Annotated in this window: 103 protein-coding genes and 4 tRNA genes (2 of these 107 only partly in view); 73 read left to right on the top strand and 34 right to left on the bottom strand. The window is 64.0% G+C overall.

What is annotated here, in order from left to right; translation table 11 throughout:
* Both DT069_RS01950 and DT069_RS01955 read right to left on the bottom strand, forming a co-directional pair.
* A protein-coding gene (locus tag DT069_RS01950; RefSeq protein WP_119458879.1) for an aminotransferase crosses the window boundary here: on the bottom strand, positions 1-243 show its start. Its footprint begins 1,158 nt before the window's first position; the window shows 243 of its 1,401 coding nt (coding positions 1-243); its start codon is at positions 241-243; its stop codon lies off the left edge, out of view.
* Positions 244-352: 109 nt separating this feature from the next.
* Positions 353-1,465 (bottom strand): ABC transporter substrate-binding protein, encoded by a 1,113-nt coding sequence (locus DT069_RS01955; RefSeq protein ID WP_162912921.1) that lies wholly within the window; start codon positions 1,463-1,465, stop codon positions 353-355.
* Positions 1,466-1,848: 383 nt separating this feature from the next.
* Here DT069_RS01955 and DT069_RS01960 point away from each other — a divergent pair, with 383 nt between their 5' ends.
* From DT069_RS01960 to DT069_RS01970, 3 genes are read left to right on the top strand one after another with little or no spacing between them, the layout of a single operon-like run.
* Positions 1,849-2,838, top strand: coding sequence for an ABC transporter permease (locus tag DT069_RS01960; RefSeq protein ID WP_119458565.1), 990 nt, complete (start codon positions 1,849-1,851; stop codon positions 2,836-2,838).
* Positions 2,839-2,842: 4 nt separating this feature from the next.
* On the top strand, positions 2,843-3,655 hold the full coding sequence (locus DT069_RS01965; RefSeq protein ID WP_119458566.1) for an ABC transporter permease: 813 nt from the start codon (positions 2,843-2,845) through the stop codon (positions 3,653-3,655).
* A gap of 3 nt (positions 3,656-3,658) precedes the next feature.
* The gene (locus DT069_RS01970; RefSeq protein ID WP_119458567.1) at positions 3,659-4,762 is read left to right on the top strand and encodes an ABC transporter ATP-binding protein; all 1,104 of its coding nucleotides are present in this window, start codon (positions 3,659-3,661) and stop codon (positions 4,760-4,762) included.
* Positions 4,763-4,957: 195 nt separating this feature from the next.
* Here DT069_RS01970 and DT069_RS01975 read toward each other — a convergent pair whose 3' ends face one another.
* The 5 genes from DT069_RS01975 to DT069_RS01995 form a co-directional block, all read right to left on the bottom strand.
* Positions 4,958-6,430, bottom strand: coding sequence for a PRC-barrel domain-containing protein (locus DT069_RS01975; protein WP_162912922.1), 1,473 nt, complete (start codon positions 6,428-6,430; stop codon positions 4,958-4,960).
* Positions 6,431-6,589: 159 nt separating this feature from the next.
* Entirely contained in the window at positions 6,590-7,750 is a 1,161-nt protein-coding gene (locus DT069_RS01980) for an aminomethyl transferase family protein (RefSeq protein WP_119458569.1), read from the bottom strand.
* On the bottom strand, positions 7,750-9,348 hold the full coding sequence (locus DT069_RS01985; protein ID WP_119458570.1) for a phytoene desaturase family protein: 1,599 nt from the start codon (positions 9,346-9,348) through the stop codon (positions 7,750-7,752). Before DT069_RS01985 ends, DT069_RS01980 begins: the two co-directional genes overlap by 1 nt.
* Positions 9,345-10,934 carry a phytoene desaturase family protein gene (locus DT069_RS01990; RefSeq protein WP_119458571.1) on the bottom strand — a complete coding sequence of 530 codons (1,590 nt, stop codon included), beginning with the start codon at positions 10,932-10,934 and terminating at the stop codon, positions 9,345-9,347. The genes DT069_RS01985 and DT069_RS01990 overlap by 4 nt, the downstream gene beginning before the upstream one ends.
* A 24-nt stretch (positions 10,935-10,958) precedes the next feature.
* Positions 10,959-12,293, bottom strand: a complete 1,335-nt coding sequence (locus DT069_RS01995) for an aspartate aminotransferase family protein (RefSeq protein ID WP_119458572.1) — start codon at positions 12,291-12,293, stop codon at positions 10,959-10,961.
* 230 nt (positions 12,294-12,523) lie between these two features.
* Between DT069_RS01995 and DT069_RS02000 the strand changes: the two genes are divergently transcribed.
* The 7 genes from DT069_RS02000 (at position 12,524) to DT069_RS02030 (ending at position 20,287) form a co-directional block, all read left to right on the top strand.
* Positions 12,524-14,341, top strand: coding sequence for an SRPBCC family protein (locus tag DT069_RS02000; RefSeq protein WP_162912923.1), 1,818 nt, complete (start codon positions 12,524-12,526; stop codon positions 14,339-14,341).
* Between the two features lie 3 nt (positions 14,342-14,344).
* On the top strand, positions 14,345-16,501 hold the full coding sequence (locus tag DT069_RS02005) for an acetate--CoA ligase family protein (RefSeq protein WP_119458574.1): 2,157 nt from the start codon (positions 14,345-14,347) through the stop codon (positions 16,499-16,501).
* 2 nt (positions 16,502-16,503) lie between these two features.
* Positions 16,504-17,469 (top strand): agmatinase, encoded by a 966-nt coding sequence (gene speB / locus DT069_RS02010; RefSeq protein WP_119458575.1) that lies wholly within the window; start codon positions 16,504-16,506, stop codon positions 17,467-17,469.
* Positions 17,470-17,482: 13 nt separating this feature from the next.
* Positions 17,483-18,652 (top strand): acyl-CoA dehydrogenase family protein, encoded by a 1,170-nt coding sequence (locus DT069_RS02015; protein WP_119458576.1) that lies wholly within the window; start codon positions 17,483-17,485, stop codon positions 18,650-18,652.
* A gap of 89 nt (positions 18,653-18,741) precedes the next feature.
* Positions 18,742-19,185, top strand: coding sequence for a hemerythrin domain-containing protein (locus tag DT069_RS02020; RefSeq protein ID WP_162912924.1), 444 nt, complete (start codon positions 18,742-18,744; stop codon positions 19,183-19,185).
* 265 nt (positions 19,186-19,450) lie between these two features.
* Positions 19,451-19,708 carry a hypothetical protein gene (locus DT069_RS02025; protein ID WP_119458578.1) on the top strand — a complete coding sequence of 86 codons (258 nt, stop codon included), beginning with the start codon at positions 19,451-19,453 and terminating at the stop codon, positions 19,706-19,708.
* Between the two features lie 3 nt (positions 19,709-19,711).
* Positions 19,712-20,287 (top strand): septation protein A, encoded by a 576-nt coding sequence (locus DT069_RS02030; protein ID WP_119458579.1) that lies wholly within the window; start codon positions 19,712-19,714, stop codon positions 20,285-20,287.
* A 15-nt stretch (positions 20,288-20,302) separates the two neighbouring features.
* On the opposite strand, the gene recQ is transcribed toward DT069_RS02030, so the two are convergent.
* Together recQ and DT069_RS02040 are read right to left on the bottom strand one after the other, a co-directional pair.
* Positions 20,303-22,165 carry a DNA helicase RecQ gene (gene recQ / locus DT069_RS02035; RefSeq protein ID WP_425449938.1) on the bottom strand — a complete coding sequence of 621 codons (1,863 nt, stop codon included), beginning with the start codon at positions 22,163-22,165 and terminating at the stop codon, positions 20,303-20,305.
* Positions 22,166-22,169: 4 nt separating this feature from the next.
* Positions 22,170-23,771 carry a peptide chain release factor 3 gene (locus DT069_RS02040; protein WP_119458580.1) on the bottom strand — a complete coding sequence of 534 codons (1,602 nt, stop codon included), beginning with the start codon at positions 23,769-23,771 and terminating at the stop codon, positions 22,170-22,172.
* A gap of 110 nt (positions 23,772-23,881) precedes the next feature.
* On the opposite strand from DT069_RS02040, the gene DT069_RS02045 reads away from it, so the two are divergent.
* On the top strand, positions 23,882-24,445 hold the full coding sequence (locus DT069_RS02045; protein ID WP_119458581.1) for a type 1 glutamine amidotransferase domain-containing protein: 564 nt from the start codon (positions 23,882-23,884) through the stop codon (positions 24,443-24,445).
* A gap of 129 nt (positions 24,446-24,574) precedes the next feature.
* Here the strand turns inward: DT069_RS02045 and DT069_RS02050 are convergent, their stop codons facing one another.
* The 4 genes from DT069_RS02050 to parE all read right to left on the bottom strand — a co-directional run bounded on the left by DT069_RS02050 (position 24,575) and on the right by parE (position 29,262).
* A complete protein-coding gene (locus DT069_RS02050; RefSeq protein WP_119458582.1) occupies positions 24,575-24,817 on the bottom strand; it encodes an Lrp/AsnC ligand binding domain-containing protein in 243 nt (80 codons plus the stop codon).
* A 37-nt stretch (positions 24,818-24,854) separates the two neighbouring features.
* Complete coding sequence (locus DT069_RS02055) at positions 24,855-26,402, bottom strand: DEAD/DEAH box helicase (RefSeq protein ID WP_119458583.1); 1,548 nt, start codon at positions 26,400-26,402, stop codon at positions 24,855-24,857.
* A gap of 178 nt (positions 26,403-26,580) precedes the next feature.
* Positions 26,581-27,144: a hypothetical protein gene (locus DT069_RS02060; protein WP_162912925.1), complete on the bottom strand. Its 564-nt coding sequence runs from the start codon at positions 27,142-27,144 to the stop codon at positions 26,581-26,583.
* 123 nt (positions 27,145-27,267) lie between these two features.
* Complete coding sequence (gene parE / locus DT069_RS02065; protein WP_119458585.1) at positions 27,268-29,262, bottom strand: DNA topoisomerase IV subunit B; 1,995 nt, start codon at positions 29,260-29,262, stop codon at positions 27,268-27,270.
* Positions 29,263-29,384: 122 nt separating this feature from the next.
* On the opposite strand from parE, the gene DT069_RS02070 reads away from it, so the two are divergent.
* From DT069_RS02070 to DT069_RS02080, 3 genes are all read left to right on the top strand, one after another.
* Positions 29,385-29,774 (top strand): acyl-CoA thioesterase, encoded by a 390-nt coding sequence (locus DT069_RS02070; RefSeq protein ID WP_119458586.1) that lies wholly within the window; start codon positions 29,385-29,387, stop codon positions 29,772-29,774.
* A gap of 246 nt (positions 29,775-30,020) precedes the next feature.
* Positions 30,021-30,527 (top strand): cell wall hydrolase, encoded by a 507-nt coding sequence (locus DT069_RS02075; protein ID WP_162912926.1) that lies wholly within the window; start codon positions 30,021-30,023, stop codon positions 30,525-30,527.
* 90 nt (positions 30,528-30,617) lie between these two features.
* Positions 30,618-31,019 carry a COG4315 family predicted lipoprotein gene (locus DT069_RS02080; protein WP_119458588.1) on the top strand — a complete coding sequence of 134 codons (402 nt, stop codon included), beginning with the start codon at positions 30,618-30,620 and terminating at the stop codon, positions 31,017-31,019.
* A 215-nt stretch (positions 31,020-31,234) separates the two neighbouring features.
* Here the strand turns inward: DT069_RS02080 and glnA are convergent, their stop codons facing one another.
* The 3 genes from glnA to DT069_RS02095 all read right to left on the bottom strand — a co-directional run bounded on the left by glnA (position 31,235) and on the right by DT069_RS02095 (position 34,423).
* Positions 31,235-32,644, bottom strand: a complete 1,410-nt coding sequence (glnA, locus tag DT069_RS02085; RefSeq protein ID WP_119458589.1) for a type I glutamate--ammonia ligase — start codon at positions 32,642-32,644, stop codon at positions 31,235-31,237.
* A 78-nt stretch (positions 32,645-32,722) separates the two neighbouring features.
* Positions 32,723-33,061, bottom strand: a complete 339-nt coding sequence (locus DT069_RS02090) for a P-II family nitrogen regulator (RefSeq protein ID WP_119458590.1) — start codon at positions 33,059-33,061, stop codon at positions 32,723-32,725.
* A gap of 177 nt (positions 33,062-33,238) precedes the next feature.
* Positions 33,239-34,423 carry a pyridoxal phosphate-dependent aminotransferase gene (locus DT069_RS02095; protein WP_119458591.1) on the bottom strand — a complete coding sequence of 395 codons (1,185 nt, stop codon included), beginning with the start codon at positions 34,421-34,423 and terminating at the stop codon, positions 33,239-33,241.
* Between the two features lie 143 nt (positions 34,424-34,566).
* Here DT069_RS02095 and DT069_RS02100 point away from each other — a divergent pair.
* The 35 genes from DT069_RS02100 to DT069_RS02270 all read left to right on the top strand — a co-directional run bounded on the left by DT069_RS02100 (position 34,567) and on the right by DT069_RS02270 (position 67,303).
* A tRNA-His gene (locus DT069_RS02100) sits at positions 34,567-34,643 on the top strand.
* A gap of 205 nt (positions 34,644-34,848) precedes the next feature.
* Positions 34,849-35,379 (top strand): RNA polymerase sigma factor, encoded by a 531-nt coding sequence (locus tag DT069_RS02105; protein WP_119458592.1) that lies wholly within the window; start codon positions 34,849-34,851, stop codon positions 35,377-35,379.
* Positions 35,354-35,584: an anti-sigma factor gene (locus DT069_RS02110; RefSeq protein WP_119458593.1), complete on the top strand. Its 231-nt coding sequence runs from the start codon at positions 35,354-35,356 to the stop codon at positions 35,582-35,584. Before DT069_RS02105 ends, DT069_RS02110 begins: the two co-directional genes overlap by 26 nt.
* 121 nt (positions 35,585-35,705) lie before the next feature.
* Positions 35,706-36,104, top strand: a complete 399-nt coding sequence (locus tag DT069_RS02115; RefSeq protein WP_119458594.1) for a nuclear transport factor 2 family protein — start codon at positions 35,706-35,708, stop codon at positions 36,102-36,104.
* 118 nt (positions 36,105-36,222) lie between these two features.
* Positions 36,223-37,665 carry an NAD(P)H-hydrate dehydratase gene (locus DT069_RS02120; protein ID WP_119458881.1) on the top strand — a complete coding sequence of 481 codons (1,443 nt, stop codon included), beginning with the start codon at positions 36,223-36,225 and terminating at the stop codon, positions 37,663-37,665.
* 250 nt (positions 37,666-37,915) lie between these two features.
* On the top strand, positions 37,916-38,272 hold the full coding sequence (locus DT069_RS02125) for a hypothetical protein (protein WP_119458595.1): 357 nt from the start codon (positions 37,916-37,918) through the stop codon (positions 38,270-38,272).
* Positions 38,273-38,411: 139 nt separating this feature from the next.
* Positions 38,412-40,790, top strand: a complete 2,379-nt coding sequence (locus tag DT069_RS02130; protein ID WP_119458596.1) for a transketolase — start codon at positions 38,412-38,414, stop codon at positions 40,788-40,790.
* Between the two features lie 141 nt (positions 40,791-40,931).
* A tRNA-Leu gene (locus tag DT069_RS02135) sits at positions 40,932-41,017 on the top strand.
* A gap of 91 nt (positions 41,018-41,108) precedes the next feature.
* Positions 41,109-42,593 carry a trigger factor gene (gene tig / locus DT069_RS02140; protein ID WP_119458597.1) on the top strand — a complete coding sequence of 495 codons (1,485 nt, stop codon included), beginning with the start codon at positions 41,109-41,111 and terminating at the stop codon, positions 42,591-42,593.
* Between the two features lie 77 nt (positions 42,594-42,670).
* On the top strand, positions 42,671-43,312 hold the full coding sequence (clpP, locus tag DT069_RS02145; RefSeq protein WP_425449973.1) for an ATP-dependent Clp endopeptidase proteolytic subunit ClpP: 642 nt from the start codon (positions 42,671-42,673) through the stop codon (positions 43,310-43,312).
* Positions 43,313-43,526: 214 nt separating this feature from the next.
* Positions 43,527-44,792, top strand: coding sequence for an ATP-dependent Clp protease ATP-binding subunit ClpX (clpX, locus tag DT069_RS02150; protein ID WP_119458599.1), 1,266 nt, complete (start codon positions 43,527-43,529; stop codon positions 44,790-44,792).
* A gap of 133 nt (positions 44,793-44,925) precedes the next feature.
* The gene (gene lon, locus DT069_RS02155; RefSeq protein WP_119458600.1) at positions 44,926-47,331 is read left to right on the top strand and encodes an endopeptidase La; all 2,406 of its coding nucleotides are present in this window, start codon (positions 44,926-44,928) and stop codon (positions 47,329-47,331) included.
* Between the two features lie 185 nt (positions 47,332-47,516).
* Positions 47,517-47,789, top strand: a complete 273-nt coding sequence (locus DT069_RS02160) for an HU family DNA-binding protein (protein ID WP_119458601.1) — start codon at positions 47,517-47,519, stop codon at positions 47,787-47,789.
* 103 nt (positions 47,790-47,892) lie between these two features.
* Positions 47,893-47,968: transfer RNA gene (locus DT069_RS02165), tRNA-Val, on the top strand.
* Between the two features lie 90 nt (positions 47,969-48,058).
* Positions 48,059-48,135 (top strand) — tRNA-Asp (locus DT069_RS02170).
* A 229-nt stretch (positions 48,136-48,364) separates the two neighbouring features.
* Positions 48,365-48,730, top strand: coding sequence for an NADH-quinone oxidoreductase subunit A (locus DT069_RS02175; protein WP_119458602.1), 366 nt, complete (start codon positions 48,365-48,367; stop codon positions 48,728-48,730).
* Positions 48,721-49,269 carry a NuoB/complex I 20 kDa subunit family protein gene (locus DT069_RS02180; protein WP_425449939.1) on the top strand — a complete coding sequence of 183 codons (549 nt, stop codon included), beginning with the start codon at positions 48,721-48,723 and terminating at the stop codon, positions 49,267-49,269. Before DT069_RS02175 ends, DT069_RS02180 begins: the two co-directional genes overlap by 10 nt.
* 36 nt (positions 49,270-49,305) lie before the next feature.
* Positions 49,306-49,917: an NADH-quinone oxidoreductase subunit C gene (locus DT069_RS02185; RefSeq protein WP_119458604.1), complete on the top strand. Its 612-nt coding sequence runs from the start codon at positions 49,306-49,308 to the stop codon at positions 49,915-49,917.
* Positions 49,917-51,095, top strand: coding sequence for an NADH-quinone oxidoreductase subunit D (locus tag DT069_RS02190; RefSeq protein ID WP_119458605.1), 1,179 nt, complete (start codon positions 49,917-49,919; stop codon positions 51,093-51,095). The genes DT069_RS02185 and DT069_RS02190 overlap by 1 nt, the downstream gene beginning before the upstream one ends.
* The gene (gene nuoE / locus DT069_RS02195; protein ID WP_119458606.1) at positions 51,092-51,715 is read left to right on the top strand and encodes an NADH-quinone oxidoreductase subunit NuoE; all 624 of its coding nucleotides are present in this window, start codon (positions 51,092-51,094) and stop codon (positions 51,713-51,715) included. Before DT069_RS02190 ends, nuoE begins: the two co-directional genes overlap by 4 nt.
* Positions 51,716-51,717: 2 nt before the next feature.
* Positions 51,718-53,007 (top strand): NADH-quinone oxidoreductase subunit NuoF, encoded by a 1,290-nt coding sequence (nuoF, locus tag DT069_RS02200; RefSeq protein WP_119458607.1) that lies wholly within the window; start codon positions 51,718-51,720, stop codon positions 53,005-53,007.
* Positions 53,008-53,016: 9 nt separating this feature from the next.
* Positions 53,017-55,095, top strand: a complete 2,079-nt coding sequence (nuoG, locus tag DT069_RS02205; protein WP_119458608.1) for an NADH-quinone oxidoreductase subunit NuoG — start codon at positions 53,017-53,019, stop codon at positions 55,093-55,095.
* Positions 55,096-55,100: 5 nt separating this feature from the next.
* Positions 55,101-56,117, top strand: a complete 1,017-nt coding sequence (nuoH, locus tag DT069_RS02210; RefSeq protein WP_119458609.1) for an NADH-quinone oxidoreductase subunit NuoH — start codon at positions 55,101-55,103, stop codon at positions 56,115-56,117.
* A gap of 135 nt (positions 56,118-56,252) precedes the next feature.
* Entirely contained in the window at positions 56,253-56,741 is a 489-nt protein-coding gene (nuoI, locus tag DT069_RS02215; protein WP_119458610.1) for an NADH-quinone oxidoreductase subunit NuoI, read from the top strand.
* 81 nt (positions 56,742-56,822) lie between these two features.
* Positions 56,823-57,437: an NADH-quinone oxidoreductase subunit J gene (locus DT069_RS02220; RefSeq protein WP_119458611.1), complete on the top strand. Its 615-nt coding sequence runs from the start codon at positions 56,823-56,825 to the stop codon at positions 57,435-57,437.
* A complete protein-coding gene (nuoK, locus tag DT069_RS02225) occupies positions 57,437-57,748 on the top strand; it encodes an NADH-quinone oxidoreductase subunit NuoK (protein WP_119458612.1) in 312 nt (103 codons plus the stop codon). Before DT069_RS02220 ends, nuoK begins: the two co-directional genes overlap by 1 nt.
* A 6-nt stretch (positions 57,749-57,754) precedes the next feature.
* Positions 57,755-59,701 carry an NADH-quinone oxidoreductase subunit L gene (nuoL, locus tag DT069_RS02230; RefSeq protein WP_119458613.1) on the top strand — a complete coding sequence of 649 codons (1,947 nt, stop codon included), beginning with the start codon at positions 57,755-57,757 and terminating at the stop codon, positions 59,699-59,701.
* Positions 59,702-59,709: 8 nt separating this feature from the next.
* Positions 59,710-61,266: an NADH-quinone oxidoreductase subunit M gene (locus DT069_RS02235; protein WP_119458614.1), complete on the top strand. Its 1,557-nt coding sequence runs from the start codon at positions 59,710-59,712 to the stop codon at positions 61,264-61,266.
* Positions 61,267-61,276: 10 nt separating this feature from the next.
* Positions 61,277-62,713: an NADH-quinone oxidoreductase subunit NuoN gene (nuoN, locus tag DT069_RS02240; RefSeq protein ID WP_119458615.1), complete on the top strand. Its 1,437-nt coding sequence runs from the start codon at positions 61,277-61,279 to the stop codon at positions 62,711-62,713.
* A 17-nt stretch (positions 62,714-62,730) separates the two neighbouring features.
* Positions 62,731-63,477: a biotin--[acetyl-CoA-carboxylase] ligase gene (locus DT069_RS02245; protein ID WP_425449940.1), complete on the top strand. Its 747-nt coding sequence runs from the start codon at positions 62,731-62,733 to the stop codon at positions 63,475-63,477.
* Between the two features lie 12 nt (positions 63,478-63,489).
* Positions 63,490-64,269 (top strand): type III pantothenate kinase, encoded by a 780-nt coding sequence (locus tag DT069_RS02250; RefSeq protein ID WP_119458617.1) that lies wholly within the window; start codon positions 63,490-63,492, stop codon positions 64,267-64,269.
* The gene (locus DT069_RS02255; RefSeq protein WP_119458618.1) at positions 64,266-65,927 is read left to right on the top strand and encodes a ribonuclease J; all 1,662 of its coding nucleotides are present in this window, start codon (positions 64,266-64,268) and stop codon (positions 65,925-65,927) included. Before DT069_RS02250 ends, DT069_RS02255 begins: the two co-directional genes overlap by 4 nt.
* A gap of 171 nt (positions 65,928-66,098) precedes the next feature.
* Positions 66,099-66,503, top strand: a complete 405-nt coding sequence (gene mce, locus DT069_RS02260) for a methylmalonyl-CoA epimerase (RefSeq protein ID WP_119458619.1) — start codon at positions 66,099-66,101, stop codon at positions 66,501-66,503.
* A gap of 9 nt (positions 66,504-66,512) precedes the next feature.
* Positions 66,513-66,749, top strand: coding sequence for a DUF1467 family protein (locus tag DT069_RS02265; protein ID WP_119458620.1), 237 nt, complete (start codon positions 66,513-66,515; stop codon positions 66,747-66,749).
* On the top strand, positions 66,746-67,303 hold the full coding sequence (locus tag DT069_RS02270) for a DNA-3-methyladenine glycosylase I (RefSeq protein WP_119458621.1): 558 nt from the start codon (positions 66,746-66,748) through the stop codon (positions 67,301-67,303). Before DT069_RS02265 ends, DT069_RS02270 begins: the two co-directional genes overlap by 4 nt.
* 281 nt (positions 67,304-67,584) lie before the next feature.
* Here the strand turns inward: DT069_RS02270 and DT069_RS02275 are convergent, their stop codons facing one another.
* Entirely contained in the window at positions 67,585-68,874 is a 1,290-nt protein-coding gene (locus DT069_RS02275) for an NCS2 family permease (RefSeq protein ID WP_119458622.1), read from the bottom strand.
* Between the two features lie 100 nt (positions 68,875-68,974).
* Between DT069_RS02275 and DT069_RS02280 the strand changes: the two genes are divergently transcribed.
* A complete protein-coding gene (locus DT069_RS02280; protein ID WP_119458623.1) occupies positions 68,975-69,406 on the top strand; it encodes a hypothetical protein in 432 nt (143 codons plus the stop codon).
* A gap of 6 nt (positions 69,407-69,412) precedes the next feature.
* Here the strand turns inward: DT069_RS02280 and DT069_RS24495 are convergent, their stop codons facing one another.
* The 6 genes from DT069_RS24495 to DT069_RS02305 are packed head-to-tail and all read right to left on the bottom strand — an operon-like array spanning position 69,413 to position 74,709.
* Positions 69,413-69,571: a hypothetical protein gene (locus DT069_RS24495; RefSeq protein WP_162912927.1), complete on the bottom strand. Its 159-nt coding sequence runs from the start codon at positions 69,569-69,571 to the stop codon at positions 69,413-69,415.
* Positions 69,568-70,593: a formate dehydrogenase subunit gamma gene (locus DT069_RS02285; RefSeq protein WP_119458624.1), complete on the bottom strand. Its 1,026-nt coding sequence runs from the start codon at positions 70,591-70,593 to the stop codon at positions 69,568-69,570. Before DT069_RS02285 ends, DT069_RS24495 begins: the two co-directional genes overlap by 4 nt.
* Positions 70,593-70,895 carry a hypothetical protein gene (locus DT069_RS02290; protein ID WP_119458625.1) on the bottom strand — a complete coding sequence of 101 codons (303 nt, stop codon included), beginning with the start codon at positions 70,893-70,895 and terminating at the stop codon, positions 70,593-70,595. Before DT069_RS02290 ends, DT069_RS02285 begins: the two co-directional genes overlap by 1 nt.
* A 26-nt stretch (positions 70,896-70,921) precedes the next feature.
* Positions 70,922-71,521, bottom strand: a complete 600-nt coding sequence (gene fdh3B, locus DT069_RS02295) for a formate dehydrogenase FDH3 subunit beta (RefSeq protein ID WP_119458626.1) — start codon at positions 71,519-71,521, stop codon at positions 70,922-70,924.
* A 44-nt stretch (positions 71,522-71,565) separates the two neighbouring features.
* Positions 71,566-74,454, bottom strand: coding sequence for a formate dehydrogenase subunit alpha (locus DT069_RS02300; RefSeq protein ID WP_119458627.1), 2,889 nt, complete (start codon positions 74,452-74,454; stop codon positions 71,566-71,568).
* 21 nt (positions 74,455-74,475) lie between these two features.
* Complete coding sequence (locus tag DT069_RS02305; RefSeq protein WP_162912928.1) at positions 74,476-74,709, bottom strand: formate dehydrogenase; 234 nt, start codon at positions 74,707-74,709, stop codon at positions 74,476-74,478.
* 201 nt (positions 74,710-74,910) lie between these two features.
* On the opposite strand from DT069_RS02305, the gene DT069_RS02310 reads away from it, so the two are divergent.
* From DT069_RS02310 to lpxB, 19 genes are all read left to right on the top strand, one after another.
* The gene (locus DT069_RS02310) at positions 74,911-75,348 is read left to right on the top strand and encodes a hypothetical protein (protein ID WP_119458629.1); all 438 of its coding nucleotides are present in this window, start codon (positions 74,911-74,913) and stop codon (positions 75,346-75,348) included.
* A 153-nt stretch (positions 75,349-75,501) separates the two neighbouring features.
* Positions 75,502-76,815 (top strand): proline--tRNA ligase, encoded by a 1,314-nt coding sequence (gene proS / locus DT069_RS02315; RefSeq protein ID WP_119458630.1) that lies wholly within the window; start codon positions 75,502-75,504, stop codon positions 76,813-76,815.
* 19 nt (positions 76,816-76,834) lie between these two features.
* Positions 76,835-78,079: a lipoprotein-releasing ABC transporter permease subunit gene (locus DT069_RS02320; RefSeq protein ID WP_119458631.1), complete on the top strand. Its 1,245-nt coding sequence runs from the start codon at positions 76,835-76,837 to the stop codon at positions 78,077-78,079.
* Between the two features lie 22 nt (positions 78,080-78,101).
* Positions 78,102-78,791, top strand: coding sequence for an ABC transporter ATP-binding protein (locus tag DT069_RS02325; RefSeq protein WP_119458632.1), 690 nt, complete (start codon positions 78,102-78,104; stop codon positions 78,789-78,791).
* 269 nt (positions 78,792-79,060) lie between these two features.
* On the top strand, positions 79,061-82,567 hold the full coding sequence (gene dnaE, locus DT069_RS02330; protein WP_119458633.1) for a DNA polymerase III subunit alpha: 3,507 nt from the start codon (positions 79,061-79,063) through the stop codon (positions 82,565-82,567).
* A gap of 217 nt (positions 82,568-82,784) precedes the next feature.
* Complete coding sequence (gene rpsB / locus DT069_RS02335; protein ID WP_119458634.1) at positions 82,785-83,606, top strand: 30S ribosomal protein S2; 822 nt, start codon at positions 82,785-82,787, stop codon at positions 83,604-83,606.
* 90 nt (positions 83,607-83,696) lie between these two features.
* Positions 83,697-84,620 carry a translation elongation factor Ts gene (tsf, locus tag DT069_RS02340; protein WP_119458635.1) on the top strand — a complete coding sequence of 308 codons (924 nt, stop codon included), beginning with the start codon at positions 83,697-83,699 and terminating at the stop codon, positions 84,618-84,620.
* A 157-nt stretch (positions 84,621-84,777) separates the two neighbouring features.
* Complete coding sequence (gene pyrH / locus DT069_RS02345) at positions 84,778-85,503, top strand: UMP kinase (protein WP_119458636.1); 726 nt, start codon at positions 84,778-84,780, stop codon at positions 85,501-85,503.
* 39 nt (positions 85,504-85,542) lie between these two features.
* Positions 85,543-86,064: a ribosome recycling factor gene (gene frr, locus DT069_RS02350; protein ID WP_425449974.1), complete on the top strand. Its 522-nt coding sequence runs from the start codon at positions 85,543-85,545 to the stop codon at positions 86,062-86,064.
* A gap of 4 nt (positions 86,065-86,068) precedes the next feature.
* A complete protein-coding gene (locus DT069_RS02355) occupies positions 86,069-86,797 on the top strand; it encodes an isoprenyl transferase (RefSeq protein ID WP_119458638.1) in 729 nt (242 codons plus the stop codon).
* Complete coding sequence (locus DT069_RS02360) at positions 86,745-87,602, top strand: phosphatidate cytidylyltransferase (RefSeq protein ID WP_162912929.1); 858 nt, start codon at positions 86,745-86,747, stop codon at positions 87,600-87,602. Before DT069_RS02355 ends, DT069_RS02360 begins: the two co-directional genes overlap by 53 nt.
* Positions 87,596-88,795, top strand: coding sequence for a 1-deoxy-D-xylulose-5-phosphate reductoisomerase (locus tag DT069_RS02365; RefSeq protein WP_425449941.1), 1,200 nt, complete (start codon positions 87,596-87,598; stop codon positions 88,793-88,795). Before DT069_RS02360 ends, DT069_RS02365 begins: the two co-directional genes overlap by 7 nt.
* Positions 88,796-88,934: 139 nt before the next feature.
* Positions 88,935-90,071, top strand: coding sequence for an RIP metalloprotease RseP (gene rseP, locus DT069_RS02370; protein WP_119458641.1), 1,137 nt, complete (start codon positions 88,935-88,937; stop codon positions 90,069-90,071).
* 91 nt (positions 90,072-90,162) lie between these two features.
* Positions 90,163-92,382 carry an outer membrane protein assembly factor BamA gene (gene bamA, locus DT069_RS02375; RefSeq protein WP_119458882.1) on the top strand — a complete coding sequence of 740 codons (2,220 nt, stop codon included), beginning with the start codon at positions 90,163-90,165 and terminating at the stop codon, positions 92,380-92,382.
* A gap of 1 nt (position 92,383) precedes the next feature.
* On the top strand, positions 92,384-92,956 hold the full coding sequence (locus DT069_RS02380) for an OmpH/Skp family outer membrane protein (RefSeq protein ID WP_119458642.1): 573 nt from the start codon (positions 92,384-92,386) through the stop codon (positions 92,954-92,956).
* A gap of 324 nt (positions 92,957-93,280) precedes the next feature.
* Positions 93,281-93,736, top strand: a complete 456-nt coding sequence (fabZ, locus tag DT069_RS02385; protein WP_425449942.1) for a 3-hydroxyacyl-ACP dehydratase FabZ — start codon at positions 93,281-93,283, stop codon at positions 93,734-93,736.
* Positions 93,736-94,536, top strand: coding sequence for an acyl-ACP--UDP-N-acetylglucosamine O-acyltransferase (gene lpxA / locus DT069_RS02390; RefSeq protein WP_119458644.1), 801 nt, complete (start codon positions 93,736-93,738; stop codon positions 94,534-94,536). The genes fabZ and lpxA overlap by 1 nt, the downstream gene beginning before the upstream one ends.
* Entirely contained in the window at positions 94,526-95,350 is an 825-nt protein-coding gene (locus tag DT069_RS02395; protein ID WP_119458645.1) for an LpxI family protein, read from the top strand. The genes lpxA and DT069_RS02395 overlap by 11 nt, the downstream gene beginning before the upstream one ends.
* Positions 95,347-96,570: a lipid-A-disaccharide synthase gene (gene lpxB / locus DT069_RS02400; protein ID WP_425449943.1), complete on the top strand. Its 1,224-nt coding sequence runs from the start codon at positions 95,347-95,349 to the stop codon at positions 96,568-96,570. Before DT069_RS02395 ends, lpxB begins: the two co-directional genes overlap by 4 nt.
* On the opposite strand, the gene DT069_RS02405 is transcribed toward lpxB, so the two are convergent.
* The gene (locus DT069_RS02405) at positions 96,557-97,579 is read right to left on the bottom strand and encodes a Gfo/Idh/MocA family protein (RefSeq protein WP_119458646.1); all 1,023 of its coding nucleotides are present in this window, start codon (positions 97,577-97,579) and stop codon (positions 96,557-96,559) included. The genes lpxB and DT069_RS02405 overlap by 14 nt on opposite strands.
* Positions 97,580-97,776: 197 nt before the next feature.
* Here DT069_RS02405 and gloA point away from each other — a divergent pair, with 197 nt between their 5' ends.
* On the top strand, positions 97,777-98,214 hold the full coding sequence (gloA, locus tag DT069_RS02410) for a lactoylglutathione lyase (RefSeq protein ID WP_119458647.1): 438 nt from the start codon (positions 97,777-97,779) through the stop codon (positions 98,212-98,214).
* Positions 98,215-98,355: 141 nt separating this feature from the next.
* Here gloA and gltA read toward each other — a convergent pair whose 3' ends face one another.
* Together gltA and gltX are read right to left on the bottom strand one after the other, a co-directional pair.
* Positions 98,356-99,687: a citrate synthase gene (gene gltA / locus DT069_RS02415; RefSeq protein ID WP_119458648.1), complete on the bottom strand. Its 1,332-nt coding sequence runs from the start codon at positions 99,685-99,687 to the stop codon at positions 98,356-98,358.
* A 94-nt stretch (positions 99,688-99,781) separates the two neighbouring features.
* Positions 99,782-101,206, bottom strand: coding sequence for a glutamate--tRNA ligase (gene gltX, locus DT069_RS02420; RefSeq protein ID WP_119458649.1), 1,425 nt, complete (start codon positions 101,204-101,206; stop codon positions 99,782-99,784).
* 334 nt (positions 101,207-101,540) lie between these two features.
* On the opposite strand from gltX, the gene DT069_RS02425 reads away from it, so the two are divergent.
* Positions 101,541-103,703 carry a ComEC/Rec2 family competence protein gene (locus DT069_RS02425; protein WP_119458650.1) on the top strand — a complete coding sequence of 721 codons (2,163 nt, stop codon included), beginning with the start codon at positions 101,541-101,543 and terminating at the stop codon, positions 103,701-103,703.
* Positions 103,704-103,758: 55 nt separating this feature from the next.
* Here the strand turns inward: DT069_RS02425 and lexA are convergent, their stop codons facing one another.
* From lexA to DT069_RS02455, 6 genes are all read right to left on the bottom strand, one after another.
* Entirely contained in the window at positions 103,759-104,466 is a 708-nt protein-coding gene (gene lexA, locus DT069_RS02430; protein WP_119458651.1) for a transcriptional repressor LexA, read from the bottom strand.
* A 137-nt stretch (positions 104,467-104,603) separates the two neighbouring features.
* Complete coding sequence (locus DT069_RS02435) at positions 104,604-105,818, bottom strand: molybdopterin molybdotransferase MoeA (RefSeq protein ID WP_119458652.1); 1,215 nt, start codon at positions 105,816-105,818, stop codon at positions 104,604-104,606.
* Positions 105,815-106,294 carry a cyclic pyranopterin monophosphate synthase MoaC gene (gene moaC, locus DT069_RS02440; RefSeq protein WP_119458653.1) on the bottom strand — a complete coding sequence of 160 codons (480 nt, stop codon included), beginning with the start codon at positions 106,292-106,294 and terminating at the stop codon, positions 105,815-105,817. Before moaC ends, DT069_RS02435 begins: the two co-directional genes overlap by 4 nt.
* Before the next feature lie 13 nt (positions 106,295-106,307).
* Entirely contained in the window at positions 106,308-107,123 is an 816-nt protein-coding gene (gene trpC / locus DT069_RS02445; protein WP_119458654.1) for an indole-3-glycerol phosphate synthase TrpC, read from the bottom strand.
* Entirely contained in the window at positions 107,120-108,157 is a 1,038-nt protein-coding gene (trpD, locus tag DT069_RS02450; RefSeq protein ID WP_119458655.1) for an anthranilate phosphoribosyltransferase, read from the bottom strand. The genes trpC and trpD overlap by 4 nt, the downstream gene beginning before the upstream one ends.
* Entirely contained in the window at positions 108,154-108,756 is a 603-nt protein-coding gene (locus DT069_RS02455; RefSeq protein ID WP_119458656.1) for an anthranilate synthase component II, read from the bottom strand. The genes trpD and DT069_RS02455 overlap by 4 nt, the downstream gene beginning before the upstream one ends.
* A gap of 737 nt (positions 108,757-109,493) precedes the next feature.
* On the opposite strand from DT069_RS02455, the gene DT069_RS24500 reads away from it, so the two are divergent.
* The gene (locus DT069_RS24500) at positions 109,494-110,168 is read left to right on the top strand and encodes a divergent polysaccharide deacetylase family protein (RefSeq protein ID WP_162912930.1); all 675 of its coding nucleotides are present in this window, start codon (positions 109,494-109,496) and stop codon (positions 110,166-110,168) included.
* 3 nt (positions 110,169-110,171) lie between these two features.
* Here DT069_RS24500 and trpE read toward each other — a convergent pair whose 3' ends face one another.
* Positions 110,172-111,677, bottom strand: coding sequence for an anthranilate synthase component I (gene trpE / locus DT069_RS02465; protein WP_119458658.1), 1,506 nt, complete (start codon positions 111,675-111,677; stop codon positions 110,172-110,174).
* A 3-nt stretch (positions 111,678-111,680) separates the two neighbouring features.
* Positions 111,681-113,555 carry a SurA N-terminal domain-containing protein gene (locus tag DT069_RS02470; RefSeq protein WP_162912931.1) on the bottom strand — a complete coding sequence of 625 codons (1,875 nt, stop codon included), beginning with the start codon at positions 113,553-113,555 and terminating at the stop codon, positions 111,681-111,683.
* Between the two features lie 228 nt (positions 113,556-113,783).
* Between DT069_RS02470 and tpiA the strand changes: the two genes are divergently transcribed.
* On the top strand, positions 113,784-113,901 hold the start of the coding sequence (gene tpiA / locus DT069_RS02475; protein ID WP_119458660.1) for a triose-phosphate isomerase. The gene runs 662 nt beyond the window's last position; the window shows 118 of its 780 coding nt (coding positions 1-118); the start codon lies at positions 113,784-113,786; its stop codon lies beyond the right edge, outside the window.

A 113,901-nucleotide genomic window follows, 5' to 3' on the forward strand; every position in this document is an offset into this window, starting at 1 on the left:
CGCCTGATCGGCGATCGCCTGGGCCATCTCCTCGCGGCCATAGCCGACATTGACGCACCACATGCCGCCCATTCCGTCGAGCATGCGGTGCCCCTCGGAATTGGTGACGTAGGCGCCTTCGGCCTCGGCGACGATCAGCGGCTCGCGCGTGCGCGCCGTCCCGAGATCGATCCACGGGTGGATGATATGGTCGCGATCCTTCTCCCAAAGATCCTGCGTGTCATATGTCAGCTCGTTTTTCATCCGATCACCCATGTGGAACGCTTTTCGAATTGGCAAATGGTGCCGTTCCGATCCTCCCCCAGCCGAACCGGGGGAGGACAGGGCCGGCGCGATAAATCGGTGGTCGCGGTCAGAGACCGGCCTGGACTTGCGAGAACATCTGCTGGAGATCGCCCAGCCGCTTGTTGTCCTTGCTGAAGATACCCTCGGCCAGCAGCTTCGACGGATCCCTCGACAGGCCGCGTTCGGCGAGTACGTCGTCCGAGACGAGATCAAATGCCTTCCTGTTCGAATGCCCGTAGCCCATTGCCGTGATCAGCCACTCGCCGGCCTCCGGTGCGATGATCGCGTCGATCAGGTCGTAAGCCTTATCGACCTGATCGGTGGTCGGCGTCATGACGAGTCCGCAGCACCAGGCGAGAATGCCTTCCTTGGGATTCATGTAGTCGACAGGAACGCCTTGCTCTTTCAAGGCGACGACCGAGCTGTTCCACGCCGACGAGGCGACGACCTCGCCGGTAGCGAGCGCCTGCTCCATGGTGGTGTTGTCGGACCAGTAGAAGCGCAACAGGGGGCGCTGCTTGACCAGGACTTCCCTGATACGGGCGATTTCCTCGTCGGACATGTCGTAGAGACGTTCCTTCGGGATGCCGGCGACGAGGCCGGCTATGATGGCGGTATCGGTAATGTCCTCGCCGATGGACAGCTTGCCGGCATACCGCTCGTCCCAGAGAAGCGTCCAGGAGTCCTCTTCCACATCGACGAGGTCGGTCCGGTAGACGATCGAGGTGTTGCCCCAATCGACCGGAACGAACCATTGCTTGCCCTCGGCGGCCGCGCCGTTGATACCGCGCAGCCCGTCGAAGATGTCGGGCCAGTTGGACAGGCGGGAGGTATCGATCGGCTGCAACACGCCGGCATCGCGCCACAGCCCAATGCGGCCGCTGCAGGGGTGGGCGACATCGGCGGAGAAGCCGGCGCGGATCTTGGTGAGCGCCTCCTGCTCGTCGGCGAAGAGCGGCATCTCCGGCGCGCTGCCGTGCTTCTCCATATAGGCTGGGAAGAATTCGGAGGTGTCATATCCGGCCCAGGTGAAGTAGGTCAACTGCTCCTGGGCTCGGCTCGACCGAGCCGTCAGCGGAACCACCGTCATCGCCAAACCTACCGACGCCAGCGCCTTGCTGAACTGGCGTCGCGACAGGGCGCCGGTCGCCATACGGTCGAGAAGTTCGTCCTTTTTCATTTGTCTCCTCCCTGAGTTGAATTGATTTCCGAGGCGCATTCGCCAGTCGAGCCGCCTCGCACCGGTTCTGTCGTGCAGCATCGCTGAATGTTCATTGAACGATCAACAATCTTCACCGCTATACGGGAAATCTATTTTTACTTTCAATGCCTAAACGTGTTAAACGATGAGTCGACAAGCTGAAGGAAAATTTATCATCGGGTAATGACCAGCGCAAGCAACCGCCGATCGGCCGCAATGCGACCGACATTTCATCCGGCGGAACCTGCGCAAAAAATGCCTTGTGGGCGCGCACAACGGCGCTACAGTACGGAAAAAAGCAGAACATGGTCTGGTGAGGCTGTTTGACGTGACGCTTATCCCGCTCGGGTTGGTCTAGGCCCGTGGTCAGCGCGACGGACAAGGCTACGGTCGATCGATCGGAGCGGTCGACACTCCTCTCCCGCGTCCGCGGGGTGTTTCTGCGCCACGAGGCGTTGCGCGGCTACCTTCTGCTGTCGCCGACGCTCCTGGTGATGCTCGGCATGATGATCGTGCCGCTCACCGCGCTGATTATTCTGAGCTTCTGGACGCAGGACTATTTCGAGCTCGACCGCACCTTCACCCTGGCGAACTACGCCGCGATCTTCGCGCTGGCCGAGGGGCCGATCGATCTTCTTGCCGATCCGTTCGGCGCGTTCGCCAATCCGATCTATCTGGCGCTGCTGCTCAAGTCGATCGAGATGTCGCTGTCGGCGACGATCGCGGTGGTGCTGCTTGCCTATCCGATGGCCTATTTCCTGGCCTTCCGCGTGACGAAGAACAAGCTGGTCTGGCTCATTCTGATCACCGTGCCGTTCTGGACCAGCTATCTCCTGCGCGTCTTCGCCTGGAAGGTCATCCTCGGCTACAACGGCGTGATCAACTCGGGGCTGATGAGCCTCGGCCTGATCGACAAGCCGCTCGAGTTCCTGCTCTACAATCCGGCCTCAGTGACGATCACCCTGGCCCACGCCTGGGCGGCGTTCGCGATTCTGCCGATCTATGTCTCGCTCGAGAAGATCGACCGCTCGCTGCTCGAGGCGGCGACCGATCTCGGCGATGGGCCGGTGCGGCGGTTCTTCCGCGTGACGCTGCCCCTCTCGATGCCGGGCACGATCGCGGCGACCCTGCTGGTCTTCATTCCGACGGTCGGCGACTACGTCACGCCCACGCTGGTCGGCGGCACCTCGGGCATTATGATCGGCAACATCATCCAGTCGCTGTTCGGCAAGGCCAACAATGCGCCGCTCGGTGCCGCCGTCTCGATTACCTCGATGCTGATCATCACGCTGCTGGTCTGCGCCTTCCTATGGCTGGTGGGGTATGGCCGGATGCGTCGGCAAGGGACCTGACGCCATGAGCAAGGCCGCGCGCGGAGACCCGTTGTTCGTCTATGCGATCGTCTATCTGATCTTTCTCTACGGACCCGTGCTGCTGCTGCCGCTGTTCTCGTTCAACGACAGCATCTACATCGCCTTCCCGCTCAAGGGCTTCACCTTCGAGTGGTATCGGCAAATGGTGCAGAACGGCTCGCTGATGGACGCGCTGCAGAACAGCGTCAAGCTCGGCATCGTCGTGGCGGCCATCAGCACAGGCCTCGGAATCTTCGCCGCCAAGGCGGTGACGCGCTATGACCTGCCCGGCAAGGGGCCGATCACCGGCCTCATCATGCTGCCGCTGGTGGTGCCGTCGATCATTCTCGGCATCGCGCTCTTGGTGATCGCCCGGAAATTCCTCGACATTCAGCTCTCGCTCTACACGATCGGCGCCGGCCATGTGCTGATCTGCGTGCCCTTCGCGATGCTGGTTCTGGTGTCGCGGCTCGAGGGCTTCGACCGGAACCTGGAGGAGGCCTCGTTCGATCTCGGCGAGAGCGGCTGGAGCACCTTCTGGCGAGTGACCTTTCCGCTGGCGCTGCCCGGCATCGTGGCCAGCCTGCTGCTCTGCTTCACGATCTCCTTCGACGAGTTTGTGCTGGCCTTCTTCCTCGCCGGCAACGAGACGACGCTGCCGATCTTCATCTTCAGCCAACTGCGCTTCCCCAATCGCCTGCCGGGCGTGCTGGCGCTGGGCTCCTGCATTCTCGTCTTCTCCTTTCTGATCGTCACATTATCCGAATGGCTGCGGCGACGCGGCGTTCAACCCACGAAACAGGGAGCGGCCATCTAGATCATGAGCGGTTCGGAGTCCTTCATCTCGATCCGCGACGTCTCGAAGCATTTCGGGCCGGTGCGGGCGGTCGACCAAGTCAGCTTCGACATCAAGCGCGGCGAGTTCTTCTCGCTGCTGGGCCCCAGCGGCTGCGGCAAGACGACGCTCTTGCGTATGCTGGCCGGGTTCGAGGTGCCGACGAAAGGCGAGCTCTTCATCGATGGCCAGGCGATGTCGACCGTGCCCCCCAACGCGCGGCCGACCAACATGGTGTTCCAGAATTATGCGATCTTTCCGCATCTCGACGTGCGCGGCAACATCGCCTACGGCTTGCGCAAGGCGCGGCTGCCGAAGGCCGAGCTCGACGCGACTGTCGACCAGGCGCTGGAGATGATCAAGCTGCCGGGCTACGGGTCGCGGCGGGCCGATCAGCTCTCGGGCGGGCAGCGGCAGCGCGTCGCGCTGGCGCGCGCGCTGGTGCGCCGGCCCAAGGTTCTGCTGCTCGACGAGCCCTTAGGCGCGCTCGACAAGAAGCTGCGCGAGGAGATGCAGCTCGAGCTCCGGCAGATCCAGCAGACGGTGGGCATCACCTTCGTGTTCGTGACCCACGACCAGGAAGAAGCTCTGACGATGTCGGACCGCATCGCGGTGATGTCGAAGGGCAAAGTACTGCAGATCGATGACGCGACCCGGCTCTATGAGGCGCCGACCTGCCGGGAGGTCGCCGATTTCATCGGCACGATGAACTTCTTCGATGGCGCCGTGGCGACGGTGGAGAACGGACATGCCGCGGTCGACGCCGGGCCGCTGGGCACGCTCTGGGTAGGGACCGGGGAGCATGCGCTCGGCCCTCGCGCGCCGGTGACGGTGGCGATCCGGCCGGAGAAGGTGCAGATCGGTTGGGACCGGCCGGACCAACCCTATAACGTGGTTGAAGGGCGGATCGGCGCCGAAGCCTATCTCGGCGACCGTAGCCACTACTATGTCGAGGTGCCGGGACTCGCCCGGCGGGTCGCCGTGGCCTACCAGAACATGGCCCGCAGCCTCGATAACTCCTCCGACCAGGGCCGCACCGTCTGGCTCTCCTGGCCGCCCGACTCGGCCATCCTCCTGCCGGGCGCCTAAGGCCTGATCCGATTACATCGAATTGATGTGGTCGGTGAATCGGCCCCTAATCATTTGAATGTGAGGACGATCCACCGGTCAGGTTGATCCAACCTGATCGGATCGTATTCTACGGCAGGGGCTCGCCGTCGCATAAGGAAAAGGCGCCGCAGCCACGGCGCCTTCCCGTTTCTGGTCGTCGGATTTCAGCTCGCGTTACTGCGCGGCCTCGTCAGGCTGCTGAGGTGCCTCGTACTCCGGCGCCGCCTCAAGCTCCTCGCGCGTCATGTTGACAACGATCTGATCGTTCTCGGTCGACATCTCGACCTTGCTCCAATCGACGGCGACCTGTCGCTCGCCAATGCCGAGGAATCCGCCGACATCGATGATGGCCGCTTCGATATCGCCCTCTTTGCTCATGACCAGATCACCGATTTCGCCAAGATCTTCGCCTTCGGGCGTAAGCGCCGTATGGCCGATGATTTCCTCGGTGTCGAAGGGCTGCTGTAGCTCCGCTCCGACGGTCGCCTGCTGATCGGTCGTCGCCTGCTCCGGCTCAACCGTCGCCTGCTCCTGCTCGGTCCTGTCGAGCGACTCCTCCTGTTGGGCTGTTTTCGTCTCGCTGCCATCTGCCGGAATGACGGTGACCTCCGCGTCCGTGGTCTGCTGCTCCCACGACGCTCGGGCCTGAGTCAAAGCCTGCGTTGCGCCCTGCGGATCCTGCTGCCGCAAGGCTTGTTGCGCCTGCTGAATTTGCTGCTGGACCTGGCTCAGCGTTTGCTGCTGCTGGCCTTGGCCCTGCTGCATCGCCTGCTCGACTGACTGGTTCGCCTGATCCAGGGCCTGCTGCGCACCTTGCTCGTCCTGCTGCTGTAATGCCCGCTCGGCCTGCTGGAGTTGCTGCTGAATCTGCTGCATCTGATTCTGCTGACCGGATGCCTGCTGTTGCTGTCCCGACTGTTGCATGGCGAGTTGCTGGAGCGGCTGCTTGGTCTGACCCAGCGCCTGTTGGGCCTGCTGCATGTTGTCCTGCTGCAAGGCTTGCTGTGCCTGCTTGATCTGCTGTTGGACGCTTTGCAATTGTTGCTTCTGCTGGCCCTGCGCCTGCTGCATCAACTGCTGCAGAGACTGGTCGGCTTGGTCGAGAGTCTGTTGCGCCTGCTGGGTGTTCTGTTGCTGTAGGGCCTGCTCCGCCTGCTGCACCTGCTGCTGAAGCTGTTGCACCTGCTGCTGCATCTGGCCCGAGCTCTGCTGATTTGAGCCCTGCTGGGTCGAGGCCTGTTGCGTTGAAGACTGCTGGCTCGACGCCTGCTGGGCCGTCTGGTTGGCTTTCTGCAGCGCTTGCTGGGCCTGTTGCGTGTTCTGTTGCTGCAGCGCCTGCTGCGCCTGCTGAAGCTGCTGCTGAATCTGCTGCAGCTGTTGCTTCTGCTGACCCTGGGCTTGCTGCATCGCCTGCTGCAGAGACTGGTCGGCCTGATTGAGCGCCTGTTGTGCCTGCTGGGTGTTCTGCTGCTGCAGGGCCTGCTCCGCTTGTTGAAGCTGCTGCCCGATTTGTTGGATCTGCTGCTGGCCGGAGGCCTGCGTCTGCTGTTGTTGGCTTTGATCTTGGGTCTGAGTCTGGGCCGTGCCAATTGCCGGATAGGACAGGGCGAGAAGGACTGCTGCCGTCGAAAGAAGTTTGGCTCGCATGGGAAACCTCCGCATTTTTGGTTGCGAGGACGTAGCCCTGATAACAGAGGCAGGTTGTGAAGGTTCCGGTACCGTTCGACATGTTTTGACGGCGTCAGGTGGGCGGAAAAGAAGAGGCAGACGGCCGGGGAGCCACCGATGCGCGGATCGGAGGTTCGCTCAGGCCTTCTTACGGGGCGGGTCGTAGAAGGGGCGGTGGACGACACGACAGCCGACCATGCTACGCTCGATCTTCAGTTCCTTTGGGTGCCAGATTTCGATGCCGAGCTCGGTTCCCGGCAGCGCCTGGTCGCCGGCGATCGACGCGATCGCGATGTTCTTCTTCAGCGTCGGCGACCAGATCGCGGAGGTAGTACGGCCGACCTCGCGCTTTCCGGCATAGATGAAGGCGTCGACGGCTGGCTTGCGGCCGTCGATCTCGAGCCCGACGAGCGCGCGGCGCGGCGTTGCCGCCTTTCGCTCGGCGAGCAGCGCCCGCTTGCCGATGAAATATCCATCCTTCTTGAGATTGACCGCCCAACCAAGCCCGAGCTCGTAAGGGGACCGCTTCTGCGACGGGCGCAGGGCGTAGGTGGCGCTGATGAAATCGACATTCACCAGGATGAAGCCCGCCTCGATGCGCGCATGGTTGAGGGCGGCGGAACCGATCGGCAGGACATTATAGAGCGCACCTGCGGCCATCAGCCGATCCCACAGCCAGCTGGCGTCGCCAGGCCGTATCCACAGCTCGTATCCGAGGTCGCCGGTGAAGCCGGTTCGAGAGACGCGCATCGGCCGGTCGTCGAGCCGGGTCTCGGCGAGACGCATATGGGCTAGCCGCTCCAGCCCGCCGATCCCCATCGCAATCAGGACCGTTTGGGCGAGCGGACCTTGCACCGAGAGGCCGGCGATCTCGGCGGAGACGTCCTCGATGGTGACGTCGAAGCCGTAGGCGGTGTCCCGCAGCCAGTGCAGATTGTGAAGGGCGGCGTTCAGCAGGAAATCGGCTTTGCCGAGGCGGAACAGGGTGCCGTCCTCGATCACCTTGCCGTCGTCGTCGCACCAGGGCGTGTAATAGGCCTGCCCAATGGCGCATCTGGCGACGTCGCGCGTGATCAGCCGGTCGACGAAGCGGGCCGCGTCTGCGCCGGTGATGCGATATTTGATCAGCGGCGAGACGTCATAGACGGAGGCGCTGTTGCGGATCGCGAAATATTCGCGATCCATGCCCCCCAGGGTAACGGCGGTGATATGGCCCTGCCAGCGCTCCCAGGATTGGGCGCTGGCGACGGCCGCAATTCTGTCGTGGAAGGGTGTCTCCCGGAGATATTGCTCGGACATCAGGCCGCCCTGGGCAGCTTGTGATCCTTTAGGACTTCCCGCGCCGCATTGGCACCCGGCGCACCGCTCACGCCGCCGCCGGGATGCGCGCCGGCGCCACAGAGATAGAGGCCGTCAATCGGCGTTCGATATTGCTGAAAGCCGCCGACAGGGCGCAGGAGAAAGACCTGATCCAGGCTCATCTCCCCATGGTGCCAGTGACCGCCGGTCAGCCGGAACTGGCGCTCCAGATCCTGCGGCGTCAACACCTCCTGCGCACGGACGCGGTCGGGCAGGTCGGGAGCGACCGTGCCCAGGGCGGCGAGGACGCGCGCGGCGATCTGGTCGCGCGCAGCCTCCGCCACGGTCTCGCGCAGTTGGTACGGGGCGAACTGGGCCACGATCGAGAGAACGTGGCCGCCTGCCGGAGCCAATGCGGAGTCATGCAGGGACGGCACCGTCACCTCCAGCGCTGGCGCCTCTGAAACGCGGCCGTACTTCGCATCGTCGAAGGCGCGTTCCATGAAATCGATGCTCGGCGCCACGACCAGCCGCCCGGCCGTCATCTCCGGGTCCGCCTGCCACGCCTCGGGCAAACCGTCGAGCGCGAGATGTATTTTGGCGGCGCAGCCGTTCATGTGGATGCCCCGGACATGGCGGACGAAGCCGGTATCGAGATGCTCCGGGCCGACAAGCGTCAGGAAGGTGCGGCGCGGATCGGCGCTGGACAGAATATGTCGAGCCGAAATCTCACGGCCGCTCTCCAGCACAACGCCGACGGCCCGTCCGTCCGCAATGCGGATCCACTCGACCGGAGCGCCGGTTCGCAGCTCCACGCCGGCGGCCGAGGCGGCGGAGGCCAGCGCGGCGGTGACCGCGCCCATGCCGCCCTTCGGCTGGATCAGGCCGTTCTGTCGGCCGGCGACGTTTCCGGCCGCGCGGTAGAGCAGATTGAAGACGCTGTTCGGCGACTTGGGGCCGAGGAAGCCGCCCAGAACGCTGTCGAGGGCGAAGACGCCTTTGAGAGCATCGCTCTCGAAATTGTCGTCGAGCAGGTCGGCGGCGTTCATGCCGATGATTCGCGTCAGCTCGCGCATGTCACGCCGCCCGAGCCGGCGCAGCGACAGCGCGAACTCGAGCAGAGTCCGCCGGTCCTGCCATTGCGCGGCCGAGATTTGCGGCGGCGTCTTCAGCAGGAAGCGGCCGAGCGCCGCGGCCAGCCGGTTGAAGCGCTCGGTGAAGGCCGGCAGCGCCTCCGCGTCATGCGGCGAGAAGCGGGCGAGGGCGGTCCGGCTCGCGGCCGGGTCGGCGGCGAGGGTCAGCCGGTCTCCATCGGGCAGCAGTGCCGTCGTCGGCAGGTCCGTCGCGGCGAAAGCGAGGCCGTGCTGCGTCAGCTTCAGGTCGGCAATCACCCGGGGATGCAGGAGATGAAGCAGATGCGCCACCGCTGAAGCACGATAGCCCGGATGAAACTCCCGCGTCACCGCCGCACCGCCCAACTGCGCCGCGGCCTCCAGAACCAGCACCTTCAGCCCGGCCGTGCCCAGATAGGCCGCGCAGACGAGGCCGTTATGGCCACCGCCGACGATGATTGCGTCATAGTGCGTCTCCCCGCTCACGATAGTACCCGGCCCTTGAAGTCCTTCAGGATCTCGCGCGCGGCGTTGGCGCCCGGTGCGCCCATGACCCCGCCGCCCGGGTGGGTGCCGGAGCCGCACATATAGAAATTGCGCACCGGCGTGCGGTACTGCGCAGCACCGGGGAAGGGGCGGTTGAACATCAGCTGATCGAGAGTCAATTCGCCGTGGAAGATGTTGCCTTCGGTCAGGCCGACCTCGTTCTCGAGGTCCCAGGGCGTACGGACCTGGCAATGCAGGATCAGGTCGCGGAAGTTCGGGCAGTATTCCGAAATCGTATCGATGACGGTGTCGCCGAAAGCCTGTCGCTTCTCGTCGGTCCAGGGGCCGTCGGCGAGCTTGTAGGGGACATATTGCACAAAGACCGACATGTAATGCTTGCCGGGTGGCGCCATCGTCGGGTCGACCGTGGAGGGGATGACGATGTCGAGGAACGGACGCCGCGACCACTGCCCGTATTTGTAATCGTCGAAGGCGCGCTCAAGATAGTCGAGGCTGTCGCCAATCTCGATCGCGCCGCAATGGGCGTCGTACGGCAAGCCCTTGAATTGCGGCAGCGCGTCTAGCGCGATGTTGAGCTTTCCGGACGAGCCGCGGATCTTGAACCGTTCGGCCTGCTCATATACCTCCTCGGGGAGGTGTTGGCGCGGCAGGATTTTGAGGAAGGTCCGCTTCGGATCGAGGTTGGAGACGATCGCCGTGCCGTAGACCTCCTCGCCGTCGGCGAGCGCGACGCCGACGGCCTTGCCGCCCTTGACGATCACCGCCGTCACCTCGGCTTCGGTGCGGATCTCGGCGCCGGCCTCGCGCGCCGCGCCGGCGATCGCCTTGCTGACCGACCCCATGCCGCCCCGGGCGAAGCCCCAGGCGCCGATCTCGCCGTCGACTTCGCCCATATAATGATGCAGCAGGACATAGGCGCTGCCCGGGGAGCGGGGGCCGAGCGCCGTGCCGATGATCGAGCTGCCTGCGCTCAGCGCCTTGACGATCTCGCTCTCGAAATACTCGTCGAGGAAGTCGGCGATGCTCATCGTCCAGAACCGCAGGATGTCGTACATCTGCCGCTCGCCCATCTGACCGAAGGTTCGGCCCAACCGCAGCAGACCCTCGATATCGCCCCATTTGAACGAGGTCGGGTCCGGCGGCGTCATCATCAGCAGCGGCTTGATGAAGCGGCACTGCCGGCGGATCTCGAGGCTGTAACAGTCGTAGGCCTCCGCATCGCGCGCCGAATGGCGGCTCATCGAGCGCCGGTTGCGGTCGGCGTCGTGGTACATCACCAGCGGCTCGCCATGATGGGTGGGGCAGGAACTCGTCTCGTAGGGGTTCACCTGCAGCCCATGCCGCGGCAGGTCGAGGTCGCGCATGATCTCCGGGCGCAGCAGGCTGCAGACATAGGAGCAGCTCGAATAGGTGAAGCCGGGATAGAGCTGCTCGCTGACCGCCGCGCCGCCGATCAGGTGACGGCGTTCCAGAACCATCACCTTCTTTCCCGCCTTCGCGAGATAAGCCGCCGTTACCAGCCCGTTATGGCCGGCGCCGACGATGACCGCGTCATAGCGCTGCATGGCTCGGCTCCGGTGAAGCGGCCATCATCCCGCCGCCCGCTTGCCCGCCTTGCCCAATTCCTGAACCGTCACGTCCACGGCCTCCTCGAAGCCTGCGAGGGTCTGGTCCAGACAGGATTGGTCGTGGGCCGCCGAGATGAACCAGGGTTCGCGTGAATCCGGCTCGCACATCACGCCGCGCTCGATCAGATGACGGGCCAGCGTGTCATAGAAGCTGTAATCGCTCAGCTTCCATTCCCGATAGTTCTTCGGCGGTGTCTCGCGGAAGAACAGGCCGCCCATGCTGGGATGGCCGGTGAAGCTGTGCGCGATTCCGCGGGCTGCCAGAATCTTGTGCATCCCGGCCTGCATGGCTTCGCCATAGGTTGCGATGTCGGCGAGCACGGTGGTATCGCGCAGGATCGTCAGGGTCTTCTCGGCAGCCGCCAGGCTCATCGCCTGCGCGGTGTAGGTGCCGCCATGGGCGACGTCCTGGCCATAGTGGCGCATCACCTCCTCGCGGCCGCCGATCGCGGCGATCGGATAGCCGTTCGCCATCGCCTTCGCCATGGTACAGATGTCGCCCGTCACGCCGTAATGCGCCTGTGCGCCGCCCTTGGCGACCCGGAAGCCGGTCTTCACTTCGTCGACGATCATCAGCACGTCGTACTTCGTGCAGAGCTCGCGGACGGCACGGACGAATTCGGGCATCGAGGGGATGCCGCAGCAATTGCCGAGGATCGGCTCGATCAGCACCGCGGCGATCTTGTCGCGGTTCTGCCGTAGCAGCTCCTCCAGCCGGTTCGCGTCGTTGTAGCGCGCCTGCCAGAAGAGCTGGCGGGTGAGACCGGGAATGCCTTTGCCATAGGCGATCATATCCGGCTCATCGTCGATGCTCTGCAGGCTTTCGACGTCGGCCATCCACATGACGGCGTCGAAAAGGCCGTGATAGGACCCCTCGAAGATCACATAGCCGTCCTTGCCGGTGGCGCCGCGCGCCAGCCGGAGGGCAGCCATTACCGCCTCGGTCCCGGAATTGGAGAAGCGCACCAGCTCGGCCGCCGGCACCATCTCGTGGATTAGGTCCGCGACGGCAAGCTCGCGTTCCGTGCCGAGGGCGAAGACCGTTCCGACCGTTTGCCCCGTGCGCGCCGCCGCGTCGACTTCAGGATGGCAATGGCCGAGGATGACCGGCCCGTAGCCGAGCCGGTAGTCGATATAGACATTGTCGTCCAGATCCCAGACGCGCGCCCCCCGCCCATGCTTCACATAGACGGTTGCCTCGTCGCCCCAATAGCGAAAGTTCGAGCTGACCCCGAGAGGGAGCCGCTGCACCGCCCTACGGAAATGTGCGTTGGACTTCCCGAGCGCGCGAGGCATGGCTCTTTCCCGTCGCCTTTCATCCGATCGAGTGGCCGATTAATTTCGACTTATTGAATGCTTGTATAATTTGTTTATCATATTCGCGATTTTGCGTCCAGGTAGCTGAACGGCTGTTCAATGGCTTGTTCAGCGTTGCGGACAGGAAGCCCGTGCTTTCGACCGGGCAGAGGGCCTTATATGCTGACCCGGTGCGCCGCGAAGGCCGTGGAAACCTAGGGGCTGGAGCAGTGACGAAAACGTCGGTTGTGAAGGAGGCGCGACAACGCCAGCTGATCGAGGCCACGATCACGGTGATCTGTCGGAACGGCTATTCGAACACGACGCTTGCCCAGGTCGCTGGCGACGCCGGGCTCTCGCCCGGCATTGTGAATTTCTACTTCAAAAGCAAGGAGCAACTCCTCGTCGCCACGCTCGAGTATCTTGCCGACGAGTACGAGAGAGTCCGCAATGACACGATGGTCCCGGCGGGCAAGTCGCCGGCCGCCGCCCTGACGGCGATGATCGAGGCGGACTTCCACCCGGAGGTCTGCACGCACGAGAAGATGGTGGTCTGGTACGCGTTCTCGGCGGAAATGCAGGCGCAGTCGAGCTACTACGATCTGCTATCGAAGCTCGAGGCGCGTTATTTCGATCAGACCCAGGATCTGGTCGAGAGGCTGATCGCCGAGGGCGGATATCGCGGAGTCGATTCCACCGTCGTGGCCACCGGTCTGAACGCGATGGTCGACGGCTTCTGGTACGATCTCCTGGTCGACCCCGTCGGGTTCGACCGCGGCCGGGCGAAACAAGCCTGTCGCCTGTTCCTGAGGGGCATCTTTCCGACCGAGTTCGGCGCGGCAGGCGAGGATGCCGAGCAGGATCGGCGCGCGGTGTCCGAGGACGCGGCATCGTCCCTCACGGTCGCCGACGAAACGCTTCCGGCCTGGACCTATACCGACCCCGAATTTTTCGAGCTCGAGCGCAGGGCGGTATTCGAACGCGCTTGGCAACCAGTCTGCCATGAAAGTGAGATTCGACAGCCGGGCGATTTCGCCACATTCGATCTGCTCGGCAACAGCGCCTTCCTCGTTCGCGGTGATGACGGTACGCTGCGCGCCTTCCACAATGTCTGCCGGCACCGGGGCGCGCGGCTGCTGGATGGGGCGAGCGGGCGTTGCGCCCGCGCTGTCGAGTGCCCCTATCATGGCTGGAGCTACGATTTCCAAGGCCGGCTCAAGGCGGTACCCGCAGACCGGAGCTTCACCGACATGGACTGGGAGGCGCATGGCCTGCGCCCGATCGATCTGGAGATCTTTCAAGGTTTCGTCTTCGTCCGGTTCGTGCCCGGCGGGGTGACGCTGGCCGAGACTCTTGCGCCCTATGCCGAGGAGCTGTCGGTCTACAGGCCGGCTGAGATGGTGCCGCTCGGCCCATTGACGACAATCGAGGTCCCGCTCAACTGGAAGCTGCTCATCGGCAACTATCTTGAAGGGTATGAGGTCGCGGCGGCTCATCCGGGCCTTGCGCGCCTGTTCGGCCGCTATCAAGTCGAGGCGTCCGACGGCGTCGCCCGCGCCATCGGCACGCTTAGCCAACAGCCCTCGCCGAACTGGAGCGAACGGCACTATCAGCGGCTCCTGCCGCTCGGCGATCACTTGCCGGCTGCTCGTCGGCGAAGCTGGTGCTATTACAGTTTGTTTCCGAATCTCGGTGTCGGGGTCCATCCGGACATGATCAGTTTTTTCCATGTCGTTCCCATCGCGTCGGACGCCTGCCTGGTTCGTCTGCGCGACTACGGTCTTCCCGGCGAGGATCGCACCCTGCGGGCGGCCCGCTATCTGAATGCCCGGATCAATCGGCAAGTCCTCGATGAGGATGTCGCGATTCTTGATCGGGTTCAGCGCGGCCTTTCCTCCCGAAGCTTCGAAACCGGTCTTCTGGCCGACTCCGAGATCGGCCTCCGCCGGTTCTCCGATTGGCTGCGCGCCGCACTTCCGGTGGCGCGGCTGCGCCGGCCACCGGCGGGGTCGCTCGAACTCCACAACGCGGATCTGACGAGAGCCTGAGAAATGACGGTCGACGATTTGCCGGTGCCTGATATGCCGGTCACGATCAGCGCTCCCACTTCCGTCATGCCTAGCCATCGTCTGGCGCCTCTGCTGACGCCGCGCTCGGTCGCCCTGATCGGCGCCTCGCCGAAGGCCGACAGCGTCGGCAACGGTATGATCAAGGCGTTGCTAGGTGGCGGGTTCGCCGGTCGGGTTTACCTGATCAACCCGAACTATGACGAGATCGAGGGGTTGCCTTGCCATCCCTCGCTTGCCGCGCTTCCCGAACCGGTCGACCTCGCCGTGATCGGCGTCGCCAACGCCCGCATCGAGGCGCAGCTCGCTGAGGCGGTTCGCGCCAAGGCACGGGCAGCGACGATCTTCGCGAGCTGCTATCTACCGGACGATTCCGATCCGCCGCTGACGGAACGGATCGGCGCGACGGCACGCGCGGTGGGCATGCCGATCTGCGGCGGCAACGGCATGGGGTTCTACAATTTTGATGCCGGCCTGCGGGTCTGCGGCTTTCCGCCGCCGGACTGGGTCGTGGGCGGCGAGATCACCCTGATCACCCATTCCGGATCGGTGTTCAGCGCGCTCTGCCACAACGACCGGCGGTTCCGCTACAATCTGGCGGTATCGGCAGGGCAGGAGCTGGCCACGACCACGGCCGATTATCTGGATTTCGCGCTGGAGCAGGAAAGCACCCGGGTCGTCGGAGTCTTCCTCGAGGCGGTGCGCGATCCGGCAGGCTTCATGGCCGGGCTGCGCAAGGCGCAGGAGCGGGATATCCCCGTGGTCGTTCTGAAGGTGGGCCGCACCGCGGAGAGCGCCGCCCTGGCGGTCAGCCATTCCGGCGCGATCGCCGGCGATCATGCGGCGCATCAGGCGGTGTTCGAACGATACGGCGTCATCGAGGTCGACACGCTCGACGAGTTCGCCAACGCGCTGCTGCTGTTCGGGCATCGGCGACGCGTCGCCAAAGGCGGTCTGGCCAGCATGCATGATTCGGGCGGCGAGCGCGAGCTGCTGGTCGATCGCGCCGTCGCCAAGGGCGTGCCATTCGCGCGGATCAATGCGGAAACCACCGCTAGGCTGGCGGCACGGCTGGATTACGGGCTCGAGCCGATCAACCCGCTCGACGCCTGGGGCACGGGGCATGATTACGAAGGCATCTTCGCGGACTGCATGACGGCTCTCGTCGACGATCCGGATACGGCGGTCGGCGCCCTGTTCGTCGAGACCCGCAGCGGCCACTATCTGAATGAAGGCTATGCCCGGGCGGCGCAGGCCGGCGCGGCGCGGACCGACAAGCCGGTATTGATCGTCAATAATGTTGCTGCGGTCGGCGATGACGACCTTGCATTCCGCCTGACCAGCGCCGGAATCCCGGTCCTGATCGGCATCGATCCCGGCCTGACTGCGATCCGCGCGGCCTTTGCCTATCGCGATGCTCGCGCTCGGCCGCCGATGGCTCCGGCTCCGGCGCCGGCCGATATGAGAGACCGCTGGGAATCGCGATTTCGCAGCGGGGCGCCGCTCGACGAGTCGGAGAGCCTGGCCCTGTTCGCCGATTACGGCCTGCCAGTCCTGCCGCATCGAATCGTCGAGGACGGTGCCGCTGCGGTGGCGGCCGCCAGGAGCATCGGCTTCCCCGTGGTCTTGAAGACGGCAATGCCGGGCATCCTGCATAAGTCGGATGTCGGCGGCGTCAAGCTCGGGCTCGGCGACGCGTCCACGGTCCATGCGGCTTATGAGGATCTTGCCCGCCGCCTGGGGCCACGTGTGCTGATCGCGCCGATGGCGGGGAAGGGCGTCGAGCTGGCATTCGGCGCCGTCCACGACCCCCAGTTCGGCCCACTCGTCATGATCGGCGCGGGCGGGGTCCTGATCGAACTGCTCCGCGATCGCCGTTTTGCCCTGCCGCCCTTTGACGCGGCGGCGGCACGCCGGTTGCTCGACGGCCTTAAACTGCGGCCGCTGCTGGACGGCAAGCGCGGGGCATTGCCGGCGGCTCTGGATGCGATCGCGAAAGCGTTCGCGGCATTCTCGGTGATGATCGCTGACCTGTCCGGGCTGGTGCAGGAGGTCGATGCCAACCCGATCGTCGCCGGACCCGCCGGCTGCCATGCGCTCGATGCGCTCGTCGTCCCGAAATCGCCGAGCCTGGAGACCTGACCATGAAAGCGACGTCGAACGATCACGCCTTCACCGCGACAGACCCGCGCGGCATCCAACATGAGCCGACCTTTGCCGGCGCGCTCAGCTTTCTGCGACGGAAATATACGAAGGAGCTCGCCGGCATCGACGTTGCGGTGACGGGAATCCCGCTGGACACCGCGACCACGAACCGACCGGGGGCACGGTTCGGTCCCCGGGCGATTCGCGAGGCGTCGACGGAGCTCGCCTGGGCGCGGCCCTATGGCTGGAACTTCAGCCCGCTCGACCAGCTCGCGACGGTCGATTTCGGCGATTGCCGCTGGGATCACGGCCGGCCGGAGGAGATCCCGGCCGCGATCGAGGCGCATGCCGACGCAGTACTGGCGGCGGGGGCCGCGATGCTGTCGCTCGGCGGCGATCACTTCATCAGCTATCCGCTGCTGAAGGCGCACGCAAAGCGTTACGGCCCGCTGTCGCTGATTCATTTCGATGCACATTCCGATACCTGGAACGATGCCGAGGGCACCGGGCGCGTCGATCATGGGACGATGTTCTATCACGCGGCCAGGGAGGGCCTCGTGGATCCAGCGCGCTCGGTTCAGATCGGACTGCGGACGCATAACGACGACCATCTCGGCTTCAATGTCCTCGACGCGCCCTTGGTACATGAGAATGGGGCCAAGGCGGTCAGCGCGGAGGCGAAGCGGATCGTCGGCAACCGCAAGGCCTATCTCACCTTCGATATCGACTGCCTCGACCCGAGCTTCGCGCCTGGCACTGGAACGCCGGTATGCGGCGGCCTTTCCACGGCCACGGCGTTCGCGATTCTGAAGGGCCTTGCCGGGATCGACTTCGTCGGCATGGATCTGGTCGAGGTCGCGCCGGCCTACGATATCGGTGGTATCACCGCACTTGCCGGCGCGACCATCGCCTATGAGTGGCTCGCCCTCTACGCCCTTCGGCCGGGCGGACCTATCGCCTCTTAGGAGTCGGACTCGCATGGATCTCACCCTGTCAGCCGAAGACATCGCGATCCAGGCGAGGGCCCGCGCCTTCGCGGAATCCTATCTGTTCCCCTATGAACTCGAATGCGAGGAGAATGGCGGCCTCTCGGCGGAGTCGCTGAACACCATCCGAAAGGCGGTGCTCGAGCATAGGCTCAACGCCTTCAACCATGCGGTCGAGGATGGTGGGCAGGGTTACACGCACCTGCAGCAGATGCTGATTCACGAGGAGTTGGGAAAGGCGACCTGCGGGCTGTGGGCCGTCGTGTGGACCGCCTCGCTTCCGCTTAAGCACGGGACACCGGAGCAGCGGCGGGACTATCTGTTCCCGAGCTGCGCCGGTCGCCGCCGGTCATGCTATGCGATCACCGAGCCCGAGGCCGGGTCCGATCCGCGCATGGTCCGGACGACGGCCGTCCGGCGGAACGGCAAATATGAGCTCTCCGGCGAGAAATGGTTCGTCACCTCCGCCGATGCCGCCGACTTCCTGCTGGTCCATGCGCATGTCGACGGCGATTCGGATAAGCCGACACTGTTCATCGTCGAGAAGGATCTGCCCGGCGTTATCGTCAAGCGCATCCCGAAATTCATGCACACCTACGTCTTCGAGCATTACGAGATGCTGTTCGACAAAGTCGTGCTCGATGAGGCGAAGATCCTCGGCGGGATTGGTCAGGGCTACGAACTGACCAAGGACTGGTTCGTCGATGCCCGGCTCGAGATCGCGGCGCACTGCGTCGGGGCGGCGATCCGCGCGACCGAGATCGCCAATGACTACGCGGCGGGGCGCGAGCAGTTCGGCCGGCCGATCCGCGATTTCCAGGCGATCGAATTCATGCTTGCCGACATGGCGGTGGAGATCATGGCGGGCAAGACGATGCTCTACCGCGTCGGGTGGGAAATCGACCAAGGCCTCGACCGCAAGCTCGTCCACGCTCGCGCCAGCGTGCTGAAGCTGTTCTGCTCGGAGATGGCAGGGCGGGTGATCGATAAGGCCGTGCAGATCCTCGGCGGCCGCGGCTATATGCGGGAGAACCCGGTCGAGCGGCTTTATCGCGATATTCGCGTCGATCGGATCTGGGAGGGGGCCTCCGAGATCCAGCGGCTGGTTATCGCCGGCCAGATCAAGAAGCGCGGACTCGGGGTATATACCGGCTGGACCTGAGGCGGCGCGGCGATTTTCAACGCGCCCCGGAACTCCGCGACACGGCCCCCGTTAAACACTGACCGATGGGCAGCCAGACGGAGAGGCCAATGAATATCTATGATGCGCTGACACAGGATCACCAGAAGGTCAAAGACATCCTCCAGAAGCTTCAGAGCAACAGCGGGGAGAAGACTCAGGAGAAGCTCCTGGCGACGCTCAAGCAGGAACTCGAGATCCATTCGACCTTCGAGGAGGAGGTCTTTTATCCCGCGGTCGCCGAACGGCAGGAAGCGAAGGAGGAGATCGCCGACGCGATCGACGAGCATGACGAGGCGATGTCCCTGCTCGAAGAGCTGGAGGACATGGACGGCAACTCGCCGGAATGGGCGGAACAGGTGAAGACGCTTTCGGATGCCCTCAACCATCATATCGAGGAAGAGGAAACCGAAATCTTCGAAATGGCGCGGGAAACCATCGATCAGCAGCGGGCCACGCAGATGGCCAAGGAATATCAGCAGCAGAAACAGGAGCGCATGAAGCAGTCCGCCTAGCCCTCGGGTGACGGCGCCGCGCTCGACCGGCTTGTCGCTTTGCCGGAGGGCGCGATAGCGTAACTTTTTGAGCCGGGCCTCACCCTCAGCCGGGGTGGGGCCCTTGTGAAGAGCGGGGGCCGAAACACAAGGGAGAGCCAGAGATCGCGGATTGCCGGCCCGTTCCGCGCAACGGGTGGCGGTAATCCCGCCGGTGCTGTACTCTTGCCGGACGGCTTCTGGTTGCTACATTTGAAGCGCGGCATGACGGATTGCCGGAGGGCGCATGATGGGCATTACCATTCTCCGGGAAGCTGAAAATTATCGCCTGATCCGGGACGATCAGGGCCGTTATGCGGTGGTCGAGGTGCGCAATGGTCGCGTTTACTCGCTGAACGTGAAGAATAGAGCCGAGGCGGCGGACACGCCCGCCGGCATGATCGAAGTGGTCGGGACCGATGGATGGGGTTCCGAGGCAGCGGCCCGTCGACGCTTCCGCTCGATCGTGCGACAGGAACGGCGGCTCGGCGAGGTGATCTGGTAGGGAATGACACAGCAATCGCCCGGTTGGTTGAAGCCGACGGTCGACTACGGACCGCTCGGAGTCTTCTTTCTCGCATATCTGACATCGGGACTCCTGATCGCGACGGCCGCGTTGATGGTGGCGACGGCGATCGGGCTCGTCCTGTCCGTCGCCGTTGCCCGGCGCGTTCCGATGATGCCGTTGATCACGGCAATCGTCGTCGGGATCTTTGGCGGCCTGACCCTGTGGCTGAACGACGATACCTTCATCAAGATGAAGCCGACGATCATTCAGGCGCTGTTCGCGGCCATTCTTTTCGGAGGGCTCGCGTTCGGCTGGCTTCCCCTGAAGCTGATGCTCGGCTCGGCCTGGCCGATGGATAGGGATGGGTGGCGCCGGCTGACCCTGCGGTTCGCAACGTTCTTTCTCGCGATGGCGGTACTGAACGAAGCAGTCTGGAGGACGCAGTCGACGGATGTCTGGGTCACCTTCAAGGTGTTCGGCATCATGATCCTGACGTTCCTGTTCGCCTTGACCCAGATGCCGCTGATGAACCGTCACCGTCTGCCGGACGAAGTCGTACCGGAAAACCGTGGATAGGGTCTGTTAGGCACTCTAAGCCGGTTCGCCGGGTTCTTCACCGGCCCGGGCGATGATGGCCAGGAAGGCCCCGCCATAGCGTTCCAGTTTCGCGCTGCCCACGCCGGGAAGCGCCGCGAATGCCCGCAAGTCGCGGGGGCGCAGCCGCGCCATTTCCGTCAGCGTGCTATCGTGGAAGATCACATAGGGAGGCACGCCCTGCTGGCGGGCGAGTTCCGCGCGGCCTGCGCGCAGCGCGTGGAACAGCCGCTCATCTTCCGGCGCATCGAGGATCTTACGAGCCTTCTCCTTACGGCTCGCCGCGGCCGCGCGTCGCGTCTCGTCGCGGCGCAGTTCGATGCGCCGCTCGCCGCGCAGGACGTCCCGGCAGTCGGGGCCGAGAAGCAGCCCGCCATGGCCTTCGATATCGACGACGAGAAGGCCGAGCGCGACGAGCTGGCGGAAGATCGATCGCCATTCCTCACGCGGGATCGTCTGGCCGACGCCGAAGGTGCTGAGCCGCTGGTGACCGAGGCGGCGAATACGCTCGGTATCGCTGCCGACGAGCACGTCGATCACGTGCCCGGCTCCGAACCGCTGGCCGGTGCGATAGACGCAGGACAGCGCCTGTTGTGCGGCAACTGTCCCGTCGAAGCTCTCCACTGGCTGCAGGCAGGTGTCGCAATTGCCGCAAGCCTCGGCGTGCGTCTCGCCAAAATAGTCGAGCAGGACGCAGCGGCGGCAGCGGGTGGTCTCGCAGAAGCCGAGGAGCGCGTCCAGCTTATGGCGCTCGATCCGCCGCTGGCGCTCGGGCGCGGCGGAATTTTCGGCAAGCTGACGCAGCTTGATCACGTCCTGCAGGCCATAGAGCATCCAGGCGTCGGACGGCAGGCCGTCACGCCCGGCACGGCCGGTCTCCTGGTAATAGGCCTCGAGGCTCTTCGGCAGGTCGAGATGGACGACGAATCGAACGTCCGGCTTGTCGATCCCCATACCGAACGCGATCGTCGCGACCATGACGAGCCCGTCCTCCTTGAGGAAGCGATCCTGGTGGCGGGCCCGCACGGCCTTGTCCAGGCCGGCGTGGTAGGGCAGGGCACAATAGCCCTGCGCCGAGAGCCATTGGGCCGTCTCCTCGACCTTGCCGCGCGACAGGCAATAGACGATGCCGGACTCGTCCTTATGCTCACTCAGGAAGGCGAGGAGCTGGTTTCGCGGGGCCTTCTTGGGCGTGACGTGGTAGCGGATGTTCGGCCGGTCGAAGCCGGCAATGAAGACCCGGCCCGCGGATAGGCCGAGGCGCTCGAGGATGTCGCTTCGCGTCGGGCCGTCGGCGGTCGCCGTGAGCGCGATCCGCGGGACCATCGGGAACCGGTCGTGAAGCTGCGAAAGCTGCAGATATTCCGGGCGGAAGTCGTGCCCCCATTGCGAGACGCAATGCGCCTCGTCGATGGCGAACAGCGCCAGCTCGCATTGCTCCAGGAGCGTAAGGAAGCCATCGCTCAATAGTCGCTCGGGGGCGACATAGACGAGGTTGAGCGCCCCGGCCCGCATCTGCCGCTCGACCTGCATCGATTCACTGAAGGAGAGGGTGGAGTTCATGGCCGCCGCCGCGACGCCGCGTTGTCGCAGCGCCTCGACTTGGTCCTGCATCAGCGCGATCAGCGGTGAGACGACGATCGCCAGGCCGGGCCGGCAGAGCGCCGGAATCTGATAACACAGCGACTTGCCGCCCCCGGTCGGCATCAGGACCAGGGCGTCGCCGCCGGCATTCACATGGCCGATGATCTCGGCCTGCTGGCCCTTGAAGGACGTGAACCCGAAGACCGTGCGGAGGAGCTCCTGCGGGTCGGGCGCGGCTGATTGAGCCTGGGGCGGTGGGGGCAGGGAGGACAGCACGGCGTCAGGCGCGCTCGCGCGTGGTCGTGAAGCGGAGCTCCGGCCAATCCTGTGTCGTGCGGTTCAGTTCCCAGCCATTCCGCGCCATGAAGACCGGCGCGCCGTCCCGATCTTCGGCAACGCTGCTGCGGCTGGTCTCGACGAAGCGCTTGACCGCGGCAGGATCGTCCGCATCGATCCAGCGCGCCGTCTCGTAAGGTGCCGCCTCGAAGCCGACTTTGATGCCGTATTCGGCCGCGATTCGCGTCGACAGCACGTCAAGCTGGAGCTGGCCGACGACGCCGACGATCCAGTTCGCGCCAAGCAAGGGCCGGAAAACCTGGGTAACCCCTTCCTCCGCCAGATCCTCGAGCGCGCGGCGCAGATGCTTGGCGCGCATCGGGTCGTCGAGGCGGACGCGACGGAGAACTTCCGGTGCGAAGTTCGGAATTCCGGTGAAGCGGAGCGACTCACCCTCGGTCAGCGCGTCGCCGACGCGGAGTGTGCCGTGATTGGGGATGCCGATGATGTCGCCCGGCCATGCCTCATCGGCCAGATCGCGGTCCTGGGCGAAGAAGAAGATCGGGTTGTAGACGGCCAGGGACTTGCCGCTGCGCACCTGATGCAGCTTCATGCCCCGGCGGAATCGCCCGGAGCAGAGACGCATGAAGGCGACGCGGTCCCGATGGTTCGGGTCCATGTTGGCCTGCACCTTGAAGACGAATCCGCTGACCCGGTCCTCGGCGGCCTCGACGATGCGCGACTGCGTCTGCTGCGGGCGCGGCGACGGCGCGAACTCAGCCAACCCGTCGAGCAGCGCGCGGATGCCGAAATTCTTGAGCGCGCTGCCGAAGAAGACCGGCGTCAGATGCCCGGCTCGATAGCTGGCATGATCAAACGGCTTGCAGGCCGCGCGCACCAGCTCGACCTCTTCGCGAAGACGCCCGAGCTGCTCGGCCGGCAACGCCGCCTCGAGTTCGTCGGCGGGAACAATCCGGCCGTGACCGCTTCCGTTGCCGCCTTCGGCGAGGAGAAGCTGGTCGCGCCGCAGGTCGTAGCATCCGCGGAAGTCGCTGCCCATTCCGGCCGGCCAGGTCACCGGCGTCGTGTCGAGCGCGAGCTTGTCGGCGATCTCGTCGAGCAGCTCGAACGGGTCGCGGCCTTCGCGGTCGATCTTGTTGATGAAGGTGACGATAGGCACGTCGCGCAGCCGGCAGACCTCGAACAGCTTCAAGGTCTGCGCCTCAATGCCCTTGGCGGCGTCGATCACCATCACCGCGGAGTCGACGGCGGTGAGGGTGCGGTAGGTGTCCTCGCTGAAGTCCTCGTGCCCCGGCGTGTCAAGCAGGTTGAAGGTGACGCCGTCATACTGGAACGTCATCACCGATGTCGTGACCGAGATGCCGCGCGCCTGCTCGATCTTCATCCAGTCGGATCGGGCCCGGCGCTGCTCGCCGCGCGCCTTGACCGCGCCGGCGAGCCGGATCGCCCCGCCGAACAGCAGCAGGTTCTCGGTCAGCGTCGTCTTGCCGGCGTCGGGGTGGGAGATGATCGCGAAGGTCCGGCGCTGGCCGGCCGCCTCTCCGATGGCCAAAGATTCGGATGATGATGTCGCCGGGGGTGTCATCGAGACGCTGTCTCCATTTGCTGGGAACGCCTGGACCGGACCGGGGAACGAACCGGGGCGGCACGGGTTGAATCGCTCAGGGAATCCATCAGATCGAATGGAGGTACACAATGCCAAAGCTGGATGGCAAGAAAGTCGCGATTCTCGCGACCGACGGATTCGAGCAGTCCGAGCTGACGGAGCCGAAGAAGCGCCTCGAGCAGGAAGGTGCAACTACCCAAGTCATTGCCCCGAAAACCGGTCAGATCCGCGGCTGGAACCACACGGACTGGGGCGACAGCGTCGACGTCGATGTCCCGCTCGACAGCGCCCAAATCGGGGACTACGACGCGCTGGTTCTTCCCGGCGGCGTCATCAACCCGGACAAGCTGCGCACGGTTGATCGCGCCGTCTCCTTCGTCCGCGAATTCTTCCAGAGCGGCAAGCCCGTTGCCGCGATCTGCCACGGCCCTTGGATGCTGGTCGAAGCGGGCGTCATCCGCGGCTGCCGTGCGACGTCCTATCACTCGATCAGGACCGACATGAAGAATGCCGGCGCCGATTGGGTGGATCAGGAGGTCGTCACCGACAAGGGGCTGGTGACCAGTCGTAGCCCCGACGATCTGGAGGCGTTCTGCCGGAAGCTGGTCGAGGAGATCGCCGAAGGCAAGCATGAGCAACGCAAGGTCGCGTGATGTTGTGATCGATTGCTCTGGTTCTGCTTCATTGTCACCCCCGGGCTTGACTCGGGGGTCCAGGCCGCCGGCTCTGGGTGCCCGGGTCAAGCCCGGGCATGACAAAACAGAAGGCGCTGATCCAGAAAGCTACGAGAACGCCTTGTAGCCGATGATCGTGAAGGTGTCCTTGATGCCCGGCAGGGTCTGCAGCTGCTCCGTGACGAAGCGGCCGATATCCATCCCGTCCGGGAGAAAGCATTTCACGAGAAGATCGTATTGGCCGGAGGTCGAATGCACCTCCGACACCTGCTCGATCGTCTGGACCGCTGCATCGGCAACTTCGTAGGCTCGACCGAGATCGCACTTCACCATTACGAAGATCGTCTGCATCGCGGTTCGCTCCGTCGCCCGTTTCTTTCCCTTTGCCTTACGCCGTCTTGCGCGCGTCGGCGGCCTTTCGCTCCGGCAAATAGGCGCGGACCGAGCGGCGCAGGAAATTCGGCATATGGTCGCCGAAGGCGAGGACGGGCGTGTCGTTGTCGTCCTCCGTTCGGCGTCCGCGCCGGTCCCGCTGCTTGGTTTCCCGCTGTTTGGCTTCCTGTTGTTTGGCTTCCTGCTGCTTGGCTTCCTGCTTCGGGGATCGGTCGCTCGTCGCTTTGTCGCGAGCCGGCTGCCGTCGCGTCCGCTTCTCCGGTGCGGCTGTGGCGGCATCCTCCGCCGGTGCTGCCGGTAAGGCGTCGTCTTTGGCCGCCTTCTCGCTCCGGCGCTTGGGCTTCTCCGAAGTTGCCGCTTTCTTTTGGCTGCTGCGGCGACCGCGTCGCCGGCGGTCGTCGCCTTCCTCGAACTCCAGCGAGTCCATGCCCTCGATCTCGATCCGCGGGATCTCCTTGCCGATCAACGCATTGATGGCTTCGACGAACTTCCCGTCCGACGGTGTCGCCAGCGTGAAGGCGCGGCCCTCGCGTCCGGCGCGCCCGGTGCGACCAATCCGATGGACATAATCCTCGGCATGGATCGGGACGTCGAAATTGAAGACATGGCTGAGAGCGATAATGTCGAGGCCGCGGGCGGCCACGTCGCTGGCGACCAGCAGCGTGATCTCGTCGCGCTTGAATTTCTCCAGGGTTTCAGTTCGCATCGACTGCGACAGATCACCATGGAGAGCCGCAGCACTGAAGCCGTGGCGGGTCAGCGACTTGTGCAGGATATCGACGTCCCGCTTCCGATTGCAGAAGATAAGGGCGTTCTTGATCTGCTCGGTGCCGATCAGACGGCGCAGGGCCTCGCGCTTCTCCCGCTCGTCGACGATCGCGATCCCCTGGGTCACCGTGGTGGCCGGCGAGGCGGGCGGGGCGACCGTGATCTCCTTCGGGTTCATCAGAAAGGCGTCCGCCAGCCGGCGAATCTCCGGCGGCATCGTCGCCGAGAAGAACAGGGTCTGCCGGATCTTCGGCAGCAGCGAGACGATGCGCTCGACATCGGGAATGAAGCCCATGTCCAGCATGCGGTCGGCCTCGTCGATGACCAGCGTCCTGACATCGCTCATCAGGATCTTGCCGCGTTCGAACAGGTCGATCAGCCGACCCGGCGTGGCGATCAGCACATCCACTCCACGATCGAGCCGCTTCTCCTGGTCGGTGAAGGACTCGCCGCCGATCAGGAGGGCCATGTTGAGCTTGTGGTACTTGCCGTACAGCTCGAAATTCTCGGCCACCTGGGCGGCCAACTCCCGGGTCGGTTCCAGGATCAGCGAGCGCGGCATACGCGCCTTGGCTCGGCCAGCGGCCAGAATTTCGATCATCGGCAGGGTGAAGGAGGCCGTTTTTCCGGTCCCCGTCTGCGCGCAACCGAGAACGTCGCGGCCCATCAAGACGATGGGGATGGCCTGAGACTGAATCGGTGTGGGTTTGGTGTAGCCTACGTCGCCAATGGCCCGTAGGAGTTCGGGGCTGAGCCCCAGATCGTCAAATGTCATGCTATCCAGTGCGGGCAAAGATAAAAGGAAACACAAAAAGAGCCGCCGCCCGGCACCAACGGCTTCAGTCCTGCGGAGATATAGGGACTAATGCCATTCTGTCAATGAGTTCGTCCGTTACTATTCCATTAACGCAGAGATCGCAGCGTCATTTCCCGGCCGGTTTTCAGCCCGGCCTTCAGCAGGGCGGCATGCATCTATCGGGCCGGAGCTCCGGATTCTGCGGCGGAAAGAGGCGGGCCGTCGCCAGCTGGATGAAGTCGCGGAAGGCCGGATCGTCGGCGCCGGAGATGTCTTCCAGCTCTGCCGACAGGAAGGTTAACGGGCTCGACCCCCGGCAGAACGCGGCCAGAAGCCGGACGTCGCCGATCGCCCCGCTGGTCCCTTTGGGCGGTTCGACCGCCGCCGGACCGCCGCCGCAGACCACCGACCCGTTGCTCGCCCGCGGCCCGTTGAAGATCATGCGCACGCGATAGGGCTCCACGGTCGCGTCGGATCGTGTCGGGTTGAACCGGAGGCGCGGCCCGAAATGCGAGCCTTCCATATATGACGTCACCGCCGCCTCGAATTCCGGCTGCGGCGACCCGAAGGGATTTCCGACGATCTCGGTCAGCATGTCGCCGCGACCGGCGACATAGCTGAGGTCGGTGACTCTGTAAGAGGTGTCGGTCCGGGCATGATGAATAGTACTGGGCGTACCGGCGCAACCGGTAAGTCCCAGCGTCGCAATCACGGCCAGCATCGAGGCGACTCGTGGCGTCATGAGATCAAGATTGCGCGGCGAAGCGGCAGTTTCAATAGGCCCGGTGACACCCAGCTGTCGGAAGCAGCGAGAATTGCTCGCCGACGCTCTCACGCGTCCCTGTCACACATCAATATCGCTTACGAAGCGGGCGTTCTCCTGGATGAAGGAATAACGCAGCTCGGGCTTGCGACCCATCAGGCTTTCCACCAAGTCGGCCGTTCGCCTTGCTTCGGTCCGCTCGTCCTCGTCGCTGCCATAGCGATTGGGGATGCGGACCTGCAGCAACGTCCGCTTCGCCGGGTCCATCGTCGTTTCCTTGAGCTGAGTCGCCGGCATCTCGCCCAAGCCCTTGAAGCGGCTGATCTCGATCTTGCCGCGGCCCTTGAAGGCCGTCGTCATCAGCTGGTCCTTGTGGGCGTCGTCCCGCGCATAGATGGAGGTTCCGCCCTGGGTCAGCCGGTAGAGCGGCGGCAGGGCCAGGAACAGGCGCCCATTCTCGATCAGGCCGGGCATCTCGCGATAGAAGAAGGTCATCAGGAGCGAGGCGATATGGGCGCCGTCGACATCGGCGTCGGTCATGATGATGACCCGCTCATAGCGCAGCTTGTCGGCGCTGAACTTGTCCCGGGTGCCGCAGCCGAGCGCCTGGATCAGATCGACCAGCTCTTGATTGCCCTTGAGCTTGTCGGCGGACGCGCTGGCGACGTTCAGGATCTTGCCGCGAAGCGGCAGAACTGCCTGGGTATCACGGTTGCGCGCCTGCTTGGCCGAGCCGCCCGCCGAATCGCCCTCGACGAGGAAGATCTCGGTACCGACGGCCGCGTTGCGGGTGCAGTCCGCGAGCTTGCCGGGCAGGCGCAGCTTGCGGGTCGCGGTCTTGCGGCTGAGTTCCTTGTCCTGGCGACGGCGCAAGCGCTCCTCGGCCCGCTCGACGACATACTCCAACAGGTCGCGCGCCCGCTCCGGGTCACCCGTGAGCCAGTGGTCGAAATGGTCCTTGATCGAGGCCTCGACCAGGCGCGCTGCTTCCGCTGAGGCAAGCTTCTCCTTGGTCTGCCCCTGGAACTGCGGCTCGCGGATGAAGACCGACAGCAACAGCGAGGCCGTGCCGACGATGTCGTCCGCCGTGACCTGGGCGACCTTACGGTTGCCAATCATCTCGCCATAGGCCTTGAGCGAGCGCGCGAGGCCGGTGCGCAGGCCCGTCTCGTGGGTGCCGCCCTCGGGCGTCGGAACGGTGTTGCAGTAGGAATTGAAGAACCCGTCGCCCTCGACCGGCCAGTTGATCGCCCATTCGACGCGGCCGCGCTCGTCGGGAAAGGTCGCCTCGCCGAAGAACGGCGTGGCCGTCACCGTCTTGCGGCCGTTCTGACTCGCGCTCAGGAAGTCGAGCAGGCCGCCCGGAAAGTGGAAGGTGTCCTTCGCCGGCGTCTGGTCTTTATCGGCGATCAGCTTCGGGTCGCAGATCCAGCGGATCTCGACGCCCCGGAAGAGATAGGCTTTGGAGCGCGCCATCCGATAGAGCCGCTCCGGCCGAAAGACGGTGCCGGCGCCGAAGATCTGCGGATCCGGATGAAAGCGGATCGCCGTGCCGCGGCGGTTCTGTGCTGCGCTTTGCTGGCGCAGCTTGGACGCGGGTTTGCCGCAGGAATATTTCTGCGTGAAGAGCTGCCGGTCGCGCGTCACCTCGACGGTCAGGGAATCGGCCAGGGCGTTGACGACCGACAGGCCGACGCCGTGCAACCCGCCCGAAGTCGTATAGGCCTTGCCGCCGAACTTGCCGCCGGAGTGGAGTGTGGTGAGAATCACCTCCAGCGCCGACTTGTTCTTGAATTTGGGATGCGGATCGGTCGGGATGCCGCGGCCATTGTCGCGGACCGTCACGCAACCTTCGGCATCGAGCTCCAGCTCGATCCGGGTCGCATGACCGGCGACGGCCTCGTCCATGGCGTTGTCGAGCAGCTCCGCGACCAGATGGTGCAGTGCCCGCTCGTCGGTGCCGCCGATATACATGCCGGGCCGCCGGCGCACCGGCTCAAGCCCCTCAAGAACCTCGATATCCTTGGCCGAATAGCCGTTGCTCTTGTGCGCGACGTTCTGAAACAGGTCTGTCATGAATGGAGATCGGATGAGAACAATTGGAGAACTCCATTATAGGAGAGCCGACTCCCCTGTTCAAGTATCTGCGTTAAGGATAAAAGGCCCAACAACATGTTGTGATCCTCAGGAGTTGCCCGATGTCCGATAGCCCTTCACCGGGGAACCGCGAGCCGGCGCTTCGGACCGTTGCGATGCCCGCCGACGCCAATCCCAACGGCGATATCTTCGGCGGCTGGCTGATGGCGCAGATGGACCTGGCGGGTAGCGTCGTGGCCGTCCGGCGGGCGCGGGGCCGCGTGGTCACGGTCGCGGTCGAGGCGATGAGCTTCCATCGCCCGGTGATGGTCGGAGACCTGGTCAGTTGCTATGCGCATGTCGTGCGGATCGGCCGCACATCGCTCACCGTCGAGATCGACACCTGGGTCGAACGCCTCGGAAGCGTCACGGAAAAGGTGACGGAGGGCGTCTTCACCTATGTTGCCGTCGATGCCGACGGGCAGCCGCGCCCGGTATCGGTCGCGCCGTGAGGCCGCACAGCCTGCCGCCAGGGCGTGGCTAAGGAAATTCTCGTCAAACAAGATCCCAGCTTTTTCATCGTTTACAAGAAGACCTCCCGCATTATGAGTTCGGCCTTCGTTAAGATTTTCCATCTAACGTCGGGCGATCGATCATGATTTTCGGATTGCCCCGCGCCGATGCGTTTTTCCGCCAAGCTTGTCTGCATTATTAGCCTTTGCCTTGTTTCCGCCTGTGCCCAGCGCGGCGGAGAAGATATGGCGGTCTACACGCCATCGACACCCGTTCCCGCCCCGGAACCGCAATCGCCGTCTTCGCCGGCCGTTTCCGAGCCGACCTTCGCCGAGACGCCGATTCCCCCACTGGCGAACGTTTCGGCCGAGGGCAAGCGTTGCCTCGCCCAGGCGATCTATTTCGAAGCCCGCGGCGAGTCGCTGTCCGGGCGGATGGCCGTCGCCGCCGTCGTTCTGAACCGGGTACGGCACGAGAAGTTTCCGGATACCCTCTGCGGCGTGGTGCGCCAGGGCGGCGAGGACCCGTCCAAGGGCTGCCAGTTCGCCTGGTGGTGCGACGGAAGGAGCGACGTACCCACCGAGCCCAGGGCTTGGGTCGATGCCCAGCGCCTCGCTCGCGAGATGGTCGCGGGCCTGCATCCGGACCTGACCGACGGCGCCCTGTTCTTCCATCACCACTCGATAACTCCATACTGGATGCACCGGCTGCACCAGACCGCGGAAATCGACCAGCACTACTTCTATCGTTAAAAGCGCGCGGAACGGTTCAGACCTCCGCCGCGTTTGCCCCCACGGCATGCGACGCCGACCACCGGCGCCGCACAGACCGAGGGGATAGAGATGACGTTGTTCCGAGGCGCCGCGGCAGCGGTCGCTGCGTGTTTGATTTTCACCGCCTCATGCACCACCCAGAAGCAGACGGAAGGTGGGGCCGCCCCGGCGCAGGTGGTGGAGACGGAGGAGGGGCCGGTTCTCGCCACGGGGGCGGGGCTGACCCTCTACATCTATGAGGATGATGAACCGGGAGTGTCGAACTGCACCGCCGAGTGCGCCGAAATTTGGTCGCCCTTCACGGCGTCAGGCGATGCGGAGGCCGCGGGCGAATGGAGCGTGATCACGCGCCCGGACGGGGGCAAGCAGTGGGCCTATAACGGTTATCCGCTCTACACCTGGATAGAGGATCAGCAGCCCGGCGACATCAGGGGTGCCGACATTCCCGAATGGCAGATCGCAAGGCCGTAGATTACGGCGGCTTTCGAGTCGTTTTGCCGTCGCCACTTTCCGTGTTATTGCCGGGCTTGACCCGGCAATCCAGGAAAACCGGCTTAGATCGTGCCTTGTGACTCCTAGATGCCCGGGTCAAGTCCGGGCATGACAAAGGACAGCCACCAAACGCATCCGGAACTCGCTTCTGAACAATAGGGGCGGGTTTCAAACCCGCCCCGTAAATCAAAAGCTTATACGCTGTAATACAGCTTGAACTCGATCGGGTGCGGGGAGTGCTCGTATTGGTAGACCTCCTCCCACTTCAGCTCGAGATAGCTGTTGATCAGGTCGTCGGTGAAGACATCGCCCTTCTTCAGAAAGGCGTTGTCGTTTTCCAACGAGGTGATCGCCTCGCGGAGCGAGCCGCAGACGGTCGGCACTTCCTTCAGTTCCTCCGGCGGCAGGTCGTAGAGGTTCTTGTCCATCGCATCGCCGGGGTGAATCCGGTTCTCGATCCCGTCCAGGCCGGCCATCAGCATGGCCGCGAAGGCGAGATAGGGATTGGCCGTCGGATCGGGGAACCGCACCTCGACGCGCTTGCCTTTCGGGCTCGCGACATAGGGAATGCGGCAGGAAGCCGAGCGATTGCGCGAGGAGTAGGCGAGGAGAACCGGCGCCTCGAACCCGGGGATCAGCCGCTTATAGCTGTTGGTCGACGGGTTGGTGAAGGCGTTGAGGGCCTTCGCATGGCGGATGATGCCACCGATGTAATAGAGCGCCGTCTCCGACAAATCGGCGTAGCCATTGCCCGCGAACAGCGGCTGCTCGCCCTTCCAGATCGACTGGTGGACATGCATCCCCGAACCGTTGTCGCCCTTCACCGGCTTCGGCATGAAAGTCGCCGTCTTGCCGTAGGAATGGGCGACGTTGTGGACCACATATTTGTAGATCTGCATGTGGTCGGCGCAACGCACCAGCGTGTTGAACTTGATGCCGAGCTCATGCTGGCTCGGCGCGACCTCGTGATGGTGCTTCTCGATATCGACGCCCATCTCGCCCATCACGGTCAGCATCTCGGCGCGGAGGTCGCCGCCGGAATCGACGGGCGCCACCGGGAAATAGCCGCCTTTGACCGGCGGCCGGTGCCCGTGATTGCCCTCGTCGAGCTTCCGCCCCGACATCTGGGGATCCTCGTCCGAATTGAGCTCGAAGAAGCTCCGGTTCATCGACACTTCATAGCGGACGTCGTCGAAGACGAAGAACTCGGCTTCCGGTCCGACGAACACCGTGTCGCCGATCCCGGTGCTCTTCAGATAGCTTTCGGCGTTCTTCGCGACGGAGCGGGGGTCGCGCGTATAGCTCTGCCCGGTCATCGGCTCCAGGACGTCGCAAAAGATGATCAGCGAGGTCTGCGCCGCGAAGGGGTCCAGGACCGCCGTATCGCAGTCCGGCTGCAGGATCATGTCGGATTCGTTGATCGCCTTCCAGCCGGCGATCGACGAGCCGTCGAACATGACGCCTTCGGTCAGCATATCCTCATCCACCGTTTTCACCGCGTGGGCCAGATGCTGCCACTTGCCGCGCGGATCGGTGAACCGGAAATCGACGTACTTGACGTCGTGCTCTTTGATCATCGAAAGAACTTTTTTAGGGTCGGACATTCTTTTCATTCCCAGGGTCGGCCGAGGGTCGGTCGACGGTTTCAGAGACCGGGCGGTATGGACCCGGAAAGCATTGGATCAAACGGCATCGCTGCCGCGCTCGCCGGTGCGGATACGGATGGCCTCGTCGACGCTGTAGACGAAGATCTTTCCGTCGCCGATTCGCCCCGTATGGGCGGCCTGCTGAATCGCTTCTACCGCGCGCTCGACCAGGTTGTCCTCGAGCACGATTTCCACCTTCACCTTTGGCAGGAAATCGACCACATACTCGGCACCGCGATAGAGCTCGGTGTGGCCTTTCTGGCGTCCGAATCCCTTGGCCTCGGTGACGGTGATGCCCTTGATGCCGATTTCGTGCAGGGCGTCCTTCACCTCATCCAGCTTGAAGGGCTTGATGATCGCTTCGATTTTTTTCATCGCACCAGCTTTGCTCAATCCGTTGATGACAGCGCTCGGAAGCGCCGCATCTTAAAGTGTACGCAAGCCCCGTGCCACCCGCGTCGCTTGGCCGGAGGCGCCGGTTCTCCGGGCTCGCGCCGAAGATGCCGACGTCGGTGGGGCGGCGTATGCTCAAAAAATAGGCATTGCGCCGCCTTATCGGGCATCGCCCCGATCGGCGAGCCAAGCCTCGAGTCGTTCCAGGGCGGTGGTGATATTCTCGAGGCTGTTGGCGTAGGAGATGCGCAGATAGCCCTCTCCCTGCCGGCCGAAGCTGGAGCCGGCGAGGGTGGCGATACCTGCCTCCTCGAGCAGCCGCTGCTCCAGCGCCTTGGCCGACAGGCCGGTGCCGCCGATATTGGGGAAGGCATAGAAGGCACCGCCTGGCTCGCCGCAGCGAAGCCCGGTAAGCCGGTTCAGAGCCGGGACGACATGGCGCCGCCGCTCGTCGAACGCGGCGATCATTCGGGCGACTGAATCCTGCGGCCCGGTGAGGGCGGCGATACCGGCGAACTGGGCCGCCGCATTGACGCAGGAATGCGAGTTCACGGCAAGCCGGCTTGCCCCTTCGATCAGCTCCGCCGGCCAGACACCGTAGCCGAGCCGCCATCCCGTCATCGCATAGCTCTTGCTCCACCCCTCGAGCAGGATGACCCGGTCCCGCAGCGCCTCGTACCCGAGCAGGCTGGCATGGCTCCGGTCGCCATAGACGAGTCGGCTATAGATCTCGTCGCTGAGAACCGCGACCTGGGGGTGCTGAAGAAGGCCGGCCGCCAGGCGGTCGATCTCCGCCCGCGGCGTGACGGCGCCGGTCGGATTGGCGGGGCTGTTCAGAATGATGAGCCGCGTCCGAGGCGTGATCCGCTCCAGCACCGCCTCGGCGCTGAAAGCGAACCCGTCCGCTTCGCGAAGCGGGATCGGCACCGGCTCGGCGCCGACGAAACGGATCGCCGAGGCGTAGATTGGAAAGCCCGGGTCGGGGTAGAGGATTTCGATGCCCGGCTCGCCGAACATCAGCACGGCGAAGAACAGCGTCACCTTGCCCCCCGGCACGATGAGCACATGGCCGGGATCGACATCGACGCCGTGGCGTCGGTGGAGGTCGACCGTCACGGCTTCGCGCAGCGTGGCGATGCCCTCCGCAGGCGTGTAGCCGTGATGTCCGTCGCGCAGGGCCTTGCAGGCCGCCTCGACGATATGCGGCGCCGTCTGGAAGTCAGGCTGACCGATGCCGAGATTGATGATGCTTTTGCCGCTCGCCTCGAGCGCCTTCGCCCGGGCGAGCACCTCGAAGGCGGATTCGGTGCCAAGCTGCGCCATGCCGCGCGCCCGCGTGACCATGCTCGTCTCCCGTTGAGTTGCGCCGCCGACAGGCGGTCCGGCCGACCTTATCCGATGGGTTGTCAGGCCGAAAGATGTCACGCGCGTCACGGCCGCAGGCCTTGACGGAAAGAGGGCTAAGAGCTACACACACGGCCTCGATGGCGGGTGTAGCTCAGGTGGTTAGAGCGCCAGATTGTGGATCTGGATGTCGTGGGTTCAAGTCCCATCACTCGCCCCAATCATTCACTGTCCTCGTCTCGTTCAGGCTCTACCGGAAGCAATCCGCCATCCGATAACCTGCACACTGCCGCGCGTCATGGCGCGGATCGCACATACCCTCGCACGGTGTGTGAGAAATCTTGAGCAGTGGCTTGTAACCACGGACGAGAAGCGGGATATTCAAGCTGCCCAGTTCCGCAAATAAAGCTCGAGAGGCATCGGCGATGGGGGAGGTCCGATATCTGATCCGGGAGCATATCCCGGCGTTGCGCCGCTATGCCCGCGCTCTTCTGCGGGATCGTGACCAGGCTGACGACCTCGTTCAGGACTGTCTGGTCCGCGCCATTAATGCAGCGGACCAGTGGGAGCCTGGAACTAATCTGCGGGCATGGCTGTTCGCTATCTTGCACAACGTATATGTGAGTGATCGTCGGAAGCTCGCACGGCGTCCGCGGCACGTCACCGTCGATAGCGAGGAGCCGCGGTTGGAATATCTCCCCAACCAAGTGAAAAGCGTCGAACTCGGCGAACTGGAGAGGGCGATCCGATCGCTTCCGGAACAGCAGCGCATTACCGTTCTGTTGGTCGGTCTGCAGGGGATGGATTACAAGGAGGTCGCTGAAATCACGGGGGTTCCGCTCGGCACCGTTCGTTCGCGGCTTTCGCGGGCGCGCGAGGCGCTTCAACGCATTCTCAACGACACGCAGACAGCGTCCTCTGGAGAACTTCATGTCACCAAGAAGGAAGTTTCCTAGCGAAGAGGCGCTGCAAGCATATCTTCAGGGACGTCTCAGCGCCGCGCATCGCCAGGAGATCGAAGCCGCGGCAGCCGAGGACCCAGAGCTCTCAGCTTGGATTGAGGCATGCGCGGCGCAGAATCGTGGGATGCACATGCTCTATGACGGCATCCTCAACGAGCCGATCCCGGAGAACCTTCTTCGCGTTTTCGATCAAGAATGATCACCAACCGGCAGTGACGGCGACGCGTTCGGCAACCAATCGGGACACCGGCGGGACGGAAGCGCTGGCCGATGCCGGGGGCAGCAGGTAGAATGCTGCAGCGGTATCTGAAGGCATCGGCATGGACTACGAAGCCGTCCTGTTCGCGAATGAAGCGTTCTATCGCGCTTTTGCTAGCCGTGACCTGGAGGCGATGCAGGCGCTCTGGGCAAGCCACCGGCCGGTCGCCTGCGTGCATCCCGGCTGGGGCGTACTTACCGATCGCGACGCGATCATCGAAAGCTGGCGCGGAATTCTGGCCAGCGCCAACGCGCCCGAGATTTCCTGCCGGGAGGCGCGTGCTTTTCTCATCGGCGATGTCGCGTTCGTCATCTGCTTCGAGGCGATCGACGGTGGTTTCCTGATCGCGACCAACATCTTTGCGCGTGAAGACGGCAGGTGGAAGATCGTCCACCACCAAGCCGGGCCGACGGCCGAGCAGCCGGAGGATGGGGGCGAGCCGGAGGCCGTGGTTCATTGAACGAACGCGTGCGCAGCGCGTCCGCTGGTGCTGGGCTGCGGCACCGGCAACGGAAAGGGCAGAGAGCGTGACCATTCTGCCGTCCCGAGGGGGGGCGGAGTTGCTTACCATCAACGAGATGGCGCGCGCCGACTCACTCACGATCGCCTCGGGCACGAGCGGTGCGGCGCTGATGGAGGCTGCCGGCGGCGCCGTAGCGACGGAAATCATGGCGCGCTGGCAGCGCTGTTCGGTGGTAGTGCTCTGCGGCCCGGGAAACAATGGCGGTGACGGCTTCGTTGCCGCTTGTCGACTGCGCGACGCCGGCTGGCCCGTCAAGCTGGTCCTGCTCGGCAGTCGGGAGCGGCTCGCCGGGGATGCGGCGCAGGCGGCGGCGCGCTGGCACGGCCCGATCGCTCTTCCTTCGGAGGAGGCGCTTGACGGCGTCGCGCTGGTGGTGGATGCCCTGTTCGGCGCCGGCCTCACCCGTCCGCTCGACGGCACCGCGCGACACTTGGTCGAAACCGTCAAGTCCCGTCGTGATCTGACTTGCATTGCGGTCGACGTGCCGAGCGGCGTTCATGGCGACACGGGCCAGGTTCTCGGCGCCGCGATCCCGGCGGCCCTGACCGTCACCTTCTTTCGCCGGAAGCCGGGTCACCTCCTGCTGCCGGGGCGAAGCTTCGCCGGTACCGTCGTCGTGGCCGATATCGGGATATCGCCCACGGTGATCGAGACCATTCGGCCCCGGATTCAGGAGAACCGGCCGGACCTGTGGCTTGACCGCTATCCGTGGCCGCGGATCGAGGATCACAAGTACCGCCGCGGTCACGCCGTAATCGTCGGCGGTGCGACAATGACCGGCGCGGCGCGGCTGGCAGCGCGCGCCGCTCGGCGGGTCGGAGCCGGGCTCGTGACGATCGCCTGTCCGCCGGAAGCGCTCGCCGTCTATGCCGGCGATATGCCCGGGCTCCTGACGAGAAGCATTGCCGATGACGCGGCGTTCGGCGGGCTGATTGCGGACGAGCGGAAGAATGTCGTCCTCGTCGGCCCGGGGACGGGCGTGGGTGGCATGGCCCGGGATCGTGCACTCGCGGCGCTTCGCGCCGGTAAGGCGTGTGTCCTGGATGCCGACGCCCTGACCGCATTCGAAACGGACCGCGACCGGCTTTTTCGGGCGATCCGGTCGCCCTGTCTGATGACGCCGCATGAAGGCGAGTTTGAGCGCCTGTTCCCGTCGGCGAGCCGGGCAGGGGGCAAGGTGGAGCGCGCGCGCGCGGCGGCGCGGGAGAGCGGTGCGGCCCTGCTTCTGAAGGGAGCCGATACCGTGATCTCCCATCCGGACGGCCGCGCCCTGATCAACAGCAACGCGCCACCCAACCTGGCCACTGCCGGCACCGGGGACATTCTGGCGGGGTTCGCCCTGGGCCTGTTCGCGCAGGGCATGGCGCCGTTCGACGCTGCGGCGGCGGCGGCCTGGTTGCAAGGGGCCGCCGCGGAGAGTTTCGGGCCGGGATTGATCGCCGAAGATCTTCCCGATCTCCTCCCGACGGTCCTACGTCGGTTGAAGTCTTCGCTCTAGAACCGTGTGCAACGGCCTGTAAACCGCCCGTCAGTTGCGTCAACGGAACGTTAATAATCATCTGGCATTCTCGACAATATTCGTCGCCCGACCCGATCCGCCGGCGTGAGCGACCGACAAAAGCGGCAGTCACGCGCTCCGGCATGAAAAAATCGAAATCCGGCGTGCAGGGGGCTGCCTCCTTTAATCATTTTTAAGATTCTCAGGCAAAGACTGGTGCCGTGGTCGCAGTGGTCAGGAGGATAGCGCCATGGTAACGCGGGGGCTGAAAATCGTCGGTTGGTTTGCCAAGGAAGAGCGGCGTGATCGTGATGAGGAAGTTCTGCCGGGAGCTGTATTTCGAAAGGTTCGCCCGGACAATCTGATCGAAACGGCGAAAGTACTGTCGGTGACGAAGGATGGCTACGGCATTCCGCATGTCCGTTACGACCTGACCTTCGAGGGCCCGACGCATTTCAGCTTTGGTGAGGGCGAGCGGCTGCTGTCCGTGGCCTCCTTCACCGAACGCTTCCCCGAGCGGGTTACCGAGGGCGCTTCCGGGGGCGCATCGGAGAAGGTCTCCGAACGTTTTTCCGGTCGAGTTCCCGTGGAGGCGGCCGGCCGCTGAAAGGCGATCGCGCCGCCTTTCAGCGGTCACTTGAACCGGCATCCGCATTTTCGGGGGGAAGCCGGCGAGGGGGGTGCTCCTCTCTTTCGTGATGGACGGGCTGACGCTAGGTTAGACGTGGGAGGTACTCCGTCGCGCCATGACATCGTCAGCTCCTGTCGAAGTGGTTCCGGCCACGGCCATTGAAGACCGACGCGCCTGCCTAAGCGCGCTCGAGCGCAAGGTCCTGTGGCTGTCCACCTGGATGATCCACAACGCCAACCATCTGCGGCCCAATCGCGATGGTTTGAAGGTCGGAGGTCATCAGGCGTCCAGCGCGTCGCTGGTGACCTTGATGACGGCGCTCTATTTCGATGTCCTGCGGCCCCAGGACCGCGTCGCCGTAAAGCCCCATGCGAGCCCGGTCTATCACGCCATCCAGTATCTGCTCGGCCACCAGCCGCGCGAGAAGCTGGAGGCGTTCCGCGGGCTGGGCGGCGCGCAATCCTACCCGTCGCGGACCAAGGACAGCGACGACGTCGACTTCTCGACCGGCTCCGTCGGTCTCGGCGTCGCCATGACCAGCTTCGCCGCTCTGGTGCAGGACTATGTTCACCTTAAGAAGCTGATCCAGACCGCCCAGCCTCCCGGGCGCCCGTTGGGCCGCATGATCGCCTTGGTGGGCGATGCCGAGCTCGACGAAGGCAACATCCACGAGGCGATGCTGGAAGGCTGGAAGCATGATCTGCGTAATATCTGGTGGGTCATCGACTACAACCGCCAGAGCCTGGACAGCGTCGTGTCGGACCGGCTGTTCAACCGGATTGATCTGCTGTTCCAGGCGATGGGATGGCGGGTCGTCACCCTCAAATACGGCAAGCGCCTGGAGGCCGCCTTCGCGCGGCCGGGCGGCGAGGCGCTGCGCCAATGGATCGACGATTGCCCGAACTCGCTCTATTCGGCGCTGACCTACCGCGGCGGTGCCGGGTGGCGGGAGCATCTCAGCCGCGATCTGGCCGGCGTGGCGGGAATCAAGGCGCTACTCGACGAGCATGACGACGATGCCCTGCAGCGGCTCATGGTCAATTTGGCAGGCCACGATCTCGACTCCGTCCTCGAGGCGTTCCACGCCGTCGACTCCGACGAGCCGGTCTGCTTCATCGCTTACACGGTCAAGGGCTACGGCCTGCCGTTCGCCGGTCATAAGGACAACCATGCCGGCCTGATGAACCCGGAGCAGATGGCCGTGTTCCAGCGCGCCATGGGGGTGCCGGAAGGTGCCGAGTGGGATCGGTTCGCCGGCCTCGACCGGCCGGCCGCCGAGCTGGAGCGGGTCGTTGCCTCGGTCCCGTTCGTCCGGGACGGCGCGCGGCGGCATGCCACGCCTCCGATCGAGGTGCCGGCGGAGATCCCCACGCCGTCGGGAAGGCAGTTTTCCACCCAGGAGGCCTTCGGGCGCATCCTGAACGACATCGCCCGCGGGGACGATGCATTCGCGGCGCGCATCGTGACCGCGTCGCCGGACGTGACCGTATCGACGAATCTGGGCGGTTGGGTCAATCAACGCGGTATCTTCGACCGCCACCGCCGCGAAGATGTGTTCCGCGAGCAGAAGGTCGTATCGGCCCAGCGCTGGTCGATGTCGCCGGAGGGGCAGCATATCGAGCTCGGCATCGCCGAGCACAACCTGTTTATCCTGCTGGCTGCGCTTGGCTTGGCCGGCCCGTTGTTCGGTGCGCGCCTGCTGCCCATGGGAACGTTGTACGACCCGTTCGTGATGCGCGGTCTCGATGCCCTCAATTACGCGCTCTATCAGGATGCGCGGTTCATTGTCGTCGGCACGCCGGCCGGCGTCACCCTGGCGCCCGAGGGCGGCGCCCACCAGTCTCTGGTCACCCCACTGATCGGCATGGGGCTGCCCGGACTTGCGAGCTTCGAGCCCGCTTTCGGTGACGAGCTGGCCTCGATTCTCGGCTGGGGCTTTCGCCACATCCAGGCCGAGGATGGCGGCTCGATCTATCTGCGCCTGTCGACTCGATCGGTCGAACAGCCCCAAAGGCGACTGACGTCGGCAATGCGGGAGGCGGTCGTCGCCGGCGGGTACTGGCTCACCCCGCCGGGTCCGGGAGCATCGCTGGCGATTGTCTATGCTGGAGCCGTGGCACCGGAGGCGATCGAGGCGCACCGCCAGATCCTGGAAGATGTTCCCGATGCCGGGCTGCTCGCGGTCACCTCCGCCGATCGCCTGTATGCGGGGTGGCTGGCCGCTCAGCAGGCGCGGGCGGCCGGCGACCGGGGCGCCGAAGCGCCGGTCGAACGGCTTCTCCACGCACTCGCGCCCGATGCGGCCCTGGTCACTGTGGTGGACGGCCATCCCGCAACGCTCGGCTGGCTGGGATCGGTCGCGCAGCATCGGGTCCAGGCGCTTGGCGTCGACCGATTCGGTCAGTCCGGCGACATTCCCGACCTCTATCGCACCTACAGGCTCGACGCCGACGCGATTCTCGATGCCGCGGCGAGCGCCTGCCTCGGGCGCTGAGCGGCTGGAACGGGGGCGTTCGCCCACAGGTTCCCTGGGCGTTTTCCGGGCGTTTTCCTATTGTGCCCGCGTCGTCAGTGCTGTACACCGCGCCTTTAGCCACCCGGATTCGTCCCGGCGGCGCCCGGGCAGGCGTTGGGGGCGGGCGTGGCGGAACTGGTAGACGCGCCAGATTTAGGTTCTGGTGACCAAAAGTCGTGGGGGTTCAAGTCCCTCCGCCCGCACCAAGGATCCGGTCCGGCGCAACCGAGCCATTTTTCCGGCGCGGCTTTCGCATTCACGCCCTTTTCTGCAAGCTTTCAAACGGATTAGTTTTCCATGCAGGTGACCGAGACCACGGCCGACGGCCTGAAGCGGGAATTCAAGGTTGTCATTCCCGCGAGTGATGTTCAGGAGAAGATGGATCACCGACTCCAGGAGCTCGGCAAGACCATCCGGATGCCCGGCTTCCGGCCGGGCAAGGTGCCGCTGCAGCTCCTGAAGCAGCGGTTCGGCCAATCGATCATGGGCGAGATTATCGAGCGCACCGTGACCGACAGCTCGACCCAGGTGATGACGGAGCGCAATCTTCGTCCCGCCGTTCAGCCGAAGATCGAGATCGTCTCGTTCCCGGAGGGAGCCGATCTCGAATACAGCATGGCGCTTGAGGTGGTTCCGGAGATCACCCCGATGGACTTCTCGACTCTCGAGCTGGAGCGGCTGACCGTCGACATTCCGGACAGCGAGATCGACGAGGCGCTCCAACGGCTGGCGCAGCGGCAGCGGAAGTCGGAGCCTCTCGCGACCCCGCGTCCGGCGCAGAACGGGGACGTGGTCGTCATCGACTTCACCGGTCGCATCGACGGCGTCGAGTTTCCTGGCGGGGCCGCGACCGATCACTATCTGGAACTGGGGTCCGGCTCGCTCATTCCCGGCTTCGAGGAGCAGCTTGTCGGGGCAAATGCGGGCGACCAGGTGACCGTCACGGTCACCTTTCCCGAAGATTATCCGAACAAGGAGCTGGCCGGAAAAGAGGCTGCGTTCGATGTCACGATCAAGGAGATTCGCGAGCCGGTGGCGGCCACGATCGATGACGAGCTGGCGAAGTCTTTCGGCCTCGAGGATCTGGCCGCCATGCGCGGGTCGGTTCGCGAGCAGATCGAGAAGGAATATGGCGGAGTCTCGCGCGGAAAGCTGAAGCGTCAGCTGCTTGACGCGCTTGCCGCGGAGCACGATTTCGAGGTTCCGGCTGGAATGGTCGAGGCCGAGTTCGAAGGAATCTGGCGGCAGATCGAATCGGATCGCGAGCAGGGCCGGCTGGATGAGGAAGACGCCGCCAAGAGCGAAGACGACCTGAAGGCCGACTATCGGGCGATCGCGGAGCGGCGCGTGAGGCTCGGCCTGCTGTTGTCCGAGGTCGGTCGCCTGAACAACATCCAGGTTTCCAACGACGAGCTGACGCGGGCCATTCTCGCCGAGGCGCGCCGCTATCCCGGCCAGGAGCGGAAGGTGATGGAGTTCTACCAAAAATCGCCGGAAGCGTTGGCCCAGGTACGCGCCCCTCTTTATGAAGACAAGGTGATTGACTACATCCTCGAACTGGCGAAGGTCAGCGACCGCAAGGTCGAGCCGGCGACATTGCTCGAGGAATCGTCCGAGGCGCCTTCGGGAGACGAAGCGAAGAAGGCGAAGCCGAAGGCAAAAGCAAAGGCGAAGACGACGGCAAAGCGGAAGAAGGCGGATGACTCCGACTCTGCGGAGGATGAGGCGAAACCCAAGGCCAAAGCCAAGGCCAAGGTTACGAAAAAGGCGGAATCGGAATAAAGCGCCGGACCGGCCCCGGGTTTATGCGGGGTGAATATGCCAAGGCGCCGGCTGGCACGAGGACTGATGGACGGATGATGAAAGACCCGACTGATACTTACATGAACCTACTCGTCCCCATGGTGGTGGAGCAGACCAACCGCGGGGAGCGAGCGTACGACATCTACTCCCGCCTGCTCAAGGAACGGATCATCTTCCTCGTGGGGCCGGTGAACGACGCGGTGGCCAGCCTGGTTTCGGCCCAGCTCCTGTTCCTCGAATCGGAAAATCCGACCAAGGATATCTCCCTTTACGTCAATTCCCCGGGTGGCATCGTCACCTCGGGCCTGGCGATCTACGATACGATGCAGTACGTCCGCCCGGAGGTCTCGACCGTCTGCATCGGCCTGGCGGCGTCGATGGGATCGCTGATCCTGACCGCCGGGGCGAAGGGGAAGCGGTTCAGCCTGCCGAATTCCAAGATCATGGTCCATCAGCCCTCGGGCGGGTTCCAGGGACAGGCGTCCGACATCGAGATTCACGCTCGCGAGATCCTGGCGACGCGCCGCCGGCTGAACGAGATCTATGTCCGGCACACCGGCCAGGAGATCAAGGCGGTCGAAGAGGCGCTGGAACGCGATCGGTTCATGTTGCCGGAGGAGGCGCGGGAATTCGGTCTGATCGACGAGGTCGTCGAGAAGCGGCCTTCACGCGACGAGCCGGCACCGGAGCAACGGTAAGATTAACCAAAAATTGATCCCGCGGGAGCTATAGAATGCAGCCTAGGGCCCGGTGCTTGACTCCAGTCGGCCGAGTCGCTCGAGGTGACTGTCAGGTCGGCGGCTGTTAATCGCGCTGCGGCCGCACTAATTAAGGATTGTGCGGTTGGTAAGCGTATGGCTAACTTGACCCGTCTCCCTTGGGGGATCTCGGCGGGTATCTGACGGATTGCGCATGAATAAATCTAGCAGCGGCGACTCCAAAAACACTCTCTACTGCTCCTTCTGCGGCAAGAGCCAGCATGAGGTGCGGAAGCTCATCGCCGGCCCTACGGTCTTCATCTGCGATGAATGCGTCGAGCTGTGCATGGACATCATCCGCGAGGAGCACAAGACGACGCTCGTGAAGTCGCGCGATGGCGTTCCCAGCCCGAACGATATCTGCGCGGTTCTGGACGATTACGTGATCGGACAGGACCATGCCAAGCGGGTGCTGTCCGTTGCGGTCCACAATCACTACAAGCGCTTGTCGCACGGCGCCAAGAGCAACGATGTGGAACTCGCGAAGTCCAACATCCTGCTGGTCGGCCCGACCGGTTGCGGCAAGACCCTTCTCGCGCAGACGTTGGCGCGGATCATCGACGTGCCGTTCACGATGGCGGACGCCACGACCTTGACCGAGGCGGGCTATGTCGGCGAGGACGTCGAGAACATCATCCTGAAGCTGCTGCAGGCGGCCGACTACAATGTCGAGCGCGCGCAGCGCGGCATCGTCTATATCGACGAGGTCGACAAGATCAGCCGCAAGTCGGACAATCCGTCGATCACGCGCGACGTTTCCGGCGAAGGCGTGCAGCAGGCCCTGCTGAAGATCATGGAGGGGACCGTTGCCTCCGTGCCGCCGCAGGGCGGACGGAAGCATCCCCAGCAGGAGTTTCTGCAGGTCGACACCACGAACATCCTGTTCATCTGCGGCGGCGCCTTCTCCGGCCTGGAGAAGATCATCGCCGGGCGGGGCAAGGGGTCCTCGATCGGCTTCGGCGCCGACGTCCGCGGTCCCGACGAGCGGCAGACCGGAGAGATCCTGCGGGACGTCGAGCCGGAAGACCTGCTGAAGTTCGGCCTGATCCCCGAGTTCGTCGGCCGCCTGCCGGTCGTCGCGACACTCGATGATCTCGACGAGAAGGCGTTGATGGAGATCCTGACCAAGCCGAAGAACGCGCTGGTCAAGCAGTATCAGCGCCTGTTCGAGATGGAGGATGTCCGCCTCGAGTTCACCGAGGATGCGTTGAAGGCGATCTCGCATCGGGCCATTGCCCGGAGGACGGGCGCGCGCGGCCTGCGTTCGATAATGGAAGGGATCCTCCTGGATCCGATGTTCGAATTGCCCAGTCTCGAAGGGGTCGAGGGCATGGTCATCAGCCGGGAGGTGATCGATGGCAAGGCCAGACCGCTCTACATCTATACGGACCGGCGCGAGGACGTTGGCACCGGGGCATAGCCCCGGGTCTGGTCCATGCCGCCTCTTGAACCCGAGGCGTCGCGCGCCATTTTTGGTGCGTTACTCTTGAGACGGTTCTCGTCTCAGCCTTCTGGTGCCTGGTGACGGGCGCATTTCAAGAAAAAGAGGCAACATGCTCGAGATTCCCGGCGGCTCGCAGTACCCAGTCCTTCCCCTGCGTGACATCGTCGTTTTTCCACACATGATCGTGCCGCTCTTCGTCGGTCGCGAAAAGTCCGTTCGCGCGCTCGAAGACGTCATGAAAGACGACAAGCAGATCCTTCTCGTCACCCAGAAGAACGCATCCCAGGATGATCCGACACCCGCCGACATCTTTTCGGTCGGCACGATCGGCACCGTCCTGCAGCTCCTGAAGCTGCCCGACGGCACCGTAAAGGTGCTGGTGGAGGGGGGGCAGCGCGCCCGCATCGCCAAGTTCACGGACAACGAGCTATTCTTCGAGGCTATCGCCGAGCCGATTACCGAACATGACGGCGAAAGCAAGGAGATCGAGGCTCTGGCACGGACTGTGGTTTCGCAGTTCGAGCAGTATATCAAGCTCAACAAGAAGATCCCGCCCGAGGTCCTGGTCTCGATCAACCAGATCGAGGAGCCGAGCAAGCTCGCTGACACGGTGGCGTCGCATCTCGCGCTGAAGATCGCGGAGAAGCAGGAACTGCTGGAAACCGCGGCCGTCAGCGAGCGGCTGGAGCGCGTCTATACCTACATGGAGAACGAAATCGGCGTTCTGCAGGTGGAGAAGCGCATCCGCAGCCGGGTCAAGCGGCAGATGGAGAAGACCCAGCGCGAGTATTACCTCAACGAGCAGCTCAAGGCGATCCAGAAGGAGCTCGGCGAGGGCGAGGACGGCCGCGACGAGCTGGCCGAGATCGAGGATCGGATCGAGAAGACGAAGCTGAGCAAGGAAGCGCGGGAGAAGGCGCAGGCGGAGCTTAAGAAGCTGCGCTCGATGAGCCCGATGTCCGCCGAGGCGACGGTGGTGCGCAACTACCTCGATTGGCTGCTCAGCATTCCCTGGAAGAAGCCGACCAAGATCAAGCGTGATATCAAGCTGGCCAAGAAGGTGCTCGACGCCGACCATTATGGCCTCGAGAAGGTCAAGGACCGGATCCTCGAATATCTGGCGGTCCAGCAGCGCATGAAGAAGGTAAAGGGGCCGATCCTTTGCTTGGTCGGGCCGCCGGGCGTCGGCAAGACGTCTCTCGGCAAGTCGATCGCCAAGGCGACGGGCCGTAACTTCGTACGCATGTCGCTGGGCGGCGTCCGCGACGAGGCGGAGGTCCGCGGCCATCGGCGCACCTATATCGGCTCGATGCCGGGCAAGATCATCCAGGCGATGAAGAAGGCGAAGTCGTCGAACCCGCTGTTCCTGCTCGACGAGGTCGACAAGCTAGGTGCCGACTGGCGTGGCGATCCGTCTTCGGCGCTTCTGGAGGTGCTCGATCCGGAGCAGAACTCGACCTTCGCCGATCATTATCTCGAGGTCGATTACGATCTGTCGGATATCATGTTCGTGACGACGGCGAACACGCTGCGCATGCCGCAGCCGCTGCTCGACCGCATGGAGCTGATCCGGATCCCGGGTTATACCGAGGATGAGAAGGTCGAGATCGCAAAGCGGCACCTGCTGCCGAAGCAGTTGAAGGAGCACGGGCTGCGGAAGCTGGAGTGGTCGATCTCCGATGACGCGTTGCGAGATCTCATCCGCTACTACACGCGGGAGGCCGGCGTCCGCAATCTCGAGCGTGAGATTGCCAATCTCGCCCGGAAGTCGATCAAAGAGATTCTGATGAAGAATCTCAAGAAGGTGGTGATCTCCCGGCGCAATCTCGAGAAATATGCCGGTGTCCGGCGCTATCGCTTCGGCCAGGCGGAACTCGAGGATCTGGTTGGAGTCACCACCGGATTGGCTTGGACCGAGGTGGGCGGCGAGATCCTGACGATCGAGGCCGTCACCGTGCCGGGTAAGGGCAAGGTCACTTCGACCGGCAAGCTTGGCGACGTGATGCGCGAATCGGTGCAGGCGGCGGAAAGTTACGTGAAGTCGCGTGCGGTTGATTTCGGCATCGCTCCGCCGATCTTCGAGAAGAAGGACATTCACGTCCACGTACCAGAAGGTGCGACGCCGAAGGACGGACCCTCCGCCGGTGTGGCGATGGTCACGACGATCGTCTCCGTGCTGACGGGCATTCCCGTACGCCGTGACGTGGCGATGACCGGAGAGGTCACGTTGCGCGGCCGGGTTCTCCCGATCGGCGGGTTGAAGGAGAAACTGCTCGCGGCACTACGGGCGGGGATCAAGACGGTGGTGATTCCGGAAGAGAACGAAAAGGATCTCGCCGACATCCCCGACAATGTGAAGCGAGGTCTGAGGATCGTTGCCGTCTCGACGGTCGATGAAGTGTTGGGGCTGGCGCTTACCACGCCGCTGGTGCCGATCGAATGGATCGATCCCGCAGAAGTCGACAAAGTGTCGGCGAAGCAGACGACCGACGAACGCGGTATTGTCACGCATTGAGTCGAAAAGTGCCCCGGGAGAGGGTGATTCGCCCTCTCCCGGGGCAAAAAAACGGCAGAATTCTGGGGATAAGCGCTGTTCTAAGATTGACTTGGTTAAAGACCGCGATCTAAACTCGCCGCTTCCTATCCAAGGCACTGCAATACTGTTACTTATCTTTTGACGCTGCGAGGGGGGTATTTCAGGTGAACAAAAACGAACTCGTTGGAGTTGTTGCGGATAACACCGGGCTGTCGCGGAGCGACGCGGCCAAGGCGGTGGATGGCGTATTCGATGCGATTTCTTCCGCGCTGAAGGGCGGCGACGAAGTGCGTCTGGTCGGGTTCGGCACGTTCACGGTGTCGCAGCGCGCGGCGTCCGAGGGGCGCAACCCTCGGACCGGCGAGACGATTCAGATCCCCGCGTCGAAGCAGCCGAAGTTCAAGGCCGGCAAAGGGTTGAAGGACGCCGTCAACTAAATTTGTTGTTGGTTTCCGCCGGACCGGCCGCCCGCGAGCGGCCGGTCGTGTTTTGGACCGGTTGTTTTTGGGAGTCGTGTCTGTCGGTGACCCTTGGCCGCTCGGGCGATTAGCTCAGTTGGTAGAGCGCCTGCTTTACACGCAGGATGTCGGCGGTTCGAGTCCGTCATCGCCCACCAGGCGGTAAATCGCGGCAACAACGGAAGGTTGCTTGACAGGGTTTCGCGGGGTCGCTACATCATGCGTCCCCGCAACACAACAGTGGGGTTGGGGGTGTAGCTCAGTCGGTTAGAGCGCCGGCCTGTCACGCCGGAGGCCGCGGGTTCGAGTCCCGTCACTCCCGCCACTGTTCCCACCGGTCAATCCGACGCGGCGCGGCTCGAAGCGGTCGCTGAAGTCGACCTTCGACGATCCGGATCCGGGGGATATTCCACTGCCACTTTTTTGCCTTTTCCGTTAGAGGCCATCGCCTTATTGTGGCGGCGGCTTGGGCTGGGGGGGGCACATCGCAGCGCCCTGGGTGCTGTCCGCTCCGTCACGGTCACGCAAATTCGCGGCTTTAGGACTGGAAGGTTATGGAAGCACTGCTTCTCGAATATCTGCCGATCCTCATCTTTCTCGGGATTGCCGTTGGCGTTGCCGCTGCGGCGATCGGCGCATCTTTGCTGCTCGCTCGACAGAATCCGGACTCGGAGAAGCTCTCGCCTTATGAGTGCGGGTTCGAGGCGTTCGATGACGCGCGCCGTAAATTCGATGTCCGCTTCTATCTCGTCGCGATTCTGTTCATCATCTTCGATCTGGAGGTTGCTTTTTTGTTCCCATGGGCCATCTCTCTCGGTGAGATCGGGGCCTTCGGATTCTGGTCGATGATCGGCTTTCTCGGCATCCTCACCGTCGGCTTCATTTACGAATGGAAGAAGGGAGCCTTGGAATGGGAGTGACCTCGTCATTGTCGCAAGGCGCTCCGCTCGCTCCGGGGCCGGCGCAGGATGCGGTGCTGCGGTCGGTGAATACGGAGCTGACGGACAAGGGTTTCGTTGTTGCCCGGCTCGACAAGCTGGTGAATTGGGCAAGAACCGGATCGCTGTGGCCGATGACTTTCGGTCTCGCCTGCTGCGCCGTCGAAATGATGCATGCCTACATGGCGCGCTATGACCTCGATCGTTTCGGAGTTGTGCCGCGTGGCAGCCCGCGCCAGTCAGACGTGATGATCGTCGCCGGAACGCTGTGCAATAAGATGGCGCCGGCTTTGCGCAAGGTTTACGACCAGATGGCCGAGCCGCGCTGGGTCATCTCGATGGGGTCCTGCGCGAATGGTGGCGGCTATTACCATTATTCCTACTCCGTCGTTCGCGGCTGTGACCGCGTGGTGCCTGTCGATATCTACGTTCCCGGATGCCCGCCGACGGCCGAGGCTTTGGTTTACGGCGTTCTGCAACTCCAGAAGAAGATCAGGCGAACGGGTACGATCGCGCGCTGACGCGTGCGGCAGGCGGCAATTCGATCAGCGGTAATCATGAACCAAGCACTCCAGGACCTCGGCGAGTACCTCTCGGTCGCCCTCGGCGACGACATGCTCGCGTTCGAGATCGTCAAGGGCGAACTGATCATTCAGGCGCGCCGCGAGGCGATCAGTCGCGTGCTGACGCTGCTGCGCGACGACAGCAATTGCCAGTTCAAGCTGCTGGTCGACATCTGCGGCGTCGACTATCCCGATCGCGAAGAGCGGTTCGATGTCGTCTATAACCTGCTCAGCCTGAAACATAATCAGCGGATCCGGGTCAAACTGACGACGGACGAGGAGCATCCGGTGCCGTCCGTGACCGGCGTTTTCAAGTCCGCGGGCTGGTACGAGCGGGAGGCGTGGGACCTTTACGGCATCTTCTTCTCGGATCACCCCGATCTGCGGCGCATCCTGACCGACTATGGCTTCGAAGGGCATCCGATGCGAAAGGATTTCCCGCTCACCGGCCATGTCGAGGTCCGCTACAGCGAGGAACAGAAGCGGGTGGTCTATGAGCCGGTGACACTGGTTCAGGAGTTCCGCAATTTCGATTTCATCAGCCCTTGGGAGGGCATGAACCCGGGTCAGCTGCCGGGCGACGAGAAGGCGGAGAAGCAGTCCTGATGCCCGAAGCGATGATCAAACCGGTGACCTTGAACTTCGGTCCGCAGCATCCGGCGGCTCACGGAGTGTTGCGCCTGGTCATGGAGATGGACGGGGAGGTGGTGACCCGCCTCGACCCGCATATCGGGCTGCTCCATCGCGGCACCGAAAAGCTGATCGAGCATAAGACCTACCTGCAGGCGATTCCCTATTTCGATCGCCTGGATTACGTCTCGCCGATGAACCAGGAGCACGCCTTCGTGCTCGCCGTCGAGAAGCTGCTCGGGCTTGAGGTCCCGCTGCGCGGGCAGTATATCCGGACTCTGTTCGACGAGATCACCCGAATCCTCAATCATCTGCTGAACATCCCCGCCTACGCGATGGACGTCGGCGCAATGACGCCGTTCCTCTGGGCCTTCGAGCAGCGTGAGCTGCTGATGGAGTTCTATGAGAGGGTCAGCGGGGCGCGGCTGCATGCTGCCTATTACCGCCCCGGCGGCGTCCACCAGGATCTGCCGGCCGGATTGCTCGACGACATCATGGCCTGGGCGGAGAAGTTTCCGAAGCTGATCGATGACATGGATGAGCTGCTGACGGAGAACCGAATCTTCAAGCAGCGGCTGGTGGATATCGGCGTCGTGTCGGCCGAGGACGCGCTCGATTGGGGCTTCACCGGACCGATGCTGCGCGCCTCCGGAATTCCCTGGGACCTGCGGAAAGCGCAGCCCTACATGGTCTACGACCGAATGAAGTTCGACATTCCGATCGGCAAGAACGGCGACTGCTACGATCGCTATCTGGTGCGCATGGAAGAGATGCGGCAGAGCCTTCGCATCATCAAGCAGTGTGTCGAGGAGATGCCCGGCGGGCCGGCCACATCCGTCGAACGGAAGGTCACGCCGCCGCCGCGCGCCGAGATGAAGCGGTCGATGGAGGCGTTGATCCATCACTTCAAGCTTTATACCGAGGGATTCCACGTTCCGGAGGGCGAGACCTACACGGCGGTCGAGGCGCCGAAGGGCGAGTTCGGCGTCTATCTCGTGTCCGACGGCACGAACAAGCCCTACCGCTGCAAGATCCGGGCGCCGGGCTTCCCGCATCTACAGGCGATGGATTTCGTCAGCCGCGGCCACATGTTGGCCGATTCGGTCGCCATCCTTGGCTCCATGGACATCGTATTCGGCGAGATCGATCGATGAGTGTTTCGAATTCGGACGTTGTCGCGCAGCCCACGAGCTTCGCGTTCAGTCCCGATAACTTGGCGCGCGCCCAGACGATCATCGGCCATTATCCGGCCGATCGGAAGGCGAGCGCGGTGCTGGGGCTGCTCGACCTCGCGCAGCGTCAGTCGGGCGGCTGGCTGCCGCGCGCGGCGATGGATTATGTGGCCGAGCTGCTGGAGATGGCGCCGATCCGCGTCTATGAGGTTGCCACTTTCTACAGCATGTTCAACCTGAAGCCGGTCGGCAAATTCCACATTCAGGTCTGCCGGACGACGCCCTGCTGGCTGCGCGGATCGGACGATCTGACGCAGAGCTGCAAGAAGAAGCTCGGCATCGGCCTGCACGAGGTGACGGCCGACGGCATGTTCTCGCTGATTGAGGTCGAGTGCCTGGGTGCTTGCGTCAACGCGCCGATGGTCCAGATCAACGACGACTACTACGAGGATCTCGACCCGGCGCGGCTCGAGGCGGTTCTCGATGCGCTCGCTCGGGGCGAGAAGCCATCGATCGGGTCGCAGACCGGTCGGCAGGGGTCGGCGCCGGCCAACGGGCAGAAAACCCACGCCGCTGAGGGCGGCGGACAGGCGGGAGAGTAGGGATGCTGCGCGACGAGGATCGCGTTTTCAAGAATCTGTATGGCGTCGAGGACTGGCGGCTGGCCGGGGCCCGGTCGCGCGGGCACTGGGACAATACCAAGGACCTTCTCGCCCGGGGACGCGACGCCATCATCGACGAGATCAAGAAGTCCGACCTGCGCGGCCGCGGCGGCGCGGGTTTCCCGACCGGGCTGAAATGGTCCTTCATGCCGAAGCAGTCCGACGGCCGCCCGGCCTATCTCGTGGTCAATGCCGACGAATCGGAGCCGGGCACCTGCAAGGACCGCGAGATCCTGCGCTTCGACCCGCATATGCTGCTGGAAGGCTGTCTGGTCGCCGGCTTCGCGATGGGCGCCAATGCCTGCTACATCTATATTCGCGGCGAGTTCTACAACGAGGCCGCCAATATCCAGGTCGCGATCGACGAGGCCTATGAGGCCGGCCTGATCGGAAAGAACGCTTGCGGCTCCGGCTGGGATTACGACATCCGTCTTCATCGCGGCGCCGGCGCTTATATCTGCGGCGAGGAGACGGCGCTGCTCGAGAGCCTCGAAGGCAAGAAGGGGCAGCCGCGCCTGAAGCCGCCCTTTCCGGCGGCGGTCGGCCTTTATGGCTGCCCGACCACCATCAATAACGTCGAGACGATCGCGGTCGCGCCGACGATCCTGCGGCGCGGCGCGGCCTGGTGGAGCGGCATCGGCCGTCCGAAGAACACCGGGACGAAAGTCTTCTGCATATCCGGCCATGTGAACAAGCCTTGCAACGTCGAGGAAGAGATGGGCATCCCGCTGCGGGAGCTCATCGAGAAGCATGCCGGCGGGGTGCGCGGCGGCTGGGACAATCTGCTGGCGGTCATCCCCGGCGGATCGTCGGTGCCGCTTCTGCCGAAATCGATCTGCGACACCGTCCTGATGGATTTCGACAGCCTGCGCGAAGTGAAGTCGGGCCTCGGCACGGCCGGGGTGATCGTGATGGACAAATCGACGGACGTCGTCGCTGCGATCGCCCGCCTCGCGCATTTCTACATGCATGAAAGCTGCGGCCAGTGCACGCCTTGCCGCGAAGGCACCGGCTGGATGTGGCGGGTGATGGAGCGGCTGGTCCGCGGCAACGCGCGGGTCGAGGAGATCGATCTGCTGCTCGATGTCGCGGGGCAGGTCGAGGGTCACACGATTTGCGCGCTCGGTGACGCCGCGGCCTGGCCGATCCAGGGACTGATCCGCCACTTCCGGCCGGAGATCGAGCGACGGATCCGTGCGCGCGACGACCGGACGGCGGCTGCGGCGGAGTAGGAGAGGAACATGCCAAAGCTGACGATCGACGGGATCGAGGTCGAAGTCGATCCGGGCCTGACGGTACTGCAGGCCTGCGAGACGATCGGCGTCGAGATTCCGCGCTTCTGCTATCACGAGCGCCTTTCGGTCGCGGGCAATTGTCGCATGTGCCTGGTCGAGATGGAGAAGGCGCCGAAGCCGATCGCCTCGTGCGCGATGCCGGCAGCCGACGGCATGGTGATCCGGACGAACACGCCGCTGGTGCAGAAGGCGCGCAAGGGCGTGATGGAGTTCCTGCTGATCAACCATCCGCTCGACTGTCCGATCTGCGATCAGGGCGGCGAGTGCGACCTGCAGGATCAGGCCATGGCCTACGGGTTCGACCGGGGCCGGTTCCACGAGAACAAGCGCGCGGTGCAGGAGAAATATTTCGGGCCGCTGATCAAGACGATCATGACGCGCTGCATTCACTGCACCCGATGCGTACGCTTCGCGACCGAGGTCGGCGGCGTCGAGGAGCTCGGGGCCACCGGTCGCGGCGAGCATCTCGAGATCGGCACCTATGTCGAGAAGGCTCTGAACTCCGAGCTGTCGGGCAACATGATCGACCTCTGCCCGGTCGGCGCGTTGACCTCGAAGCCTTACGCGTTCGTCGCCCGGTCCTGGGAACTGCAGAAGACTGAGTCCATCGACGTCCTGGATGCGGTCGGCAGCAATATCCGCGTCGATTCGCGTGGGCGCGAGGTGCTCCGGGTATTGCCTCGCCTGCACGAGCAGGTGAACGAGGAGTGGATTTCCGACAAGGCCCGCTTCGCCTATGACGGGTTGAAGCGGCAAAGGCTCGATCGGCCCTATCTACGTCGCGACGGCAAGCTGCGGCCGGCGAGTTGGACGGAGGCGTTCGCCGCCATCGCCGAGCGGATTCGGGGCGTATCGGGCGACCGGATCGCGGCCATCGCCGGTGACCTCATGGATGTCGAGGCGATGTTCGCGCTCAAGGAGCTGATGGGTGCGCTTGGATCGCCGCATCTCGATTGCCGGCAGGACGGCGCCAAGATCGATCCGGCGCGGCGGGCCGGCTATCTGTTCAACACGACCATTGCCGGTGTCGAGCAGGCCGACGCCTGTCTCCTGATCGGGACCAACCCGCGCCGGGAGGCGCCGCTGATCAATGCCCGCCTCCGCAAGCGCTATCTGCAGGGCGGGTTGAAGGTCGGCGTGATCGGACCGCAGAGCGATCTGACCTATCGCACCGAGACTCTCGGCGCCGGACCGGAGACGCTGGCGGAGATCGCCGATGGCCGCCATCCGTTCGCGGAGGTCCTGAAGCAGGCGAAGCGACCGATGCTGATCCTCGGCATGGGGGCCCTCGCGCGGCCGGACGGAGCGGCGGTCCTGGCTCTGGCCCGGCGCGTGGCGGAAGCCTGCGGCATGGTCCGCGAGGATTGGAACGGGTTCAATATGCTCCATACCGCGGCCGCGCGGGTCGGCGGGCTCGAGGTCGGGTTCGTGCCGGAAGCAGGCGGGCGCGACCTGAACGGCATTCTCGACGGAGCGGGGAAGGGCGAGATCGAGGTCGTTTACCTGCTCGGCGCCGACGAGATCGACACGAGCCGACTCGGAAACGCCTTCGTGATTTATCAGGGGCATCACGGCGATGCCGGCGCCCATCGCGCCGACGTTATCCTGCCCGGCGCCGCCTATACGGAGAAGAGCGGGACCTACGTCAACACCGAAGGGCGGGTGCAGCAGACCCGCCTGGCGGTCTTCCCGCCGGGCGAGGCGCGCGAGGACTGGACCATCGTCCGGGCGCTGTCCGACGTGCTCGGCCGCAAGCTGCCTTACGACAACCTGCCGCAACTCCGGCAGCGTCTGTTCGAATTCAATGAGCGGTTCCAAAGGCTGGACGCGGTCGTGCCAGCGAACTGGGGCGCCTTTGGCGCGAACGGCGCGGTGGACGGTGCTGCCTTCCGGACGCCGATCGAGAATTTCTACATGACTGATCCGATCAGCCGGGCGTCCGAGACGATGGCGGCCTGCACGCAGATCTATGTCCTTGGCGAACAAGGAGGCGACGAACAGGGGATGACGGGAACCAATGGGTAACCCCAATGGATAATTTCTGGGACGGCTTTCTTCTGCCGGCGGGCATCATCGTCGCGCAGATCCTCCTTATCGTGGTTCCGCTGCTCGTCGCGGTCGCCTATCTGACCTATGCCGAGCGCAAGGTGATCGCCGCGATGCAGATGCGACTCGGCCCGAACGTTGTGGGGCCGTTCGGCCTGCTGCAGCCGATCGCCGACGGCCTCAAGCTCCTGATGAAGGAGACCATTATCCCGAGCGGGGCGAATCGCATCGTCTTCCTCGCCGCGCCGATGCTGACCTTCATCCTCAGCCTCGTCGCCTGGGCGGTGATCCCCTTCGACTACGGAATGGTCCTCGCCGACATCAATGTCGGAATCCTGTACCTGTTCGCGATCTCGTCCCTGGGTGTCTATGGCGTCGTGATGGCGGGATGGGCGAGCAATTCAAAATACCCGTTTCTGGGCGCGCTCCGCTCGGCGGCGCAGATGGTGTCCTACGAGGTCTCGATCGGCTTCGTGATGATCACGGTCCTGCTGCTGGTCGGCTCACTGAACCTGTCGGACATCGTTCTGGCGCAGCAGGGCGGCTTCTGGCAGTGGCATTGGCTGCCGCTGCTGCCGATGTTCGTGATCTTCTTCATTTCGGCGCTGGCCGAGACGAATCGCGCGCCGTTCGATTTGCCGGAAGCCGAGGCCGAACTGGTCGCCGGCTATTTCTCCGAATATTCGTCGATGTCCTTCGGGCTGTTCTTCCTCGGCGAATACGCGAACATGATCCTGATGAGCGCGTCGACGGTGATTCTCTTCCTCGGCGGCTGGTTGCCGCCGGTTGATATCGCGCCCTTCACCTGGATCCCCGGGCCGATCTGGTTCTGCCTGAAGATCGCGCTCGTGCTGTTCGGCTTCCTGTGGGTCCGGGCGACCTTCCCGCGCTATCGCTACGACCAGCTGATGCGGCTCGGTTGGAAGGTGTTCCTGCCGTTCTCGCTGTTCTGGGTCGTTCTGACGGCAGGTGTGCTGCTCGCGTTCGATCTGGTTCCGTAAGGCGGCTTTTCGGCGCAGGCGGGGGCTCGCAACTGGGGCTTGCGCTGATCGTGCCGCCGACTATGGTATCGCCCGCCGATGGGACTCGGCGGGCCCGCGTTATAAAGTCCTAGGGCCCAAGGAGGGCATAAGGATATGGCATTCCTTGATCGTAGTGCGCGCAGCTTGCTGCTGACAGAGCTGCTGTCCGGCCTGCGCCTTACGTTCAGCTATATGTTCCGGCCGAAGGTCACCTTGAACTATCCGTTCGAGAAGGGGCCGCTCAGCCCGCGGTTCCGCGGCGAGCATGTGCTGCGCCGCTACCCGAACGGCGAGGAGCGCTGCATCGCCTGCAAGCTGTGCGAGGCGATCTGCCCGGCGCTCGCCATCACCATCGAGGCCGAGCCGCGCGAAGACGGCAGCCGCCGGACGACGCGCTACGACATCGACATGACGAAATGCATCTATTGCGGCCTGTGTCAGGAAGCTTGCCCCGTCGACGCGGTCGTCGAGGGGCCGAACTTCGAGTTCGCGACGGAAACCCGCGAAGAGCTCTATTACAACAAGGAAAAACTGCTGGCGAACGGCGATCGCTGGGAGCCGGAGATCGCCGCCAATCTGGCGGCGGATGCGCCTTATCGTTGAGGCGTGTACGCCAAGGGTCGAAAGGATCTCGATGACGAGAATACTGGTCGCGTTCAGTCGCGTGGGGGCGCGGGGCCGCCGATGATCATACAAGCCCTTGCCTTCTATCTCTTCGCAGGCGTCACGGTGGCAGCCGGCGTGATGGTGATCGCGGCACGCAATCCCGTGCATTCCGTGCTGTTCCTGATCCTTGCCTTCTTCAACTCGGCCGGGCTGTTCATCCTGCTGGGCGCCGAGTTCCTGGCGATGATCCTGGTCGTGGTCTATGTCGGAGCGGTCGCGGTGCTGTTCCTGTTCGTGGTCATGATGCTCGACATCAACTTCGTCGAGATGCGCCACGGCTTTCTCCAATACCTGCCGGTCGGCGCGCTCGTGGCGATCATTCTCCTGACCGAGCTCGTGCTGCTCTTCGGCGCCTGGGTCGTGACGCCAGTGGCGCTACAGACGATGCAGCGACCGATCCCGGCGGTCGAGGAGGTCACCAACACCCACGCGCTCGGCCAAGTGCTCTACACCGATTACTTCTATCTGTTCCAGGCTTCCGGCCTCATTCTGCTGGTCGCCATGATCGGGGCGATCGTTCTGACCCTGCGCCAGCGGGAAGGAGTCCGTCGCCAATCGATTCCGACCCAGCTGGCCCGCCGCCACGAGGACTCGCTGGAGATCAAGGACGTGCCGACGGGGAGCGGGATCTAATGCTTGAGATCGGCCTGGCGCACTATCTGACGGTCGCGGCGATTCTGTTTACCCTCGGGATGTTCGGAATCTTCGTCAATCGCCGGAACGTCATCATCATCCTGATGTCGATCGAGCTGATGCTGCTCGCCGTCAACATCAATCTGGTTGCCTTCTCGGTCCATCTGAACGACCTCGTCGGACAGGTTTTCGCGATGTTCGTTCTGACCGTAGCCGCGGCCGAAGCGGCGATCGGCCTTGCGATCCTGGTGGTCTATTTCCGCAACCGGGGGTCCATCGCCGTCGAAGACATCAACATGATGAAGGGGTAGGGCGGAATGGAAGTCGCGGTTGTTTTTCTGCCCCTGATCGGCGCGCTCGTCGCCGGCCTTTTCGGCCGCCAGATCGGCGACAAGGGCGCCGTCTTCGTGACTTGCGGCCTGATGCTGCTGTCGATGGTGCTGGCGATCATCGTGTTCTTCGATGTCGCCATCGGCGGCAATCCCCGGACGACGGAGCTCTTCACCTGGATCGACTCGGGCACGCTTGAAGCGTCCTGGGCGCTGCGTGTCGACAGTCTGACCGCGGTCATGCTGATCGTCGTCACTGTCGTGTCGGCGCTGGTGCATGTCTATTCGGTCGGCTACATGCACCATGACACGTCGGTGCCCCGCTTCATGGCCTATCTCAGCCTGTTCACCTTCTCGATGCTGATGCTGGTGACGGCGGACAATTTCGTTCAGATGTTCTTCGGCTGGGAAGGCGTCGGTCTCTGCTCCTACCTGCTGATCGGCTTCTGGTATGACCGGCCGACGGCAAATGCCGCGGCGATCAAGGCCTTCGTTGTCAACCGTGTCGGCGATTTCGGGTTCGCCCTCGGCATCATGGCCGTCTTCTTCGTCTTCGGTTCGGTGGAGTTCGACACGGTGTTCGCCGCGACGCCGGGGCAGGTGGACACGGTGATCGAATTCCTCGGCATGCGGGTGAACGCGCTCGAGGTGATCTGCATCCTGCTGTTCATCGGCGCCATGGGCAAATCGGCGCAGGTGCCGCTCCATACCTGGCTGCCCGACGCGATGGAGGGGCCAACACCCGTCTCCGCGCTGATCCATGCGGCGACGATGGTCACGGCCGGGGTCTTCATGGTCTGCCGCCTGTCGCCGATGTTCGAGTTTGCGCCGACGGCGCTGACCATCGTGACCGTCGTCGGCGGAGTTACCGCGATCTTCGCCGCCACCGTCGCTATCTGCCAGAACGACATCAAGCGGGTGATCGCCTATTCGACCTGCAGCCAACTCGGCTACATGTTCTTCGCGGCCGGCGTTTCCGCCTATGGCGCGGCGATGTTTCATCTGTTCACGCACGCCTTCTTCAAGGCGCTGCTGTTCCTTTGCGCCGGCTCGGTGATCCACGCCATGTCGGACGAGCAGGACATGCGGCGGATGGGCGGCATCTGGCGGATGATTCCGCTGACCTACGGGCTGATGTGGATCGGCAATCTGGCGCTCGCCGGGATCGGTATCCCGGGTGTCTTCGGGTTCGCCGGCTTCTACTCGAAGGACATCATTCTCGAGTCGGCCTGGGCGGCCCATAGCGGGGTCGGGCAGTTCGCCTTCTGGATGGGAATCGCGGCTGCGCTGCTGACCGCGTTCTATTCCTGGCGCCTCCTGCTCTTGACTTTCCATGGCGCGCCCCGGGCGGACGAAAAGGTGATGGCCCATGTCCATGAATCACCCAAGGTGATGACCGTGCCGCTGATGGTCCTGGCGGCCGGTGCGCTGTTCGCGGGCATCCTGGGATATCCGTATTTCGTCGGTTCCCAGATGGAGGCGTTTTGGGGCGGGTCGATCTTCGTCCTGCCGGAGAACAATGTGATCGAGGCGGCCCACCATGTGCCCACCTGGGTCGTACTGGCGCCGCTAGTCGTCGGGCTGATCGGCATTGCCTTCGCATATCTGCTTTACATGGCGCGTCCCGACCTGCCGGGTCGGATCGTCGCCCATGCGCGCGGCCTCTACCTGTTCCTTTACAACAAGTGGTACTTCGACGAGCTCTACGACCGGATTTTCGTCCGTCCGGCGCAGATGCTCGGCTACGGACTGTGGAAGGGCGGCGACGGCGCGATCATCGACGGCTTCGGTCCGGACGGCGTCGCCTCGGCCTCGCGTGGGCTGGCCCGGCGGTTCAGCCGCCTGCAGACGGGGTATGTCTATCACTACGCCTTCGCCATGATGGTCGGCGTCGTGATTCTGGTGTCGTGGTACGTGTGGGCGCAGGGCGGCTGAGACTGGCGATGAACGATCTTCCGATTCTCTCTCTGGTCACGTTCCTGCCGCTGGTGGGCGCGGCCTTCATTCTGATGATCCGCGGTGAGCCGGACATCGTCGCCCGCAACGCGCGGAACGTGGCCCTTTGGACCTCGGTCATCACCTTCGCCCTGTCGCTGGTGCTATGGTTCGGCTTCGACCGCCACAGCGCGGCGTTCCAGTTCATCGAGCGGATCGAATGGATGCCGGCGTTCGGCATCGCCTATCACATGGGCGTGGACGGCATCTCGGTGATGTTCGTCCTGCTGTCGACCCTGCTGACGCCGCTCTGTATTCTCGCGAGCTGGGACGCGATCCGCGTCCGCGTCAAAGAGTACATGATCGCCTTCCTGGTACTCGAGACGCTGATGGTCGGCATGTTCTGTGCCCTCGATTTCATCGTCTTCTATGTCTTCTTCGAGGGGGTTCTGATCCCGATGTTCCTGATCATCGGGGTGTGGGGCGGGGCGCGCCGCGTCTATGCCGCGTTCAAGTTCTTCCTCTACACGCTGCTCGGCTCGGTACTGATGCTGGTCGCTATCCTGGTGATGTATTTCGTGGCCGGCACGACCGACATCCCGGCGCTGATGAATTACGGGTTCGCGCCCAGCCTGCAGATTTGGCTATGGCTGGCGCTGTTCGCTTCCTTCGCCGTGAAGGTTCCGATGTGGCCGGTGCATACCTGGCTGCCCGATGCCCATGTCGAGGCGCCGACGGCGGGCTCGGTAATCCTGGCCGGCGTGCTCCTGAAGATGGGCGCCTATGGCTTCCTGCGCTTCTCAATCCCCATTCTTCCCGAGGCCTCGGCAACCTTCGCGCCGCTGGTCTACACGCTCAGCATCGTCGCGGTGATCTACACCTCGCTGGTGGCGCTGGCGCAGGAGGATATGAAGAAGCTGATCGCTTACTCGTCCATCGCGCATATGGGCTTCGTGACCGCCGGGATCTTCACCGTGACCCAGCAGGGTCTGGAGGGCGCGATCTTCCAGTGCCTGAGCCATGGGATCGTGTCCGGCGCCTTGTTCCTGTGCGTCGGCGTCATCTATGATCGCATGCATACGCGCGAGATTGCGCGCTATGGCGGCCTGGTTCACCGGATGCCGGTCTATGCCGCGGTATTCATGCTGTTCACCATGGCCTCGGTCGGCCTTCCGGGGACGAGTGGATTCGTCGGCGAGTTTCTGGTCATGATCGGCACGTTCCAGGCCGACACCTGGGTTGCGGCGCTGATCACCACCGGGATCATCCTCGGTGCCGCCTATATGCTGTGGCTCTATCGCCGAGTGATTCTCGGCAAGATGACGCGCAGCGACCTGATGAACATCCTCGATCTCAGCGGCCGCGAGAAGCTGGTGTTCGCCCCGCTCGTCGTAATCGTCCTGTGGATGGGGATTTACCCCGTGTCCTTTCTCGAGATCATGAGCCCGTCGGTCGAGCAGATGATCGAGCGCTACCAGGTCGCGCAGGACAATGCGGGCGATCTGTCGTTCGCCTCGCTTCTTCAGGGGGTGATCGATCCAGTCGCCCTGAGCTCAGAGGAATAGCAGCGCCGCAATGCTCGATACCTTAGCGTTTCCCGAGGTTTTTCTGGCGATCGCCGGCATGGCGATCCTGATCTATGGCGTCTTCCGGTCCGGCAATCCGACGCGCCCGGTTTCATGGCTGGTCGTGCTGGCGCTGGTCGTCGCGTTGCTCGCTGTCTGGTTCGGCCCGGAGCAGGGGCAGGCGTTCGGCGGCATGTTCGTGCTCGACGGCTTCGCGGTGTTTCTCAAGATTCTGGTGCTGCTCGGCTCGTCGCTCGCGATCATCCTCTCGCTCGATTATGTCGATCGCGAGAACATGGCGCGCTTCGAGTTCCCCGTGCTGTTGCTGTTCGCGACGCTCGGCATGCTGGTGATGCTGTCGGCGAACGACCTGATTTCGCTTTATGTCGGCTTCGAGCTGCAGAGTCTGGCGCTCTATGTCGTCGCAGCGTTCCGCCGCGACAACATTCGCTCGACGGAGGCGGGGCTGAAATATTTCGTCCTGGGCGCCCTTTCGTCCGGCATCCTGCTCTACGGCGCCTCCATGATCTATGGCTTCGCCGGAACGACCAACTTCGATGGAATCGCCACGGCGCTTATCGGCAATAGGGTCGAGCAGCCGTCGATCGGCTTGATCGTCGGAATCGTCTTCCTGTCGGCCGGCCTCGCCTTCAAGGTCTCGGCGGTTCCGTTCCACATGTGGACGCCCGACGTCTATGAGGGCGCGCCGACCCCGGTCACCGCGTTCTTCGCCGTGGCTCCGAAGATCGCGGCGATCGGGCTGTTCGTGCGAGTGTTGGTCGATCCGTTCCTCGGTCTCGTCGATCAGTGGCAGCAGATCATCATCTTCATTTCGATCGCCTCGATGGTCCTCGGCGGTTTCGCCGCGATCAACCAGGCCAACATCAAGCGGCTGATGGCTTATAGCTCCATCAGCAATATCGGCTATGCACTGGTCGGGCTGGCGCCGGGCACGGAGGCCGGCGTGCGCGGCGTGTTGCTCTATATGACGATCTATCTCTTCATGACGCTGGGGACCTTCGCCGTCATCCTGTGCATGCGTCAGAAGGGCCGCATGGTCGAGGGTATTGACGACTTGGCCGGCCTGTCGAAGACCCATCCGATGATGGCGGCGGCGATGGCGATCTTCATGTTTTCCATGGCCGGCATTCCGCCGCTCGCCGGCTTCTTCGGCAAGCTTTACGTGTTCCTCGCCGCAATCGAAGCGGGCCTTTACACCCTGGCCGTCATTGGGGTCGTGACCAGCGTCGTCGCCGCCTTCTACTATCTGCGCATCATCAAGATCATGTATTTCGACGAAGCGACGGACAGCTTCGATCGGCCTCTGGGTTGGGAGGCATCGTCGATCCTCGGCGGCAGCGCCCTGGTCATTCTGCTGTTCTTCCTGTTCCAGGCCCCATTGATCGATGGGGCGGGCGCCGCGGCGGCCTCGCTCTTCGCCGGATGAGCGACAGGCTGCCTCGGTTGCCGTCGTTCTATCGCCTCGTTGCGCATGATCGGATCGACAGCACCAGCGAAGAGGCCAAGAGGCTCGCGGCGTCGGGAGCCGTCGAGGGCACGCTGGTCTGGGCCCGAGAGCAGACCGCCGGGCGCGGTCGGCGAGGCCGGGTCTGGAGCTCTCCGCCGGGGAATCTCTACGTCTCCCTCGTTCTGCGGCCGGCCTGCGCACCGGGTGCGGCGGCGCAGCTCGGCTTCGCCGCGGCCGTCGGACTCGGCGCGGCGCTCGAGTCTCTGCTGCCGGCCGGCGCCGGAATGCTGCAGTTCAAATGGCCGAATGACCTGCTGGTCGAGCGTCGTAAGATCGCCGGCATCCTGCTGGATGCATCGACCGGAGCCGACGGGCGGCTTGATTGGTTGATTCTCGGCATCGGCGTCAACATCGAGAGCTTTCCCGACCAGACCAGCTATGGCGCGACCAGCCTGCGCGATGTCGGGGCCGGCGCGGTGACGGTCGAGCAGGTGCTGGAGGTTCTTGGCGTTCATCTGCTGCGTACGCTCGATCAATGGCGGCGGGAAGGGTTCGCCCCGATTCGACGGCAATGGCTCAGCCACGCCCTTGGCTTGGGCGAGCGCATCGATGTGCGCCTCGAGCAGGACACGCTGTCCGGCCGTTTCGTCGAGCTCTCCGACTCCGGCGCCTTGACTCTCGAGCTGCCGCAAGGGGAGCGGCGGATCATCGCGGCAGGGGATGTATTCTATCCGGCCCTTTGAGGGAGGCCAGCCATGTTGCTCGCGGTGAATTCCGGAAACACGAACGTGTCCTTTGCCGTCTTCGAAGGCGAGACCTTCAAGGGCAAATGGCGGATCTCGAAGAATGTTCACCGCACGGCCGACGAATATGCGGTCTGGCTGACTCAGCTCATGGGCCTGCGCGCGCTGACGCCGGACAAGATCGACGGCGCGATCATCGCCTCAGTCGTTCCGGAGGCGTTGTTCAGCCTGAAGACGCTGGTAACGGAGCATTTTCATTGCAAGCCGCTGATCATCGGCGACGGTGAGTCGCTCGGCATCAAGGCCGCGGTCGACCGGCCGGAGCAGGCCGGTGCCGACCGGTTGGTGAACAGCTTCGCTGCGCACCAGCGCTATGGCGGACCGTTGATCATCGTAGATTTCGGAACGGCGACCACCTTCGATGTCGTCGACGACGAAGGGAGTTATGCCGGCGGCGCCATCGCACCCGGCATCAATTTGTCGCTCGAGGCGCTCTATATGGCTGCCGCCAAGCTGCCCAGCATCGCGATCCAAAGGCCGCCCAGCGTCATCGGCAAAAGCACCGTCCCCTGCATGCAGTCGGGCGTCTTCTGGGGATATGTCGGGCTGATCGAGGGGCTGGTCGCCCGCATCCGTGCGGAATATGGAGCGCCGATGAAGGTGATTGCAACCGGTGGTCTCGCTCCGTTGTTCTATGGAGCAACCGACGTGATCGAGCTTGTCGACGAGGACCTGACCCTTCGCGGCCTGGCCTCGCTCTATGCCGCAAACCGCAACGCGGAGAGATCATGATCGAGCGCCCTTCCGCCGACGAGCTGCTCTTCCTGCCCCTGGGCGGGGCGGGGGAGATTGGCATGAATCTGAACCTCTACGGCCATGCCGGCAAATGGCTGATGGTCGATCTAGGCATCACCTTCGGCGACGAATCGACGCCCGGGATCGACGTGATCATGCCCGACCCGCAATTCATCGTCGAACGAAGCGAGGATCTGGCCGGCTTGGTTCTGACCCACGCCCATGAGGACCATATCGGCGCGGTCCCCTATCTCTGGCCGCAGCTGCGCTGTCCGATTTATGCGACGCCGTTCACCGCGTCGGTGCTGCGCCGCAAGCTGGTGGAAGCCGGCCTGCAGCACGACGCGCGAATCACCGAGGTGCCGATGTCCGGGCGCTTCACGGTGGGGCCGTTCGAGATCGAGCTGATCACGCTCACCCATTCGATTCCGGAGCCGAACGCAGTGGTCGTGCGGACCCCGCTCGGGACCGTGCTGCACACCGGCGACTGGAAGCTCGATCCCGAGCCGCTGGTCGGCCCCTCCACCGACGAGGCAGCCCTGCAACAGCTCGGCGACGAGGGGGTTCTCGCGCTGATCGGCGATTCGACCAATGTCATGGTCGAAGGTCAGTCCGGGTCGGAAGCGGAGGTGCGCGAAAGCCTGATGGAACTCGTCGGCCGGTTCGAGAACCGCGTCGCCGTGGCCTCCTTCGCCAGCAACGTGGCCCGACTGGAAACCCTCGCCCATGTTGCCGCCGCCCACGATCGGCATCTCGCCCTGGTCGGGCGGTCTTTCTGGCACGTCAACCAGGCCGCCCGGGAGAACGGCTATCTCACCGACCTGCCGGAGTTCGTGACCGAGCAGGAGGTCGGCTATCTGCCGCGCGACAAGGTACTGATGGCCTGCACCGGCAGCCAGGGCGAGCCGCGCTCGGCGCTTGCTCGCATCGCCCGAAACGAGCATCCGAGCGTGACCCTGGAGAAGGGCGACGCCGTGATCTTCTCGTCGCGGATCATCCCCGGCAATGAGCGCAGCATCGGCCACCTGCAGAACAATCTGGTTCGCCTCGGCGTCGATATCGTCACCGAGAGGGAGCACTTCGTCCATGTCTCCGGGCACCCGGCGCGCGACGAGCTTGCCGCGATGTATCGATGGATCCGCCCGAAGATCGCCGTTCCCGTGCATGGCGAGTTGCGCCATCTGTCGGCCCATGCCGAGTTTGCAGAAAGTCTGCAGGTCGGGCAGGCGGTTGTGGCGCCAAACGGGTCCGTCGTGCGGCTCGCCCCGGGCGCGGCGGAGATCATCGACGAGGCGCCGGTGGGACGGCTTGGGTTGGACGGCAAGGCCCTGGTGTCACTCGGCGGTTCGGTGCTTCGGAGCCGCCAGCGGGCATTGCGCAACGGATCGGCAGTGGCGACGCTGGTCGTCGATCGCGAGGGGAGCCTGATCGCGGAACCGCAGATCGCCGCGCAGGGGCTGCTCGATCCGGAACGCGACCAGGCGGGCTTCGAGGCAGCGGTGGCCGCGATCCGCGATGCAATCGAGGGCGCGACTGCGGAACTGCGTCGCGACGATGCGGCGCTGAAGGAAGCTGCCCGGCTTGCGCTCCGGCGCGCCCTCCAGGCGAACCGCGGCAAGAAGCCGGTCGTCGACATTCATCTGGTGCGGGTTTAGGGACGGCTTGCGTCGTCGGCCGCCGGTCTGCATTCTAAGGCCCGGAACCGATGGTGGTGAGTCGGTCCTCACCCTTCGACAGCTCAGGGCGAGGATCTCGTGCTGAGCCTGTCGAAGCATGAGGGTTGTCGGAATCTTCAGTCAGCGAGCATCTCGGAACGAAGACAAGTTATGATCGGCAAGCTGAATCACGTCGCTATCGCCGTACCTGATCTCAAGGCGGCAGCCGCACTCTACTCCGGAGCGCTCGGGGCAACGGTTTCGGCCCCGGTCGATCAGCCGGCACATGGCGTCACGGTGGTCTTCGTCACCCTGCCGAACACCAAGATCGAACTGCTGCAGCCCCTCGGGGAAGCCTCGCCGATCGCCGCCTTTCTCGAGCGGAACCCGGCCGGGGGGATTCATCATGTCTGCTATGAGGTCGAGGATATTCTCGCTGCCCGCGATCGCCTGAAGGAGAGCGGCGCCCGCGTGCTGGGCGACGGTGAGCCGAAGATCGGCGCGCATGACAAGCCGGTGCTGTTCCTGCATCCGAAGGACTTCTGCGGCACGCTGATCGAGCTGGAACAGGCTTAAGACCGTTTGATGAACTGGCTGTCGGGGCTCTTCGTCTATCTCATTATCTGGTGGGTCGTGCTGTTCACCGTACTACCGTGGGGCGTGCGCGTGCCGGAGGAGCCGGAAGAGGGCCATGCCTCCAGCGCACCGGAGAATCCGCGGCTCTGGAAGAAGGTTCTGGTCACCTCGGTGGTCTCGCTGCTGGTTTGGCTTCTCGTCTATTACATCATGGAGTCGGGGATCATCTCGGTGAGGCCGGAATGAACGCGCCGATCGCAAAGCCGACCTATTGCGACATCGCGCCGGGCCATCCTTGGCACGGTCCCTATCACGATCATGAATACGGCTTTCCCGTTTCGGATGACCATGTGCTGTTCGAGCGGCTCGTGCTCGAGATCAACCAGGCCGGACTGAGCTGGCTGACGGTTCTGAAGAAGCGGGAAGCCTTCCGCGCCGCATTCCACGGTTTCGACATCGATCGCGTTGCGGCGTTCGGCGAGGCGGACAGGGCGCGTCTGCTGGCGGATGCGGGAATCATCCGCAACCGGCTGAAGGTCAACGCCGCGATCGAGAATGCCCGGCGCATTCGGGTCTTGCGGGAGACGCACGGCTCCTTCGCCGGATGGCTGGCGGCGCACCATCCGCTGTCCAAGCCGGATTGGGTCAAGCTCTTCCGCAAGGCCTTCCTGTTCACCGGCGGTGAGATCGTCGGCGAGTTCCTGATGAGCACCGGCTATCTGCCGGGCACGCACAGCCCAACTTGCCCCGTCTACCGGCGGATTGCGGCCCTGAACCCGCCCTGGCTCTCCGCCCAATAACGTCCTTCGCCCTGCCGTTAATGGAAACCCCGCCGCTGTAATAGCGGCGGGGCTTAAAAGGCTTAATAAAAGACGGCAAGCCCCGCATTTCGAGGCTTGCCCCACGTTTTCGGCATTTGAGCCAAAGAGGGGCCTCGGAAGAGAAACTCCAAGGGCGATCCCTCGTCGCGCTTCTTCCCTGAACTTGGGCCGTAGCGGCTGTCGCTAAAGCGCCATTTTTATGCGAGGCGCAGTCTATGTCATTTTCGAGACAAAGTCACTGGAGTCTTTATTCCCCTCGCTCATAGCACCGCAAACTTGATGATGAAAGCGATTGCGAGGATCAGCACGGCCGGACTCACGTCCCGGACTCGACCGCTCAGCAGCTTGATCGCCGCATAGGTGATGAAGCCGAACGCGATTCCGTTGGCGATCGAAAAGGTGAGGGGCATTGTCAGTGCGGTCACGACCGCTGGCGTGTACTCCGTAACATCCTCCCAGTCCACCTCGGTCAACCCGCGGGTCATCAGGCAGGCGACGAACAGAAGGGCCGGGGCCGTCGCATAGGCGGGAACCGTACCTGCCAAGGGAGAGAGGAACAGCGCGCAGAGAAATAGCAGCGCGACGACGACCGCCGTCAATCCGGTGCGGCCGCCGGCCTTGATGCCGGCTGCACTCTCGATGTAGCTGGTCGTGGTTGACGTACCGAGGGCCGCACCGGCGAGCGTCGCGGTACTGTCAGCGAAGAGGGCCCGGCCGACGCGCGGGAGGCGCCCGGCCTCATCCAGCATGCCGGCTCGATGCGCCACACCGACCAGCGTCCCAGCCGTATCGAACAGATCGACGAAGAGAAAGGCGAAGACGATTGTGACAAGCCCGACCTCGAAGGCTCCTGCGATATCCATCTGCAAGAATGTCGGGGCGAGGCTCGGAGGTAGAGAGAAAATTCCCCCAGGCTCCGAGACGCCAAGAAGAATGCCGGCACCGGTTACAAGAAGGATCGCAATGATGAGCGCCCCCGGCACACGGTGGTAGTCGAGCGCAACCATGACGGCGAACCCGGCAATGGCAAGCATCGCAGCAGGCGCCGTCACATCGCCGAGCGTTACCAGAGTGGCGGGATGGTCCACGACGATCCCTGCATTTCGTAGCGCGATAATCCCAAGAAACAGCCCGATACCGGCGGAAATCGCCATTTTCAGCGTTCGTGGAATGCTGTTGATGATGTACTCCCGGACCGGCAGGATGCTGAGGATCAAGAACAGCACGCCGGATATGAAGACGGCGCCGAGGGCGACCTGCCAGCTATGACCGAGCCCCTGAACCACGCCATAGGTGAAGTAGGCGTTAAGGCCCATCCCGGGCGCCAGCGCCACGGGATAATTGGCATACAGCCCCATGATTGCCGTCCCGATGGCGGCGGCGAGGCAGGTGGCGACGAAAACCGCGCCGCGGTCCATGCCCGCTTCCGAGAGGATCATCGGATTGACGAAGATGATGTAGGCCATCGTCAGGAATGTTGTGACTCCGGCGACGACCTCGGTCCGTACCGTGGTATTGTTCTCGGACAAGCGGAAATATGTGGAAAGCATTTCCCCCTCGCTGACGGCAGCGGCCCCGAATGGTCGGCGAAATCCCATACGCGCCAGCCGAATAATGATGATTTATTAACCCCCTGACGGCGAGACTCGCATGATGGCCCGATCCGCCCTCATTTCCTCGTTGCTATCGGTCCTTCTGTTAACCATTGCCGAAGGGTCCGCCGCAGCCGAGCAGCGAGTCGTGTGGATCAAAAAGGCTGACTGCGCATGGCTTGTCAAGCACGAGCCCGCGCCCGATACCGCCTATCAGCCGGGCGTCGACGTGGAGGGTCGTCCGGTCGCGCCGGCCGATCTCGATGCCCAGCGTCTGCAGCTTCCAGAACGGACCCGGATCGCAATTACGGTGGACCTGCAGGACCGCTTCGGAATCCCCGCGAATTCAGCGCTGTTCGAGGGCGAAGTCGCGGTAGGGGAGGTGGTCGTCCGGGGGGACCAGATCACCTTCAATGGTGAGCCGCTCTACGATCCGGAGATCCGGGCCCTGGCCGAGGGTTGCCGGCGGTCGGCGCCCGATCCACAATAGGGTAGGCTATTCGCCGGACAGTGCCATATCCTCGATCGTTTCCGGCAGCCGCACCCCCTCGGTCGCGTAGAACTCCGCCGTTCCAATCCCGACGAAGTCGTAGAGGATGGCCGTACCGACGCCGAGAACCAGCGCGATACAGGTGCCGAGCAGAAATGCCTTCATCGCCCAGCCTCCTTCGGCGAGGCACGTCCCTCGAGCTCGTCGACCCATAAATCGTGATGCTCTTCCGCCCAGTTTCGGTCGACCTGACCGCCCCACATGGCGTCGATCGCGCCCACCATCCCGATAGTGCCGATCCAGATATGGCCGATGATGATCGCAGTCATCAGAAGCCCGGCGGCGGCGTGGATCACCTGAGCCCACTGCATGCCGTTCACGCCGAGCCAGAAGAACGGGAACATCAACGACAATCCGCTCGCCAACAGGACGAGCCCGCCGAGGATCACGGACCAGAAGATCAGCTTCTGGCCAGCGTTGAACTTGTAGGCCGACGCACGGTGCGGGCCGTGCGGCAGAAAGCCGCCGCCCCTCTTCAGCCACTGCCAGTCGACAGCCCGGGGAATGTTGCGCCGCGTCCACATCACGGCCATGACCACCGCGCCGATCACGAAGGGCACGACAAAGGCCATGTGGATATAGGCGCTCCACAAGGCGACGGTGCTGTAGGCCTCGGCTCCGATCAGCGGCTTCAGAACGAGCTGACCGTAAAGGATTATGAGACCGGTCAACGCCACGAGGATGAAGCTGCCGGCCGTCATCCAGTGGTTCGTTCGCTCGAAACCGTTGAAGCGCAGGATCGTGCGACCGCTGAAGCCGCTCCGGAGCGGAATCCGCCCGCGATAGACCACGAACAGGAACAGCAGCAATGTGAAGCCGAGGATAGTCCACGCGCCCCAATTCACGATTTCCTCATTGTGCCAGCGGCGCCAGACGCGCCCCTCGGATTGAACGAGCACGCCCGCCTTCTCGTCCGGCAGATTGACGACGCCTTCCACATGCCATCGGTCGCGGATGAGGTCCGAATTATCGGTCGCGATCGGTCCTCGGAACGCGTCGTTCACCACCCCTGTGCGGTCGTTCGGATTGGCCTCCTCCTGCGCCGCGGCCGGCTGTGGGGGGAGTAGGAGCATGCCGACGACGAACAGCGGCGACAGCATGCGGGCGACATTGGAAATCGCGACCATTACTGTTCCTCCTCCGCGACCGGATCGGGCGTGGCATCGCCCTGACGGGCGGTGATCGCGGTTTTGTGGGCGCCGCCGGGCGCGGGCCCGGACATCTCGCGCCAGCGCTGCAGGAAGGTGCGTGCCTGCAGGACGTCCAGACTCGCTTCAAGCGACGGCAGGTCGTCCTGCGGTCCGCTATCGGTCACGCCGCCGGTCGGCTCGATATAGCGGGACGGGCCGAACCCGGGCTGGAACGTTAGGACCAGCAGAACCGCCAGGACGAGACAGACGATAGCCGAGCCGATGCGAACGCCGATCATCGGATCATTCCCTGATTCCTCGACCCTCACTCTTCGGCCAGAGAGCCGTAATAGGCGGTATTCCAACCCCAGGCGCCCGAGCCGAAGCCGCGTCGCAGAACTCGCTCCCGATAGATCTCGGCGATCATGTCGCCGTCGCCGGCCAGCAGCGAGCGGGTGGAACAGACCTCGGCGCAGAGCGGCAGCTTGCCTTCGGCAATGCGGTTGCGGCCGTATTTCAGATATTCTGCTTCGGAGTTGTTCTCCTCCGGGCCGCCGGCGCAGAAGGTGCATTTGTCCATCTTGCCGCGCGAGCCGAAGTTGGAGGCTTGCGGATATTGCGGCGCGCCGAATGGGCAGGCGTAGTAACAATAGCCGCAGCCGATGCAGACATCCTTCGAATGCAGCACCACGCCGATGTCGGTCTGGTAAATGCAGTCGACCGGGCAGACTGCGATGCAGGGCGCATCGTTGCAGTGCATGCAGGCGACCGAGATCGAGCGCTCGCCCGGGACGCCATCATTGATCGTAACGACGCGCCGGCGCTGCATGCCCCACGGCACTTCATGCTCGTTCTTGCAAGCTGTCGTACAGGCGTTGCACTCGATGCAGCGCTCGGCGTCGCACAGGAATTTCATTCTCGCCATAGCCGTACCCTCAAGCGCATTCCCATAGTCCTAGGCCCATAGCCTTACGCACGTTCGATCCGACATAAGGTGACCTTGCTCTCCTGCATCTGCGTGAAGATGTCGTAGCCATAGGTCTGAACGGTGTTCGTCGCTTCACCCAGCACGTAGGGAACGGTCCCTTCCGGATAACGGTCGCCTAGGTTCTCGCCTTGCCAGTAGCCGCCAAAGTGGAAGGGCATGAAAACCACGCCGGGGCCGACGCGCCGGGTCACCAACGCCTGCACCCGGATGCGGGCACCGTCGGGGCCATATATCCAGATCATGTCCCCATTCTCGATATAGTTGGCTTCGGCCTCGCGCGGGTTCACCTCGGCGAACATCTGCTGCTGCAGTTCCGCCAGCCATACATTGGCGCGGGTCTCATCGCCGCCGCCCTCGAATTCAACCAGGCGGCCGGAGGTGAGGATCAGAGGAAACCGGTCGGAAAAGTCCTGGCTCTGGATGCTCCAGTAGAGCACCGGCAGGCGGAAGTCGTGGCGATCATCGTAGGTCCGGTACTTCGGCAGGAGGTCGCGCCGCGGCGTATAAAGGGGCTCGCGGTGCAGCGGCACCGGATCGGGATAGTTCCAGGCGTAGCTGCGCGCCTTGCCGTTGCCGAATGGCGCACAACCATGCAGGATCGCCACCCGTTGGATACCGCCGGACAGGTCGGTCTTCCAATTGACTGCCCCGACGCTCCCTAGATCCGCACCGATCTGTTCGATCGTCTGCCGCTCCTGCGGCGTCAGGTCCTCATCCCAGCCGAGACGCTGCAGCAGCGCCATGGTGAACTCAGGATAGCCGTCCTTGATTTCGGATCCGACCGGAGCGGTGCCGTCGGCCAGGAGGCTCACGCCGCCTCGCTCCACGCCCCAGCGGGCGCGGAAGCATAGCCCGCCGTCGGCCACCGGTTTCGACGTGTCGTAGAGCACCGGCGTGCCAGGATGGCGCATCTCTGGCGTGCCCCAGCAGGGCCAGGGCAGGCCGTAAAAGTCACCCTTGACCGGTCCGCTCTCGGCCCGGGTCGTCGTGCTGTCGAAGAGATGCTGGTATCTCATATGCGCCTTGAGGCGTTCCGGCGACTGGCCCGTGTAACCGATCGTCCAGGAGCCGCGGTTGAACTCGCGGGTGATGTCCTCCGCAATCGGCTCGTCGTTCTCCACCGCGATGTTCTTGAACATCCTGTCGGCGAAGCCGAACTTGCGGGCGAACAGATACAGGATCTCGTAATCGGTCTTGGCCTCGAACATCGGCTCGATGACCTTCTCGCGCCACTGAACCATGCGAGAGGTATTGGTCACCGACCCGGCATATTCCATCGTCGTGCCGGCCGGCAGGAGATAGGTGTTGTCGGTCCGGTTGCCGAGCACCGCCGTCAGCGTCGGTACGGGGTCGATGATCACCAGGGTGTCGAGCGTTTCGAGCGCTTTCTTCAGGTCCGGTTGCCGGGTCTGCGAGTTCGGAGCGTGGCCCCAGAACACCATTGCCCGAATGTTGTGGGGCTGATCAATATTCTCCTCGGCCTCGAGCACGCCATCGTACCAGCGCGAGACAGGGATGCCCTTCGTCTCCATCAGCTTCTTGGATGCAAACCGGCTGAGCAGCCAGTCGTACTCGATGTCCCAGACCCGGGCCCAATGCTGCCACGCGCCCTCTTCGAGGCCGTAATAGGCCGGCAGGCTGTGCGACAATGCGCCGAGATCGGTCAGGCCCTGAATGTTGTCGTGCCCCCGGAAGATGGCGGTGCCGCCGCCCGACTGTCCGGCATTGCCGAGCGCGAGCTGCAATGTACAGAGCGCCCGGGTGTTGCTGCTGCCGATATGGTGTTGGGTGACTCCCATGCACCAAATGACGCTGGCGGGCTCGTTCTCCACCATCGTCTGGATGACGCGCCGCATCTGGTCCGGCGGCACGCCGGTGACGCGCTCGACCTCGTCGGGCGGCCAATTGGCGACCTCCTTGCGGATTTCGTCCATGCCCCAGACGCGCTGGCGGATGAACTCCTTATCCTCCCAACCATTCTCAAAGACGTGCCAGAGCAGCCCCCAGGTGAAGGCGACGTCAGTGCCGGAGCGGATTCGCACATACTCGTCGGCATGCGCCGCGGTGCGCGTGAAGCGCGGGTCGACGACGACCAGCTTGGCGCCGTTCGCCTCCTTCGCATGCAGGAGGTGCAGCATCGCGACCGGATGCGCCTCGGCCGGGTTGCCGCCGATGATCATCAGGAACTTGCTTCTCTGCAGATCATTCAGACCGTTGGTCATGGCGCCGTAGCCGAAGGTGTTGGCGACGCCGGCGACGGTGGTGGAATGGCAGATACGCGCCTGATCGTCGGTATTGTTCGTCCCCCAGAACGCCGCGAGTTTGCGCTGCAGGTAGCCCATCTCATTGCTGCCCTTGGCGGATCCCAGCCAGTAGACGGAATCCGGCCCGGCTTTCTCGCGAATCTTCAGCAGCCTGTCGCCGATCTCGTCGATCGCCTGCTCCCAGGAGATGCGCTGCCACTGCCCGCCTTGCAGTTTCGTCGGATATTTGAGCCGGCGGTGACCGATCGCGAGTTCGCGGGTTGCCGCGCCCTTGGCGCAGTGGGTTCCCATGTTGACGGGGCTTTCGAAGACCGGCTCCTGCCCGATCCAGGCGCCGTTCTGCACCTCCGCCCAGATACTGCAACCGACGGCACAGAAGGGGCAAATGGTCTTGCGGCGGACGATCTCGCCTTCCGCAACTGCGGGGTTCGCCGCCTCGGCCTTCTTCACCAGCTGAAGCGGTAGCGCGGCGAGCGCCCCCGCGCCGCCAAAGGCAAGACCGGAATTCCTAAGAAAGCCGCGGCGGCCGACGCTCTCGCCAGCGGCGGCGAATTGAGCGCTCAGACCTTGCCGCCGGATGAACCCGGACGCGCATTTCTTCAGCATCGCGATCCCTCCGTTGCCGACTTAGAAGCGGGACCGGCTATAGAATTCGCGGATATGCGGCGTTTCCCGGTAGACCGGCTCCGTCTTCGACGGTGCCGGCTGGTCATCCGTCGGCATCGGTGCGGACCCCGCTGCGGCCATCGCCGCTGCCGTGACGCCGCCCGCGCCGATGCCGGCCAGCAGTGCGCGGCGGCCGATGCCCCGCGCTTCACCGTCTGCTCCGCCATTCAATCGTCCTGTCTGTCGGTCGACCACGACCGCCATCCTCCCCAATCACTGGTAAGTTGGCCTCGAACACCCCTTTTAGGGCGGCGGTCGAAGCCGACGCCTTATCAATCAAACACTTCGGGTCCGCGAGGGTTTCGCCGGAAGGGGCAATTTTCGAACTTTTTTGAACCGGCGGCGACGGCGGACTGTTCCCGCTATAGGAGATGGAGGAAATGAGGAGGGCTTCCCATGAAACGCACGAGTTTGCTGGCCGTCGCGTTTGGCGTGACCGTTCTTCTGCTGCCGTCGATCGCGTCGGCCCAGGACTGTGCCGGCGCGATCACCGCTGTCGACCAGAAACTGCAAAAGTCCCAGCAACGCGACAATTGGAACCGCATCCAGGTCCGGCTCTACGTCGCCGAGCAGTTTCTCGAGGACAACGAGCCCCAGAAGTGTCTGGAGGCCGTCCGCAAGGCGGAAACGATCGCCCGGCTTCGGGTGAATCCGGAGACCGGGACAACGACATCCGGCTCGACACAAACAGCCGACCCGCCGGAGGAAGCCTCGGCGGAGGGAGCCGATCAGGACAAGGATACGAGCCCCGCCGGTGCCAATATCCAGGGTCTCGATGAAGAAGGCTGGGGGAGGAACGAGGCTGATGCCGTCCCGGCCCCTGACGAGCGGTAATCGACAGGAACCCGCTTGTAGCCGCCCGTGGGCCTAGACTGGGCATAGACAGCGAGGCGGCCTTTTGCCTACAGTCTGGCGCGTCGCGACCGCACGCGACCGCAAGGCCCGTATTGCGACCGGCGGGCCGGTAAACGCCAGACGAGGAAAGACATGCGCCTATCCGCCTATTTCATGCCGACGCTGCGGGAAACCCCGGCGGAGGCGCAGATCGTGTCGCATCGGCTGATGCTGCGCGCCGGCATGATCCGGCAGGCCAGCGCCGGGATCTATTCCTGGCTGCCGCTCGGCTTCCGCGTGCTGAAGCGGATTGAACAGATCGTCCGCGAGGAGCAGGACCGGGCCGGCGCCCAGGAAGTGCTGATGCCGACGATCCAATCGGCCGATCTCTGGAAGGCCTCCGGGCGCTATGACGATTACGGCAAGGAGATGCTGCGCATCACCGATCGCCACGAGCGCGAGATGCTCTACGGGCCGACCAACGAGGAACTGATCACCGACATCTTCGCCAGCGCGGTGAAGAGCTACCGGGACCTGCCGCGGATGCTCTACCATATTCAGTGGAAGTTCCGCGACGAGGTGCGGCCGCGGTTCGGCGTGATGCGCGGCCGCGAGTTCCTGATGAAGGACAACTACTCCTTCGACCTCGACTATGAGGGTGCGCGGCGCTCCTACAACAAGATGTTCGTCGCCTATCTGCGGACCTTTGCCCGGATGGGGCTGAAGGCGATTCCGATGGCGGCGGAAACGGGCCCGATCGGCGGCGATCTGAGCCACGAGTTCATCATCCTCGCCGATACCGGGGAGAGCGCCGTGTTCTGCCACCGCGACTTCCTGAACTTCGACGTGCCGGGCGCCGATACCGATTACGAGACGGATCTGGAGCCGATCGTCGGCAAATGGACCTCGCTCTATGCGGCGACGGACGACAAGCATGACCCTGCCGCCTGTCCGGTCCCGAAAGACCAGCTCGTCGAGGCGCGGGGCATCGAGGTCGGTCATATCTTCTATTTCGGCACGAAATACTCGGAGCCGCTCGGCGCCGTCGTCGCCGGGCCCACAGGCGAGCAGACTGCCGTGCATATGGGGTCCTACGGGATCGGCGTCTCGCGACTGGTCGGCGCGATCATCGAGGCGAGCCACGACGAGGCCGGAATAATCTGGCCGGAACCGGTGGCGCCGTTCAAAGTGGGACTCGTCAATCTCAAAGCGGCCGATGCGGCCTGCGCGAAGGCCTGCGACGAGATCTATGCCAAGCTGCGGCAGGCCGGGATCGAGGTTCTCTACGATGATCGGGACGAGCGGCCGGGGGCGAAATTCGCTGACATGGATCTGATCGGCCTGCCCTGGCAACTCGTCGTCGGGCCACGCGGCCTCGCCTCCGGGACGGTTGAGCTGAAGCGACGGGCGAACGGCGAGCGGGCGGAGCTGTCGGTCGACGGGGCGCTGTCCCGCCTGATCCCATAGCGCGGCCGGCATTCCTTCGATGTTCTCAGCCTTCGAACGCACCGTGGCGATGCGCTATCTCCGCTCGCGCCGGCAGGAAGGATTCATCTCGGTCATCGCCGGCTTCTCGCTGCTCGGGATCGCGCTCGGCGTGGCCACGCTGATCATTGTCATGTCGGTGATGAACGGCTTCCGGCACGAACTGTTGTCGCGGATCCTGGGATTGAACGGGCATCTGACCGTCTATGCGCAGCAGGGGCCGTTGCCCGAATTCGATGCTCTCGCCGGGCAAATTCGCGACCTGCCGGGCATCGTCAGCGTGACCCCAATCGCGGAAGGGCAGGTGATGGCGACGTCGGCGAATCAGGCGGGAGGGGCGGTTGTCCGCGGCGTCCGCCCCGAAGACCTGAAGGGGCGGCGGATCATCGCCGACAACATCGTCGCCGGCGATCTCGACCGGTTCGCCGGCGAGCATGCCGTCATCATGGGGAGCCGGCTGGCGCAGCAACTCGGCCTGAGGGTCGGCGACGATGTGACCCTGATCTCGCCGCAGGGGACGACGACCATCATGGGCACCGTGCCGCGCATGAAGTCCTATGAGATCGTCGGCCTCTTCGAAGCCGGCATGTTCGAGTATGACAGCACCTTCATCTATATGCCGCTCGAGGCAGCGCAGCTCTTCTTCCGCCTTCCCGACGCGGTCAGCAGTCTGGAGATCATGGTCGCGAATCCCGACGTGGTGCGGGAGATTGGCTACAAGGTGCTGAGCAGGATCGGAACGGGATATCGGCTAGTCGACTGGCAGCGGGCGAACTCCACCTTCTTCAACGCCATTCAGGTCGAGCGGAACGTGATGTTCCTGATCCTGACGCTGATCATCCTGGTCGCGGCCTTCAACATCATCTCGGGCCAGATCATGCTGGTGAAGGACAAGGGCCACGACATCGCCATACTGCGGACCATGGGGGCCACGCGCGGCATGATCATGCGGATCTTTCTTCTCAGCGGGGCCAGCATCGGAGTCCTCGGAACGGTCCTCGGCTTCGCGCTCGGCCTGACCTTCGCGAACAATATCGAGGCGATCCGGCAATGGCTGGAAGGCCTGACCAGGACCGAGCTGTTCTCGGCCGAGATCTATTTCCTGTCGAAGCTGCCGGCGATCGTCGATCCATGGGAGGTCGTCACCGTGGTCGTGATGGCTCTCACCCTGTCGCTTCTGGCGACGATCTACCCGTCCTGGCGCGCCGCCCGCCTCGATCCGGTCGAGGCGCTGCGCTATGAATGAGCGGAGACAGCAAGACGGGTCCATGGCCGCGGAAAGGAAAGGAGCGCTTCGGCTGGAGCATGTCAGCCGCAGCTTCGCCCAAGGGGCGGCGCGGCTCGAAGTGATCAAGGACGCCTCGCTGACGCTGCCGCGCGGCGAAATGGTGGCGCTGGTCGGGCCGTCCGGCTCGGGAAAGTCGACGCTCCTGCACATCGCCGGCCTTCTCGAGCGGCCGGACGGTGGCGAGATCTGGATCCTGGACAATCCAAGCAGCAGGCTTTCCGATGCGCGCCGCACGGAACTGCGGCGCACTGCGATCGGCTTCGTCTACCAGTACCACCATCTGCTGCCGGAATTCTCCGCCCTGGAGAACGTCGTGCTGCCGCAGATGATCGCCGGCCGCAGCCGAAGGGCGGCAGCCGAACGGGCGCGGGAGCTCTTGGGTCTGGTCGGTCTCAGCCAGCGGTTGCGCCATCGGCCGGCGCAGCTTTCGGGCGGCGAGCAGCAGCGGGTCGCCATCGCCCGGGCACTCGCCAACGCCCCGGCGCTGCTTCTCGCAGACGAGCCGACCGGAAACCTCGATCAGCATACCGCGGACGACGTGTTCGCCCTGCTCGGCAAGCTCGTCCACGAGATGCAGGTCGGCGCGCTGATCGCCACGCACAATCTTAATCTCGCGCAGCGCATGGACCGCACGATCACACTGCGTGACGGCGTGATCGTACAGCTTTAGGTCGATTTGCGGATGAGTTCGAAATGACCTTTTTCTTGTCATTGCCCGGCTTGACCCGGCAATCCATGGGGCCGCAGCATGATGGATGCCCGGATCAAGTCCGAGCATGACAATGAGAAAGGATCTGCAGGCCTGATCGAAAGCCGCTCCGGCTTCGAGGTGGGTCTCCTCAATTCTTTTGATTTTTGAATGTTGCCGAAGCGTTTCGGCTGACTTGGTGGCCGGCTTGTGGGATCGTTGAAACGACCTGCAAGCGGTAGGGGGTTTTCGTGGGTCACTCGGGGTTCGTCCATCTGCGCGTCCACTCCGCCTATTCGCTGTCGGAAGGCGCGATCAAGATCAAGTCGCTGATCGAGCTGTGCCGGCGCGACGGCATGCCGGCCGTGGCGGTAACCGATACCGGCAATCTGTTCGGTGCCCTGGAGTTCTCGCTCGCCGCGCGCGATGCCGGTGTGCAGCCGATCATCGGCTGCCAGATCGCGATTGCGCGCGAGGGCGCCCACTTCTCGGGCGATCCGGAGGAGGGAGAGGGCGGCGCCATTCCTGCACCGGGCCCGCGGCGTTCGCCCGACCAGCTTGTGCTGCTTGTCCAGGACGAGGTCGGCTACCGCAACCTGTTGCGGCTGGTCAGCAAATCATTTCTGGACGGTGCCCCTGGCGACGATCCGCAGCTGCCGATGACGGCTCTTGAGGGAATGACCGATGGGTTGATCGCGCTGACCGGCGGCCCGGCGGGCCGCGTCGGCCGGCTTCTGCTCGAAGGTCAGGACGACGCCGCGGAAACGACCCTCGCGCGTCTCGCTCGGCTGTTCCCGGATCGCCTGTATGTCGAGCTGATGCGCCATGGCCAGGAGGCCGAGGATCGCATCGAGTCGCGGCTGATCGATCTCGCTTACGCGCATGATCTCCCGCTCGTGGCGACGAACGAGGCTTTCTTCGGCGACGCCGACATGTACGAGGCACACGACGCGCTGCTCTGCATCGCCGCCGGCGCCTATGTCGGGCAGGGCGAGCGCCGCCGGGTCACGCCCGAGCACTGGTTCAAGCCGGCGGCCGCGATGCGGGAGCTGTTCGCCGATCTGCCGGAAGCCGTCGACAACACGCTGGTGATCGCGCAGCGCTGCGCATTCATGCCGGAGCCGTGCCGACCGATCCTGCCGGCCTTTCCCGTCGCCGAGGGACAGAACGAAGCGGAGGAACTGCGCCTGGAGGCGGAGCGCGGCCTCGAGCGGCGCCTGGAAGCGCAGGTCTACCGGCCGGAGATGGATGATGCGGCGCGAGAAGAGGTGGCGAAGCCCTATCGCGAGCGGCTGTCCTTCGAGTTGGGCGTCATCAACCAGATGGGCTTCCCCGGCTACTTCCTGATCGTCGCCGACTTCATCCAATGGGCGAAGCGGCAGGGCATCCCCGTCGGGCCGGGGCGCGGCTCCGGCGCCGGATCGGTGGTCGCCTGGGCGCTGACCATCACCGACCTCGACCCGCTTCGCTTCGGGCTTCTGTTCGAGCGCTTCCTCAATCCCGAGCGGGTCTCGATGCCCGACTTCGACGTCGACTTCTGCCAGGACCGCCGGGACGAGGTGATCCGCTATGTGCAGGAGAAGTATGGGCGCGACCGTGTCGCCCAGATCATTACCTTCGGAAAGCTGCAGGCCCGTGCCGTACTGCGCGATGTTGGCCGCGTGCTGCAGATGTCTTACGGGCAGGTCGACCGGCTGTGCAAGATGGTGCCGAACAACCCGGCCAATCCGGTCACGCTGCAGCAGGCGATCGACGGCGAGCCGATGCTGCGGGAGTTGCGCGACCAGGACGAGAGCGTCGGGCGGCTGATCGATATCGCGCTGAAGCTGGAGGGGCTCTACCGCCACGCCTCGACCCACGCGGCCGGCATCGTGATCGGCGACCGGCCGCTCGACGAGCTGGTGCCGCTCTACCGCGATCCGCGCTCGGACATGCCGGTCACCCAGTTCAACATGAAGTTCGTCGAGCAGGCCGGGCTCGTGAAGTTCGATTTCCTCGGGCTGAAGACGCTAACCGTCCTGGCCCGCGCCCGCGACCTGATCGCTGAGCGGGGAGAGAGCATCGACCTTTCGAACCTTCCGCTCGACGACGCAAAGTCATACGAGATGATCGGCCGCGGCGAGTCGACCGGCGTGTTCCAGCTTGAAAGCTCGGGCATGCGCGACGTGCTGCGCAAGATGAAGCCCGACCGGTTCGAGGACATCATCGCCGTCGTCGCCCTCTACCGGCCGGGCCCGATGGACAACATCCCGAGCTACATCGCGCGCAAGCATGGGGAGGAGGAGCCCGACTATCTGCACCCGACCCTGGAAGGAATCCTGAAGGAGACCTTCGGCATCATGATCTATCAGGAGCAGGTCATGCAGATCGCCCAGGAGCTGTCGGGCTACAGCCTCGGCACCGCCGACCTCCTGCGCCGGGCCATGGGCAAGAAGATCAAGGCCGAGATGGAGGCGCAGCGGAAGATCTTCGTCGACGGCGCCGTCGCCCGTGGCGTCCGCGCGGCAAAGGCCGAGCAGGTCTTCGATCAGGTCAACAAGTTCGCGGGCTACGGCTTCAACAAGAGCCATGCCGCGGCTTATGCGCTGGTCGCCTATCAGACCGCCTGGCTGAAGGCGAATTATCCGGTCGAGTTCTTCGCCGCGTCCATGACCCTCGACTATGGCAATACGGACAAGCTGAACGTCTTCCGGCAGGAGCTAGGCCGGCTGAAGATCCGGCTCCTCCCGCCGGACATCAACCGCTCCCGCGCCAGCTTCGGTGTGGAAATCGTCGAAGGCGGCGTGCGGGCGATCCGTTATGCGCTGGCGGCGATCAAGAGCGTCGGCGCCGGTGCCGTCGAGGCGCTGGTGCGGACACGTGAGGCGGAAGGCGCCTTCAAGAGCCTGTTCGATTTCACGGCGCGACTCGACCCCCGGCTGCTCAACCGGCGCCAATTGGAAACTCTGGTCTGCGCGGGGGCCTTCGACGGGCTGAACCCGAACCGGCGTCAGACGTTCGAGGCGGCGGAGACGATCCTGCGGCACGCGAATGCGGCCGCGAGCGAACGGGAGAGCCTTCAGGTCAGCCTGTTCGGCGACGGCGGAGGCGAGGGCGGTCGTTTTACCCTGCCGGCGGTCGCCGACTGGCCGTCGATGGAGCGTCTGCGTCACGAGTTCGAGGCCATCGGCTTCTATCTCTCCGCCCATCCGCTGGACGCCTATGGCAAGACGCTGGAGCGGCTGGAGGTCGTTCCCTATGTCGACCTCCCGGTCTGGATGAGCGGCCGGACGACCAACCGGGCGAAGCTTGCCGGCATCGTCATCAACCGGCAGGAACGGACCTCGTCACGGGGCAACCGGTTCGCCTTCGTTCAGCTCTCCGACGCCAGCGGGATGTTCGAGGTGATGGTCTTCTCGGACCTCCTCGCCACCGAGCGCCACCTCCTCGAACCCGGTCAGGCGGTGCTGATCGGGGTCGAAGTGCGCAGCGAGGACGGCAATATGCGGCTCACCGGGCAGTCGGTCCGCGCGCTCGATGAGGCGGTGACCCAGGCGACGACCGGGTTAAGGATCTTTCTTAACGAATCGATGCCTCTCGACAGCCTGTGCCAGGTAATGCAGCACGAGGGCCGCGGCCGCGGCCGAATCAGGCTGGTGCTCGAGATCGAGCGCGCCCGCGAGGTCGAAATGGCGCTGCCCGGCGCTTGGTCGCTCTCGGCCGCGACTCGAGCCGCCATCAAGGCGATCCCCGGGGTCGTCGACGTGCAGGATCTCTAGCGAGATCTCTACGACGTCCGCCCGACAACGCCGGGAAAGGGCTTGCGAAAACCGGGTGGGGCGGCTATCTAACCGCGGCTTACTTCACACGCGGGTTCGCGGCCGGTCGGGGGCTTCCCTCCGATGGTCGCTCCGGTGTTCTTTGCTGTGGCTGCCATAGGGTTGCCATGGCCGGGACCGAACGCCCGCGGAGGTCTAACCGGAAAAGGAACGTTTCATGCCTCTACCAACCTATTCGATGCGCCAGCTCTTGGAATCCGGCGTCCATTTCGGGCACCATACCCGGCGCTGGAACCCGAAGATGGCGCCGTACATTTACGGCGTCCGCAACGGCATTCACATCATCGATCTCGAGCAGACCGTGCCGATGCTGCATCGCGCGCTTGAGGCGGTGCGGGACGTCGCCGCCAGTGGCGGCCGGGTTCTGTTCGTCGGGACGAAGCGTCAGGCGAGCGATAAGGTCGCCGACGCGGCGAAGCGCTGCGGCCAATATTACGTCAACCATCGGTGGCTTGGCGGCATGCTCTCGAATTGGAAGACGATTTCCAATTCGATCAAGCGGTTGCGCCAGTATGACGATCGGTTGGCCGAGGCCGAGGCCGGGTTGACCAAGAAAGAGTTGCTGCAGATGACGCGCGAGCGGGACAAGCTCGAGCGGGCGCTCGGTGGCATTAAGGAGATGGGCGGCCAGCCCGATATCCTGTTCATCATCGACACGAACAAGGAAGATATCGCCGTTGCCGAGGCGAGAAAGCTTGGAATTCCCATCGTGGCCGTCCTCGACAGCAACTCGGACCCGAGCGGCATCACCTACCCGATTCCGGGCAATGATGACGCAATCCGCGCCATCTCGCTTTACTGCGACTTGGTTTCCGGCGCCGTTCTCGATGGCCTGCAACGCGAAATGATCGCGTCAGGGACGGATATCGGTGAGGCCGAAGAGGCTCCGGCCGAGACGCTGGCGCCCGAAACCGAGGGCCCAGCGGCGGAATCCTCGGCGGCGAACGCCGAGCGCGAGGAGACCTCCGCCACGGCGTAAAGATTATCCGGGTGGGCGGGGCTCATTTCATGCCCGTCCACCCGTCCTATCGGCTCCGCCGACCGGAATTCGTATGAAAGAGGATAAGTTATGGCCGAAATCACAGCCGCGCTGGTAAAGGAGCTGCGGGAGACGTCGGGCGCCGGCATGATGGACTGCAAGAAGGCGCTGATCGAGACGTCCGGCGACCTGGATGCTGCCGTCGACTGGCTCCGCAAGAAGGGGCTTGCCGCCGCCGCCAAGAAGGCGGGGCGCGTCGCCGCCGAGGGTCTGGTCGGTGTCGCGACCCAGGGTGCCCGCGGCGCCGTGGTCGAAGTCAATTCGGAAACTGACTTCGTCAGCCGCAACGAGGAGTTCCAGCGCTTCGTCGAAACCGTCGCCGAGATGGCCCTGAACGTCGACGATATCGAGCAACTGAAGACGCAGCGTTACCCCGCGACGGAGGCGACCGTTGCCGATCGGCTGACGCAGCTTGTCGGCACCATCGGCGAAAACATGTCGCTGCGGCGCACGGCGCGGCTGACCGTCGATCCCGGTGTTGTCGCAAGCTATGTTCATAACGCGCTGGTGCCGGGCCTCGGCAAGATCGGCGTTCTGGTCGCCCTAGAATCGACCGGCGATCCGGAAAAGCTCGCGGCGCTGGGCAAGCAGCTCGCGATGCACGTCGCGGCTGCCAACCCGCAGGCATTGACGATCGACGAGGTCGATCCGGCGATGCTGGAGCGCGAGCGCGCCGTGCTGGCGGAGCAGGCGCGTGCCTCGGGCAAGCCGGCCGAGATCATCGATAAGATGGTCGAGGGGCGGCTGCGCAAGTATTATGAGGAAGTGGTTCTGCTCGAGCAGATCTACGTCATCGACGGCGAGAGCAGGGTGAAGGCGGCGGTTGATGCAGCGGCCAAGGACATTGGCGCGCCCGTCAAGGTAACCGGCTTCGTCCGCATGGCGCTCGGAGAAGGCATCGAGCGGGAGCAGACGGATTTCGCCGCCGAGGTTGCCGCTCAACTCGGAGGATGACCCCGGCCTCGTCATCGAACGGCGCCTGCGGCCGTGATTTTCGGTGCGGCTTGGGGCTGAGCGTCAATTCCGCTCCGCTGCCCGGGGGACGCTTGGGGCGCGCGCCTGGGGGAAGATGGAGCTTGAAAGCGGATCGCTTTAAGACAGGGGAGCGGTGATGCCCTCGACGAGCAGTTACCAGCGCGTGCTGCTGAAGATATCGGGCGAGGCCCTGATGGGGGCGCGGGAGTTCGGCCTCGACCCGCATACGGTCGAACGGGTTGGCCGAGAGATCCAGGCCGTCCACGAGCTCGGAATTCAGGTTTGCCTCGTCATCGGCGGCGGCAACATCTTCCGCGGCATCGCCGGCGCCGCTCAGGGCATGCAGCGCGCCTCGGCCGACTATATGGGCATGTTGGCGACCGTGATAAACGCGCTGGCGATGCAGAACGCGCTGGAGCAGCTCGGGGTGAATACGCGCGTCCAGTCCGCCATTCCGATGGCGACGGTATGCGAACCCTATATCCGCCGCCGGGCGCAGCGGCATATGGAGAAAGGCCGCGTCGTGATCTTCGCGGCCGGCACGGGGAACCCGTTCTTCACGACCGATACCGCGGCGGCGTTGCGCGCGTCGGAAATGGGATGCGACGCTCTGCTCAAGGGCACCAAGGTGGATGGGGTCTACAGCGCGGACCCGAAGACCACGCCGGATGCGGTCCGCTACGATCATCTGACCTACCTCGACGTGCTGTCGCGGGACCTCAAGGTAATGGATGCCTCGGCGGTCTCTCTCGCGCGTGAAAATCACATTCCAATTCTGGTATTCTCCATCGAGAAGGATGGCGCGTTTGCCGAGGTCATGTCCGGCAACGGCAAATTTACGATCATATCCGACGGGGAGTGAAACGTGGCCGAACCGCAAATCAACGAACTGAAGCGTCGCATGGACGGTGCCCTCGAGGCCCTGCGCCGGGAATTCGCCGGCCTGCGAACGGGGCGTGCATCCGTGCATCTCCTGGAGCCGATCACCGTCAATGCCTATGGCAGCGAAATGCCGCTAACCCAGGTCGGAACGATCGGCGTGCCCGAGCCACGCCTGATCACGGTTCAGGTCTGGGACCGCAGCCAGGTTTCGGCGGTCGAGAAGGCGATCCGGGACTCGGGACTCGGCCTGAACCCTTCGAGCGAGGGTCAACTCGTTCGGGTTCCGATTCCGGAGTTGAGCCAGGAGCGGCGAGTCGAGATGACCAAGATCGCTCATAAATATGCCGAGCAAGCTCGCGTCGCGGTTCGCAATGTGCGTCGCGACGGGATGGACGTTCTGAAGCGGATGGAGAAGGACGGGGAGATCTCGAAGGACGAACATCGCGCATGGGCCGATGAAGTCCAGAAGATCACCGATGATCACATCAAGCGGATCGACGACGTCCTGGCGCAAAAGGAAAAGGAAATTCTGCAGGTTTAATTCGATGGAAGCCGTGCCGTCATCGGCTGGCGCCGAGCCGCCGGTTCATGTCGCGATCATCATGGACGGCAACGGGCGATGGGCCAAGGCGCGCGGGCTGCCGCGCACGGCTGGCCACCATCGCGGTGCCGATGCGGTGCGGCGTGCGCTCACCGGCGCCGGGGAGCTCGGGATCTCCTATCTCACACTCTACGGGTTTTCCTCGGAGAACTGGAAGCGGCCCGCCGCGGAGGTCGACGACCTGATGGGCCTGCTGCGGATCTATCTGCAGCGCGAGATCGCCGAGTTGCATGCGAGCGGCGTCCGCTTGCGGGTGATCGGCGAGCGGGAGCGGTTGGGCGAGGACTTGGTCCGGTTGATCAGCGCGGCGGAGCAGCGCACCGTCGACAACACCCGGCTGAATCTGACGGTTGCGCTCAGTTATGGCGGGCGAGGGGAAATCGCCCTTGCCGCTCGTCGTATCGCCGCTGAGGTCAAGGCGGGCCGGTTGACGCCTGATGAGATCGATGAACCGCTCTTCGCCAAATACCTATTGACCGCGGGGATCCCGGATCCCGACCTCGTCATCCGCACCAGCGGCGAAAAGCGGATCAGCAATTTCCTGCTGTGGCAGTCGGCCTATGCGGAACTCGTGTTCATGGACCGGTTATGGCCCGACTTCACGAAGGAAGATCTTCAAGATGCCATCCGAGAGTTCCAATGCCGCGATCGGCGCTACGGTGCCTCTCGATAGCAGCCATCACCTCCTGCGGAGACGCATTATCTCCGCGCTCGTGCTGGTGCCGCTGGCGCTGGCGCTGGTTGTTCTGGGATCGCCTTCCTGGGATGTCTTCGTCGCTCTGTTCGGCGCCGTAATGGCGTGGGAATGGACCCGGATCTGCAATCAGGGGCGCCTGGGGCTGGCCGGTTTCGTGATCATTGCCGCGGTGCTGACGGCCATCGCCGCCGCGGCCGCCGCGCTATACCAGGCGGCGTTCCTGATATTGATCGCCGGCGGTTTGTTCGGCACGGTGGTGTCGCGGCTTGGCGGCGAGACCGCCGCGAACTGGCAGGGCCTGGGCGCCGTCTATGTCGGTGCTCCCTGTATCTCTATCTTGTGGGTTCGATCCGAACTCGACGGTGGGCTGGAGACGTTGCTTTGGGTTCTGGCGCTGGTCTGGGCCACCGATACCGGCGCCTACATCGCTGGACGACGGATCGGGGGCGTAAAGCTGGCGCCCCGGATCAGCCCGAACAAGACCTGGGCCGGCCTGGGCGGCGGAATCGTCGCGGCGGCACTCGTCGGTCTCGCCGCCGCGCTTTGGCTGGGCACGCCCTCGATCTGGCTTCTCCTCGGCGTCAGCGCGGCCCTGGCAGTGGTTGAGCAGGTCGGGGATTTGGCTGAATCTGCTTTCAAGCGGCGATTCGGTGTCAAAGACAGCAGCGACATCATTCCCGGCCATGGCGGCGTCCTCGATCGTGTCGACGGCCTGCTTGCCGTCATCGTCGCGGTCGCGGGCCTGTCTCTTGCCGGCGGTGGGAGTGTGCTGCTGTGGTAACGAAGACGTCGTCGATCCGGCCGGCGCCTGTGGCGGTGCCGCGGCGTGTCACGATCCTGGGCTCCACCGGCTCTGTCGGTTCGAACACCATTGATCTGCTCGACCGCCAGCCGACGGCCTTTGCGGTTGAGGCGCTCACCGCGTTCGGCAATGCGACGCTGCTCGCCGAGCAGGCGCGGCGCCTGAAGCCGCGCCTCGCGGTGGTTGCGGACCCGAGGGAGTATGGGACGTTGCGCGCCGCTCTTTCCGGAACCGGGATCGAAGTCGCGGCCGGAACCGAAGCCGTCATCGAGGCCGCCCGACGCCCGGCGGACTGGGTCATGGCCGCAATCGTCGGCGCCGCGGGATTGGAGCCGACATTGGCAGCGATCCAGCGCGGCGCAATCGTCGCCCTGGCCAACAAGGAGTGCCTGGTCTGCGCCGGCAGCTTGTTGATGCGTGAGGTCGCCCGTTGCGGCGCAACCTTGCTGCCGGTCGACTCCGAGCACAGCGCGATCTTTCAGGTCTTCGACTTCAACCGGATCGATGCGGTGGAACGGATAATCCTGACGGCATCCGGCGGTCCGTTCCGCACGTTCGACCGGCAGGCGATGGCCGACGTAACGCCGGCCCAGGCGACGGCGCATCCCAATTGGGCCATGGGTGCCAAGATCTCGGTCGATTCGGCGACGATGATGAACAAGGGACTGGAACTCATCGAGGCCCATCATCTGTTCGGCCTGCCCGAAGAACGGATCGACGTTCTGGTCCATCCGCAGTCCGTGATTCACAGTCTGGTAGCCTATATCGACGGTTCGGTGCTCGCTCAACTCGGCAGTCCCGACATGCGGACGCCGATCGCTTATGCGCTGGGATGGCCGGACCGGATGACGGCGCCGTCGGCGCGTCTCGACCTGGCGCAGATCGCCACGCTTTCCTTCGAAGCCCCTGATCGGGAACGTTTTCCGGCGCTGCGTCTAGCCCGGGAAGCCTTGCAAACCGGTGATTCGGCGCCCACTATCTTGAACGCGGCCAACGAAGTCGCGGTCGGCGGCTTCCTGAACGGATCCATCGGGTTTCTCGACATCGCGCGGATCGTGGAGGAAACCCTGGCGCGCGTGCCGAATGGCACCTTGACGTGCCTCGCCGACGTCAAGGCGGTGGACTCCGCGGCCCGCGAAGAGGCGCGCCGTCTTGCCGCCGCGGCCGGCTGATGCCGGAAACGTTATTCGGCCGAGTATTTCGTTAGGCCATTTCGTTAGGCAAGGTCTGCCTGAATATGTTAATGCTGCCGCCGCCTGTCACGGTGCCCGGACCGCATCCGGGTGAGGAAAGGGACTTGGATCTGCAGAGATGGACATCTTGACCGGATTGCCGCTCTATCTCGTCAGCTTCCTGCTGGTGTTGACCGTCCTCGTCTTCGTGCATGAGCTCGGCCATTTCCTCGTTGCGCGCTGGAACGGCGTGCGGGTGGACGTATTCTCGATTGGTTTCGGCCCCGAACTCTTCGGGTTGACGGACCGGTCCGGCACGCGCTGGAAATTCAGCGCGCTGCCGTTTGGCGGCTATGTGAAGATGTTCGGCCACACCGAGACCGTTATCGAGGCGAATGGCAGCGAACGGCCAATGACGGAACCGGAGAAGGCGGTCTCCTTTCATCACAAGCGCCTGGGGCAGCGCAGCGCCATCGTCTTCGCCGGCCCCCTGGCGAATTTCCTGTTCGCGCTCGTTCTTCTGGCCGGGCTGTTCATGATCTACGGGCAGCAGTTCTCCTCGACCCAGGTTGGAACGGTCGTCGAGAACAGCGCCGCCGATGAGGCCGGCATTCAGCCCGGCGATCGGATCCTGTCGCTGAACGGGCAGGAGATCAGCCGGTTCGAGGAGATCGCCGCCATCGTCCAACTCGGGCTGAGCGAGCCGCTCAAGATCGTCGTCGAACGGAATGGCGAACGCGTCAACCTTACCGCAACGCCCAGGATCATCGAAGAGACCGACAATTTCGGCAACACCCACCGGATCGGCCGTCTCGGGATCGGCAGCACCGGCGTCGGCGAAGTTGTCCGCCACAATCCGCTGAGCGCGCTTTCGGCCGCGAGTGAGGAGATCTATCGCCTCACGGCCGGTACCCTGAAAGCGGTCTGGCAGATGATCGCGGGGACCCGTCCGGCGGAAGAACTGGGCGGCGTGATACGCATCGCCAAGATGTCCGGCGATGTCGCGCAAACCGGAATCGTGTCGCTGATCGGATTCGCTGCTCTGTTGTCAATCAATCTTGGTCTCATCAACCTGTTCCCCGTCCCGATGCTGGACGGTGGACATTTGGCGTTCTATGCGGCCGAGGCAATTCGGGGAAAGCCGCTTGGTCCGCGAGCGCAGGAGTGGGGCTTCCGCGTCGGGCTTGCTCTTGTTTTGACATTGATGGTCTTTGCGACCTGGAACGATTTGGTTAGCCTGCAGGTCGTCGATTTTTTCAAAGGCTTGATTACCTAGCCGGGGCCTCAAGGGGATCACACTTTTGCGGGGTTGGATAGTAGCGCTGGCGGTCGCCATTTGCCTTCTGGGCGCCGCTGCACCGGGCACGATGCGCGTAGCGGCTCAGGAGATCTTTACCGGCGAGCCGATTGCCGCGATTCAGATCGAGGGGACGCAGCGGATCGAGCCGGAGACGGTCCGCTCCTACATGCAGCTCAATGTCGGGGACCCCTTCGAGGCGGATCGGATCGATCGCGCCCTGAAAAGCTTGTTCGCCACGGGACTGTTTGCCGACGTGACCTTCCGGCGGGAGGGAGACACGCTGATGGTCCAGGTGGTCGAGAATCCGATCATCAATCGGCTGGCGTTCGAGGGGAACGATCGCATCGACGACGGGACGCTGGAAACCGAGGTACAGCTGCGGCCGCGCGTGGTCTTCACCCAAACCCGCGTTCAGAATGACGCGCGCCGCATTCTCGAAATCTATCGTCGCAGCGGGCGATTCGCCGCCACCGTCGAGCCAAAGGTCATCCCGCTCGACCAGAACCGAGTCGATCTGGTGTTCGAGATCGACGAAGGCCCAGTGACGTCCGTTGAGCGAATCGACTTCGTCGGGAACAGAGCCTTCAGCGACAGTGAGCTTCGCGACGAGATCCTGACCCAGGAGAGCGCGTGGTACCGCCCGTTCTCGACGACCGACACCTATGACCCCGATCGCCTCACCGTGGATCGGGAGGCGTTGCGCGACTTCTATCTCGAGGAGGGCTATGCCGATTTTCGAGTGGTTTCGGCGGTTGCCGAACTCTCTCCCGATCGCCAATCCTTCTTCATCACCTTCACGGTCGAGGAGGGGGAGCGCTATCGGTTCGGGGAGGTCGATATCGAGACCACGCTCCGGAATCTGGATCCGGAGACCCTGCGCGACGATATCACGACGGAGTCCGACGACTGGTATGACGCCGGCGAAGTCGAGGAGAGCATGGCCGCACTGACCGACAGAGTGGGCACCTTGGGGTACGCTTTCGTCGATGTCAGGCCGCGTCTGGAGCGGGACCGGGAAAACAGGGTCATCGACCTGACTTACGAGATCCAGGAAGGCCCCAGGGTCTTCATCGAGCGGATCGATATCTCCGGAAACGTAAGGACCTTGGACAAAGTCATCCGCCGCGAGTTCCGCCTGGTCGAGGGCGACGCCTTCAACACCGCCAAGCTTCGGCGGACGCGCCAGCGGATTCAGAATCTCGGCTTCTTTCGGACCGTCAATATCCGAAACGTGCCGAGTGACCGCCCGGACAGGACAACCGTTGAGGTCGAGGTCGAGGAACAGTCGACCGGCGAACTGACCTTCGGCATCGGCTTCTCGACGACCGAAGGTCCATTGGGCGACATCGGGCTTCGGGAGCGCAATCTTCTCGGTACCGGGAAGGATCTGCGCCTGAACCTCACCATCTCCGGTCGGCGATCCCAGGTCGACCTGAGCTTCACAGATCCTTATTTCCTGGATCGCGAGATCGCCGCCGGCTTCGACCTGTTCCGTACCGAAATCGATCGCCGGGAGAGTTCCTATGACGAGAAGAATCTCGGCGGGGGTGTCCGCGCCGGCTACGAGGTGAGCGAGTTCCTGCGGCAGACGCTGCGATATACGTTGAGCGAGAACGAGATCACCGACGTCCAGGATGATGCGTCCTTGGCGATCAAGCAGCAGGAAGGCGCAACCATCTCCTCGGTCGTTGGCCAGGAGTTGGTCTATGATCGGCGCAACAGCCGCTTCGATCCGACCGAAGGGTACTTCGTCAGGCTGCGTAATGACTTTGCCGGCGTCGGCGGCGACGTATCCTATTTGCGAAACAGATTAAGTGCCGGATATTATCTGCCTGTCTGGGAGGATCTTGTCGCGAGCGTCAGTGGCGAGGTCGGGTATATCTTCGGCATTGACGACGATGTCCGGGTCAATGACGCCTTCTTCCTCGGCGGCAACAATTTCCGGGGATTCAGCACCGGCGGCATCGGCCCGCGGGATCTCAACACCGACGATGCGTTAGGCGGGAACAAATTCGCGATCGGCACCGTCGACCTGTCGTTCCCGCTGGGACTGCCCGAGGAGTATCAGATTCGCGGCCGGCTCTTCTCCGATTTCGGGACTCTGTTCGACACCGATGCGGACGTTCCCGGCATTGCAGACAAATCCAGCGTCAGGGCCAGCGTCGGCGCCGGCATTACATGGCGCTCTCCCCTCGGTCCGATCGCAATAGATTTCGCGATCCCCATCGCGGAGGAAGACTTCGACGAGAGAGAGCTCTTTAGGTTCAGCCTTGGAACGAGATTTTGAAATGAAAGTTTTAATTCGACGAACAGCTGTTCTGGGTATCGCCTTGGCCGCTGTCACCCTCATGCTCCCGGCACTCAGTTCGGCGGTGGCGCAAGAGACAAGGACTCCACTAGTCATTGCCGTTATCGACGTGCAGCAGATCATGCAGGAATCCACGGCAGCAAGGAGTATTCAGACGGAGCTGGAGCGGCAGCGTGAAGCCTTTCAGGCGGAGCTTGCCGAGCAGGAGAACGCGTTGAGAGCGTCGGACCAGAAATTGGCAACGGAACGCGCGGGCCTGTCGCAAGAGGAATTTGTACAGCGACGTCAAGAACTTGACCAACAGGCGGCACAGCTTAGGCGCAATGTTCAGAACCGCAAAGAGCAGCTGGAGTCGTTGTTCAACAGCGGTATGGGGCAGGTTCGCCAAGCGCTGCTCGAAATCGTGGCGGAAATCGCGCAGTCGCGCGGAATAACGATGGTTCTGAGCAAATCCCAGGTCGTCCTGGCGGCAAACGACTTCGATATTACTGCGGAAGTAATGCAGAGGCTGAACGCAAAGCTGCCGAAGGTCAGTGCAGCCGCCCCACAATAGAACAGGTTCGACGTCGATTACTCCCGCAGCGGAGTCCGCGTGGAGTTCGTAAGCCCGGCGATGGCGATCATCCATGCTGGAAGTTTGGGATTAGATTAATCTACCAAGTTACTGTAAGAATTGGTATCAGAGCCTGATCCAATCACGTCGGTTCGATGTGATCGGTGAATTGGTCTGTAACTCTATGAACGAGAGCATGATCCGATCAGGTTGACTCGACCTGATCGGATCATGCTCTAGGGTGAGCGGTCGTGGTCCGGGGCCAGGCTGTCTTTTCGGGCAACAAGGAGGAGTGAGGGAGTCCGGCCGATGAATGAGGCTCATATGGCGACAACCGAGGGCGGGGCCGCCGATATCATCCGGGTCATGGAGATGATTCCCCATCGTTACCCGTTCCTGATGATCGATCGGGTCATCGATATCGTCGCCGATCAGAGTGCCGTTGGAATCAAGAACGTGACGATCAACGAGCATTTCTTTTCGGGTCACTTTCCGCGTCAGCCTGTCCTGCCCGGCGTTCTCATCATCGAGGCAATGGCGCAGACTGCTGCCGTTCTCGTGGTCGAAACGCTTGGCCGCAATTCGGAAGGAAAGCTGGTCTATTTCATGTCCGTCGACAATGCCCGCTTTCGCAAGCCGGTTGTTCCGGGAGATCAGGTCCGCGTCCACGTCGCCAAGGAACGCAATCGCGGGGCGGTCTGGAAGTTCAGCGGCGAGGCGCGGGTTGATGGCACGTTGGTTGCCGAAGCTACCTTCGCGGCCATGATCCGAGATGATTGATGAGCGGCATTCATCCGACAGCCGCCGTTGAATCCGGCGCGCGCATCGGCGCTGATGTCTTCATCGGACCCTATTGCTGTGTCGGTCCCGAGGTTGAGCTCGGACCGGGTGTCCGACTGCTCGCCCATGTCGTTATCGCCGGTCGCACGAAGATCGGAGCCGGCACGGTCGTGTCCCCGTTCGCGTCGATCGGTCATCCACCACAGCATCTGGCCTTTACGGGAGAGCCTTCCGAGCTTGTCATTGGTGAGCGCAATGTCATCCGCGAATATGTAACCATCAATTCGGGCACGGCACCCGGCCGGATGGGAACCCATATCGGCGATGACGGATTCTTCATGATAAGTGCCCATATCGCCCATGATTGCCGGATCGGCGATCATGTGATCATGGCGAACAACGCGACTCTTGGCGGACATGTGGAAGTTGGGAATCATGCGGTCATCGGCGGCCTTTCGGCGATCCACCAGCATGTTCGTATCGGCCAGCACGCGATGGTCGGAGGCATGTCGGCCGTGGCACAGGATGTCATTCCCTATGGTTTGGTTGTGGGAAATCGGGCCCAGCTGACGGGCCTCAATCTGGTCGGTCTGAAGCGTCGTGGATTTTCCCGGCCGCAGATCCACGCGCTGCGTGGCGCTTACCGCCAGCTCTTCGCCGATGGCGGCAATATGCTCGAGCGGCTGGAGGGGGTCGCCACCGCCTACAAGGATCACAACCTGGTGATGGATGTGGTCGACTTCATCCGCAGCGATTCCGCGCGCTCCCTATGCCGGCCGCGGGCAAGGGATGTCGCCTAAGCTCGGCATCCTAGCTGGCGGCGGCGCGCTTCCGCTCCGATTGATCGCAGCGTGCCGGGCCGTGGGACGCGATGTCTTCGTGCTCGCCTTCGACGGTCAGACGGATCGGGCGACAGTCGCCGACGTCCCGCATGCCTGGGTCCGCCTCGGCGCCGCCGGCCGGGCGATCGAGCTTCTGCGCGCCGCCGGTGTTGAGGAACTGGTGATGGCCGGCGGGATTCGCCGTCCTTCGCTGGCAATGCTTCGCCCGGACCAGCGTGCGGCGCGGTTCCTGGCGAAGGCCGGGGGCCGCCTGTTCAGTGACGACGGGCTGCTCAAGGCGATCATCGACATCCTGGAGCGAGAGGAGGGGTTTCGGGTGGTCGAAGCCCGGAGTCTTCTGACGAGCCTGACGGTTGGCCGAGGGCCTCTCGGCCAAAGACGACCGAGCCCGGAGGACGAACGGGATATCGCCTGGGGCGTGGAAGTGGCGCGGCAACTCGGGAGACTGGATATCGGCCAAGCCGTCGTGGTCTGTGACGGAATTGTTCTGGGGGTCGAGGCCGCCGAGGGCACGGATGCGTTGATCGAACGCTGCCGCGCCTTGAGGGGGGCCAAATCCGGCGGCGTTCTGGTGAAGGTCCTGAAGCCCCAGCAAGAGCACCGCGCCGACCCGCCGACCATTGGCTTGGAAACCGTCCGGCGCGCCGCGATCGCCGGCCTTCACGGAATTGCCGTCGAGGCCGGCGGCGCTCTGGTGATCGATGCCGAAGCCGTCGCGCAGGCCGCCGACGCGGCGGGCCTGTTCGTGGTCGGCATCGGAGTAGACAATTGACCAGCATCGACGGGCCGGTTGGCGCACCGAAGTCACCTGATGGCCTATCCGGAGACCCGCTCCTGTTCCTGATCGCCGGCGAACCGTCGGGCGATCTTCTGGGCGCCCGCCTGATGGGGGCGATGACCGCCCGGACGGGGGGACGGGTCCGATATGCCGGCGTCGGCGGCGATCTGATGAAGGCGGAAGGGTTGCACAGCCAGTTTCCGATGTCGGAACTGGCGCTGATGGGGCTCGTGGAGGTTCTGCCGCATCTGCCCCGCCTGCTACGCCGAATCGACCAGATCGCCACGACGATCCGTCGGATGCGGCCCGATGCTGTGGTGACGATCGATGCTCCGGCCTTCAACTTTCGCGTCGCCGCGAAGCTGCGCGGGAGCGGCATTCCAGTCGTTCACTACGTCGCCCCGTCGGTCTGGGCGTGGCGCCCCGATCGCGCCCGAAAGGTGGCCCGGTTCCTGGATCACCTGCTGGCGCTCTTGCCATTCGAGCCGCCCTATTTCGAGGCGCACGGCCTCGGCTGCACTTATATCGGGCATCCGGTTCTCGAGACCTTGACGGAACCGCCCGACGGACAGGCCTTTCGGCGCCGTCATGACCTCCCACCGTCGGCACCGCTGCTCTGCGTGCTTCCGGGCAGTCGTCCGGGAGAGGTTTCGCGACTGCTGCCGGTTTTCGGACAGACATTGGCAGTGCTGGCCGATCGCCAGCCGGGACTGCATGCCGTCGTGCCGACGGTCCCCTCCGTCGCGGCGGAGGTAGAGGCTGCGGCCCGAGGCTGGGCGGTACCGGCTTCGGTCGTTTCCGGCCAGGATCAGAAGCTCGGTGCGTTCGCCGCCGCCGATGCGGCGCTGGCTGCCTCTGGCACTGTCGTGCTGGAATTGGCTGCCGCAGGCCTTCCTACCATTGCCGCCTACCGGGCCAATCCGGTCACGGCGATGATGCTGCGTCGCCTCGTGAAGGTCCGCTACGCCACCCTGGTCAATCTGATTCTCGATCGGCCGGTTGTGCCGGAGTTTCTTCAGGAGCGCTGCACGGCCGACCATCTCGTGCCGGCCGTCGAGCAGCTTCTATCGAGCGGTGCGGCGCGCGACGCTCAGCGCTCCGGCTTTCAAGAGGCGCTTGAGGAACTTGCCGTACAGGGGCGACCAAGCGACCTTGCCGCCGCCGTGGTTCTGGATCTGGCGGCGCGCTCCAAACCCGTCGTTACCGGCTCATAAGCGAGGAGGCGGGGCGGCGATTCACGATGCTATCCTCATCGCTGCCCTGATCCAGGATGGTCTGCCAGTAGGTCTTAAGGCTGCGGGTGATCATCAGCGCCGCCTCAAGGGCGCGCCAACCATCCTCGCCGGACACCAATGGCGATTCGCCGGTGGCGATCGCATTCAGGAAGGCGGAAATCTCCTGTTCGAGAGCGTCGACGTCGCCGTAGTTCGTTTCCTCGATTTGGAGGTCCGCCACGGCGGGGAGTGCGCCGCTCCCCGAACTCTTTCGGACGATCTTGATGTTTCGTTTCAGGAAGTCGATCGTCATGTACGAGTCGCGCTGGAAGATCCGCATCCGCCGTTCGCTGCGCAGGCTCACGCGGCTGGTGGTGACGTTCGCGACGCAGCCGTTGGCAAACTGGATACGCGAGCTTGCGATATCCTCGGCGGCCGACAGGACCGGGGCGCCGACCGCATGGACCCACTCGATGGGGGCGTCGACGACGGCAAGGATCAAATCCAGGTCGTGGATCATCAGGTCGAGAACGGCATTGACCCCTGCCGCTCGCGGCTTGAACGGCCCGATCCGCTGCGCCTCGACATAGACCGGATTGGAAACCAGTTCCTGCATCACCCGCCCGACGGACGAGAAGCGTTCGAGATGGCCGACCTGCAGCACGCAGCCTCGGTCCTTGGCAATCTGGATCAAGGCACTGGCTTGATCGAGTTCGTCCGTTATCGGCTTTTCGACCAGGACATGGACGCCGTTCTCCAGGAACGTCTTGGCAATCTCGTAATGCGCCGCAGGCGGTGTCGCGATGCTGACGGCATCGACGGCACCGATCAGACGGCGATAATCGGTCACCGCCATGGCTGAATATTGTTCGGCGATCGCCCGCGCGCGGCTTTCGTCGATATCGGCGACGGCGACGAGGCGCGATCCGGGGAGGCGGGCAAATTTCTCGGCATGGAATTGGCCGAAGTGACCCACTCCGACAACTGCCGTTCTTAAGAGATTCGTCATGTTCCTCTGGGGGCTCCTTCGGACCGCCATACCCGTGTCACGCGCTTGACGGCCTGTAAGGTGAGCCGATCTGATGGGGTGCGTACAACCGGTCCGGCTGCCACGCCACCAGTATGCGCCGCCGCCGACCCTTTGCCGCGCGCCTCAGCGCTGTATACAATGGCAGATAAGGATGTTGCAACTCCAGGAGCAATGCAATGACGACGCAAGCGGCCAAAACCTTGGTTAATAACCGAAAATCGAACGATTTTCGGCTGCTTCACACGATGATCCGGGTTCGCGATCTGGATAAGTCGATCGATTTCTACACGCGGATGCTGGGAATGAAGCTTCTGCGGAAAAAGGACTACCCAAGTGGGGAGTTTACGCTGGCCTTCGTCGGTTACGACGACGAGGAGGCCGGCGCCGTGATCGAGTTAACCCACAATTGGGGGCAAAACGAGCCCTATGAGCTGGGGTCGGGATTCGGGCATCTTGCCATCGGCGTGCCTGACATTTATGGCACCTGCGAGGCGCTGGCGGCGGAGGATGTCCGCATTCCGCGCCCGCCGGGGCCGATGAAGCATGGTGGCAGTGTGATCGCCTTCATCGAAGACCCGGACGGCTACAAGATCGAGTTGATCCAGCGCGGTTGACGGAAGGAGGAGCGTTGCTCCCCCCACCTTAAGTCCTGATCCGATCTGATCGAACCGATATGGTCGGTGAAGCAGCCCCTAACTATCTGAACTAGAGGACGATCCACCGATCAGGTTGGGTCAGCCTGATCGGATCGTGCTCTAGCCGCGCCGATCCATCGGCACATAGTCGCGCTGGGGGTGGCCGGTATAGAGCTGCCGTGGCCGGCCGATCCGCTGCGAGGGATCCTCGATCATCTCGTTCCACTGCGCGATCCAACCGACGGTCCGCGCCACCGCGAACAGCACGGTGAACATCGACGTCGGGAAGCCGATCGCCTGGAGAATGATCCCCGAATAGAAATCCACGTTCGGATAGAGTTTCCGTTCGACGAAATACTCATCCTCGAGAGCGATCCGCTCGAGTTCCATCGCGAGTTCGAGGAGCGGTTCATTGCGACTGTCCAGGGCGTCGAGCACCTCGTGCGTCGACTTGCGCATGACTGCGGCCCGTGGGTCGTAATTCTTGTAGACCCGGTGCCCGAAGCCCATCAGGCGGAACGGATCGTCCTTATCCTTGGCGCGCTTGATGAATTCCGGAATGCGGTCCTTGTGGCCGATCTCCTGCAGCATGTTGAGAACGGCTTCGTTCGCCCCGCCATGCGCCGGCCCCCAGAGCGAGGCAATCCCTGCCGCGATGCAGGCGAATGGGTTGGCGCCGCTCGATCCGGCGATCCGCACGGTCGACGTCGAGGCGTTCTGCTCATGGTCCGCGTGAAGAATGAAGATGCGGTCCATCGCACGCGCCACGACCGGGTCGATCTTGTACTCCTCGGTCGGCACGGCGAAGGTCATGTGGAGGAAATTTTCTACATAATTCAGATCATTCCGCGGGTAGGTGAAGGGCTGGCCAACGGAATATTTGTACGCCATCGCCGCAATCGTCGGGATCTTCGCGATCAACCGGTGCGACGCGATGAGACGCTGGCGCGCATCGCTGATGTCGGTGCTGTCGTGATAGAAGGCAGACAGGGCGCCGACGACGCCGACCAGGACTGCCATCGGGTGGGCATCGCGGCGGAAACCTCGATAGAAGATATGGATCTGCTCGTGCAGCATCGTGTGGTAGGTGATGTCCCGCACGAACTTCGTCTTCTGCTCGGGCGTCGGTAGCTCGCCATGCAGCAGCAGGTATGACACCTCCATGAAATCCGCATGTTCGGCGAGATCCTGGATCGGATAGCCCCGGTAAAGAAGAACGCCTTCTTCGCCATCGATGAAGGTAATCTTCGATTCGCAACTGCCGGTGGAGGTGAAGCCCGGATCGTAAGTGAACAGACCGTGCTCGGTATAGAGTTTACGGACGTCGATCACGCGCGGCCCGAGAGTCCCCTCCAGCACGGGCAGCTCCCAGCTCGTGTCGGACGTGTTATCCTTAACGGTAACGCTGCTGCGCCTCTCGGGCGCGCCAGTTGTTGGGGTTACCTCGACCATATTCACCTTCTTTCTCATCACTTAAGCTGACTGCTCAAGATTGGCTGGCGCGACAATAGTGCCGATGCCCCCAATGATCAATTGACGGTTCTGTTCAATTAACCGTCCGCGCCTCTCCGACGCGGCGAGCATCGCCCAGGCGGGCCAGGGTCTCATCCCGCCCGAGAACCGCCATAACTTCGAAGAGCCCGGGCGACGTGGTGCTGCCGGTCAGGGCGGCCCGGAGCGGCTGAGCCACCTGGCCGAGCTTGACGCCCTCGGCGTCCACGAGCTGCCGAATCTTCTCCTCGACCGCGGCCTCGGTCCAGTCCTCAACCTCCGCCAGCAAAGCGGCGAGGCGGTCGAGGCGGGCCCTGGCCTCCGGTGTCAGGAGGTCGAGGGCCTTCTCGCTCATCGGAAGCGGTCGCGATCGGGCATAGAACACAGCATTATCAGCCAATTCCTCGAGTGTCTTCGCACGCGCCTTCAAGCCCGGCATGCCCAGAAACAGCCGGGTTCGCGCGGCCGCATCCGGCATGCCGTCCAACCGGCGCTCTAGTCGCGGCAGAACGAGGTCCACCAGTCGCGCATCATCGGCGGCCCGCAGATAATGGCCGTTCAGATTGCCCAGTTTGGCGAAATCGAAGCGCGACGGTGACCGGCCGACGCCGTCCAGATCGAACCAGGCGATCGCCTGCTCGGTGTCGATGATTTCCTCGTCGCCGTGGGCCCAACCGAGTCGCAGCAGATAGTTCCGGAGCGCTTCCGGAAGATATCCCATGTCCCGATAAGCTTCGACGCCGAGCGCGCCATGGCGTTTCGACAGCTTCGCGCCGTCCGGCCCATGGATCAGCGGAATGTGGGCGAAGATCGGCGCCGTCCAGTCCATTGCGTTGTAGAGCTGGAGCTGACGGAACGCGTTGGTCAAATGGTCGTCGCCGCGTATCACGTGGGTGATGCCCATGTCATGGTCATCGACGACGACGGAGAGCATGTAGGTTGGCGTCCCGTCGGCCCGAAGCAGCACCATGTCGTCGAGCTGTTCGTTGGCGATGCGCACTTCGCCCTGAACAAGATCTTCGATCACCGTCTCTCCGACCTGCGGAGCCTTGACGCGGACGACCGGCGGGACATCGGTGGGCGCTTCGGACGGGTCGCGATCGCGCCAGCGACCGTCATAGCGGACCGGCCGTCCGGCAGCGCGCGCCTCATCGCGCATGGCCTGTAGCTCCTCCTGCGTGCAGTAGCAGTAATAGGCCTTGCCTTCGGCAAGTAGCTGATGTGCCACCTCGGCGTGGCGTGCGGCTCTGGCAGACTGAAAGACCGGCTCGCCGTCCCATTCGAGGCCAAGCCACCGAAGCCCATCTAGGATGGCGTCGATGGCTTCTGTGGTTGACCTCTGGCGGTCCGTGTCCTCGATCCGCAGCAGAAAGCGCCCTCCGTGGTGGCGGGCGAACAGCCAGTTGAAGAGCGCGGTGCGCGCGCCCCCGATATGGAGGAAACCGGTCGGGGAGGGGGCGAAGCGTGTGATAACCGTCATGAGCAAACCGATCCAATGCACCGCACGGCGCGGCGGTGAGGGTTTACCACGCCCGCCCGGCTCGGCTCAATCAGGCTGCCTTCTTGCCCTTTGCCGAACCGTGCTCGGATGAGATACTCGTGTGACGGTTCCGAAGTTCGGCACATCGTTCGTGCCGAGCTTCGGAAGCTGAATCACACGAGTTTCAACTCCTTAGTGTTCCGATCGCGAAATTCAAATAATCGAATTTCGCGATCGGGACGCTAGGGCGGCGTGGGGGCGGCATCATGCGTCAGTTCGAGAGGCAGCGAAAGCGTTTCAAGGGGTATCCGGCACCGCTGCTCGGCGGCGGCTGATGAGCGAGAGCGTCGGCGAGTTCGCGGTTTCCCAAGGCGGCCAGCTGCGCGGTCGCAGTTGGTTCGCCGGAATGATCAGACCGCTCACGGAATCGCTTGCTGCCGAAAGCGATCGTTGGCCTCTGTGGGTCCCGGTCGCTGTCGGACTCGGCATCGCGTTCTATTTCGCCTTGCCGGTGGAGCCGCCTACATGGGTCGGTCCGGTGGGCCTTGGGACTGCAGGAGTCGCCGGCGTCGTGGTTCGCTGCCAGGCCCGTTTGCTTATTCTAGCCGCTGCCGTCGCAGCCCTCTGTCTCGGCCTCACGGCCGCGCAGATCCGTACCGCGATCGTCGATGCGCCGGTTCTGACGCAGGAGCTACGCGCGGTCATGGTGACGGCCCGGGTGGCGGAGGTGCAACAACTCCCATTCGGGAGCCGCCTCGTACTCGAACGGTCGCGGATCCAATTCCTGGCGCCGGAGAAGACGCCGAGGCGGATCCGGGTCCGTGTCGCGGCCCGCGACCAACCTCAGCTTTGGCCCGGCATGTGGGTGCGCCTGCGAGCAACACTCGCGCCGCCTTCGGCGCCGGCGGCTCCGGGCGCTTTCGACTTCCAGCGGCACGCCTTTTTCCAAGGCATCGGAGCCTCCGGTTTCGTCTTCGGCCATGCTGAGCCGGTTGACCCGCCCGAGGGCGAGAAGACGGAGAGCGCGGCTTGGCATATCTGGCTCGCCGAGTTTCGACAGGACGTCACCCGACGCGTCGAGGACGCGCTGCCTGGCGGCGTCGGTGCCATTGCCGCCGCGCTGACCACCGGCAGTCGCAATGCCATTCCGGAGGACGTGATCGAGGCGATGCGCGACTCCGGTCTTGCCCATCTCCTGTCGATTTCCGGTCTGCACATGGGATTGGTGGCCGGTATCCTGTTCTTTAGCCTGCGCGGCCTGCTTTCCCTCATGCCGCCCCTGGCGCTCGGCTATCCGATCAAGAAATGGGCGGCGGTCGTGGCGCTCCTTGGCGCGTTTCTTTACCTGCTGATCTCGGGCGGCACGGTGCCGACTCAGCGCTCCTTCTTGATGACCAGCGTGGTCCTGGTCGCCGTGCTGGTGGATCGCTCCGCCATCTCGATGCGCCTGGTTGCCTGGGCCGCCCTCGTCTTGCTGCTCTTCAGTCCGGAAGCCATGGTCGGGCCAAGCTTTCAAATGTCGTTCGCGGCCGTGGTCTGTCTGATTGCCGCCTATGAGGCGACACGGGACTATCGTCGTCGGCGCAGGGCGGATGCGGGATGGCTGCGGCGGTTCGGGCATTATGCCGGCGATCTTGCGGCAACCAGCCTCGTCGCGACTATCGCGACGGCGCCCTATGCCATCTATCATTTCAATCGCGTCGCGGATTACAGCGTGGCGGCGAACATGCTTGCCGTCCCGCTGACCGGCATCTGGGTCATGCCATGGGCCGTCGTCGCCTTTCTGCTGATGCCGTTTGGCTTCGAACGCTTCGGTCTGGTGCCGATGGGGTGGGGCATCGAGGCCGTCATCACCATCGCCAAGACCGTCGCTGCCTGGCCAGGCGCCGTCACGCTGGTTCCGGCAATGCCGGTGGCGGCGCTTGGGCTGATTACGCTGGGAGGCCTGTGGGTCTGTCTCTGGCAGCGGCGATGGCGCCTCTATGGGCTGGCCGGGATTGCGGCCGGGGTGCTCGCAATGGCGCTGGTCCGACCGCCCGATCTGTTGGTTTCCGGGGACGGCAAGCTCGTGGCGGTCAAGGACGACGACGGCGAGATACTGTTTTCGTCGGGCCGCGCCGCCCGATTCGATGGAGGGATATGGCTTCGACGGGCAGGGCAGAAGGAGCGCGCGCCCTGGCCGCGGGACGGGTACGGCGCCGACGGGCGTCTCGCCTGCGATACACTGGGGTGTATCTACCGGGCCGAAGGGCAGATTATCGCGATTGCCTGGAAGCCCGGCGCCCTCATCGAGGACTGCCACGTCGCGGATCTGGTCGTCAGTACCGAACCGGTCCGTCGAGCCTGCCCTTCGGCGAAGCGGGTGATCGACCGTTTCGATCTTTGGCGCGACGGCGGCCATGCCGTCTGGATCGAGCGAGACGGTGTCCGGATCCAATCTGTTCACGAAGCCCGGGGCGCGCGCCCTTGGGTCGTCGCCCCCCGCAGCGACCCGTAAGGGCGGGTTTCAAACCCGCCCGCTCAACCCCGCCGGTTTCAGCCCGACCCCGATCTCAATAGTGACGCATCAGGCCGATCAGGCGCCCCTGGATTTTGACCCGGTCCGGGCCGAAGATACGTATCTCGTAGGTGGGATTGGCCGGTTCCAGCGCCACCGAGTCTCCTTTGCGCCGAAGCCGCTTCAACGTCACCTCATTGTTGTCGACCAGCGCCACGATGATCGTTCCATTCTCGGCGGTCTGGCAACGCTCGATCAGGACCGTATCGCCGTCGAGAATCCCGGCATTGATCATCGAGTCGCCATCCACCTTCAAGGCATAATAGTCGCCACGGCCGAGCAGGGCGGCCGGCACGTCAATGGTATTGCTGTGGTCGCGCAGAGCCTCGATCGGGGTGCCCGCGGCGATCCGGCCGTAGAGCGGCAGCTGCACCACCTCGGCCTCGCTGCTCACCGCCGCACCGGGCAGGGCAGACTTGAAGTCGCCACGGATGACGTTCGGTGAGAATCCAGCACGCCCGCCGCCTTCGCCACGCCGGACTCCGACCTCTTCGGGCAGGCGCACGACCTCGAGCGCTCGAGCCCTATGGGCAAGCCGCCGGATGAAGCCGCGTTCCTCGAGCCCGGTGATCAGGCGGTGAATGCCGGATTTCGACTTCAAATTAAGTGCATCCTTCATTTCATCGAAGGATGGGGAGACTCCGGTCTCGTTCAAATGGCGGTTGATGAACAGCAAGAGCTCATGTTGCTTGCGCGTCAGCATTCTTCCCTCTCGGCGGGGGTCACCGGTCAGGGCTCCCGCATTCGGAACAAAACCTAAACATTTACCCTGTTCTAGTTTAGTTCTGTCCCGGCGTCAAGGCCGACGGCAGGATTTGAGCAACCCAAAATGCAAATTGCCTAAATGCCGATGGTGCCGCCGGAGAATGGGAGAATCGCCACGGTCGTACCGGCGGCTGCGGCCTCGGCATATGGCGGGCGAACGATCAGGCAGTCTGCATGGGCGAGGGTCCGCAGCATGGCGCTGTCCTGCCGCCCGAATGGGGTGGCGACAGCGCCTCTTTGCGGATCATAGGTCAATTCTGCCCGTAGATAGTCCTGTCGCCGGTCGTTCGCCGGAAGATCGGCGCCGAGAAGGGCTGTCGCGGTCCGGGCATCCGGCTCCGCCTGGCCAAGCATCGTCTCGATGACGGGGCGGAGGAAGACCAGGGCGCAGACGAGCGTCGAGACTGGGTTTCCGGGCATGCCGAGAACGGCCGTCGTCCCAAATCGGCCGAACATCACCGGCTTGCCGGGGCGCATGGCAATCTGCCAAAAATCGAGGCTCATACCGTGCTCGCGCAACACGCCATGCACCAGATCATGCTCGCCGACCGAGGCACCCCCGGAGGTGACCAGAAGATCCGCCCCGGCGGCGCCCGCCATCATCTGCTTCAACGCGGCCCGGTCGTCAGGGGCGATGCCGAGATGCAGCGCCGTGCCGCCGCAGGCCGTCACGAAGGCGGCGAGGGACAGCCCATTCGAGCCCACGATCTGGTTCGGCCCGATCGGCTCGCCCGGCATGACGATCTCGTCACCGGTGGAGAGGATCGCGATTCGCGGCCGCCGCGTCACCCGCAGCCAGGGCAGGTTCATCGCCGCGGCCAAGCCGATATCGCGAACCGTCAGCAGGCGGCCGCACGGCAGCCCGACATCGCCCGCTTTGAAATCCAGGCCGGCCGGCCGGACATAGCGTCCGGCGGTCGTTCCTTCGCGCACCAGAACCTTGTCGCCCTCGACCGTCACGTTCTCCTGAATCACGATGCTGTCGGCGCCAGCCGGCAGCGGTCCGCCGGTGAAGATCCGGACCGCTTCGCCCGCGCGGAGCGTCCCTTCGAAGGCGCCGCCCGCCGGGGCCTCACCCACGACCGTCAGCCGCACCGGAACCGTCGCCACATCGGCGGCGCGCACGGCATAGCCGTCCATCGCCGACATCGCGGCGGGCGGCTGCGTCACGCGTGCGACGGCATCCTCCGCCAGGACGCGGCCGAGCGCCTCGCCCAGGCCCACCTGCTCGCTGCCAAGCGGGCGAATCGCGGCGCAGATCCGGGTCCGCGCCTCTTCGACGGAGATCATCCCGCGGCCCCGTACTCGCCCGATTTGCCGCCCGCCTTGTGGACGAGGCGGATGTCGGTCAGCGTCATCCCGCGATCGACCGCCTTGCACATGTCGTAGACGGTGAGGGCGGCGACCGTCACGGCGGTCAACGCCTCCATCTCGACGCCGGTGCGGCCCGCCACCCGGCAGGTCGCCGTGATGTCGACCGCGTTCCGGTCCGGGTCCGCCGACAGGTTTACCTTAACGGAGGTGAGGGCGAGGGGGTGGCAGAGCGGGATCAGGTCCGGCGTGCGCTTCGCCCCCATGATCCCGGCAAGACGCGCGACCGAAAGGACGTCGCCCTTCTTGACGCCGCCGCCAGTGATCAGCGCCAGAGTTTCCGGCTGCATCAGGACGGAGCCCTTCGCGGTGGCGGTTCGGTCGGTGACGTCCTTCTCGGAGACGTCGACCATCGCCGCCTTGCCGTCCGCATCGAAGTGGGTGAGGCTGGCCATTCTGCCGGGCTTCTCAGGCATTCAATCGCTGGGGCGCGCGGTCGCCCAACAGCGCCCGAGTCGCGGCGGCAACGTCCTCCTGCCGCATCAGCGATTCGCCGATCAGGAAGAGGCTGGCGCCGGCGCGGTGCATGCGGGCAAGGTCGCCCGGTCTGTTCAGGCCGCTTTCGGCAACGGTCAGCCGGTCCCGGGGCACCCGCGGCGCAAGCTGCTCTACCATCGCAAGATCGACCTCCAGCGTTTTGAGATTGCGATTATTTATGCCAACGAGTGTACTCCGCAGCCGCAGCGCCCGCTCTAGCTCCTGCGCGTCATGAACCTCAACCAAGACGTCCATCTCGAACTCCTCGGCGGTCCGCTCCAGTTCGGAGGCCTGATCATCGGACAGGGCCGCCATGATGAGCAGAATGCAGTCGGCGCCGAGGCTGCGTGCTTCAACAACCTGATAAGGATCGAGAAGGAAATCCTTGCGTAAAACCGGTAAATCCACAGCTGCACGCGCTTCCGGGAGGTAAGCATCGCGGCCCTGGAAATAGGGCTCGTCCGTCAGGACCGACAGGCAGGTGGCGCCGCCGCGAGCATAGGCCCGGGCCAAGGCTGCGGGGTCGAAATCGGCGCGGATCAATCCTTTGCTCGGCGAGGCGCGCTTGATCTCCGCGATCAGCCCGTAATATCCCGCCGCCGCCGCGGCCGCCAACCGGTCGGCGAAGCCGCGCGGCTTGTCGGCCGCGCGGGCGGCCTCCGTCACTATCGCCAGCGGTCGCGCAGCCTTGCACCGTGCCACATGGTCGCGCTTGTCGGCGCAGATTCGGGCCAACACGTCCCTCACGCCGTCACCTGTCCGTTGGTGATCGCGGCAAGCCGCGCCAGGGTCGCCTTGGCCTCGCCGCTATCGATCGCCGCCGTCGCCATGGCGGCGCCGTCCTTCAGGTCCCGCACCCGATCGGCGATCACCAGGGCGGCGGCGCTGTTGAGGAGGACGATGTCCCGATAAGCGCTGCGCTCGCCTTCCAGCAGCCGCACAAGCGCGGCGGCGTTAGTCTCGGCGTCGGCACCCTTCAAGGCGGCCGGGTCGGCGCGCGGGAGTCCCGCCTCCTGCGGATCGATTTCGAAGCTCGTGACCTTGCCGTCCCGCAATTCGGCGACGTGCGAGATGCCAGTGGTCGTCAGCTCATCCAGCCCGTCGCTGCCATGGACCAGCCAGGCGCGTTCGGTGCCGAGTTGGGAGAGCACCATAGCCATCGGTCCCAGCCAGTCGCGGGCAAAGACACCGATGAGCTGACGGCGCGCGCCGGCCGGGTTCGACAGCGGCCCCATCAGGTTGAAGATGGTCCGCGTGCCGAGTTCCACGCGAGTCGGCCCGACATGGCGCATGGCACTGTGATGCCGCGGCGCCATCATGAAGCCGATCTTGACCTGCCAGAGCGCTTGCTTCACCAGGGCCATATCCGCGTCGATGTCGACGCCGAGCGCCGCCAGGACGTCCGCCGTCCCGGTCTTCGACGACGCTGCCCGGTTGCCGTGCTTGGCGACCGGAACTCCGCAGGCGGCGACGACCAGCGCGGCAGCGGTCGAGATATTCCATGTGCCTGCGCCGTCACCGCCGGTCCCGCAGGTGTCGATTGCGCCCGGCGGCGCCTCGATCCGGGTCATCTTGCTCCGCATCGCCCGCACCGCCCCGGTAATTTCGGCGACCGTCTCGCCCCGAACCCGAAGCGCCATCAGGAATCCACCCATCTGCGCTGGGGTGGCGTTGCCGGACATCATCGTCTCGAAGGCGAGCTCGGCCTGACTCTCGTCGAGCTGCTCTCCGCGCGCAACGATAGCCAGGAGGCTTTTGAAATCGTTCAGATCCGCGGTCATGCGACGGATGCCAACATTGTCGTCTCGTGCCCGGCCAGGCGGAGAAAGTTTCCGAGCAGGCGGTGGCCATGCTCCGAAGCGATACTCTCCGGGTGGAATTGCACGCCGTGAATCGGCAACTCCCGATGCGCCAGCCCCATGATTAGCCCGTCTTCGGTCTCCGCCGTGACGGCGAGGTCGTCCGGCAAACTCGGTCGATCGACCAGCAGCGAGTGATAGCGGGTGGCCGTGAAGGGCGTCGGCAGATCGCGAAAGACGCTGTCGCTGCGATGATGGATGGCGCTCATCTTGCCGTGCATCGGCGCCGGCGCACGGACAACCTTGCCGCCGAAGGCTTGGCCGATCGCCTGATGGCCGAGGCAGACGCCGAGGAGGGGGACCCGCGCGGCTGCGGCCGCCGTGACGAGAGGCAGACAGATCCCGGCCCGGTCCGGATCGCACGGGCCCGGAGAGAGAATGATGCCCTGCGGCGCCGTCGCCATCGCCTCGTCCACGGTGATCGCGTCATTGCGCTTCACCATGAGGGTTGCGCCGAGCTCGCCCAAGAAGTGGAAGAGGTTGTAGGTGAAGCTATCGTAATTGTCGATTAACAGAAACATTTCATTATCTTTTGACGCTTTCCTCAGGCGACGAAGCAGGCGATTGATCTAATTCATAATAAGTCCCGCGCGGCATGGGAAGCAAGGCCGCCCCGCCACGCTTTCCGACCCCACGCGAGCTTGAACGAAAAGGACATCCATGGGACTGGCGCCCCTCTTTATCCGTTGCAACGACATGCTATACATCCGGATCTGTCGGGCGGCGAGGGTTAAGGGGCGCAGGGATCGGAATGGGTAGAGGCCGAGGACGGCGCGCAGCACAGCCGGGCTGGCATCCAGCGACGTGGTGCGGCGGTAGAACGATCCTGCCGGCGATTCGTCGCGTTCTGCGGAGTGGCTGGGGCCTTCTCGCGATAGGGATCGTGGTCGGCACCGCCGTCAGCCTCCTGCTGGCGAGTTGGACAGCGGTGGAAGACGCGCCGGCACTGCGTGGGGAGATCGCCACCGCAACGCCCCCTTCAGCGATTGCGCCAACCGCCGGCACCCCACATAACGGCACTGCGGATGACGCCGCCGTTCGGCCCACTGAGCCTGGTTCCCCGCCCGACGCAGGGCCCGATCAACGTGCCTCGCCCCGCATCGAGTCGCCCCCCGAATCCAGCTCGACCGAATCGAGCTCGGGCTCCGCCCCGCAAACGGCCCACCTGCCTAGGGCGACGCAACCGCCGGTTCCCACGCAAGAGCCGCCGGCCTGGCTGCGCAATGCCGTCGCGACGCCGGATATCGGCGACCGGCCGATGATCGCGATCGTGATCGACGACCTTGGGCTGAACCGGATCAACGCGAAGCGGGTGATTGCACTGCCGGGGCCGCTGACCCTAGCGTTCATGACCTATGCCAAGGATCTCGACCGCCAGACGCGTGCGGCCCGGGCAGCTGGGCACGAGCTGATCGTGCATCTGCCGATGGAGCCCCTCGGCGACAGATTCGATTCCGGCCCGAACACGCTGGAGGTGGACCTGCCGCCCGACGAGCTGCTCCGCCGTCTGCGCTGGGGGCTCACCCGATTCGGCGGTTATGTCGGGATCAACAACCATATGGGCAGCCGGTTCACCGGCTGGGACACCGGCATGGCGCTGGTGCTCGAGGAACTCCGCGCCCGCGGGCTGTTGTTCCTGGACTCCCGGACCATCGGCAACAGCGTCGCCAAGCAGGTGGCGCAGACGGTCGGCGTACCTTATGCCGGCAGGGACGTTTTTCTCGACAACGAATCATCGGCCGAGGCCGTGCGCGAACGCCTCGCCGAAACCGAGACGATCGCGCGACGCTACGGCTTCGCCGTTGCCATCGGCCACCCCCACGATGGCACGATCGAAGCGCTGAGCGGCTGGCTGCCGACGCTGGCCGAACGCGGTTATGTCCTGGTTCCGATCAGCGGGATCGTGCGCCGCAATCTCGCGGCGTCGGGGTGACGATCACCCGCGCTGAGCAGCGAAACGGACAGCTTCTTCGGCTGCACGGACTAGCGCACGGGCCTTGTTGCAGGTTTCCTGATACTCCGCTTCGGGATCGCTGTCGGCGACGACGCCGCAGCCGGCCTGCACATACATGACCCCGTCCTTCACCACTGCGGTGCGGAGCGCGATGCAGGTGTCCATCATCCCATTGGCAGCGAAATAGCCGATCGCCCCGCCATAGATGCCGCGCCGGTCCGGCTCAAGCTCGTCGATGATCTCCATCGCCCGCACCTTCGGCGCGCCCGAGACAGTACCCGCGGGAAAGCCGGCGATCAGCGCGTCCATGGCATCATGCTCGCCCTCGATCTCGCCGACCACGTTGGAGCTGATATGCATCACGTGGGAGTAGTATTCGATCACCATCTGCTCGGTGACCTTCACCGTTCCCACCTTGGCGACCCGGCCGACATCGTTGCGGCCGAGATCGAGCAGCATCAGATGCTCGGCCACCTCCTTGGGATCGGCCAGCAACTCGGCCGCGAGGGCGCGATCCTCCTCGGGCGTGGCGCCGCGCCGGCGCGTCCCGGCCAGCGGCCGGATCGTCACCTTGCCGTCGCGCAGACGGACCAGGATCTCGGGGCTGGAGCCGACGACGGCGAACTTGCCGAAATCGAGGAAGAAGAGGAAGGGGGAGGGATTCAGGCGGCGCAGCGCCCGATAGAGCGAAAAGGGCGGCAGCCGGAACGGTACCGCGAAGCGCTGCGAGGGCACGACCTGAAAGATATCGCCGGCGAAGACGTACTCCTTGGCCTTTTCGACCATGGCATGAAACTGCGACCGGCTCATGTTCGAGGTCGGCTCCGGCGGCTCGGCCGTTGCCGCCGCCGTTCCCCTGTGGGGCAGGCTGCGCTCGAAGTCTTCGAGGATCTCGGTCAGTCGCTCGCAGGCTTGGTCGTAGACGGCCCGGGCCGTCGCGTCGCCGCGAGGCCAGACCGGCGTGACGATCGTCACCAGGTTCTCGAAATTGTCGAAGATCGCCGTGACGGTAGGGCGCAGGAACAGGCCATCCGGAATGCCGAGCACATCGGCATTGTCGTCCGGCAACCGCTCCATCAGTCGCACCATATCGTAGCCCATATAGCCGAACAGCCCGGCGGCCATCGGCGGCAGCGTCGACGGCGTCTCGATCCGGGATTCGGCGAGAAGGGCGCGCAGGGACTCGATTGCGCCGGCCGTGCAAGGCTCGAATGCGTCGGCATCGAAGCGGGCGCGGCGGTTGATCTCCGCCTTGTCGCCGCTGCAGCGCCAGATCAAGTCCGGCTTCAGCCCGATGAAGGAGTAACGGCCCCGAACGGCACCGCCTTCGACCGATTCGAGAAGAAAGCTGTTCGGCCGGCCATCGGCGAGCTTCAGCATCGCGGAAACCGGCGTCTCCAGATCCGCCACCAGCGTCGTCCAGACCACCTGCGGCCGCCCCGCCGCATAGGTAGCGGCGAAGCTCTCGAAATCCGGCTCGACCTGCATTGTCTAGAACAGCGCGTCGATCGCGCTTGGGTTCGTCGTCACCTCGACTTCCCGCCGTAGGGCGTCGCCGAACTGGGTGATGATGTCGCCGGTCATCGCCTCGGTGACCGTTCGGCGCAGATCGTTCACCCGGACCGAATCGGTCGCCGCATCGGCGGGCTCGATCTCGGTCAGCTGCGCCACGACATGGCCTTCATTCACGGCGGCCGTGGCAACGCCGCCGTCCTCGAGCGTGAACAGTTTCGCCGTCAGCTCCTGCGGGACGTTGGCGGCCGGATCGCCGGCATCGCGACGGACAGGCTTCGACGTCTGAACCGTCAGCCCGAGCTCCGACGCGACCGCGGACAGCGCCTCGCCGCCGCGCACACGTTCGGCCGCGGCTTCTGCCTTCTCCGCAGCGGCCTCCGCGCGCTGCGCCGCTTCCCAGTCGGCAACCACCTGCTCGCGCACCTCCTCCAACGGCCGCAGCGCCGGAGGTTGCACGCTGTTGACGCGCAGGATGGCGTATCCGCCTCCGCGCGTCTCGGTGAGGGCGCTGTCCTCACCCTCTGGCGTCGAGAAGGCGAGCGACAGCAGGGCCGGACGCCCGACGAGCGCGGTATCCGTGCCGTTCGGCGCCTTTCCGGCGGCACTCACGGCCTCGATCTGCGTCATGTTCAGGTTGAGCTGCTCCGCTGCTTCCTTCAGCGAGGCGCCGCCCGCAAGCTCGTCCTCGAGCTGGTTCGCGATGCTGATGATACTGTCGACCGCCTGGTTCATCGCGATGTCGTGACGAAGCTCTTCCTCGAGCTCCTCGAAGGTCGGGGCATGCGCCGGCTCGACCTCGGTTACATGCAGGAGATGCCATCCCAGAGGACTCTGGACCGGTGCGGACACCTGCCCTTCGGCGGGGGTGAAGGCAGCATCCGAGAGCTCCTGCAGCATCGTCGCCCGCTCGACGGTGCCGAGATCGATCGGCGCGCCGCCGGTGGTACGCTGCGCCACTTCGGCAAAGGCCAGCCCTTCGCGCAGCATGTCCGCCGCCGCCTTTGCGGCCGCCTCGTCCGGGAACACGATCTGCTCGATTTGGCGCCGCTCAGGCACATTGAACCCGCCACGCCGCTCCTCATAGGCGGCCCGCACGTCCTCGTCCGAGACCTTGATTTCCTTGGCCAGTTCCTGCGGCGACAGTTCTACGATGGCGACCGACCGGTACTCCGGCGCCTGGTAGCGGTCGGCATGCCCCTCATGGAAGGCCGCAAGCGCCGCGTCGTCGGGTGTCGGGATCCCCGTGATGCTGCTGGCCGGGATCAGCAGGGTTTCCGCCACCCGGGTCTCAGCGCGGTAGGAATGCAGCGCCTCGACCAGCGCCGGCGGTGCGCTCACGCCCGCCGTCACTGCGCTCACCAGATGATCGCGCGCGATGTCCCGTCGAAGCAGCGCGACATATTCGGGTTCCGTCAATCCGTTCTGCTGCAGCAGGAAGTTGAAGCGAGACCGGTCGAACTGCCCCAGATCGTTCCGAAACACCGGATCGTTCCTGATTTGCTGAACCACCAGATTATCCGGAACAGTCATGCCGATCTCTGTCGCATAGACGTTGAACAGCGTGCGCGAGATCATGTCATTGAGGACGCGCCGGTCCAGACCCATCTGACGAGCCTGCTCGACATCGAGCTGCCCCCGGAACAGCGATTGCAGCCGGTTCATCTCACGGCGGAATTCCCGCGACAGCTGCTCACCGGTGATCGCGACGTCGCCGACCTTGGCCACGGTGGCTTCCTGGCCGGGGGAGCGGAAGATGTCGCCGATTCCCCAGACGGCAAAACTGGCGACGAGCAGAAGAAAGAGGATCTTGACGACCCAGGAGGACACGGATGCGCGGAGCGTATTCAGCATGACGGGATGCAGCAGTACTCGATCAAGGGAATCCCTGCCGACCTTCCACGAAAGCCACACCGAACAAATCGTTAGCGGCAGGGTCGACAAATTTGCCGGCATCATAGGCGGGGGATAATTGCCGGGCAACAAGAATGGGGCGATGGTAAAGGAGGTTATCGGGTGGCTGGCATCGTTCAACCATTTGTGTTACGGAACGGCGGCCGCCAACAGCAATCAGGATGTCCCATGAGCCCGGCTTCAGGCGCTCCGCAGCGTCGCACTCTGATCGCCGGAAACTGGAAGATGAACGGCCGCCGAGCGGACGGGCTCGCGCTGGCCGAGGATCTGGCGCGTCGCGCCGCCG

The organism is Virgifigura deserti, from assembly GCA_003576685.1.
Classification (GTDB): domain Bacteria; phylum Pseudomonadota; class Alphaproteobacteria; order Dongiales; family Dongiaceae; genus Virgifigura; species Virgifigura deserti.

Excerpts from the sequence above, each read along its gene's own strand:
- DT069_RS02280 (WP_119458623.1), top strand. The coding sequence starts at position 68,975 with ATGATGGCCCGATCCGCCCTCATTTCCTCGTTGCTATCGGTCCTTCTG.
- DT069_RS24495 (WP_162912927.1), bottom strand. The coding sequence starts at position 69,571 with ATGAAGGCATTTCTGCTCGGCACCTGTATCGCGCTGGTTCTCGGCGTC.
- DT069_RS02090 (WP_119458590.1), bottom strand. The coding sequence starts at position 33,061 with ATGAAAAAAATCGAAGCGATCATCAAGCCCTTCAAGCTGGATGAGGTG.
- nuoG (WP_119458608.1), top strand. The coding sequence starts at position 53,017 with ATGCCAAAGCTGACGATCGACGGGATCGAGGTCGAAGTCGATCCGGGC.
- lon (WP_119458600.1), top strand. The coding sequence starts at position 44,926 with ATGCTCGAGATTCCCGGCGGCTCGCAGTACCCAGTCCTTCCCCTGCGT.
- DT069_RS01965 (WP_119458566.1), top strand. The coding sequence starts at position 2,843 with ATGAGCAAGGCCGCGCGCGGAGACCCGTTGTTCGTCTATGCGATCGTC.
- DT069_RS01955 (WP_162912921.1), bottom strand. The coding sequence starts at position 1,465 with ATGAAAAAGGACGAACTTCTCGACCGTATGGCGACCGGCGCCCTGTCG.
- DT069_RS01970 (WP_119458567.1), top strand. The coding sequence starts at position 3,659 with ATGAGCGGTTCGGAGTCCTTCATCTCGATCCGCGACGTCTCGAAGCAT.
- gltA (WP_119458648.1), bottom strand. The coding sequence starts at position 99,687 with ATGGTCGAGGTAACCCCAACAACTGGCGCGCCCGAGAGGCGCAGCAGC.
- nuoL (WP_119458613.1), top strand. The coding sequence starts at position 57,755 with ATGGAAGTCGCGGTTGTTTTTCTGCCCCTGATCGGCGCGCTCGTCGCC.
- mce (WP_119458619.1), top strand. The coding sequence starts at position 66,099 with ATGATCGGCAAGCTGAATCACGTCGCTATCGCCGTACCTGATCTCAAG.
- DT069_RS02030 (WP_119458579.1), top strand. The coding sequence starts at position 19,712 with ATGACACAGCAATCGCCCGGTTGGTTGAAGCCGACGGTCGACTACGGA.
- trpD (WP_119458655.1), bottom strand. The coding sequence starts at position 108,157 with ATGACCGCGGATCTGAACGATTTCAAAAGCCTCCTGGCTATCGTTGCG.
- DT069_RS02425 (WP_119458650.1), top strand. The coding sequence starts at position 101,541 with ATGAGCGAGAGCGTCGGCGAGTTCGCGGTTTCCCAAGGCGGCCAGCTG.
- DT069_RS02395 (WP_119458645.1), top strand. The coding sequence starts at position 94,526 with ATGTCGCCTAAGCTCGGCATCCTAGCTGGCGGCGGCGCGCTTCCGCTC.
- DT069_RS02050 (WP_119458582.1), bottom strand. The coding sequence starts at position 24,817 with ATGCAGACGATCTTCGTAATGGTGAAGTGCGATCTCGGTCGAGCCTAC.
- lpxA (WP_119458644.1), top strand. The coding sequence starts at position 93,736 with ATGAGCGGCATTCATCCGACAGCCGCCGTTGAATCCGGCGCGCGCATC.
- DT069_RS02405 (WP_119458646.1), bottom strand. The coding sequence starts at position 97,579 with ATGACGAATCTCTTAAGAACGGCAGTTGTCGGAGTGGGTCACTTCGGC.
- DT069_RS02105 (WP_119458592.1), top strand. The coding sequence starts at position 34,849 with ATGGGGGAGGTCCGATATCTGATCCGGGAGCATATCCCGGCGTTGCGC.
- DT069_RS02110 (WP_119458593.1), top strand. The coding sequence starts at position 35,354 with ATGTCACCAAGAAGGAAGTTTCCTAGCGAAGAGGCGCTGCAAGCATAT.
- lexA (WP_119458651.1), bottom strand. The coding sequence starts at position 104,466 with ATGCTGACGCGCAAGCAACATGAGCTCTTGCTGTTCATCAACCGCCAT.
- nuoE (WP_119458606.1), top strand. The coding sequence starts at position 51,092 with ATGAGTGTTTCGAATTCGGACGTTGTCGCGCAGCCCACGAGCTTCGCG.
- fdh3B (WP_119458626.1), bottom strand. The coding sequence starts at position 71,521 with ATGGCGAGAATGAAATTCCTGTGCGACGCCGAGCGCTGCATCGAGTGC.
- DT069_RS02025 (WP_119458578.1), top strand. The coding sequence starts at position 19,451 with ATGATGGGCATTACCATTCTCCGGGAAGCTGAAAATTATCGCCTGATC.
- DT069_RS02185 (WP_119458604.1), top strand. The coding sequence starts at position 49,306 with ATGAACCAAGCACTCCAGGACCTCGGCGAGTACCTCTCGGTCGCCCTC.
- DT069_RS02020 (WP_162912924.1), top strand. The coding sequence starts at position 18,742 with ATGAATATCTATGATGCGCTGACACAGGATCACCAGAAGGTCAAAGAC.
- clpP (WP_425449973.1), top strand. The coding sequence starts at position 42,671 with ATGAAAGACCCGACTGATACTTACATGAACCTACTCGTCCCCATGGTG.
- DT069_RS02360 (WP_162912929.1), top strand. The coding sequence starts at position 86,745 with ATGCCATCCGAGAGTTCCAATGCCGCGATCGGCGCTACGGTGCCTCTC.
- DT069_RS02270 (WP_119458621.1), top strand. The coding sequence starts at position 66,746 with ATGAACGCGCCGATCGCAAAGCCGACCTATTGCGACATCGCGCCGGGC.
- DT069_RS01975 (WP_162912922.1), bottom strand. The coding sequence starts at position 6,430 with ATGCGAGCCAAACTTCTTTCGACGGCAGCAGTCCTTCTCGCCCTGTCC.
- glnA (WP_119458589.1), bottom strand. The coding sequence starts at position 32,644 with ATGTCCGACCCTAAAAAAGTTCTTTCGATGATCAAAGAGCACGACGTC.
- DT069_RS02325 (WP_119458632.1), top strand. The coding sequence starts at position 78,102 with ATGGCCGCGGAAAGGAAAGGAGCGCTTCGGCTGGAGCATGTCAGCCGC.
- DT069_RS02190 (WP_119458605.1), top strand. The coding sequence starts at position 49,917 with ATGCCCGAAGCGATGATCAAACCGGTGACCTTGAACTTCGGTCCGCAG.
- DT069_RS02175 (WP_119458602.1), top strand. The coding sequence starts at position 48,365 with ATGGAAGCACTGCTTCTCGAATATCTGCCGATCCTCATCTTTCTCGGG.
- DT069_RS02015 (WP_119458576.1), top strand. The coding sequence starts at position 17,483 with ATGGATCTCACCCTGTCAGCCGAAGACATCGCGATCCAGGCGAGGGCC.
- DT069_RS02055 (WP_119458583.1), bottom strand. The coding sequence starts at position 26,402 with ATGACATTTGACGATCTGGGGCTCAGCCCCGAACTCCTACGGGCCATT.
- DT069_RS02320 (WP_119458631.1), top strand. The coding sequence starts at position 76,835 with ATGTTCTCAGCCTTCGAACGCACCGTGGCGATGCGCTATCTCCGCTCG.
- DT069_RS02235 (WP_119458614.1), top strand. The coding sequence starts at position 59,710 with ATGAACGATCTTCCGATTCTCTCTCTGGTCACGTTCCTGCCGCTGGTG.
- nuoF (WP_119458607.1), top strand. The coding sequence starts at position 51,718 with ATGCTGCGCGACGAGGATCGCGTTTTCAAGAATCTGTATGGCGTCGAG.
- nuoI (WP_119458610.1), top strand. The coding sequence starts at position 56,253 with ATGGCATTCCTTGATCGTAGTGCGCGCAGCTTGCTGCTGACAGAGCTG.
- DT069_RS02115 (WP_119458594.1), top strand. The coding sequence starts at position 35,706 with ATGGACTACGAAGCCGTCCTGTTCGCGAATGAAGCGTTCTATCGCGCT.
- parE (WP_119458585.1), bottom strand. The coding sequence starts at position 29,262 with ATGACAGACCTGTTTCAGAACGTCGCGCACAAGAGCAACGGCTATTCG.
- tsf (WP_119458635.1), top strand. The coding sequence starts at position 83,697 with ATGGCCGAAATCACAGCCGCGCTGGTAAAGGAGCTGCGGGAGACGTCG.
- gltX (WP_119458649.1), bottom strand. The coding sequence starts at position 101,206 with ATGACGGTTATCACACGCTTCGCCCCCTCCCCGACCGGTTTCCTCCAT.
- frr (WP_425449974.1), top strand. The coding sequence starts at position 85,543 with ATGGACGGTGCCCTCGAGGCCCTGCGCCGGGAATTCGCCGGCCTGCGA.
- clpX (WP_119458599.1), top strand. The coding sequence starts at position 43,527 with ATGAATAAATCTAGCAGCGGCGACTCCAAAAACACTCTCTACTGCTCC.
- trpE (WP_119458658.1), bottom strand. The coding sequence starts at position 111,677 with ATGCAGGTCGAGCCGGATTTCGAGAGCTTCGCCGCTACCTATGCGGCG.
- DT069_RS02080 (WP_119458588.1), top strand. The coding sequence starts at position 30,618 with ATGACGTTGTTCCGAGGCGCCGCGGCAGCGGTCGCTGCGTGTTTGATT.
- DT069_RS01990 (WP_119458571.1), bottom strand. The coding sequence starts at position 10,934 with ATGCAGCGCTATGACGCGGTCATCGTCGGCGCCGGCCATAACGGGCTG.
- DT069_RS02060 (WP_162912925.1), bottom strand. The coding sequence starts at position 27,144 with ATGCTGGCCGTGATTGCGACGCTGGGACTTACCGGTTGCGCCGGTACG.
- DT069_RS02045 (WP_119458581.1), top strand. The coding sequence starts at position 23,882 with ATGCCAAAGCTGGATGGCAAGAAAGTCGCGATTCTCGCGACCGACGGA.
- moaC (WP_119458653.1), bottom strand. The coding sequence starts at position 106,294 with ATGGCCAGCCTCACCCACTTCGATGCGGACGGCAAGGCGGCGATGGTC.
- rpsB (WP_119458634.1), top strand. The coding sequence starts at position 82,785 with ATGCCTCTACCAACCTATTCGATGCGCCAGCTCTTGGAATCCGGCGTC.
- DT069_RS02300 (WP_119458627.1), bottom strand. The coding sequence starts at position 74,454 with ATGCTGAAGAAATGCGCGTCCGGGTTCATCCGGCGGCAAGGTCTGAGC.
- DT069_RS01980 (WP_119458569.1), bottom strand. The coding sequence starts at position 7,750 with ATGTCCGAGCAATATCTCCGGGAGACACCCTTCCACGACAGAATTGCG.
- DT069_RS02470 (WP_162912931.1), bottom strand. The coding sequence starts at position 113,555 with ATGCTGAATACGCTCCGCGCATCCGTGTCCTCCTGGGTCGTCAAGATC.
- fabZ (WP_425449942.1), top strand. The coding sequence starts at position 93,281 with ATGGCGACAACCGAGGGCGGGGCCGCCGATATCATCCGGGTCATGGAG.
- DT069_RS02040 (WP_119458580.1), bottom strand. The coding sequence starts at position 23,771 with ATGACACCCCCGGCGACATCATCATCCGAATCTTTGGCCATCGGAGAG.
- DT069_RS02130 (WP_119458596.1), top strand. The coding sequence starts at position 38,412 with ATGACATCGTCAGCTCCTGTCGAAGTGGTTCCGGCCACGGCCATTGAA.
- DT069_RS01995 (WP_119458572.1), bottom strand. The coding sequence starts at position 12,293 with ATGCCTCGCGCGCTCGGGAAGTCCAACGCACATTTCCGTAGGGCGGTG.
- DT069_RS02005 (WP_119458574.1), top strand. The coding sequence starts at position 14,345 with ATGACGGTCGACGATTTGCCGGTGCCTGATATGCCGGTCACGATCAGC.
- DT069_RS02180 (WP_425449939.1), top strand. The coding sequence starts at position 48,721 with ATGGGAGTGACCTCGTCATTGTCGCAAGGCGCTCCGCTCGCTCCGGGG.
- DT069_RS02250 (WP_119458617.1), top strand. The coding sequence starts at position 63,490 with ATGTTGCTCGCGGTGAATTCCGGAAACACGAACGTGTCCTTTGCCGTC.
- DT069_RS24500 (WP_162912930.1), top strand. The coding sequence starts at position 109,494 with ATGATCGCGATCGTGATCGACGACCTTGGGCTGAACCGGATCAACGCG.
- rseP (WP_119458641.1), top strand. The coding sequence starts at position 88,935 with ATGGACATCTTGACCGGATTGCCGCTCTATCTCGTCAGCTTCCTGCTG.
- DT069_RS02265 (WP_119458620.1), top strand. The coding sequence starts at position 66,513 with ATGAACTGGCTGTCGGGGCTCTTCGTCTATCTCATTATCTGGTGGGTC.
- proS (WP_119458630.1), top strand. The coding sequence starts at position 75,502 with ATGCGCCTATCCGCCTATTTCATGCCGACGCTGCGGGAAACCCCGGCG.
- speB (WP_119458575.1), top strand. The coding sequence starts at position 16,504 with ATGAAAGCGACGTCGAACGATCACGCCTTCACCGCGACAGACCCGCGC.
- DT069_RS02290 (WP_119458625.1), bottom strand. The coding sequence starts at position 70,895 with ATGATCGGCGTTCGCATCGGCTCGGCTATCGTCTGTCTCGTCCTGGCG.
- DT069_RS02070 (WP_119458586.1), top strand. The coding sequence starts at position 29,385 with ATGTCCGATAGCCCTTCACCGGGGAACCGCGAGCCGGCGCTTCGGACC.
- nuoK (WP_119458612.1), top strand. The coding sequence starts at position 57,437 with ATGCTTGAGATCGGCCTGGCGCACTATCTGACGGTCGCGGCGATTCTG.
- nuoH (WP_119458609.1), top strand. The coding sequence starts at position 55,101 with ATGGATAATTTCTGGGACGGCTTTCTTCTGCCGGCGGGCATCATCGTC.
- DT069_RS02455 (WP_119458656.1), bottom strand. The coding sequence starts at position 108,756 with ATGTTTCTGTTAATCGACAATTACGATAGCTTCACCTACAACCTCTTC.
- DT069_RS02125 (WP_119458595.1), top strand. The coding sequence starts at position 37,916 with ATGGTAACGCGGGGGCTGAAAATCGTCGGTTGGTTTGCCAAGGAAGAG.
- tig (WP_119458597.1), top strand. The coding sequence starts at position 41,109 with ATGCAGGTGACCGAGACCACGGCCGACGGCCTGAAGCGGGAATTCAAG.
- gloA (WP_119458647.1), top strand. The coding sequence starts at position 97,777 with ATGACGACGCAAGCGGCCAAAACCTTGGTTAATAACCGAAAATCGAAC.
- nuoN (WP_119458615.1), top strand. The coding sequence starts at position 61,277 with ATGCTCGATACCTTAGCGTTTCCCGAGGTTTTTCTGGCGATCGCCGGC.
- DT069_RS02255 (WP_119458618.1), top strand. The coding sequence starts at position 64,266 with ATGATCGAGCGCCCTTCCGCCGACGAGCTGCTCTTCCTGCCCCTGGGC.
- pyrH (WP_119458636.1), top strand. The coding sequence starts at position 84,778 with ATGCCCTCGACGAGCAGTTACCAGCGCGTGCTGCTGAAGATATCGGGC.
- DT069_RS02075 (WP_162912926.1), top strand. The coding sequence starts at position 30,021 with ATGGCGGTCTACACGCCATCGACACCCGTTCCCGCCCCGGAACCGCAA.
- DT069_RS02275 (WP_119458622.1), bottom strand. The coding sequence starts at position 68,874 with ATGCTTTCCACATATTTCCGCTTGTCCGAGAACAATACCACGGTACGG.
- DT069_RS02285 (WP_119458624.1), bottom strand. The coding sequence starts at position 70,593 with ATGGTCGCGATTTCCAATGTCGCCCGCATGCTGTCGCCGCTGTTCGTC.
- DT069_RS02435 (WP_119458652.1), bottom strand. The coding sequence starts at position 105,818 with ATGATCTCCGTCGAAGAGGCGCGGACCCGGATCTGCGCCGCGATTCGC.
- DT069_RS02120 (WP_119458881.1), top strand. The coding sequence starts at position 36,223 with ATGGCGCGCGCCGACTCACTCACGATCGCCTCGGGCACGAGCGGTGCG.
- bamA (WP_119458882.1), top strand. The coding sequence starts at position 90,163 with ATGCGCGTAGCGGCTCAGGAGATCTTTACCGGCGAGCCGATTGCCGCG.
- DT069_RS02220 (WP_119458611.1), top strand. The coding sequence starts at position 56,823 with ATGATCATACAAGCCCTTGCCTTCTATCTCTTCGCAGGCGTCACGGTG.
- DT069_RS02355 (WP_119458638.1), top strand. The coding sequence starts at position 86,069 with ATGGAAGCCGTGCCGTCATCGGCTGGCGCCGAGCCGCCGGTTCATGTC.
- DT069_RS02310 (WP_119458629.1), top strand. The coding sequence starts at position 74,911 with ATGAAACGCACGAGTTTGCTGGCCGTCGCGTTTGGCGTGACCGTTCTT.
- DT069_RS02095 (WP_119458591.1), bottom strand. The coding sequence starts at position 34,423 with ATGGTCACGCGGGCGCGCGGCATGGCGCAGCTTGGCACCGAATCCGCC.
- DT069_RS02380 (WP_119458642.1), top strand. The coding sequence starts at position 92,384 with ATGAAAGTTTTAATTCGACGAACAGCTGTTCTGGGTATCGCCTTGGCC.